Consider the following 115,343-nt stretch of genomic DNA (forward strand, 5'->3'; position numbering starts at 1 on the left):
TGAAATTATATCAACGATTTTTCAAATATATCTATCGTAACTCAAAATATATCAACGATTTTTCGAATATATCTATCACAAGTCAAAATATATCAACGATTTTAACCAAAATATCAATTTACCGACAAAAATTAACAATATCATCAACCTATCTAAAAAGAGGAAGCAACACCAAAATGTATTTTCAGGCCGTTTCCTCAAACTTTTAGACATCTTTCCTATAAACAATCTCCCCATCAATTACAGTCATTTCTGCTTGTAATTCTTTTATTTCTTCTGCTTCTATTTCAAAAATATTGCGGGCTAATATCGTAAAGTCCGCTTCATATCCTTTTGTAATTTGTCCTCTCTTCGCTTCTTTTCCAATTGCATAGGCACTTCCTGTCGTAAATAAAGAGACAGCCTCATATACCGTTAATCTTTCCTCTGGCATATAGCATAAACCGTCAATAAAACTTCTACGTGTAACAGCGCTATATATGCCTAAAAACGGATTCACTTGTTCAATTGGTGCGTCAGACCCACCGTTGCAGTGTAATCCTGCTTCCAGTAACGTCTTCCAAGCGTATGCATAACGAAGACGATGCTCGCCTAGTTTTTCAATGACCGATGGGAAGTCCGATGACACAAAGACGGGCTGAATATCGATAATAGCCGTCAAGTGTTGCATTCTCTCAATCAACTCTTCACGAGCTAACTGACAATGAATAATGCGGTCGCGTAATCCTTCTACTGGTGGATATAATTCAAGTGCATCAATGACATATTCAAGCGATAAATCACCGATTGTATGAATCGCAACTGGCATATGGAAATCACGTGCTTTTTTCACTAACTCCGCAAGCTCTTCACGTGAGAAGATTGCAACTCCATTTGTTTCCTGCGCATCTTCATACGGTTCACTTAATAAAGCTGTTCTTCCGCCAAAAGAGCCATCAGAAAAAATTTTCATCGCACCAAATTCAATATAATGCTCATTTTCATATTCTTTTCGCTCATGTGCCACTTCATGGTGAACGAGCAAGTGCGCTTTAAATGGCATTTCTTTTATAACATGAGAAAACGCATTATGCGTTTTTCTAAAACCACCGTAATAATTTAAATCTTCCGTATGCCCACCAACGAGTCCATATTGCCAACAGTCTTTTATCGCTGTTTGCAGAGCTCTTTGTAAGTAGGCTTCATCAATTTCAGGCTGAACATGTTTTATTAGTTCTTGTCCTTGTTCATATAAAAGCCCTGTTACATTATTCAATGCGTCCCGGCCGACTTTTCCTCCTTTCGGGTCTTGCGTCGTTTCTGTTATGTTCGCTTCTTGCAATATGTATGAATTCACCCATGTAACGTGGCGACAAACCCGCTTTAATAAAATTGGATGTTCTGTAGAAATTTCATCTAAATCACGTACATGAACTTGTTTTGTATCTGTAAAGTTATTTTCATTCCAGCCTTCTCCAATAATCCAAGAGCCCTTTGGAGCTTCTTCCACTCGCTCCCGCACAAGAGTCAGCACTTCGCTATAAGATGTACAGTTTGATAAATCTAAACGAAGTAATCTCTCTCCATGACCAATAAGATGCATATGACTATCAACGAGACCTGGAATCATCGTTTTCCCTTTTAAGTCGCACAACTTCACGTCTGAATATTTGCTTTCTAGTTCTTCCTTACTCCCGGCATCAACGATCATACCCTTTTCAACATAAATAGCTTCTACTTTTTCATTCTCTTCTCGCATCGTGTAAATGGTGCCGCCATACCAAATCTCTCCCATATACTCATCCCCTTTTCCTTAAGTCTACGAAATTAATCCGTATAAAAAAAGCACCATTCCGATTAAAAATGGTGCTTTTCCAAAAATTAATTTTGTTCAGTAGGATTCGTTGTAATTTGCCATTCAATGCTAAATTTATCTTTTAGTTGTCCGTATGCTGGGCTCCAGAACGTTTCTTGAAGTGGCATAATAACTTCTCCACCCTCTTGTAACTTTTCGAATACTTCTTTCGCTTTTTCTCCATTACTAATTTGAATTGCAATTGTTACTTGAGATCCGATTGCATGCCCTTGACCTGGGAATGTATCAGAAATCATAAGGTCCGTATTACCAACTTTTAAAGTAGCATGTAAAACGCGCTCTTTTGCTTCAGCTGGAATCGGGTATTCTGGATTTTCAGGCATGTCACCAAAAGTTTGCATGACTTCTACTTTTGCGTCTAACGCCTCTTTATAAAACTGTACAGCCTCTTGCCCACTACCATCTAAAACTAAGTACGGATTAATACCTAAAATCATACGGACACCTCTTTTTTTAGTTTATAAAATCGAACTTATGTTCGTTTTTATATTATCATTGTTTGGCATTTCATTCAACTATTTCCTTCACTGTTTTCAAAATTATTTTGACGGAATCTCCATCTCTTGTTTTCTAAGTTCAATACGGCGAATTTTTCCAGAAATCGTTTTTGGTAGTTCATCTACAAATTCAATTTTGCGAGGGTATTTATATGGTGCAGTGAGTTCTTTGACGTGTTGTTGGAGTACTGGAATTAATGTTTCTTCGTTCTTGTCTATATTCTCTCTTAATACGATAAATGCCTTCACGACACTTCCGCGAATTTCATCAGGGCTTGCGACAACCGCACACTCTCTTACGTAAGGATGTTTTACGAGCGCATCTTCTACTTCAAACGGCCCAATTGTATAACCAGAGCTAATAATAATATCATCACCGCGCCCTTCAAACCAGAAATAGCCTTCTTCATCTTTCTTCGCTTTATCACCGGTAATATAATAATCACCGCGGAATTGCATCGCTGTGCGCTCATCGTCTTTATAATATTGTTTAAAGAGGGCTGGTGTTTCAATGTGAACTGCGATATCACCAACTTCTCCTACCTTTACCGGAATACCTTCCTCATCTACAATATCAACGTGGTTGCCTGGCGTTGGTTTTCCCATTGATCCTGGTCTAATATCCATTCCTTTCATTACACCAACAAGTAATGTGTTTTCCGTTTGCCCATAGCCGTCTCTTACTGTAATATTAAAGTGCTTTTGGAACGTTTCAATGACTTCTCTATTTAACGGCTCACCTGCGGATACAGCGCTATGTAACGCTTCTAAATTGTACTGGCTTAAGTCTTCTACCTTTGCCATTAATCTATACTCAGTTGGCGTACAACAAAGCACATTCACCTTATTATCACCTAATAAGTTTAAATACGTTTTTGGCTCAAACTTACCGTGGTATACAAATCCTGTTGCACCTGAACCGAGAGTTGCTACAAACGGGCTCCAAATCCACTTTTGCCAACCTGGACTAGCCGTCGCCCATACAACATCATTCTCTTCAATCCCGAGCCAATTTGGAGCGCTCGTACGTAAATGAGCGTATGCCCATGCATGCGTATGAACAACACCTTTTGGATTTCCTGTCGTCCCTGACGTGTAAGATAAAAAGACCATATCTTCTTTATCTGTCTTCGCCATTTCTAACAGGTCACTTTCTGTTTCTAACGCTGTTTTTAAATTAATCCATCCATCTACTGACTGCTCGCTCAGAACGAATTTTTGAAGAGATTCCATCGCTTCTATATCATCAAACTGCCCAATGTACGGCTCATAACTTACGATTGCTTTTACTTCCCCGTGCCCAATGCGATATTCGATATCCTTCTTGCGTAACATTTCCGAACTCGGAATTACGACAAATCCTGCTTTAATCGCAGCGATATACGTCATGTACGCTTCAATTAAACGTGGCATCATAATGAGGAGCTTGTCCCCTTTTTGCAAACCACTCTTTATAAAAGCGTTTCCAATTTTATTCGCGCCTTTCATTAACTCAGCGTATGTAACTTCTCGTCTATACCCTTTATCATCTTGCCAAATTAAAGCAAGCTTCTCTTTATCACTTGTATATTTCTCTATTTCAGAAACTAAATTATAAGACGCTGGCGCCAACAATTCTTCTCTCTTCATACAATATCCTCCTCCATTTCTATGCCTCCCTTATATAATAAAGAATTTTCAGTCAATTTTGAACCCTCTTCTTTTGACAAATTTTTTATATCTATGTCGAAATGAATGTATAACTGTGCAAACAACAAAAAGAAAGAGCGGGAGAACCCGCTCTTTCTAAGCCATCATATATGGGATTATTTTTGGAAACCGCCTAATTGTTGCTCAGCTAGTGAAACTAGACGTTTAGTGATTTCACCACCAACAGAACCGTTAGCGCGAGCTGTTGCATCTGCTCCAAGTTGAACACCAAACTCTTGAGCGATTTCGTATTTCATTTGGTCTAATGCTGATTCAGCACCAGGAACCGCTAATTTATTTGTGCTACGTGACATGTTATATCACCTCCTTGTGAGTATAGAGTGTGATAAATAACATGACTTCATACACGTTTTATATTTGGTAATTTATGGTTTTAGAAAAGTTCTTCGAATTTTTCTTCTTCCGCCACTACTTCTACCGTTTGTAATACCATTGTTTCTTTGTTCGCTACAGCTTCATCGATTAATGGTGTGAAATCGTATTTCGCTTCAAAACGATTCGCTTTTTCACGCTTCGGCTTCGTCGCTGGGCTTGCTGGTGTGAATACTGTACAGCAATCTTCGTACGGACGAATTGAAATATCATATGTGCCGATTTCTTCAGCAATTTTAATAATTTCTAATTTATCCATCGTAATAAGTGGACGAATAACCGGATAGTTTGTTACTTCGTTAATTGTATGCATACTATCTAACGTTTGGCTTGCTACTTGTCCAAGACTTTCACCAGTCGTGATTGCAAGTGCATTACGTTCCTCTGCAATACGCTCTGTAATACGCATCATCATACGGCGCATAACTGTCATTGAATAGCTAGATGGAATTTCTTTATTAATCGTTTTTTGCACTTCTGTAAATGGAACAAGGTGAAGCGTTACACGTTTACAGTACTTCGTTAACTCTTGTGCTAAATCGATTACTTTTTGTTTTGCACGCTCGCTTGTGAAAGGTGGGCTATGGAAATGAACTGCTTCCACAGACACGCCGCGTTTCATCGTTAAGTACGTTGCTACTGGGCTATCGATACCACCAGAAAGAAGTACCATTACTTTTCCGCCAACGCCAACTGGTAAACCGCCAGCTCCCATATGCTCACCACACATAATATAGCTGTAACCACTGCGAATTTCTATACGTACATTCACATCTGGATTATGAACATCTACTGTGATATCCTCTGTATTTTCTAAAATGTGTCCACCGATTTCTGGAAGTAACTCCATCGTCTTCATTGGGAAGCGCTTATCAGAACGGTGCACTGTAATTTTAAATGTTTTCACATCATCTTTTACTTGTAAGAAAGCTGCTAATGCACCCTTTTTAATATCTTCTAATTCTGATGGTACTTTCATCGCTAAGTTAAACTTATGAATACCGAATACATCTTTCAATCTTTCAGAAATTGCTTCATGGTCTTCGCCATTTAATTGAATGTACATACGGTCATGCGTTGCATCGATTTTAATATTTGGGAACTTTTTCAGTTTGAACTTTACGTTATCTTTCAATGTGCTTACAAATTTAGAGCGGTTTTTACCTTTAGTCGTCATCTCTCCATAACGAACTAAAATATATTCATATGTCATCATATTCCTTTACCTCATCACTTCATATAATTTTGGCATCGTCTCTTTCACAATACCTTCAAATTGTTTTACTTCTTCCATCGTGTTTTCTGGTGCCAAACTAATACGAATAGCACTTGCAGCAGCGGCATGGGGTACTCCCATTGACACTAACACTCTGCTCACTTCATTTGCTTTTGAAGAACAAGCAGACTTCGTCGATACATATACACCGTGCTCTTCTAAAGCATGAACGACCACTTCTGGTTTTAAACCAACAAATGACACATTTAAAATGTGCGGTGCTGCATATGCAAGCGACGTATTGATTGTTACATCTTCCATCTCTTTCAAAAAACGGACAAGCTCTGTTTGTAAATTGTGCAAATGAGCTATCTTTTCTTTCACTTGTTCCATTGTCATGCGAAGTGCTTTCACCATCGCTACAATGCCAGGTAAGTTTTCTGTACCAGAGCGATACTTAAGCTCTTGTTGACCACCTGATAAAATTGGATCTAACCTTACGCCATCACGTACATAAAGAAGACCCGTTCCTTTTACACTGTGGAATTTATGTCCAGATATTGAGCAAAGATCAATATGAGAAGCATATAAATCAAGCGGTACTTTTCCTATCCCTTGTACATGGTCCACATGGAATCTTATTTTCGGATAGTTCGATAATAACGTTCCAATTTCAGCAACAGGCTGAATTGCTCCAGTCTCGTTGTTCACGTGAATAATTGAAACAAGAATCGTATCTTCACGAAGTGCTCGTTTTACATCCTCTACCGATACAACACCATGCTCATTAACCGGTAAATATGTTACATCAAAACCGAGATCTTCTAATTGTTTATATGCTTCAAACACAGACGCGTGTTCAATATTTGTTGTAATGATATGTTTACCGCGCGAACGATTCCTCATCGCTATTCCTTTAATCGCAAGGTTATTCCCTTCCGTTCCACCTGATGTGAAAATAACCTCAGAAGGTTTAACATGAAGAAGCTGCGCTGCAATCGTTCTTGATTGTGTTAATAGACGCTCTGCCTCTCCCCCAAGCGAATGAATAGAAGAAGGGTTTCCAAAATATTTCCCAGCAACCGTTACGTACGATTGAAGGGCCTCTGGATATGGCTTCGTCGTCGCACTATTATCAAAATAGATCATCGTTCTTCCCCTTTCAGCGCTATCACATCATATAATCATATCACAAATACGTGTAATTACGCTAAGACTACTCAAAGGTTCCATTTTATCCCGATTGTGAAGGCCGATAATTCATCAGGATGCCCTACTGACTACAGTTTCACTATATTTTAAAACGAATAACCTTACTGTATTCCGCTATTCATTATAGCAACATCGTCCCCAAAATTACACAAAAAAACAAACCCTTATGAAAGGGTTTGTTCATTGTCTACATATTCAGCTATTTTTTGAACAACGCCAGGTTCAAGTTGCTCTAGTACAGAAGCCGCTTGTTCTAAAGCTGCATCGTATTGATATTCACGGAATAATTTCTCCGCATAATTTAAGCTCTCTGCAAGGTTCTCATCATGACTGCGGTAACGATTACCGTATTGAATTAATTTTTCAACTAAATACGCTTGTCCAATTAACTCTTCTGTCATTTCAGCTACACCATTAACAGTTGTGTACGCTTCTTCTAAACTGCTATTTACAGCGTTCATATTTAACGGTTTCACTTCTAACTGTTCATATACAGCTTGCATTGCCATTTGTCCTCTTTGTAAATCTTCCATAATGCTTTCTGGAAGACCTGGCAAATTCGACTTTTGCATAAAACGTTTCGTTTCAAAAATGATATTTCGCATTTCTTGTAACTTCTCACGCGCTTCAAATTCCTCTTTACGCATCGTTTGCAGCATTTCTTTATACTCTGCATGAAGTACTTTTAACGTTTCACATTGCTCATAAACCTCTTCTAGTTCCTCACGAATAATAGAGAAGGCAATATCTTGTTCCGCAACGCGTAATTGCAGCATTTCAAAACGTTTCATTAAAATGTGCATTTGCTTTTCAATTACTTTTTGAGACTCAATGTCCTTATCTTGTAACTGATAACTTTGTTTCACAAGTTGTGTTTCCGCTTTTGTTTCAATCGTTTCAATGCGAATTTCTTCTAAGTCTTCATAAACAGAAAGTGTTTTTTGCTCCACATAATGTCTCGCATGTACTTCTTGTTCCAATTGATCATAGAAGCCATCTAAACGCGTTTTTAAGTTTTCTACTTTTTCAGCTGCTTCCGTTATATGAAGCTCCTGTATATCCATTAAACATGTGTGTAGTTGTGTCGTCATATCACGAACTTCTTTAGGGACTTCCAAATACTCTAATACATAACCTTGTCTTACCATATCATTATGTCCGTGTAATAAATCTTCCAGCTGAACTGGTAACGTCGCTTGACACTCTACCAATAAATCTGGAATTTGGTGAATAATGATTTCTAAGTTTGCCAAACCTTCTTCCAAACTAATAACAATTTCTCTCGCTTTTAAGTAGTCGCCATTATCTGTTGCCTCTTCAAAGCTTTTAAACTTATTAGATTCAGCGTCTAGCATCTCTTCGATTTTCTGCTCTGCTGCTCCATACATATGCCTATGAGCAAGAACACTCTTCTTCATACTACGATATGTATCACGTAACCCTTCAATTTCCGAGCTATTTTTTTCATGGCTTTCTAACAATTGCTGTAATTCATTTAAAATGTCTGTAATACGATTATCAGCGTCATCTAAACCACTTATGGATTCATTCATCGCATGCTTTGCTTTTCGGAAGGAGAATTGCGAGGCGAATTTTCGCGCTTGCGCTAAATCTTTGTCTGCTTTCGGAAGGGTTGTTGATACAATCTCATCCCATTCTTCACGCCATTTACCAAACAGTTCTTCTGTTTGACCTGTCATATTTAAGTCTTTCACCCGTTTTAGTTCATCTGCCACAGGCTTATCTTTTATCTCTTGTTTCCACTGCTCCAGTGCTTCAATATCTTTATATGAACGATTTCTTATCACAAGCTCTATCATGAGCAGCACTAGAATAGAGCTTACTACAATGATAACGATCGTCAGGATAGAATCCATGCAAAAAAGCCTCCTAGTTATATCTCTTTTTTTGTCCGTTCCGTTTATGAAATGGAAGGCATTATGTATAAAAAGGGAATTCCCCTATATTTAACAACTAACAATGTACTAATCATACCATGTAATGGCTTGTTTTTGACCTAGTTTTTTTTAAAATTTCATGTTTCTTTCAATGCAATTGTAATCTTTCTCAATCTTCTGTTTGGATTATCTCCCATCATCAAATGATTGTAATAACAGGTTCTCTTTCATATGAGATACGAAATAAATTTTGCGCACAAGTGGTGGTTCAATAGAAATTGCATGTACATTCCCTTGCTTTACCGCTTGCTCTACTACCATTTCTGGAAGTAACGTAATACCAAGTCCAGCTCCGACCATTGCAAGCATCGGTTCTGCATAAGAAGTTTCAAATGCAATGATTGGTTTCGCACCTATCCCCTGAAACATATTCGTAATCATTTTCCTTACATCACAGATTTCTGGGTATACGATTAACTTTTCATTTTGCAAATCTTCCATTCGGATCACTGTTTTCTCTTTATAAAGATGATCATTTGAAACGACACAAACAATTTTTTCTTCTCGCATTTCTTTTATACACGTAGCGCCTTCTACTATTGAATCGACGAACATCGCTTCAATCTTCCGTTCTTTAAAGAGTCCCATTAGTACTTTCGTATGCTCAATTTTCCATTCTACTTCGAATCCTTCACCTAATACATCTTTACATTTTGATATGTAATGAGCTGCTAAACTTGGCAATATGCCTATAGAAATTTTCCGCTTCTCCTGAAAAGTCTTCATTTCAGCTTTCACTTCATATATGTGTTCCAAAATCGGTAACATCCTTGTTATAAATAACTCTCCAGCTTCTGTTAATTCCACTCCTTGCGCGGAACGCTTGAGTAAAGTAACCTCTAAATCCGCTTCTAACCTTTGAATTTGCTTACTAAGCGCCGGTTGAGAAATATGTAAAAGCTTACTCGCCTTTGATAAACTGCGCGTATTCTTCACTTCAATAAACGATCGTACTGCCTCCAAATCCATCGTACACACCTCTAACAAAAAGTTATAACTGTCATAAAAAATCGATATTTCCTTCTATAAACAATTACTCTTTATACTTATTTCATCAACTTACTATAACGAAATGAAAAGGGGAAAGATACTCTTGGACAAAAAACAAATGCTACTCGGATCCCTCCTATGCTTACTTGCCGTAACGGCTTGGGGATTTATGTTTCCTGTCATGGCAAATGCTCTGCAGTTTATCGATCCGTTCTTCTTCACAACTATCCGATACGGATCAGCAGCTATTATTTTTCTTATTTTGCTATTCATTACTGAAGGAAAAACTTCACTCCACTTAGAAAAAAGAACACTTTCGTTATTCTTTTACGGAACAGTCGGTTTCGCTGGATATGGTTTTCTCATTTTTTACGGCCAACAACTTGCCGGGCCTTCTGGGGCCATCCATGCTGCGATGATTCAATCTCTTATGCCGCTCATCGCTTTATTATTGCAGTGGATAACAAAAAACAAACGCCCACAAAACTACACATTCCTTTGTATGTTCGTTGCATTGCTCGGTGTTATGCTTGTCATTTCAAAAGGAAATATTCACTTATTATTTGGAGCTGCCAGTCACCTCTCAACAAATATACTTATGCTATGCGGCGTTACTTGCTGGGTCATTTATACGAACGGTGGTGCTCGTTTTCAATCTTGGTCACCACTCAGGTATACGACGTTAACTTGTTTATTCGGCTCAGTTTCACTCATCGTTATCGTCACTTTCTTCACTTACACAAACATCGTTCCTATGCCGTCACTTCGTACCATTATGAGCGTTCGTTTTGAACTCTTGTATATGTCGATTGTTGCAGGTGTTATCGCTGTATTTTGCTGGAACACAGGAAATCGCTATATTTCATCTATTAACGGCATATTATTTATGAATTTAGTTCCTGTACTTGCACTTATCGGTTCCATCTTTCGAGGTTATACAGTCGACAAAATTGAAATTGCCGGAGCCTCACTAACAATTATCGCGCTCTTATGCAACAATGTATGGCAAAGGAAAGAAAGCACAAAAATCCCCACCTCATTTCGTTAGGTGGGGATTTTTCACATATGAACAGCTCTTGGCAATTCATAGTACATATTCGTTATACATAATGTTTGCTCCATCCATTGCTCAATTTCTTTCGTGTACATTTCTATGAAAAATGTCTCAGACGGAAAAGAATGCAGCACTTCTGATATATATTGCGGATATAAAAACGGCATATTCATCATGCCTTTTAATTGCGTCATAAACATTGTAAAAGATACCTTTTTAAATTCCTGCTTTATTTGTCCCTGTCTAATCATTTGCTCTATATAATATCTTTCTTTAGAAAAGTAAATGGTCATCACTTCGCGAATTAATGTCGTATCAAGTGAAAGCTCTCGGTAGAAGAAACGTGTCAGCTCCCTATTTTCAAATTGATATCGTAAAATTCCGCGCACCATTTGTACCATCACATCTTTAGCCGACAAATATTCCCTCTGTTCGAACGACATTTCAATCACATGAATATATCCTTCTAAAAAGTCAGTAATAAGCTGTTCTAATAAACCTTGCTTTCCAGCAAAATAATATGAAATATTCGCTACATTCACATCCGCTCGCTTTGCAATTTCTCGCACCGACGTTCCATCATAACCTTTCGTGTTAAACAACGATATTGCCGCATCAATTACTTTTTGTTTCGTCTGTTTCATGCGCTCACTTCCTCTCACTGAACAGCTATAGTTTAAATTTCTTGACTTTTAAGACAAATTCCTTTAATTTTCTATCGACAAAGTCATGTGAAATACATCGTATTTTGCTAATATTTTACACATCTCGATAAAAAGGGAGTTGTTTCCATGTTTACAAAAGAAAGTTATGCAGGTTCTCGTGAAGAACAATACGAGACAGTAATTAAACAACTGGATGCATTATTAACTGGCGAACCGAACGTAGTCGCAAACTTATCAAATGCGTCCGCATTATTAAATCAATTTTTAGATCGTGTGAATTGGGTTGGCTTTTATGTAACAGAAGGAAATCAGCTTGTTCTTGGACCTTTCCAAGGAATGCCTGCTTGCGTGCGCATTCCATTTGGACGAGGCGTTTGCGGCGTTGCAGCTGAAACAAAAACAACGCAGCTTGTAGCAGACGTTCACCAATTCCCAGGACATATCGCTTGCGACAGTGCTTCGAATTCAGAAATCGTTGTACCGATCGTGAAAGAAGGAACTGTCGTTGGAGTACTTGATATTGATAGCCCTGAAAAAAATCGTTTTGATGAAGTAGATCAGCGCTATTTAGAAAAGTTTGTGGAAACACTCCTAAAACATATTTAAAAAAGAAAAGAGCGAGTTATCGATTGCGTACATCACGTACGAAACCGATAGCTCACTCTTTTTTATTGATTACTAACAGTAGATATTTTCTTTAGTGCCTGTTCTAAATCAAAAACGATATCCTCCCATGATTCTAAACCGACAGATAAACGTATTAAATTATCGTAAATACCCATTTCTTGTCTTAGCTCAGCTGGAATCGCAGCGTGCGTCATCGTTGCCGGATGCTGAATTAACGTTTCTGTATCCCCTAAACTTACGGCAATTGTAATAAAGTGAAGGTCATTGATAAACGCTTGCGTCTCTTCTTTTCCGCCTTTTACTGAAAAAGAAATCACACCGCCGCCCCGTTTCATTTGGCGAGATGCTAACTCCCCTTCTGGATACCAAACACCTTCTACCGCATCATGATTTTTGAGGAACGATACAATTTTTTCTGCATTATCACAATGGCGGTCCATTCTTACCGCTAACGTCTTTAATCCGCGTAACAATAACCATGCATCAAACGGCGCCATAATACCGCCGATATCTTTTCGCATCGGGCGAATTTGTTCTGCTAACGCTTTCGTTTTACAAATCGTTACACCTGCCACAACATCACCGTGACCACCGATATATTTTGTCGCACTATGAACAACCGCGTCACAGCCCAGCTCAAGTGGTCTTTGTAAATAAGGTGAACAAAACGTATTATCAACAATAACAAGTAAGCCATTTCGCTTCGCAACCCGAATCACTTGTTTTAAATCAATTAATTTCATTGTCGGATTAATCGGTGTTTCAACGAAAATAAGCTTTGTATTTGGGCGGATTTTATTTTCAATATCATCCTCTGTCTCCATATCACAAAACGAATGCGTAATCATAAATTTTTCTTCTAACACTTCTAAAAAACCGTACGTGCATCCGTATAATCCATTTGAACAAATAATATGATCTCCAGCCTTTAGAAAACCAATTAAAGTTGCTGAAATAGCTGCCATACCGGATCCGAAAGCAAGTGCTTCTTCTCCTCCTTCTAACACCGCCATACGTTCTTCAAATAATTTTACAGTTGGATTTCCAAGTCTTGAGTAAATATAAGACGGATCTACTCCCGCAAAACTCGCCTCTCCTTGCTGCGCAGTCTCAAATGTAAATGTAGACGTTTGAAATAACGGTGGTGTTAAACTTCCTTTATGTTCCTCAGATGTATACCCGTGATGAATTAACACTGTCTCCATATGTTTCTTTTTCATAAAAACATCCCCTTTATGTTTTTATTGCCGCATATTCACCAGTAAAAATTGATGAACGTTTTTACTACATTTTATGTAAGCGTTTTATTTGTGTTTCTATCTCTTCTTTTATATTGTTTTAAATTCCTTCTTATATTAATTTCCAAAATTTATATGCATAAAACAAAAACGTACTCGCTTGACGAAACTCTGGGTAAAAGATATAATAGCGTTTGTGTAAAATAAAAAGGCAGCCTTGTAATGTGAGTTTATCGTTTGTATTTTGTTCCTCTACGGAGGTGTATCTCGTAACTCCCTGCTGCTGGAGCGAAGGTACATGAAAACAAAATGCCCGTAAATATCGATTACGTCTGTTTTTATTTTACGTAAATAAAAACATTTTTAAAGGAGGAGTCAACTATGGCTCGTTATACAGGTCCAGCTTGGAAACTGTCTCGTCGTCTTGGAATCTCTCTAAGCGGCACAGGAAAAGAATTAGAAAAACGCCCTTACGCACCAGGTCCTCACGGTCCTAACCAACGTAAGAAACTTTCAGAATACGGTTTACAATTACAAGAGAAACAAAAACTTCGTCACATGTACGGCATGACTGAGCGTCAATTCCGTCGCACATTTGACCAAGCAGGTAAAATGCCTGGTAAGCACGGCGAAAACTTCATGATCCTTCTTGAAGCTCGTCTTGACAACCTAGTTTACCGTATGGGCTTAGCTCGCACTCGTCGTGCAGCTCGCCAATTAGTAAACCACGGCCACATCACAGTTGATGGATCTCGCGTAGATATCCCATCTTACCGTGTAAAACCTGGTCAAACAATCAGCGTTCGCGAAAAATCTAACAGCCTTGTTGTTGTTAAAGAAGCGATCGAAGTTAACAACTTCGTACCAGAATACTTAACTTTCGATGCTGATAAATTAGAAGCTACTTACACTCGTCACGCTGAGCGTTCTGAGTTAGCAGCTGAAATCAACGAAGCATTAATCGTAGAGTTCTACTCTCGTTAATCTCGGTACTCTGAAAAGAGTCGTATTAAAAGCCTTAGAAACCTTGTTTATCAAGGGGCCTGGGCTTTTTTTATTGAATATAGCCGATTATATGTATAGAAACAGACCCATTTAACAAAATAAAAAAGAACTGCAAGTCTATAGTTAATAAAGCTTAACCCTCTCCCTAGAATTTCATCCATTTTTTATCCACATTAATAAAAACCTCCCCCTTCTTCTAACACTTAAAAATACTATATTCTCCCCCATAACTCATTTTTCTTTGCTATACTCTCCTTTCGTTAACATGATTTTTACAACGTATTTATTTGTATATAATCTATACCTTCCCTTTTTCTATTTACATTCAACCTTAAAAACCTCCTCATAACCAGAAGCAACTGAATAAGTAAAAAACTTAATAAACAAGTACCTCTTTGGTCATGGAATTATTAGAATTTTCCATTTACAGACACTCCCTAAAATTGGTATTATTTTCTTGTAAGGAGAGGGAAAGTTCATGTCTTTAAATATGTATCTCGGTGAAGTACAAGCTCAAACAGAAAGTATGAACGCTTTCTGTAACGCTACTATTCAAGGAATGGAACAAATCATTCATTCGATTGACGCTTTTGCGCTTTACATGATATAAGAACACGTTTATTAGATGGCAGCTTAAAATTAAATAGCCCGAAATAATTTATGAATAGATTAAATATTAAAGGAGAAGGAAAATGAAAATTTGGGAATTGAAGAGTTCATCCGATAACTATGAGTCTTTCCAACTATTAAATTATAAAAATGATAAAAAATATTTTGAAGGAAAATTTAACTCCACTACAATTTTACTAGATTCATGGGGAGAAATATTTATTGAATGTCTAGAAGAAGGAAATCATAGTGATTTTCCTCATTTTTGGGGAGAAACTGGTGCACCAATGGTTAGCGCACAAGCAAAAAAATTATTAGAACCTTTAATAGGTGCTAATGTTGAGTTTCTTCCACTTATTCATAATACAACAGACGAAGTATACTATGTAGTTCATGTTTTAAATGTATTAGATGCGATTGATAGTGATAAAGCAATTTTCAAAAAACTAATTACAGGTTTAATAATAGGATGTGAAAAATTTGCATTTACTCCTAATGTTATTCAAAATGAAATGATTTTTAAAGTATATGTAAATAAAAGAATTCATCCTACTGCTGTTTTCGTATCAGATGAATTGAGAAATACAATTTTAGAAAGTGATTTAAAAGGTTTTGAATTTGTAGAAGCATGGGATTCAGAAGTAACCTTGTAAAAGAAACTCCTAAAATTGAGGAATAATAAAAAGGGAAAATGTTTAGTGTAAGAGCTAATGTCCCTTCTTTTTTCAGCTGGAAAATTTACTGATACAATAAATACTAACAAAAAAGCTTACTGATTATATGCCTCAGTAAGTTTTTTATTGAATATGGATAAGTTTGCTTTGAGGCATGTTAATCCCTTTTTAATACCTAAAGGTTAATAAAAAAGCCCACTCCACATAAAATGGTGAAGTGACCCCTAAAAGTTAGACACGGTTATTTCATTAGGCAGCTTGGTAAAAATGAGTCCGGTATTGCACCGGACTCATTTTTAAGTTTGAAGCTGAATTGAAGACTAGCTTAGAAAGTACTGGCAAGTTTGAAACAGTAGTTAAGCAATTAACACTGGAAACGCCTAGCGGAATAAAAACTAGAGTTGATTTAGTCGCACTCGGTAAAGAAAACAGTAAAATTAATCTATACGAAGCAAAAGCTTCTTTAAGCGCACCTTTAACAAAAAATCAGAAGTTGGCTTTTCCTGAAATTGAAGAGTTTGGAGCTATCGTAAAAGGTAAAGGAAAACCACCGTTTGATGGTGGTACGGAAATACCGCCTACTAAAGTAGAAGTCATACGTAAACAATAAAAAGGAGGCTACCATATGTCTTTAAAAGAATTAGAACAAATAGACTTATTAGCTATCGAAAAAGAAACAGGATATGTCCATCTTATTATTGCTGACGAAGAGGATTGGTCAGACGAAGAAGAACACGTCTCGTTATTGATAGAAAAGATTTATGCTTACTTGGGATTTATTGAAAGTGGGACGATTTATGAAATATATCCTGATGCTAAGGGACGACAATTTGTTATTAGTATACACGGAAAATATCGTTGCACTGAGTATGGTGAAGAGTTTTTTGAAAAAACTGAGGAAATAGTTATGAAAGCTGGATATGGTTTCCAATATATACATAACCCCCACAAAGAAGGGGAAATGTAGCAGAATAAAAGAAACAAGAAGAACGCCTTGTAGTGAGGGTAAACGTTCTTCTTTTTTTATCGGTCTATGTAATTAGACATCAAAAATGTAATATTTACATTGCTTGCACATAAGTTGTAATTGCTGAACTTACATTAGGAGTTTTAATCACTTACGCTTCGAAGCTGAATAAAAAGAGATAATGAGTATTTGATAAAAGGTGAGATACCAAAAGACTATTTCAAAATCCATGAATAAGAAGGCGCAAATATGAAATTATACTTTAAAGATACTGAAATAGGTGAAAACAGAGACGTTTTTGTAGAAACACCCTGGATGTATGGAACAATACATTTAAATGATAATAGTAAACCATTTCAGGAATATTTTCGTAAAATGGTAGATGAAGACAGTACTTTTGACTTTGAAAGTACTGATCCTGAATTTCTAGACGATGAAAATTGGTCCGTTTTCGATGAGAACGAAGGGAAATATTTAGAAATCGACATTCCAGCAATCCACATTAATCCCCCCCTCCTTCTAACACTTAAAAACACTACATTCTATCCCATAACTCATTTTTCTTTGCTGTACTCTCCTTTTGTTAACATTATTTTTACAACGTATTTATCTATATCTTCCCTTTTTCTATTTTCATTCAACCTTAAAAACCTCTTCATCACCAGAGCATCTGAATGAGATTAACAAACTTAATGAACAAGTACCTCTTTAATCGTGAAATTATTAGAATATTTATTTTAAAACAACTTCCTTAAATTGGTATTATTTTCTTGTAAGAGGAGGGAAAGTTCATGTCTTTAAATATGTATCTCGGTGAAGTACAAGCTCAAACAGAAAGTATGAACTCTTTCTGTACCGCTACTATTCAAGGTATGGAACAAATCATTCATTCGATTGACGCTTTTGCATTGGATACTGTTCTACAAGGACAAACATATAGCAGTGCAAAAGCATATTTCTTACAAACCTTTCGTCCGTTAGCACAAGGAATCATTTACTTATGCGAAGAATTAATCCGTCAAAATGATGCTTTTCCAAGAGACTTTCAATCACAGGTAGCTTCTACAGATGTTATCGAACAGGAGATATTAGAACAAATTCGAGAAATCGATCGAATGATAGCAAGTACGGAAACAATCAATCAAGCTATGCCAAGCTCGGCCATGGATGCTATAGTAAATCTATTTGCTGAAATGAGGCGTAAACTTCAAGAAAAGCTAGAGCACCTATATGAATTTAATCAAACATCTAGTGATAACTATAATACAGCGATTCAATTAGCTGCTAGTATTGCGACAGGTTTAGCTGAAGTACAAAGCGGAAAAAGTTTTAGTCCCGCCAGTGGTACATTTAGTACGCAAGGGTTGAATATGGAATGGATAGCCTCTATTCAAAAAATTGCAGAGGAAAGAGTTCAAGAAGCCGAAATAAAAAAAGAAATTGAAGAAAAAATGGCTTTGCAGGAACAAGAAGCTAATAGACCGTGGTACCAAAAAACAGCTATTGGCGCTTGGGAATTCTTCCAAGGAATTTGTAATTCAGCTGCTGAAAACTTTACAGGCGTAGAATTACCAATGGGCAATGAATTAGAAAACAAAACAACCTTTCAAGCCGGAAATCTTGTGGGGAATTTTGTATCAGGGGTAGGATCTATTTTTGAAATTTTGGGCGGTATAGCTATTGTAACAGGATCAAATGTTGGAACCGTATTGTTAGAAGGAGTAACTTTCGGGGCAGCATCACCAATTGTTATCCCAGCTGATTTAGCTCTTACAACCGCTGGAGCAGGTGTTGCTACACATGGTACATTTGTATGGTATAATACGATTCAAAATAGTATTGATACTCTTCAAAAATTCCAATCTTCTAGTAGAATTACAGCTGATTTTGAAAAAGAAATTAGCAAGTTACCTAAGGAAGAACGTATTCCAAAAGTAAATAAGAAAGCGGAAGAAATCGCAAAAAACAATGGATGGGAAAGAAATAAATCATTAGAAAAAAAGAATAAAGGACGAACTATTTATACTGACCCTAAAACTAAAAAACATTACTCAGTAGATACTCAACATGGAAGATTTGAAGAACTCAATAAAAGAGGTAAACATTTAGGTGAAATTGATTTTGATTTGAAAGGAACTAAAGGACCAGATAAGTCAGGAGGGCATGACATAAATGTTAAATAAAAAAATTGAAGAAGTAAAAAGAAAATACTACGTAAAAAAAAATATAGAAGAATATTTACAAAAGTCTTCTATCAAACTAACTCTCCCTAAACAAATAATTGATTTTTGTAATAAAAATAATATTAAAATTAAAGGAGATAGCGACATAGTATTTCCTTCAAATGATTGGTATATTACTTTACCAAGTTATGTAAAAGGCGAGTTTGAAGTTGAATATACTACATATCTTATCATTTCTAAACTAGCTAATGTATATTCTATCCTTAATTCCTTTGAAATTGTAAATAAAGATGTCAATGGCATGATGCCTACTTTAACTGGAGATTCAGAGCAAGAATATACTAGATTACAATCTCAATTAATATCAGTTATTGAAACAACTCTAAAAGCAAGCGGATATGAAAGAATTGGTTACACAGAGAGTAGCCGAAAAATAGAAGGAATAAAATTTGCAGACGATGTCGCACTATTTGGTCCCGATGTAACTGTTGATGACATTCTATTTAGGGATGTACTCGATGTAACACCTGATTGATATTTAAACTAACGTTTACGTTAGCTTTTCCTTTGTTTCAAATCAAATATCATAGAAAAGGCATATTTGCTTTTACTGGTGAAAATATCATAACTAAGATACTTCAAAATGAACTGTATCAAGCGAATTATACATTTGCAAAGACTTCAATTTTACGTACGAAAAAAGAACAAATTCAGGAAAAATTTTGAGACGTATTTGAAAGAAATGAAAGGTAAATATGCTATTGAGATTAGGTTTAGGGAGGAATAATTGATGGCATATGATTTAGAACTTGAAATAAAAGAGGTACTTGAGAAAATTGATTTTGTAGAAAGATATAAATCCTTATCAGAAAAATTTCCCGATAGAACAAATACATTTGAAAACTATGAAAACGAAAAAGTAATTGCAGTATTTGAGTCTCTTGGCTATAAAGCTCGTTTTATGAAAAAAGAAAACTTTTTTATTGTTGGAGAGGTCAAGAATAAAAACATCTATACTTTTAGATTTAATATTAGTTTAAAACATGGCCTTGTTGAGTTTATTTGGTCTGCACGACATAATGGTGCAATAAGAGCTGGAGATCCATGGGCTATGTTTGTAGCAATATTATCAAATGATACAGAAAAAATACTTCGTCCATGCTTCCACAGTTACGATGAACTCAAAGAAATCATGAAAATTTCCTTTGAAATGTACGAAGATTTCAAGCGAGAATTAATTCCTATTTATTCATGATTTTATATTTAAGAAAGGTAATTTTGTCTTAAATGTAAAAAGAGCAAATCCGACTTATAAGAGTCGGATTTCTTCATTTATCTAAAACTTTATACTGTTTTATTCAATCTAATGTTAGTATTTTTCCAATGTTGACACAACATTAGAGTTATCATTTCAAGGATAATAAGATTATAAGAGAGCATTCAGGCGGTCATACTTATCCAGATGATCCATCCCAAAATAGAGGATCACATTTCAATGATGTACATGGGAATCATTATGACTATTAAAATTGAGGTGGTAAAATGAAGTGTTGGAATGAAGTAGAAAAAGATGCATTCTCATACTACGAATGGTTTAGTAAAGATGAAGCAATTAAAAGAGTCGGTAATTTACCAAATTTAAGTTTATTCAGCGTTAATGGCTCCATGTTATTTAGCCCAGATGAGAAAAAGAAATTCAAAGAAGTATGTGGAACTAAAATCAAGCAAGTATTTATGAAACATGATTTAACTAATGTCTACAAATTCTACTTGCTTGCAGCTATTGAAATCAAAGACAAAAACTCTAAAATTGAAAAATATCGAAAGGTATGGAAAGCTCTTCGAACCAAATGGAAACTTGAGGGATTTAATAAGGGTCCAGAAGTTGAAATGGAAGTTGGAGGAACAACTTTCTACTCAAGTATTGCAGAGTTTTGTCTCGAGAAACTTCCAGCTGCCATTGAAATAATTTCTAGTAATCCTAAAAGATTTACAATCATTGCAAGTAAAAATAGTGATATAATTATGGAAGAAAATGTTAGAAAAATCTTCAGAAAAGCATTTAATGAATATAACAAATGGAAAGATGAAATAGATTATTTTAACCTTTCCATTCATCTCTGCCCAAAAGATGATATAGTTTTTAGATGGGGAGATTCATTAGAGGAAGCGGAAATAGCTGCTATATTTAAAGGAGATATACTTACACTTTTAAATAGCTAACTGCAAAACCTTTCTAAAAATAACTACATTTCAATTAACAATTATAATATTTTCATAGAATTAAACTAAGAAAAATCCGACTCACAAAAGCCGGATTTCTTCATGTATCTAACATGTATACTGTTTTATTTGATCTAATATTAAAAATTAGGGAGGAGTAATTATTGGCGTATTCATTACAACCTGAAATACAAGCCTGCCTTACAAAAATTGATTTTATTAAGAGATATAAAGCATTATCAGAAAAATTTTCTGATAGAGAAAATACATTTAAAAACTATGAAAATGAAAAAGCTATTGAAGTATTCGAGTCTCTTGGCTATAAAGCTCGTTACAATAAAAAAGAAGACTTTTTTATTGTAGGAGAAGTAAAAAACAAAGATGTCTACACCTTTAGATTCAACATCAGCTTAAAATATGGTGTTGCTGAATTGATTTGGGAGGCATGTCATAACGGTGAAGTTAGAGCTGGAGACCCATGGGACATATTTATACGATTGTTATCAAATGACACGGAAAAAGTACCCGTGCTATATTTCCACAGTTACGAAGAACTCAAAGAAATCATGAAAATTGCCTTTGAAATGTACGAAGATTTCAAGCGAGAATTAATTCCTATTTATTCATAATGTAAAAAGCTACCGAAGACAACTAAAACAGTTACTCCGAGTAGCTTTTATTTATATATATTAAAGTTATTTATTTTCCTCTCTCTGAACATATACATAAGCATCTTTCTGCTCTTTATGTACATCCACCTTCGAATTCTCTGCAAGCTGACCCGCATTTAGCAAAGAAAAAATAATGAGCGCTTCTAGTGACATTTTGTTTTACCACTCCTTTCTAGTTGTTATACATTTATCATACCGCTTACATGTGATTTCCGTATGAACTCGAAAAGGAGATTACAACAAAAGGGTTACAGGAATACGAATGCACGCTATAATAACCGTAAAATAGGAGGTCGATTCATTTTGACAATAAACCAAATGGTTCAATTGGGTAGTGCATGTATGCTGTTTATTACTTCCGCACTTATTAATTGGTATCAGGGGAGTAATTTGATAGATTATCCTGATGAATGGAAATATAGCGCTAAGTTTACAAATTACTTTAAAGGCACCGTTTCAAATTACGAAGATATTTATCAAATCGACTTCTTTATATATGCAGCAAAATTTTATCCAACAGCATTTGTTCTTATGCTCATTAGCTTACTTTATATGCTCATATTAATTCTTCATATTTTATTTACAAGAAAAGATCAGGCAATCTAAATTCATACATAAAAACCCCGAATCATAGACTTTTCAGCCTACAATTCGGGGTACTATTTGTTTTATATTCGTTTCTGATTAGTAACGAATTAAGAAATATTTCTTCTTACCGCGGCGAATGATTGTGAATTTACCTTCGATGCGGTCGTTTTCTGTTACAACGTAGTCTAATGCTTGTGTACGCTCACCGTTTACGTAGATTGCGCCGTTCGTTACATCTTCACGTGCTTGACGTTTTGATGGAGAGATTTTGCTTTCTACAAGTAAGTCGATTAATACTGTATCTTCTGCAGTACGTTCTACAGATGGTACGTCTTTGAATCCTTGTTCGATTTCGCTTGCAGTCAGTTCTGCTACAGAACCGCTGAATAATGCAGCTGAAATTTTAATCGCTTGCTCTAATGCTTCTTCGCCATGAACAAGTTTTGTCATTTCAGAACCTAATGCTTTTTGTGCTGCACGTTTTTCTGGTGCTTCAGCTACTTGCTTTTCAAGCTCAAGAATTTCTTCATGAGATAAGAATGTGAAGTATTTTAAGTATTTAACAACATCGCGGTCATCTGTGTTGATCCAGAATTGGTAGAACTCGTAAGGAGTTGTTTTTTCTGGGTCTAACCAAATTGCGCCGCCTTCTGTTTTACCAAACTTCGTACCGTCAGATTTTGTAACTAGTGGAATTGTTAAACCGAATGCTTTCGCATCTTCTTCTGATTTACGGATTAATTCAAGACCAGCTGTAATGTTACCCCATTGGTCACTACCACCGATTTGCAGGCGGCAATTATGGTGTTGGTATAAGTTTAAGAAGTCGTATGATTGTAAAATCATGTAACTGAACTCAGTGAATGAAATACCAGTCTCTAAACGAGACGCTACTGTATCTTTTGCTAACATATAGTTTAAACCGAAGTTTTTACCGATATCGCGTAAGAATGAAATTACATCTAAGTTACCAAGCCAGTCATAGTTATTAGCCATTGTTGCTGGGTTGTCCACGTTTTCGAACTCTAAGAAGTTTGAAAGTTGGTTTTTAATGCTTTCTGTGTAGTAAGCAACTGTATCTTTCGTATTTAATGTACGCTCTGCTTTTTTACCACTTGGGTCACCGATCATACCAGTACCTCCGCCAACTAGTGCGATTGGTTGATGACCAGCTAATTGGAAACGACGTAACATTAATACTGGTAACATATGACCAATGTGTAAGCTATCCGCTGTCGGGTCGAAACCACAGTATAATTTAACGCTTTCTTTTTCTAATAATTGCTCAAGCCCCTCAGCATCTGTTTGCTGATTAATTAGACCGCGAAATTCAAGATCTTGTAAAATACCCATATCCTACATACTCTCCTTTAAGTTCATTACTGGCGTGAAGGTTGAAAACATAAAAAAATCGCCCCTTTAAATAAGGGACGATTTTGATTATCGCGTTACCACCCTAGTTGCAGGCAAAAAAAGCCTACCACCTTATTTACATAACGGCTTAGCACCGTCTTTTCCCTTTTGAATACAATTCAATCGAAAAAAGATGCTCTAGGGGCGTAATTCGCGATCATCTATGTGCTGATTTTCACCGGCCATCAGCTCTCTAAAACAGGGAAATGATCACTACTTCTCCCTTTCCACGCTCAATTATTCATATACTTTTCTTTATACCATCATTTATATAGACGTGTCAAATAGAGGTCGAATTTCTATCCTTTACAATGTCACAAAGAGTATCGTAATAAGAGACAGAATTGGAACCCCAACTAATAACGATACATGAAACACAACCGATAAATCATTCCCAATGGTCGCCTCCACAGGATCTTTTGCCGGAGAACCAAGAAATCCGATTAATCGATCGAAGCGACTTACCGTTTTTGGAAAGTCTGGTATTTCTACATGGTCACTATCTAAATGCTGTTTTAACTTATATTCACTCTTAAAGGGATTTTCGCTCAATTTCATCCACCTCCAGCAATTGTTTCAATTTCTTTATCCCGTTATGAAGTCTCGATTTCACTGTTCCAATTGGAATGTTTAATATCTCTGCAATTTCTTTTTGCTGCATGTCATGATAATAAGAAAGGATTAGGACCGCTCTTTGCTCTTCTGGAACTTTCAAAATTGCTTCTCTTACTGTGAGCCGATCTTCGTGAGAAAATTCTTTTTCCTGAATCGGCACTAAAAATGGCAAAAGTGTACGCCACTTTTTTCTCCTATTTAATTTATTAATCATAAGACGATAACCGATTTGAAATAAATACGTTTTTATTTTTCCTTTTTCAAGTTCATACATATGTTTCTTACGCTCTAGCGTCAAAAACGTATCTTGCACAAGATCGATACTTAATTGCTCATCTCGGTTAAATCGATACAAAAATGTGTATAGCGCTGGTTTGATTAAAACGTATAGTTTTTCCCCAGCCTGCTTATCTCCACTTTGATACGCAAGCATGAGCTCCTCCTCAATCCCAATCTGCGCCATGATTTTTGATCTCCTTTATTCCTTTTAACGTTAATGAAATACGGGAAATTAAATAGCAACTTGCGACAATAATCCATACTTGCGATTGATTCGTAAAAAATTGAACATACGGGTTTTGAATTGTCTGTCCGGTTGAAACTAAAATATTTAATGCTTGCACACAAATACATGCATACACTGCAAGACAAGCCGAAATCGTATCAAATACATTCCAGCGAAAATACACTTTTGTTTTTGTAAAATCAATTTTATATCCATTTTTCCGTACTATATGTTTTCTATCAAATGGAATGATGATTGAAAACATAACAATCATCATGACCCCAGCTGTAATCATTGAAACTTTAAATCCGATTGGCATCGGTAATAACAAACCACAAGAAAATACGACTATAATTCCAATTACAGCAAAACCAAGAAGTAATTTATTAGACATAAAAAAGCCTCCCTCATCTATTCTTTCACAAATGCATACAGACGAGGAAGGCACTTCGTTCAAATATTATTTTATTTTTTTAATAATCTTTGCAGGATTCCCGCCAACTACTACGTTATCTGGCACATCTTTCGTTACAACAGCGCCAGATGCGATCACCGCATTGTCTCCAATTGTGACACCAGGATTAATAATCGCTCTTCCGCCAATCCATACGTTATCGCCAATTGTAACTGGTTTTCCGTATTCTGATCCGCTTATGCGCTCTACTGGATCAAGCGGGTGTGTCGCTGTATAAATGTGAACACCTGGAGCTAACATACAGTTCACTCCGATTGTCACCGGGCATACATCTAAAATTGTACAATCAAAGTTCGCGTAAAAATTTTCGCCAACGTGAATGTTATAGCCGTAATCACATCTAAAAGAAGATTCAAGATGAATGTTATCCCCAGTCGTTCCGAATAATTCTTTTACGATTTCGCTACGCTCTTTTAATTGTACTTCTGGCGTATCATTTAATTTTCTCGTTAATATACGAGCTTGCTCCCTCTCTTGTACTAAAACTGGATCAGCCGGTATGTACATTTCTCCTAGTATCATCTTTTTCTTTTCTGTTTTCATCATACTATCCCCTTTCAACTTATATATATAAGTTGATGATATCATAAAAAAGAAAGGTCTGAACGTTGTTTCGTTCAGACCTTTCTCTCTTAATCTTCCATCGTTGATAAGTCACCTGTTGGTAAGTTTAACTCCCACGCTTTTAATACGCGGCGCATAATTTTACCACTTCTCGTTTTCGGTAATTTATCTCTAAATTCAATTTGTCTTGGCGCTGCATGAGCTGCTAGGCCTTTCTTTACAAATTGACGAATTTCTTCTTTTAATTCATCAGATGGTTCGTATCCTGCTCGAAGCGCGATAAATGCTTTAATGATTTCTCCGCGCACTGGATCAGGAATACCAATTACACCAGCCTCTGCAACAGCAGCATGCTCGATTAATTTGCTTTCTACTTCAAACGGACCAACGCGCTCACCTGACGTCATAATAACATCGTCAATACGTCCTTGGAACCAGAAGTATCCATCCTCGTCCATATAGGCAGAGTCACCTGATACGTACCAATCTCCCGGCATAAAGTAAGACTCATATTTTTGCTTGTTATTCCAAATCCCGCGCATCATAGCTGGCCAACCTTTACCAATTGCTAAGTTGCCCATTGTGTATGGAGGCACTTCATTTCCTTCATTATCAACAATCGCTGCTTTCACACCTGGAATTGGTTTACCCATTGAACCTGGACGGATTTCCATACAAGGATAGTTACAAATAACTTGTCCACCTGTTTCTGTCATCCACCACGTATCATGAATACGAAGTCCAAATGCATTCATACCCCAGCGAATTACTTCTGGATTTAACGGTTCACCAACGCTTAATACGTGACGAACTTGTGATAAATCATATTTTTTAATTGCGTCTTGTCCAGCTCCCATTAACATACGGAATGCTGTTGGCGCGCTGTACCAAACTGTTACACCGTAATCTTGCAGTGCTTCATACCACGCTTCTGGACTAAAGCGGCCACCTAAAACAACATTTGATGCCCCAACTAACCACGGTGCGAAAATACCGTAAGCCGTTCCAGTTACCCAGCCTGGGTCAGCTGTACACCAATATACATCGTCTTCTTTTAAATCTAATACCCATTTCGCCGTTTGATAGTGCTGCACCATTGCGTTCTGCGCATGAAGAACACCTTTTGGTTTACCAGTAGAACCAGATGTGTAATGTAGAATTAAACCGTCTTCACGGCCTAGCCATTCGATATGTAATTCTTTTGAAGCTTGTTCAAATAAAGGATTGAACGCTACCGTTTTACCGCCTTCTTCTACATTATCTCCAACAAGGAAGACTGTTTTTAAAGCAGGTAAATCATTTAATGGTACGCGCTCTAACAATTCAGGAGTTGTAATTAACACTTTTGCTTCGCTATCTTCTAAACGATCGCGAACTGCGCCTTCCATAAATGCTTCAAATAGCGGACCAACGATTGCTCCTAATTTCACTGCACCAAGAAGGGCAAAATATAATTCTGGAGAACGCGGCATAAAAATAAAAACGCGATCGCCTTTTTCTACATCGCCATAATTTTTCAGGACGTTTCCTGCTTTATTAGAAAAATCCTTCATTTCCTTAAATGTATATTTCTCTTTTCGCGATCCATCTTGATAATAAAGGGCTACTTTATTTTTACGATCGGATTTCGCATGCTTATCAATTGCCTCATACGCCATATTTACTCGGCCTGTTTCATTCCAAGTAAAGTTTTTATTAACCTCTTCCCAGTTAAAATTCGCGTATGCCTCATCATAATTCGGCAAATTATTTTCTCCTTTAATGACAGGAAGCGTTTCTACTTTCATACTTTACATCCCCCTCCTATGTATTCTATTATCTATTATAATGATATTATTTAAAATTTTCAGTATATTTGTTGATTTTTAGACAAATTTTTAATGACAAAATTCGATTCACATCGCATATATTATAAAGTACGATATTAATAGATTCACAAACCCTCAAGGTGGTGAGCAATACATTGATCCATAAAAAAATATACAATGCCAGAAACTTAAAAACAGCGAAAGGCACTTTAATTATTGAAGGTCCTGTCTCTACACATAACTTAGAAATGTATGAATTTCATCCAGACTTAATTGCGTTTCGTCCTGCCGAGCAGCAATATAAAGCAATTGTCGAAATTTCTAAATTACCAGAAGCTCGTCTCATTATTGCTAGACATGACCGAACGATCGTTGGATATGTTACATACTTGTATCCTGATCCACTCGAACGATGGTCAGAAGGAAAGATTGAAAACTTAATTGAACTCGGGGCAATTGAAGTTGTCCCCACCTTCCGCGGTTGCTCTGTCGGAAAGAACTTATTAGAAGTTTCAATGATGGACGATCATATGGAAGATTACATTATATTGACGACTGAATATTATTGGCACTGGGATTTAAAACAAACAGGCTTAAATGTTTGGGAATATCGAAAAGTAATGGAAAAGATGATGAATGCTGGTGGCTTACAATGGATGGCTACAGATGACCCTGAAATTTGCTCGCATCCCGCTAACTGTTTAATGGTCCGCATCGGTAAACGCGTTGATACGGAGTCTATTCAAGCATTTGATCGTCTACGTTTTCACAATCGTTTTATGTACTAAATAAAGGGGGCAACTGGAATGATTGTAGAAGAAATTATGAATCAAGATGTGGTGACACTACACCCAAACGATACAATCGAAACAGCAATCCGAACGATACGCACGAAAGGCATTCGGCACATTCCAATTGTCGATCAAAATAATCATGTGGTAGGCATTATTTCTGATCGGGATGTAAGAGATGCAAGTCCATCAATTCTTGATGAACAAGTTCCACTCGCTATGCTGAAACAACCGCTCGACCTTATTATGAAACAACCTGTTATGACTTGCCATCCTCTTGATTTCGTTGAGGAAATTGCTACCTTATTTTTTGAAAATAAAATAGGGTGCCTTCCTGTGACAAAGGCTGGAAAGTTAGTTGGCATCATTTCTGAATCCACTGTACTGCACACGTTAGTGAAATTAACAGGAGCACATCAACCAAGTTCACAAATTGAAATTCAAGTAAAAAATGAACCTGGTATTCTTGGAAAAGTCGTTGCTATTTTTAGTGATTTGCAAATAAATATCGTGAGCGTTCTCGTCTACCCAGCAAAAGATGAGAATGATAAAGTACTCGTTTTCCGCATTCAAACGATGAATCCGCTAAAAGTGATTGATGCACTTGAAGCAGAGGGCTACCGCGTATTATGGCCGAACATTATGGGGATGCAAGCATGAGTAGCGCGTTTATTTATTCGGATGATTTTCGGGGCTATTCGTTTAGCCCTGATCATCCTTTTAACCAACTTCGCGTCACACTTACGTATGACTTATTACAAAAGGGTGGTTTCATCTCTCCTTCCCAAATCATCTCACCAAGGATGGCTACTGATGAAGAGATCGCCTACGTTCATACAGAGGAGTACATAAATGCGGTAAAACGTGCTGGAGAAGGTAAGTTAGAAAAATCAATTGCGATGACATATGGACTCGGTACAGAAGATACACCGATGTTTCCAAATATGCACGAGGCAAGTGCATTACTTGTTGGCGGAACATTAACAGCTGTCGATGCTGTTCTTTCTGGGAAAGTAAAACACGCGCTTAATTTAGGCGGCGGCTTACATCACGGCTTCCGCGGCAAGGCATCTGGATTTTGCATTTATAACGATAGTTCCATCGCAATGAAATATATTCAGAAGAAATACGGTTTACGCGTCCTATATATTGATACAGATGCTCATCATGGTGATGGTGTACAATGGTCTTTTTACGACGACCCTAACATATGCACCATTTCATTACATGAAACTGGGCGTTATTTATTCCCTGGAACTGGCGCTGTAAATGAACGTGGACAAGGTAATGGCTATAGTTATTCTTTTAACGTTCCACTTGATGCATTTACAGAAGACGAATCGTTCTTAGATTCCTATCGAACTGTCGTAAAAGAAGTTGCCGCATACTTTAAACCGGATATTATTTTAACGCAAAATGGCGCTGACGCACATTATTACGATCCACTTACACACCTTTGCGCAACGATAAATATTTACCGTGAAATACCGAAGCTCGCTCGCGAAATCGCTAACGAATATTGCGAAGGTCGCTGGATCGCTGTCGGCGGCGGTGGCTATGACCACTGGCGCGTCGTCCCAAGAGCTTGGGCACTCATTTGGCTCGAAATGAACAACATCCAAAACATCTCAGGTTATCTCCCTCCAGAATGGATTGACGCTTGGAAAGGACAAGCTGAAACAGAACTTCCCCTCACATGGGAAGATCCAGACAACATGTATAAACCGATCCCCCGTAAACCAGAAATTGAAGAAAAAAACGCATTAACTGTAGCGAAATCCCTTGAAATTATTCGGAATAATATGACAAAATCTTTGTACTAAACGAAAAGGAGGCTCGTTTTTTTAATGGCCTCCTTTTATTTATTGACGACTTTTGTCGGTAAGTCGATATATTTTTAGATTCGCTGATATATTCTAATAATCGCCGATATATTTTATTTAAGAATTAGCCGGTCCAATTTTTATAAGAAAAGGTAGTGATATTATGTGGACACAACAAATAATCAACACGAAACGTGGCACATTTGAACTTTTTACAAAAGGAAATGGCGAACCGCTTTGCATTACACATCACTATTCACAATTTAATGAAACTGGTGATTACTTTGCAGATGTTTTTACTTCTACGCATCGTGTATTCCTCATTAATTTAAGAGATGCTGGTAACTCAGCAAAAGCCAATTCAGAAAAAGAATTAAGTATGATTGAAACAGTTCACGACTTAGAAGCAATACGAGAAGCTTTACAACTCCCAACATGGCATTTCGCCGGTCATTCAACAGGTGGTATGCTTGGACTTTTATATGCAATTACATATCCAAATTCCTTACAATCATTAGTCGTGGCCGGAGCTGCAGCAAGTAATTATACCGAAACACCATTTTGCATTTATCACCCAGCACATCCTCAGTTTCATTATATGCAACAGCTCGTCGAAAACTTAAAAAGCCCTCACCTTACAAGTGAAGAACGGAAAGAACTATCTACTAAGAGGACAAAATTATCATTGTATAAACCTGAAAACTACAACTCTTATTTTTGTAAACCAATCAAAAAAACAATGTCTGCTAGCCGGATGAACGCTTTCTCTCACGAATATCCTTCATTTGATTTAAGAAAGTACTTACCTTCTATCAACATAAAAACGCTAATTATTTGCGGAAGACACGATGTACAGTGCCCGATCCAATATTCTATCGAGATGCATGAGGGTATACGTAATTCTATCTTTGTGACATTTGAGGAGAGTAACCATTATCCTTTTTTAGAAGAATCTGCTCAGTTTACTTCTACTACTCAAACATTTTATAAATCGTTACACTAGTACCGCTATTATTAAGGAAAGCTCACAGTCTCTATAAGACTATGAGCTTTTTTAAAAGAAATATTTCACACTAGAAACAACAAGAAGAACAAAAAAATCATTAAACCTACATCAAGTAATACTGCCTTTTGATCTCCTTCTTTTAAACTTATCATAAAACTAGAAATTATTTTAATTCCAAAAAAGAACATCATAAATAACCCACCGAAATGATCATTCGTAGAATCTTCATCATAAAACATTTGTATTGCACCAATAATTAATAAAATAAGTACGATATTCGTTCCAATCTTTAAAGCCTTGTTATGTAGCACGCCCTCTCATGCTCTCCTATGTTTTATCTCTCTTTATATTTTAACATAAATTACCTATTATTCCCTTTTCGTTCAAATAACATAAAAAACCTGCCCATTACTCGGCAGGTACATTACACGTTAAAGCGATAACCAGCTCCCCATACTGTTTCAATATATTGCGGGTGGGCGGGATCTCTTTCAATTTTTTCACGTAGCTTTCTAATGTGAACAACGACAGTGGCTAAATCGCCAGCTGAGTCTAGTCCCCAAATACGTTCAAATAACTGTTCTTTATTTAATACTTGGTTTGGATGCGTTACAAAGAATGTTAATAAATCAAATTCCTTCGTTGTAAACGCGATTTCTTCATTGTTTATAAAAACTTTTCTCGCTCGCTGGTCAATAGAAATTCCGTGAATGTATAGCGTATCGCGTTGCTTACTCACATTTCCTGATAATCTTTCATAACGAGAAATATGAGCTTTTACCCTTGCGACTAATTCACTCGGGCTAAACGGTTTCGTTATATAATCATCTGCTCCTAAACCGAGTCCGCGAATTTTATCTATATCTTCCTTCTTTGCTGAAACAAGTAAAATCGGAATATCTTTTATAGCTCGAATTTGCTTACAAATTTCAAATCCATTCATTTTTGGAAGCATAATATCTAAAATAATTAAATCGTAGTCTTCCTGAAGAGCCATTTGTAGACCTATTTCTCCTGAATGCTCTACATCGACTTGAAAATCACTAATTTCTAAATAATCTCGCTGTAATTCTGCAATACTTATTTCATCTTCTACTAGTAAAATTCTCTTCATTCTACTCACCACATTCCTGTACTTTTTTCAATGAGAAGAAAATACTTGTACTTTCCCCAAGCTTACTTTCCGCCCAAATTTCTCCGCCATGTTCTTCAACAATTTGCTTCGCTATCGCTAAGCCAAGTCCACTTCCACCTGTGCTAGAATTTCGCGATTGCTCTGCACGATAAAACCGCTCAAATATATACGGCAGCGTATCAGCTTCTATACCTGATCCATTGTCCACCACTTTTACAATGACTGTATTGTTATCACTTAATACTGTTACAGTAATTTTCTTCGCTTCTTTATCCATGTATTTCACACTATTATGAATTAAATTTGATATCACTCTATTTATCTTTTCGCAATCGGCCGTTACATATAGTGGTGATGAATGTAATTGTAAATAAACTTCTATACCTTCCTCACTTAAATCCATCTGCATCTCTTCTAATAATTCTTGCATAAACATGTTTAATTCTATCGTTTCAAACTGAAAAGGAACTCGATTCAAATCAAGCTTCGAAAACAAAAAGAGCTCATCAATGAGTGTATCCATATGCTTCGCCTTCGTATGAATGGTCGTTAAATACTTATCCATTTTTTTTGGCGTATTTGCGACCCCGTCTTTTATGCCTTCTACATATCCGATAATAGATGTAATCGGTGTTTTTAAATCATGAGATATGTTTGAAATGAGCTCTTTTCGATTTTCTTCATACTGCGTTTGTACTTCAATCGACTCTTTTAATCTCTTCCTCATTTCCTCAAATCCTTGATTTAATTGCCCAATCTCATCATGGGATGTAACTGGAATTTGAAAATCTAAATCCCCTTCTTTAATTCTCCCAGTCGCATCTTTCAGTACAAAAATTGGTTTTATCACACTTCTTGAGACGAAATAACTTAATAGCCCTATGAGTAAAATGGCTAACAGTAAAAGCGCTCCGAACAAAATCGGAAATAACTTTTGTGTAAGATCGACAAATGAACTTTGCCTTTTTAGTACAAATATACTCCCTTCTTCATCCCCAGGAAAATAAAAATCAAATTTTACATACCGATAAAATGTATCGCCTAGTTCCGTTGTACCACGACTATTAATATTTGCTGATTCAAATTTCGGAAGGGCTTCTTTTAAAGATACACTTTCAAATATTTTTGTAGCATAAGAAATGGTTTCTCCCTTTCTTACAACTATTTTCACACCTTCTTTTTCAAGTGTTGAAACGAACGATTCATCTAATAGTTGAGATTGATTTTTCTTTGCCGCTAATTTCAATTCAATATACGTATTCTCTTCTTCTGGCGTAAGCGGCTTTTGAATATAGGAACTTTTATAGAAATTTTTCACTGATTCCAAGTCTCCTGTTATGGAAAAAACAATTAAAAATCCCGCGACTAATATGAGCGTAATGGAAACGAGAATAACAGCAATATAAGAGAATAAAAATCTTGTTTTAATAGACATATGTTACATCCTCACTTTACCAAACCTTATTACTCATAAGCATAAAAATATATGTTCAAATACTCAAGCGATTTTATAGTAATTTTAGCGTCAGTTTATAAAAATTTAATGTTCTTATTTTACAGTTGAAATGAGGAGGTTGAAATTCCATGTTCAAAAAAACATTAAGCATGATCTGTTGCGTAATTTTTTTGCAAGGTTGCTCGCAAGAACAAGGAGTTAAAAAGGAGATGACAAACATGGAGACAGCGCTACTAGCAGCTACTGAAAAACAAAAAAGGAATACCGTTATATCGTTACTCAAAAAAGGGGCTGACATAAATATAACAGACAATAAAGGACGTACCCCTCTTATGATTGCTACATACAAAAATGATGTGAAAACCGCAAAAGCGCTTATTGAAGCAGGTGCTAACGTAAATATCCAAGATGATATGAAAAACAATCCCTTTCTATACGCCGGTGCAGAAGGTTACTTCGATATTTTAAAACTAACAATTGATGCCGGTGCAGATCCATCGCTTACAAATCGTTACGGCGGAACAGCTCTTATCCCCGCCTCAGAACATGGCTATATTGATGTTATTAAAGAACTCCTTACGCGAACAACTATTGATGTTAACCATGTAAATAATCTCGGGTGGACCGCTTTAATGGAAGCCATCGTATTAAGTAACGGAAACGAAACACAGCAACAAGTCATTCAGCTTCTTATTGAACACGGTGCAGATGTAAATATTCCAGACAACGATGGTGTTACCCCGTTAGAGCACGCTCGCGCTCATAACTTTGAAGAGATAGAGAAGATTTTGTTAGAAGGACGTAAGTAAAAAGCTAATTTTTGCCTTCCTCCCCCGCCCTATGCTACATTTAACCCGTTACATTAATATTAATAGGGTGGGAATACAAATGAATAAGCCTAACATTGGGATGATTGGACTTGGAAGTATTGCACAAAAAGCCTATCTTCCAACACTTACAAAAGAAACAGATTGGAATTTTGTAGGAGCGTTTACACCTAACGCAGAGAAAAGGAAACAAGTTTGCCAGCAATACCGTATTCAAGACTTCCATTCTATTGAAACGTTAGCCTCGGAATGTGATGCAATCTTCGTTCATAGTTCAACTGCATCGCATTATGAAATCGTTTCTGAACTTCTGCAAAAAGGAATCGATGTTTATGTTGATAAGCCGCTAGCAGCTACAGTGGAACAAGCTGAGCAACTAGTCGAGTTGAGCGAAAAGCATAACCGAAAGTTAATGGTCGGATTTAATCGCCGATTCGTTCCTATGTATGTTGCTGCAAAAGAGCAAGCTCATAATATTTCATGGGTTCGAATTGAAAAGCATCGCACAAATAAAGTCGGGCCATATACATATGACTTTACTATGTTAGATGATTACTTACATATTGTAGATACTGCTCGCTGGTTAGCTAATGATGACCTTAACGTCGTTCATAATATGATGCAAATCAATGAAAAGAATGAACTTCTTTACGGACATCATACATATACAACTCCAAGTGGACTGTTACTTTCTACCGCGATGCATCGCCACGCCGGTACAAATTTAGAACAAATTGAACTTGTAACGACAGGTAAAATCATTCGCGTAAAAAATATGAACACATTTGAAGTTGAGCAGGAAAATGCAGTTTCTCAGATTGGTTCACCATCATGGGATACAACGTTAAAACAACGTGGTTTTGAAGATGCTGTTCATCATTTTATCGAATGTGTACACGGCGATACAAAGCCTGTTGTAGATGGATTAGAAGGATTAAAAACGCAGCAACTGTTGCAATCTCTACTGAACGATCTAAACAAAAATTAAAACGGATACATTTTTCAGAATTTACTTTCATTCCCATTTTCCCTTTATTTCTATCGCAAATTTCTATAGAATATGTTGATAGGAATTATAAATTTCATAATGAATCGTGGAAAGGATGGGATTAACACATGTGGAACGAGTTTAAAAAATTCGCATTCAAAGGGAATGTAATCGATTTGGCTGTCGGGGTTGTAATCGGGGCTGCATTCGGTAAAATCGTTAGTTCTTTAGTAAAAGATATTATCACACCATTACTTGGTATGGTATTAGGTGGCGTTAACTTTACAGATTTAAAAATTACATTTGGTAAATCATCCATTATGTATGGTAACTTTATCCAAACTATTTTTGATTTCTTAATTATTGCAGCTGCTATCTTTATGTTCGTTAAAGTGTTCAACAAACTAACATCTAAAAGAGAAGAAGAAAAAGTGGAAGAAATTCCAGAACCAACAAAAGAAGAAGTTCTTCTTGGCGAAATTCGCGACTTATTAAAACAACAAAATTCTTCTAAAGATAGAGCATAATTGAACGGATAAAAAGGCATGTCCCGAGGGGCATGCCTTTTCTATATGCTATAACGTTTCCGAATTCATATGAATAAATAAAATAATACCTGCAACCATAAGTACCATAATACTACCTGCAAATAGTGTAATACCCATGAACATTAAACTTGTGCTCATGTCCACTGATACACTTTCAATAAAAATAGAAATTACATACGTGATAAGGGCAATTCCTGCAAGAATACTTCCTGGAACAAATCGCTTTAAGCCATTTTGTTTTAACGTCATATATGCAAAAATAGCAGTCATACAAAGCGTAATTATCCAAAGAACGATCATCTCTTCTCCCCCCTCACAAGCCTTTTCTTTCTATTATACATGACATTGCCCTATAATAGTTAAATTTGCACTTATGTGACATATAACAAGGAATAACCCCAACTGTAGCGAAGTCACCAATAGGCCATATACTCGGGGGGATTTCAATTGAAAGATGATATTGTAGGATACTTTAAACAGGTAGAGCGATTCGATTATATTACAATCGACTTAGACAAAGATGAAACTATTATTGCTGGCAATGTAAAACAATATGATCCTTCTCGGTTAGAACAGTTAATACAAAGCTTTAAGCGCACTGCACAAACATGCCTTGAACATAATTTACGAAGTCCTGAAGAACTTTTTGCATTTTGGAAAGGAAATCGACCGCCAAAAAAAATGGATTTTATTCATATAAATTGATATAATTACCATATATAAATATTCTTTACAAGGGAGTGTTCATAATGATTTGGATTTCACTAATCGTATTAGCCTATTTCATCATTCTCGTCCCAATACAGTATAACTATATTAAGATATTAAAGACAAAACAGAAAAAAATGAATGTGTCACAAAACGAACTATATGACAACATGTCTTATAAAGAATCCCAAATACACTATCATTATCAAAGTAACGTATTTACAATACCTGCTTCGCTTGTCGCAAGTATTATTTATAAGGTGAAACATGCAGCATAATATGTACGCTGTAAAATTATTGTCTGAATCTGTTCATTCTGGTGAGCCTGATCCTACGAAAATTGATGAGCATTATGAAGAGAATCACGATACACTTTTTGAAGAAAGTATTATTCTTGTTAAAGCAAACAGTTTAGAAGAAGCTCATGAACTAGGTGAAAAAATCGCTATGCAATCTGAAGATACATACAATAACATGTATGATGAGCAAGTGACATGGACATTTCGAAAAGTGTTACATGTGTTTGAATTAGACGATACACCATTTGAAACTGGAAAAGAATTGTACGCAAGATTTTTACACGTTAAAAAAAATGAAACGGTAAATACCGTAGTAAAAACATACTATCCTGAATACGAATAAAAGCTCACAGCAATTGCTGTGAGCTTTTTTATACTTACTTCGTTGAATCTCTAAATTGGATGCGGTGAGGTAAGATAACAGTGTGATCTTCCACTTTTTCTTTGTTCATATACTTTGTTAATAGACGCATTGCTACTGCACCGATATCATACATTGGTTGTACAACTGTTGAAAGTTGCGGACGAACCATTAATGCAAGGCGTGTATTATCGAAACCAAGTACTTCTACATCAGTTGGTACGTTTAATCCAGCGTCTTGTGCTGCATGGATTACACCTAGTGCCATTTCGTCAGAAGATACGAAGATTGCTGTTGGCTTTTCATCACTGCTCCAAAGCTTTTCGAATGCTTCGATACCTGAATCATATGTGTAATCTCCATCGATGATAAGATTTTCATCATATGAAATACCTGCTTCTTCTAAAGCTTTTTTATAACCGTGTAACTTCTTCGCGCTTCCCGCTTTATTAATGAAAGGACCAGAGACGAAACCGATACGCGTATGTCCTTGCTCAATAAAGTGCTTCATTGCATCGTAAGCTGCTTGTGTATAATCAATATTTACTGATGGCGTTTCATTTTGCTCATCAAATGACGCTGCTAATACGATTGGTACTGGAGACTTTTTGAATTCTTCAATGTGAATGTCTGTAATATCTTCACCCATGAAAACAATTCCGTCCACTTGTTTTCCAAGCATCGTATTTAATAAATGGAACTCTTTCTCTTTGTTTTGGTCAGAGTTACTTAAAATGATGTTATATTTGTACATTGTTGCGATATCTTCAATTCCACGAGCAAGTTCTGCATAAAACGTATTTGAGATATCAGGAATAATAACACCTACTGTAGTTGTCTTCTTACTTGCTAGTCCACGTGCTACCGCATTTGGGCGGTATCCTAAACGATCGATTGCTTCTAATACTTTCTTTCTTGTTGTAGGCTTTACATTTGGGTTACCGTTCACAACGCGTGATACGGTAGCCATTGAAACGTTCGCTTCGCGCGCTACATCATATATTGTTACGTTCATCTCATCGCACACTCCTTCTATTTTTGTTATCTATTTTTATGTATCGGTTACTTGAATGAAAAAAAGACATCAACTCTATTTGCAGATGCCACCAATCGTCCCGAGTTCTTCCTTTTACTAATGATACGATAAAAACGCAGGCTCATACAATATTTTCCCGCAAAAGTTTCGAAAAAATTCGCTTCTTTTCTCGTATTTTCGTATTTTTTATGAAAAAAAGGGCATTTTTTGTAAAAAAATAGATATTCCATGAGTGGAAACTGTATATTAAGCCGTACGTTAGTAAATGAAATTTATATCAGCGATTTTGTAAATATATCGACTTACCAACAAAAATCGACAATGAAAGTCGCTATACAATAAGAGGCAGCAGTTCCAAATACTTTTAATTCGTTCATCAATTCATTGAACTGCGGAATATTCATTCGTTGTGCCTGGATCTGGGCTGACAATAGAAGGTCACATCGTCCTGTAGAATACGTTATATCGACAACAACAGGTAAATGTATTTCTTTCTTTAAAATCGGCACAGCGGAAACATGAAGCGTATTACGCATCGATCTTTCATTACTTCAGAAACTAATTGTAAATCACTACCTATTTATTGGTAGTTTATATATATTAGCATTTAAATCTCGATTCCTCTAATTTCAAAAATTTCCTAAATCCATTTACCAAATCTTTTTTCGTAGTGGGAACTTCTTGAGGCATATAATTAACAAAACTCACCATATCTTCTGGATAGTGATGATTTCCATAAAACTTTGCAATTTCATTTAATAACTCATTTTCTTCTGTACATCTTTCTTTTATCTCAGATAAACAAACAAATCTTAGTTTTCTCTTCTCCTCTACTAACACTGTGCTTTCTTCATCTAATTGAGGAAAATAATTAGTTTTTATTTCTAACATCACCTTACCTAAATTTTCATTAGCGACTCCCCATGACAGTTCACTAACAAACTCACTTTCATCACCAATTCCCATCAATTCTACTGCATAATCAGAAATAACGTCTTTACTAAAATAATTCCCTTGGACGCCTACAAAAATAGTTTTCCAATCATACTTAATATGTTTATTTTTTAAGTCTTTTAAGTTCATATGACTTCCCCCTTACTTTTTGGAATTTGATTTGGTTCACCCGCCATAACACCATTTTCAATAAAAAAAAGACAGTTTAAACACTGTCTTTTTTTATAAGAAGGAAACAAACGGTTTTTCGCTGTTTTTCTCTTTTATAATAATTGCCTCGATTTTACTCTCGGACTTTATCTGCAATTGTACTTTCGCATCTTTAGGTAATTTTTCTAACATACTTTGAGCAGCCATTTGAGTAAGAGCCATTAATTCTGTTTTACCGTTATATTTAATAACGATATTCATATTTAATGTATCCATCTGGTTTTTCTTGTAAGAAACTTTAGCATTGACTGGGATAAAATCTGCCGGAGAAAAATCTTTTATTGCCTTAGCAAATTCAGTTATTTTTGTATTATCTTCTCCATGCGCTTGTTTAAATTCATCAGAAGGATATGAATACGCTTGTTCATCGATCGTACTCCAATTTCCAAGGTTCATATCATTCTTTTGAACGGTAGCACTAGCAATATACGTACCATTTTTTAAAGAACTTGTACTTTCTTGCTTAAAGATAGCAAACGTAATTGGAGACTTATTATACTTGTCATTTTTATTAATCGCTTCAATAAGTTGCTTGGCAACTTCAGTACCTTTAGACATTGCTTCTTCATTCGATACACTTGAAGACATTGCTAACCCAATCACTACACCAGATAAACTTAGTTCGTTTGAATTCTGTTTTCCGAAATAGTCTTGTTCTATAATATTCGTCAAAACGGGTGCTTCTACTTTTGCGACTAGTTCATCAACTAACTTCTCCGGAATATACTGATTTAATTGTAGTACATGATTTTCTGTATCAAATTGCTCTTTTGCAATATTCATTAAACCATTTTCATACTCTGCTAAATCTAATTTAGAATTTGTTTTTATATTAGCTGTATTTATAACCTTTTGTTCCTTTAAAGGAATTACAGTTCTATAATAATCTTTAGAAACAGCCGTTCTCGGGATCATACTTTTTTCTTTCGTATCCTTCTGTATAACTTCATCCTTCTTACTAATCGTATTATTACTACAAGCTCCTAGTAATAAACTTACAACCGCGAAGGATAATGCCATTTTCTTCATTACTTAAAACCTACTTTCAACAATCTAGTTATTTAATTTGAACTATTAATAGTGTACCATTAAATATATTTCAACAAAAACAAAAAAAGAAGCAAGCACCTTTCGCTTGCTTCTTTTTACTTAATATTCTCTTCTAAAGCGTCTTTTTTAATGTTCCAATGAGACGTATTCCATACTACCATCCCATCTTTTATGTATAACACTTGCGGAGATTCATGTTTAATGCTGTACTGTTCTGCAATAAGATTCGAAACATCTCGCGCATCTTGTACGTATAAGTAATACGCTGGTACTGCTCTTTCTTCATTACAATACGCTTGAAATTCTGTATATGCACCGTGACTGATCGGGCATGTCGTACTATGTTTAAAAAGAACATACGGCTCGTTTTTTTCTACTAATACTTCAAGCTCTTCAATTGCTTCAATTTTTGTCATATTCATCACGATTCACCTCTCATACGAAGTCTAGAGCGCTTTTCTTTCTTTTCAGCTTTTTTCTCAAGTCTTTCTAATTTACGCTCTTCTTTTTCAACCTTTTTCTCTTGTCTTGTCGCACGATAATGATTGTATACTTCAATTGCTGCGCTACTCCACTGTACAACTTGCGCTACTTTATCTGCATTATTTTCAATTTCATCTGTAACAGAATCTGATACATTACGAAGTTTCGTATTTAAAGAATGGATTGTCGTTCCAATTCCATCTACACCCGATACTACTTTATTTAATGATTGTGACTTCTGTTGAATGTCATCAGCTAACGCATTTGTTTTATGTAATAATTGCTCCGTCTCTACGCTAATCCCTTGCATTTGCTTTTCTAAACCTTCTAACGTGCTTGCAACGTTTTCTAACGTCTTCTGAACCGATAACAACGTTCTGCATACATACACTACTAATACAGCGAAAGCAACCGCGATAATAGCCGCACTTACATATAAAAGAACTTGCATTTCATCACTTCCTTTATCTTTTTCATACTTTACCCTATTATACAATCATTTTCCGTTTCGTTCTAATCCCTATCTTTTCATTAGAATTTTCATACTTATTCGTTAACTTTAACATAAATGATTCAACAAATTCCACTAAGTAGGTTACAATAGGAGAGGATACATAATTAGTAGGGAGGCTTTACATATGAAAGATCCACGCATTGAAAAGTTAGCATACAATTTAATTAACTACTCTATCCGCTTACAAAAAGGCGAAAAAGTATTAATTGAAAACTTTGGCTTACAAAAAGAACTTGTAACTGCACTTGTAAAAGAAGCATATGCAGCTGGTGGTTTCCCATTCGTTTCTTTAAAAGATCATCAAGTAGATCGCTCTTTATTAATGGGTGCTACTGAAGAACATTTTGAACAAATCGCTGCATATGAAGCAAGCGTAATGAAAGATATGGACGCTTATATCGGTCTTCGCTCTGGCGATAACATTAACGAACAAGCTGATGTACCAAGTGAAAGAATGCAAATTCACGGCCAAACAGTTGGTAAGAAAGTTCATAGAGACATCCGCGTTCCGAAAACACGCTGGGTTGTTCTTCGCTACCCAAATGCTTCTATGGCGCAGCTTGCTAAAATGAGCACAGAAGCTTTCGAAGACTTCTACTTCGAAGTTTGTAACTTAGACTACGGTAAAATGGATAAGGCAATGGATAGCCTTGTTACATTAATGAATAAAACAGACAAAGTTCGTTTAACTGGTCCTGGAACTGACTTAACATTCTCTATTAAAGACATTCCAGCTATTAAATGCTCTGGTCATTTAAATATTCCAGACGGTGAAGTATATTCTGCACCAGTTCGCGATTCTGTTAACGGTACAGTTTCTTACAACACACCATCTCCTTACAACGGTTATACATTTGAAAATGTACAACTTAAATTTGAGAACGGTCAAATCGTTGAAGCAACTGCAAACGATACAGAGCGCATTAACAAAATCTTCGATACAGACGAAGGTGCACGCTTCGTTGGTGAGTTCGCAATTGGCGTAAACCCATACATCTTACATCCAATGGGAGACATCCTATTCGATGAAAAAATCGATGGCAGCTTCCACTTCACTCCTGGACAAGCTTACGACGATGCATGGAACGGCAACAACTCGAACATTCACTGGGATTTAGTATGCATCCAGCGCCCTGAATACGGCGGCGGCGAAATTTACTTCGACGACGTACTAATCCGTAAAGACGGACGCTTCGTTGTATCTGAACTAGAAGCTTTAAACCCAGAGAACTTAAAATAATAATAAAAACGCTCGGAATGTTCTCCGAGCGTTTTTATTATTATTTTAATAAATCTTTCGCCACATCCTCTGGCACTTTAAAACTCATTTTCTTATTTTTCATTTCAACTTCGACATAAGGGACATCTTTATATACTGTCATAGTACCAATTTCATGTAACTCTTTTTTATCATTACTCGACTCCGATAATTTTTTTGTATCCCCTTGGTACATTTTAAATGTTTTCCCTTGCGGAGTATCTAAAGGAGCCGACTGCATTTCCCACTTATCCATTTTCATAACTTCAAACAGCTTTTCAATTTCTTTCTTATCGGTAATTACTTTTTTATCACTTGAATCTGTAAGTGATTCAATTTCAACTTTTTGTGCCTTTTCTAAGTTCAGATCTGCCTTTTCCTTCTTCGTACTACATCCTATTAAAAGAACGGATGCGGTTAGCAGAAGTAAAAATAACATAAGGACTTTTTTCATTTCTAATCCCCCTAACTACATAGAGCTACTTTTTTCGTTTTTTGTTTGCTGAAAATGAAAATAATATAACAGCGCCACTGCGATAGTACCTATTAATATTGGTTCATATAAGGGAAGATCCCATTTCATATATACTCTAGTGCAACCAACAAGCACAAACAAAATTTCTAAACAGAATAAAGGTTTTACATATTTCATTTCTTACCTACCATTTCTATTTTCACATTTGGGTTCTCTTTCTTGATAAGCGCCAAAAATTCATTCATATGTTGCGGCATCGCAACCATATGTACTTTGTATGCATTCGTCGTAATTTCAAGATATTTCCCAACTTGACGAATGATTCTTATCTCTTTCAATACGATATCGTCATTTAAAATGCCGTACTTTAATACACCATTTTCTACTTTATGCTTTTTAATAAATACTTCCCAAACAAGTGGCACATTTACAAGGAAGCATAAACCCATTCCAATTAACGCTGACATCCACTGCTCTTTATTTGAGATAACCATGACAAGTGGGTACACAAACATAAAAACTAACGTGAGACAAACGAAAATTACTACTGACTTACTTCTTTGAATCGGAAAGTCCATACCTACACCCCCTAACCTAAATTATACCACTTTTTCCATTTTGGTTATAAAAAAAGGCCATTTCTGAATGACCTTTTCAAACAATGTACCTATAGAATTTCTTATCTACCTGTAACACTGGAAAACTTTTTGGCAACTCGTCTATACTCACACTTTGGAAATTATTCTTTTCATAAAAGCGATGCGCTGCTAAAAACTTCACTGTCGTTCCTAAGTAAATATCTTTCAGCTTTTTATTCTCAGCCCACGAAATTGCTGTTTGGAGCAACTTATGTGACGCGCCCCACCCTTTTCCACGAAATTCTTTTTTTACGAACATTTTTCTTAGCGCTACTTGCTGATTCTCAATATCTAATAAAGCTGCTGTTCCAACTACTTTATCATCATAAATTGCTACCCAAAAGTTTCCATAATCCCTTTGATAGAAGGTTTCTATTTCAAGTAAGTCTGGCTGCTCTTCTTTCGTAATGGGAACATTGTACTCTTTTTGCTGAATATGAACGATAAGATCTACTACTTCATCTTGAAACGTACTTTCATACGGAATAATGCGTATCTTCTCGTTCATCGGATCTCCTTCCACTCTGAAGCTAGTAAACTATATACAGCGATATCATGAAAATGATCATATAACCATTCTTCATCTCTTAAAATACCATCTAACTTAAAACCTAAACGCTCTGGAATAGCTCGGCTTTTCACATTATCAACACCGCACCGAATTTCCACTTTATTTAATTTTAAATCTTCAAATGCATAGTGAAGTACAGCTTTCACGCTACGCGTCATAATACCTTTCCCGCCAGCATCTTCTGCCAGGTAATATCCGAGACTGGCCGCTTTCTTCCCCCAACTTACCGGATGAATGCCTACCATCCCAACGAGCTTTCCTTTATAACGTATGCCACTTTCAAAACCGTCTCCCTCTGCAAACTTCTTTAACCACATCGGACAAATCTCATCATACGCACCAGCTGATTTCATCCCATCTACCCAAGGAAGCCATCTTCGTAAATGATTACGGTTTTGGTCTATTAATTGATATAGTTCCTCTTTATGATGCTTCTCTAATAACTGTAATTCGATTTCATCGTCTACTCGAAGTGTGAACATGTTTTTTAGCTCCCTTTCAGTTTTCTTATTATTCTAACACTTATAGATGTAAATTGTTAAATATTCACACTTTCTTTCGATTTTATTTGTATAAAACCTGAAGAATACACTACTCCCGTAACAACTAATATCATTCCTAGAAATTGTGCCGGTGTTATATTTACTCCTTCAATAAAAGAAATAATCATTGTAACAACAGGTACTAAATTAAAAAATAAAGATGTTCTGGCTGCTCCAAGTTGAGCGATTCCATTATTCCACCATAAGTAACCGAGTACGCTCATTCCAATTGCCATAAAAAGAATCGCTCCCCAAGCTAACAAAGGAATTTCCAAAACTGGTACTATATTTTTTTGAGTGGAAGATATGATAATAAAGGCAATGGCACCAATAGTCATTGTGTATGACGTCGTTTGTATTGGGCTACTAGTTTTAATAAACTTTCTGCCTAGTACACCGTATAACGCCCAGCAAATATTCCCTAATAAAATATAAAAATCTCCTTTTGAAAATGATAAGGTTTGCAGTATCGTAAACGAACCTTGGGTCAGTACAAAAACAACACCAAGTAATGCAAGTAACATCCCAATACCTTGGCGTTTTATAATTTTTTCTCGTAAAATAAAACTTGCTAACAGCGTCGTAACGAGCGGATTCGTCGCCATAATCAGTGCACCATTCATAGCTTCTGTATGTTTCATACCTAAAAAGAAAAAGAAGTTAAAACCGAATACACCAACAATACCTAACAAAAAGTAATAAGCCTTATTCTCCCTCCATACCTCTACCTCAAAATCTTTTCGTATTTTTAACAAACATAACATCACAAATGCAGCAATTCCAAAGCGCCATGCTGCTATATGAATTGCTTCGAAATACTGCACAGCATATTTCGAAGCATTAAATGTCCCACCAGTGAAAATCGCAAATCCAAGTAGCTGAGCGTATACTTTATTTTTCATTGTCAGCCTCCGAATTTTCCCCTTCTAGAAAACCGTAATAAATTTCTAGCTTCTCCTCCGTTAGCTGAACAACTTTTTGCAATTGTTCCTGCTGTTCTTTTAATCGCTCCAAGTGAGTTGTTAAAATTGATATTCTCTTTTTTACTTTCGCTGGTACTTCCTCTTTTCTCTGCCTAATTTCCTCTATAATACATCCATCACTTGCAAACTCAGCCATCTCTTCTAATGACATTCCAGTTTGTTTTAAAGAATATAAAAATTTTAATAGGCGTACATCACCTTCTGTATATTGGCGAATCCCGCTATTTCGCGTTGGTGGTGGTAATAATCCTAATTTCTCATAGTAACGCAAAGTATGAATGCCCATCCCAGTTAACTCTGCTACTTCACCAATTTTATACATGTTCTCTCCCCCTTGTTTTTACATTTTCATCTTACAACCTAGAGTTAGCTCTAGGTCAATACACAAATAAAAAATAACTATATATGATTGATATCTAGATATCAATCATATATAGTTAAAGTATGGAAAAAAATGATAATTTTATAATTCAATTACGTAAAGGTGTTTTTGATCTCGCTATTTTGTCTTTAATAAGTAAACAACCTATGTACGGATACGAAATTACAAGTGCCTTACAAGATATCCCTGTGTTTCATATCCCGAACGGTTCGATTTACCCTATATTAAATCGAATCACGAAAAACAATTGGGCTGTTTCCTATTGGGAAGAGTCCGGTGATGGGCCAAAAAGAAAATACTATCGAATTACAGACGAAGGGAGAGAAATTTTAAATAGTCGCTTACATGATTATGATGCAGTGTATCAAGCTCTAATGTTACTAGCTAAAGGAGAGGATAAAAAATGAACAAGGAACAATTCTTTTCAAATGAACTCATTGCTTCTTTCTTACACGATCTTCATAAAGGGTTAACGAACTTACCTACATCAGCAAGAGAACAACATGTGCTAGAAATCAAATCCGATTTATACGAAAATGCATTAAGTAAAGAAAGTGAAGGGATACCATTAGAAATCATCCCTTCACAAGTGATTGAAGAATTTCTTCCTCCAAAAGAATTAGCACAGGAAATTACAGTAGAATATACAGACGTTATTCAAAATACACAGCAATCTACAAATACATTTATTAAATACTTTACAGGGCTATCTGTTGCTCCACTCGTTGCTTTATCAGTACCTATCGCACTTGGCTTTATAAATATTTCAGCTAATTTACCATTTTTATTAGCCTTTATCGTAAGCAATATTTGGTTCATCTGTAGAGAAAACCATTGGAATACAAAGCAATTAAAATTTTTAAAAACAATGATTTTCTTTAGTACTAGCGTTTTAATTGCACTTCCATTTGCATTCTTCGCGATTCGAATTATGATAACAAAACAATTCGATATGTTTTCATTCTATTATTTAATCGGATATGTACTTTTTAGTTCACTATATATCTTTTTATTAAAACAACTATACAAAAAGAATAAACAATATCAACAGATTAACGCTTTTTAAAATATATCGAACACAACAAAAAAAGACGCACAGCCACAGCTATGCGTCTTTTCTATTACTTCTCTGCAACTTGAACTTCTTTTACGTAAGCTGCTTCGAATTTTTGTATGTCTCCTGCGCCCATGAAAATTAGAACGCCGTTTTTATGTTTCTTTAATACATCCGTTGTTGTATCTGTAATTAGTTCTGCACCGTCAATACGCTTTTGCAGATCTTCGATTGTTAATTCACCTTTGTTTTCGCGCGCTGATCCGAAAATATCACATAAGTATACTTGGTCAGCTTTGCTTAAGCTTTCAGCAAACTCATCTAAGAACTTTTCTGTACGTGAGAATGTATGCGGCTGGAATACAGCGACAACTTCACGCTCTGGATGTTTTTGACGAGCTGCTTCAATCGTTGCATTAATTTCTGTCGGATGGTGTGCGTAGTCATCGATAATAACTTGCTCTCCCATTGGCTTTTCATTAAAGCGACGTTTTACGCCTTCAAAAGTTGTTAACTGATGCTTAACTGCTTCTACATCAACGTTTTCATAATGGCAAAGCGCGATTACTGCTAATGCATTTAATACGCTATGGTTGCCGTATCCTGTAATTTTGAACGTGTCATAGTACGTATTACGAACGAATACATCGAAAATAGTACCATCTGTTCTCTTTTGAATGTTACGTGCTTGGAAATCATTATCTTCTCCAAATCCATAGAAAATAACAGGTACTTTCGCTTGAATTTTTTGAAGTTCTTCATCATCTCCACATGCAATAATACCTTTTTTCACTTGCAATGCCATCTCTTGGAATGCATTGAATACATCATTGATATCTGAGAAATAATCTGGATGATCAAAATCAATGTTTGTCATAATTGCATAGTCTGGATTGTAAGACAAGAAATGACGACGATACTCACAAGCTTCAAATACAAAATACTTACTATTTTCTACCCCATGCCCTGTTCCATCTCCAATGAGGTAAGATGTAGGGTATGCACCTTGCATTACATGGGCTAACAAACCAGTTGTTGATGTTTTTCCATGCGCACCAGTTACAGCAACACTTGTGTATTGGTTCATAAGATCACCTAAGAAGTGATGGTAACGATGTACTGGGATGTTTAATTCTTTTGCTGCTACGATTTCTTCATGCGTATCAGGAAATGCATTTCCTGCAATAATCACTTGTCCTTCTTTTACATTATTTTTATCAAAAGGAAGGATCGAGATATTACGCTTTTCCAACGCTGTTTGTGTAAAGAAACGCTTTTCATAATCAGACCCTTGAACAGTATGCTTCATGTCATGAAGAATTTGAGCTAATGAACTCATTCCTGTTCCTTTAATTCCTACAAAATGGTAAACTGTCATCTTAAAGAACCTCCAACATTTCGAACTAATACAACGGCCTATCTATAAGACAGTATATGAATCTTTTCTTATTTTGGTAATCATCATACATTTTTGATGTAGTGAAGTTATTCTTTCCCTTCACTTATCAGGATAAACTCGTACGTACTTCTTTTTTATGTCCATAACAAATCCATTATAGCAAAAAAGAAGCCGCTATACTATGATAACAGAAAAACTGATAGGGTCAATCACCTATCAGTTTTTCTCTCTTTTACATATCTTCTCTTTTTTCTAATTGAACACTCTCTAAACGTGGGTTTGGACGATATTTACGACCAGCTTTCGCTTCTGGTTTTCCATTTAATTCTACGTTATCACCAGTAAAGCCAATATTCATTTTTAATAAGCTACTTCCTACTCCGTATATATCAACAGGTACGTTTTGAGCTTCAAATTCACGAATACGCTTCTCATCAAATCCACCAGTTACAACGATGTCTACATGCTGGAATCCTTCTTCATCAAGTGCTTTACGAAGTGCGAATACAAGCGATGGGTTTACACCACGTGGATCGAATGTTCCAAGTACTTCTGGGTGGCGAATGAAGTATTGATCAATCATCGTGCGCGACGTATCTACACGTACACCTTTTAATGTTGATCCAAATTCACGCGCTACGCGAAGTGCATCTGTAATGACATCATTGTTGTAATCAATTAATACAACTAATTCATCTTCTGGGAATTTCTTATGATATGCTTTTGCCGCTTCCACAACATCACCATTAAACATTTGAATTAATGCGTGAGGCATTGTCCCCATACCACTTCTGCCCCACCATTCATTCATCGCATGCGTCGCTTGTGCGCTCATACCTCCGATGTATGCTGCATAACCGTCACCAGCTTGTTGCGTATAATGATCGTCACGATCTCCCATGAAAATAACTGGTTTTTCTTTATCTACGCTACGCGCAGCTTGGACAACGTTATATACGTTTGTCGCAACTGATGTACGACGGGCTAAAATCCCATCAATGACACCTTCTAAAAATCCGAAATTTTCATAAGGACCATGAATTGTTAACACTGTTTCAAACGGACTAATATTATCGCCATCTTTTAAAGAGTTAATCTCAAGTTCCTCAGGATTTTTGGCGAATGTTTGTAGCAACGCAATCACTTCATCTGTTCCGCAAAGAACTGCATTTTCCTTTTGGAAAAATTGCATCGTCACAACACTTTTCGGGCGAAATTCTTCAATGATTTCTCTAGTCTTTAAAAAGTAAACGGCAGAGAACCAACCTTCTCCAACACGTTCGTCAAATTTAAATGTTCTATTTGTTAGTCTATTTATTTCACCTTTTAATTTTAATTCAATTTCTTTCATGTCGCTTTACTCCCTACTTTACTATCCAACATTTTCTATTAGTATACAGCAAAACCGTTTACTATACATTTGTTTCCTGCATAGCAGCGAATTCATCCTCAGAAATAAGGACATCTCTCGGTTTCGTTCCTCTTCCTTCAGAAATAATCCCTTGCGATTCCATCTCTTCAATGAGACGTGCCGCGCGATTATAACCGATGCGGAATTTTCGCTGTACAGAAGATGTGGACGCTCCCCCTTGTTCTACAACAAATTGACATGCATCAAAGAACAATTCGTCTTCCGACTCAGCTTGTTCTGTTTTCGCTAATAAATCCTCTTGCTTAAATAAGTAATTCGGCTTCATTTGCTTTCTCACATGATCAACTGTTTTCTCAATCTCATCATCCGATACATATACACCTTGTACACGAACTGGTTTAGACGTACCGTTTCCTAAAAATAGCATATCACCACGGCCAAGTAATTTCTCCGCGCCCCCAATATCAATAATCGTACGCGAATCAACTTGAGATGATACAGTAAACGCAATACGCGTTGGAATGTTTGACTTAATTAAACCTGTAATAACATCTACAGACGGACGCTGCGTTGCTACTAATAAATGAATACCACAAGCACGTGCTTTTTGCGCAATACGACAAATCGCTTCCTCAACATCACCAGGTGCTACCATCATTAAATCGGCTAACTCGTCAATGACAATAACGATATAAGGTAATGTCTCTCCTGGAATTTCTCGCCCACTTACAATCGTATTATAACGAGTTAAATCACGAGCACCAGCGTGCGCAAACAATTCATAACGACGCTCCATTTCTTCAACCGCCCACTTTAATGCAGCTGTCGCTGCTTTTACATCCGTAATAACAGGTGCTACGAGATGTGGAACAGAATTGTATGGTGCAAGCTCAACCATCTTCGGATCGATTAACATTAACTTCACTTCATGCGGTTTCGCTTTATATAAAATGCTCGTTAAAATTGCGTTAATGCACACACTTTTACCAGAACCCGTTGCACCCGCAATAAGTCCATGTGGCATTTTTCGAATATCCGTTACAATTGGATCGCCTGAAATATCAAGTCCTAGCGCAACTGTAAGCGGTGATTCGCTCTTTGTAAACACAGGACTTCTTAAAATTTCACGAAGAAATACTGGCTTACTTTCTTTATTTGGAACTTCGATTCCAATCGCACTCTTCCCTGGAATCGGTGCTTCAATACGAATATCTTTCGCTGCTAAACTCAGTTTAATATCATCACTTAAGTTTGTAATTTTATTTACTTTCACACCTGGGTCTGGCTGTACTTCAAAACGAGTTACCGCTGGACCTTGTGATACGTTAATAACATGTGCACCAACGTGGAAATTATTAAATGTTGTATCTAATAATTCTTTCTGTTCATCCAACCATTCCGTATTATCTAACGCTGCCTGCTGCGGAATTGACAACAATGTTAATGGCGGAATTGCATATGTCGGTGGTGTTTGCAATACATTTCGCATATCGTTCTCTCTTTGATTTACAACATATGCTTTCTCTTGTACTTCCGTACTTGAATTTGGCTTTTGTACTTGCTCTACCACTACTTGCTGCATTGGTTTCTCTTCCACTTGTGGTTCTACTACCACTTGTTGCATTGGCTTTTCTTCCACTTGTGGTTCTACTACCACTTGTTGCATTGGCTTTTCTTCCACTTGTGGCAATGGTCTTTCTTCTACTTGTTGGACAGGCTTATTCTCTACTCGTTCACTCATAGAAGATTGCATTGCATTTACTCTAGCCGCATGTCTTTCCATTAATCGCGTTCTGTCTTGTTTCAACATAACAACATTAAATGGGACATGGCGCTTTTTCTCACGTTTTGGTTCTTCTTTTTGTACAATTGGTTGTTCTTCCGCAATCGGTGCTTCTTCTACAATTGACTGCTCTTCCGCAATCGGTGCTTCTTCTACAACTGGCTGCTCTTCCGCAATCGGTGCTTCTTCTACAACTGGCTGCTCTTCCGCAATCGGTGCTTCTTCTACAACTCGTTGTTCTTCTGCAATTAAAACATCCGCAAAGCTTTGAACATCTTTCTTCGCTTGTTCTTCAGCCTCTGCAACATGTATGAATTCATTCGTTTGTTCAATTGCTTCATTTAAAACCATTTCTTGCTGTGTTTCCTCAAGTGCTACAGGTTCTGCTTCTTCTGGCGCTTCCGTTTCCGTAATTACTTCCACTTTTTCTAACTCTTCTGCTTCCGCAATTACTTCCACTTCTTCTGACTCTTCTGTTTCCGCAATTACTTCCACTTCTTCTGACTCTTCTGTTTCCGCAATTACTTCCACTTCTTCTGCTTCCGCAATTACTTCCACTTCTTCTGGCGCTTCTGTTTCCGCAATTACTTCCACTTCTTCTTGTATTTCCACGACGATTGTTTCTTCAAGTTTTTCTTCTGCTTTGACAATCACTGATTCTTCTGGAGCTTGCTTTTCTACTTCAATAGTAGGTTGTTCTATTTCTGTATTGCGTTTAGTTTCTTCTGATAATATTGTATCCTCGTGCTCTACTTTAGAATCTACTAATTCTGTTTGTAGAATGTTTTTGGCCACTACATCACTTTCTTGCTTAGCATCTTCCATACGCTCAGCAATTGTTTGATGAGGTACTTCACCCGCTGGAACTGCCTGCTGTGCACTAATTTCTTGAACCACTTCTTTTTCTACTATAGGCTCTTGGCGTTCAATTTCATAACCGTTTTTCTCTAGCCATTGATCGACCACTGACTTTTCTTCCTCTTTACTTTGTTGATCTCGCTGATCAACGCCTTCATGACTGGAAGAAGTCGTTGCTTGTCCTTCTGAGAAATCAGATAATGTATATCCTTTTTTCTCTAGCCATGCATCAACGACTGATTTGCCCTCTACAGATATTTCAAGGTCTTCTCTTTCCTTTTCTTCCTCCTGCTTTTCTACCTTTTTCTCTACAGAAGGACGATTATATCCGTAAATTGGCGAAATCATTTCTGTTGGACGAAATGGTCTACGGTTACTTTCTTGCGAAGGTGCAGATGCCTTTTTTACGACAGGCTCTCGCTCCGGTTCATATTGTACTTCCGGCTCTTCATATGTAGAAACTACCTGTTCCACATACTGTCGTCTACTTCTTTCCACTTTGATTCCTCTTTGAGTAGGCTGATTTTCATATGTTACAACTTGAACAGGTTGTTCTTCAAAATGCCCTGTTGCTATAACATCCTCTTCATCGAACCCATTATCCGGTACTAATGGAAAACGGCATTTACCTGCATTCCTACTTGCCATTTGTGCTTCTCTTGCTTCAGTATAGTGGTTTACACGAGGAATTTTCGACTGACTTTCGATTTGCTTTGGTACTTCTTTATTTATCGCTGTTTGTTCTTCCTCTTTGTTAAACAGCTTTTTCATCCAATCTAACATGCTTACCACTCTTTCTACTAAATAGTAACATCCTTTATTGTATCAGCATTCCGCAAAAAGTGCAGGTAAAATTAAGCATGTCATATTTATCCATAATATTCTAATTTACGAGTGTTTTCATATGGAAAAACGCAGCCTTACATGTAAGACTGCGTTTAAGCTTTGCTCTTCCGATATTCCTCTACACTATCCGTTACACTTTGCAATAAAGAATTTACATACTGTGGGTCAGATAATTTTTTATCTTCTTCAGGATTTGACATAAATCCAAGTTCTAATAGTACGCCAGGAACCTTTGCCCAATTAAATCCAGAAAGGTCATCCCTGAATTTAATTCCATTTACTTTCACTTGATGATTCTCTCTCATTTTATTTACAATCGTTTGAGAGATTTGAAGACTTTCAGCATAAATCTCTTTCGTGTACGGACTTCCTTCTGCCGGCGTTAATACAGCAAATCCACTTTGATTCGGATTTTCAGAACCATCTGCATGAAGACGTAAAAACAAATCCGCCTTATGATCATTCGCAAATGTCGCGCGTTCTTTATTACTTATATCCACATCTTGTGACGTTCTCGTCATTAATACTTGTATTCCCTTTGCTTCTAACTTTTCTTTTAATACGGAAGCCATTTCTAATACAAGAACAGCCTCTCTTTTTTTCGTCACAACACCAGTTGTACCATCTGTCACTTTATATTTTTGCGTCGTTGCTCCTGGCCCAAACGGCTCTAAATTTAAATTTGCTTTTTGTTGATGCCCCGGATCAATAACAACAAGAAACTTTCCTTGTTTTTCATTACTCTCTACTTTTTGTTCATTATTTTGCAGCGGTTGCTCAGCTGGCTGCACTGGCGTAGCTTCCTCTTTCTTTTCTTCAGCCAGCACTTCCTCCTGCTTCTGCTCCACTTGCTCATTCGTTTGAACTGCTTGCGGTTCTTCTTTCTTTTCTTGTTCTTCTTGCTGCTTTTCTACCGGTGCGTCTTCCTTGTTATCTTTGTTTGTTTCCTGCATAGAAGATGTTACTTCTTTTTTCGGCTCTTCTTGCGAACAACCTCCCATATATATTCCAATGAATGCAATCATACTCATTATCTTTATATACTTCATACTTTTCTCCCATCACTTTGCACCGGTCTCAAAGTTTTTCTTATAATTGTTTTATAATCTCATCCATATTTCCAATATGAACGGGTTGCCACTTTTCTGTACCACGCTCTGCGGTATAGACTAGATAAGCATCATCAACTACATTTACGAAAACAGGATCCCCCATATCTGTTTCATATCCGATAACAATCCATTCCTCTTTCCATTTTCCACTTTCTTCACTTAATAATGAATTTTTATGTTTATCATATCGATAACCGATTTGTCCTTTTTCTAATTCATTTTCGCTAAACAAATATATTTCATAGGAACCTAGTTCGATATCTTGCTGTTTTGAAGTTTCAATTCGTTTCAGAAGTTCTGCGATTTTTAGTTGTTTTTTCATACGTCTATCCCCTTCTATTTTTCTAAATTTTAACTAGTTTGTTTATAAAATACAATATAGTTTTTGAGAAAAAAGGTGACATCCTTATATTATCAACGATTTTTCAAATATATCTATCACAACTCGCGATATATCAACGATTTTTCAAATATATCTATCACAACTCGCAATATATCAACGATTTGACACAGAATATCGACTTACCAGCAAAAAATGATAAAACAAAAAGAGAGGCTGTCCAAAAGGACAACCTCTCTTTTCTTACATCAATTAAAATTTGAACTCTTGTCCAACTTCAAAGCTATCTTCTAATACAAGAATACCTTTTTCTTGTGGAGCATCTGGAAGCTCTAATTCACGTGCCGAGCAAATCATTCCAGAAGAAGGAACACCGCGAAGTTCAGCTGGTTTAATTAGCATACCGCTTGGCATTACAGCGCCAATTTTTGCAACGACAACTTTTTGTCCTGCATCAACGTTCGGTGCGCCACATACGATTTGTAATGTTTCTGTACCGATTTCTACTTTACAAATGTTTAACTTATCAGCATTTGGATGCTTCTCTTTTTCAGCTACATAGCCTACAACAAATTTTGGAGAAAGATCTGCTTCTACTGTTTCTTCAAAGCCGTTCTTCGCTAAAATTCCGTTGATTTTTTCTACAAATTCTTTCGTTAATGTTAAGTTACCTGTTTCTTTTACTTCTAAGTAAGAAGACGCATTAAAGATGTTGAACCCTGCTGTTACATTGCTTTCACGATCGTATACGCGTGCAACATCTCCTTTGCGATCAAAAGTACGGTTCTCTAAAGTAATATCTTGTAAGGCAACAATTAGAGTGTCACCAATTCCTTCAAGGTTGTAAAAAACGTTCACTTCGTTCATCCTTTCTCTTTTCCATCTGTCTTCTTCCGATTCTTCGCTAAAATAAAGATTGGCTCAAAGTCTCCATCTTCATATACGAATGAAAGTGATGTAATCGGAACATGCCCTTCGGCAAAAAATTTCATTGTCATTTGTGCAATAATATCATAACCGATTTCGTTGACGATATCAGCAATAATTAATACATCTTGGTGAGGAACAGCAACAACCATGTCACCAGAAATCTTTTCACGCATCGATTGTAGTAACGATTCGTTTAAAATACGCGTCGCATCATACCCATCATTTGTGTTTAAAAAGTAGAATGTATTCCCTGCTACTATTTCTTGTTTAAATTCATAACCTAATGAGCGAGCGTTGAATAATGCCATTTCACGCACTTGTTGCTCTGTAAGTTCTAATTTTTGTAATAGACGCTCATCAATGAGTCGATACGTTTTATTTGAATCTAACGCGTAGTAAATACGTGTTTCCGCCGTATGATCCGTCATAATAAACGGATTTCCTTCTTCTGCTTGTTTCGGGAAAGAAGTAGAGCGAATAACAGGTAAAATTTTCGCTGCGCTATTTTCTTCTTTATGCATCGCAATTAACGCTTCTTGTACGTAATAAGCAACCTCTTCAATTGCTTTTTCTTTGTTCACTTCCCATTTTGCCACAACTCCTGGAAGCGATACGTTAATACCTTTTTTCGAGTCTTTTTGTTCTATACGTAGAACTTCTTTCTCGCTATCATACTGAAAGTCCCATTCTGGGCGAGATAATTTCTTCATTAACTCGTCTTTCATCTTTTTACTTGTCATCTTCATCTCTTTTTCCTCCCTTCCAAAAAAATAACCTCCCCCGCGAAGGTAGAGGTTGTTTTACAATTCAATTGGCAAATTGCCTTATTTTAAACCTTCAATGAACTCTTCGATTTGTTCTTGTGTTTTACGATCTTTGTTTACATAGCGACCTGTTTCTTCACCCTTATTGTACGCTACAAAGCTCGGAATGCCAAATACGTCTAATTTTACGCATAGATCAATAAACTCATCACGATCTACATAGTAAAATGAGAAATCACTATATTTCTCTTCTACTTCTGGCATAAACGGGTCTACAAAACGGCAGTCTGGGCACCATTCTGCTGAGAACATAAAGACTATATTCTCTTCATTTTTCAATTGTTGGAATTGCTCCATGCTTTCTAATGATTTCATCTATATTTCCTCCTCTAACGAGTGCATTTTTTCATGTTATAATCTTTCTTTTATACTACCATACATCGCGCATGGTGCAAGGTTTATGCTTGCTTTTCGTCATACTTATATTGCCCAACAAGTAACTTAACAACGTGTACAAATAATTCCGTGCGGTCGACATAATCATCTGTAAAAATACCGATAGCACCTTCGTGACTACGAATATCTTTTCTCTGTACAAATTCTTCCATCACTTCACTTAACTCCTTGCCATCTTCAAGAGGTGCTAAAAAATCATCTGGTAACTTAATACGTGCACCGCCTGCAACGAATGTTTTACCGGTACTTGTTGCTAGCGCGCCCCAGTTACACATAAATAAACCGTGCTCCGTTTTCATTACGCCACCTTCTAATCCAATACCAATTTGAGCTTCTCCTTCTTGTAGCGCTCGCTTCGCTCTATTAACCGCTCCTTGCATCGTCTCTTCATCTGTAAACGGCTGGTTTGCTACCCCCGAAGGAACAGAAAGAGATGTAATTATAACATCTTTCCAAACCTTCTCCACAGCACCAACTTTCGTTTTATTCTTCGATCCAACTACTACTTTCATTTCGTTCACCTCTATAAAAATTTATCATTTTGTTCCATCCAATATCCGCTTCGGCACAAATTAAGTACCAACCACTATCACACACCACAGTGGAATCCCTTCTACCTAAAAAAGAAGGTCGCTTCCCACAACATTACCGGCCTCGAACTCAAAAACAGCCTTCCTCTCTCTTCCTATCCGCGGTCTTAATACATCATTCGAGCACCAAATAAGCACTGACCGCCACCACACATCGATGGGCCATCTCTTCAATCCAAAAAAAGAAAGGCTCTTCAGCCCTTCTTCCTTACGCGTTATTCTTAATTGTCTCTAGCGTCGTTTTATCCGTTGCTCTTACAAGCTTCGTAATTAGTTCTTTCGCTGCCGCATAATCATCAACATGTAAAATAGAAGCATGTGTATGAATGTAGCGTGCGCAAACACCAATTACTGCTGATGGGATACCTGAGTTACTTGTATGTACACGGCCCGCATCTGTACCACCTTGTGAAATAAAGTATTGGTACGGAATGTTATGTGTTTCAGCTGTATCTAAAATGAATTCGCGCATTCCTCTATGTGTTACCATCGTACGGTCGTAAATACGAAGAAGAGCACCTTTTCCTAATTGACCGAACTGCGTTTTATCACCAGATGCATCGTTTGCTGGACTTGCATCAAGCGCATAGAAAATGTCTGGTTGAATCATATTCGCAGCAGTTTGTGCACCGCGAAGACCAACTTCTTCTTGTACAGTCGCACCAGAGTATAATGTGTTTGGTAATGTTTCGTCTTTTAATTCTTTTAATAATTCGATTGCAAGGCCACATCCGTAACGGTTATCCCAAGCTTTCGCCATAATTTTCTTTTCATTTGCCATCGGCGTAAACGGACAGATTGGCACGATTTGTTGTCCTGGTTTTACACCAATCTCAATCGCATCTTCGTAGCTATCTGCACCTATATCAATTAACATATTTTTTATATCCATCGGTTTTGCACGTTGCGCGTCACTTAATAAATGAGGAGGAATAGAACCAACAACCCCAATAACAGGACCATTCTTCGTCATAACTTGTACACGTTGCGCTAATAACACTTGACTCCACCAGCCGCCTAACGTTTGAAAACGAAGCATCCCGTTTTTCGTAATTTGCGTAACCATGAAACCTACTTCATCCATATGACCTGCTACAAGAACACGTGGGCCAGTTTCGTCCCCTTTTTTCAGACCAAATACGCTACCTAAACCGTCTTGCACAATTTCATCCGCATATTTGCTTAATTCTTGCTTCATAAAACGGCGTACATCATGTTCGAAACCTGATGCACCTTGTAATTCTGTTAACGTACGAAATAATTGTAATGTCTCTTTATTCACGAAGTCCCCTTCTTTCAAACCTTAGTAGAATACCTCTTTTATTGTAACGAAATTTTCGAAATGTTTCTAGTTTCTTCTTTTTTAGCTGTATTTGCTTTATAATTATTATTGGTACACTATTTTTATTTTATAGAATTGAGGTGAATATATGAGCTGGAAAGGTTTAGTAGCAGGTCTTGGCGTTGGGTTCGCAGCTGGTTATCTTGTTGCAAACAAAGTACAAGAACAATCCCATATTTCTTCAGAAAAAGCATTGAAAATGGTGAAACAAGCATTAAGTCATAAAGGTGAAATTACTGGCTCTTGGGTACATATGGTTCCAGAGACATTTGAAAAATATGATGTCGCATACGAAGTTTATCGTGGCGGTCTTACAACGATGTTAGATGATATACAAGAACGATTTGAATTTTTAGTTGATGCTAAAACAGGTACTGTTTTAGAGGTGATAGCAGCATAAAAAGGAGGGTTCCCATTAGGTGAACCTCTTATTTTTTAATTGTGGATAGTAATTGAAATTATATGGGCGATTTTTTAAATATATCGACTTACCGACAAAAAACGAAAAGGAGACTGCCCCAACAGACTGCTGGAACAACCTTCCCTTTTTTATGCTTCTACACTCGTTTTCCGCTCTATTTTTTCTACAATATGCCCTTCCTCATTCCACTTTACTGCACGGTAATACGCGTCATGATAAAACGTAAACCAAGCATCGTTTTCAGCGCCGTACTTCATCCACTTTTGCTTATTTTCAATTGATGTCATTGGATAATCATCGTATGCCATTACCCATAGTACATTTTGATGTGCGTGCGTCGGCAATAGGTCTGCTAAATGAAGCATCGTTTCACCTTTGCTTTCTAAAGCAATAACTGCATGTCCATCACTATGACCACCTGTATGCGCCATTTTTATTTCATCCGTAATTTCTATTTCTTGCTGGAATATAACAACTTGATCTACAATCGGCTCCCAATTTTCCTTCCAATATGTATTACGCGACCTGATATTTGGGTTCCTCATTTCATTCCATTCCGTTTCGCTTACGTAAACTTTCGCATTCGGAAACGATGGTACAAGGTGATCACCTTCCCATTTCGTTAAACCAGATGCATGATCAAAATGCAGGTGTGTCATTAAGACGTACTGAATATCTTCAGGTTTTAAATCTAATTTTTCTAATGATTTATAAACCGATGACTCTTCTGTTACACCTTGATTTCGCTTCATCTTCTCATTCAATTTACCGTTTCCTATTCCGGAATCAATGAGCATATTACCGTCTTTCGTTTGCAAAAGTAACGGATCTGTTCGTAAATAAATATGATTTGTATCATTATGTTTATATTTACGTGACCAAAGTACTTTCGGTACAACACCAAACATTGCTCCTCCATCTAAATGTGTGTTCCCGCCTTTTAGCCACGTCACTTTTATATCTCCAATTTGTAACTGTTCCATTTTTCATCCCCCTTTCCTTTTAATATTAACATAAAATTCCGATTATTTTAGTTACAAAAAACCTATGCATTACTGCATAGGCTCTGTGCGATATTTCGCTTCAACTCGGTAAATACGATGACCTTTACTTGAGAATTTCTCTTCGTATTCTGTCATAATGTTTCCTTCATAATCACTATTATGAAGATCTAGGCTCAGGTAAGTTAATAACATACCATACTCAGCCATACTCATTAGAGAGTATTCAAATAAACCTTGGTTATCTGTTTTGAAATGAATTTCTCCGCCTTCTACTAACACTTCTTCATAATTGCGCAAAAATGTTTTATACGTTAAACGACGTTTCGTATGACGATTCTTCGGCCATGGATCTGAGAAGTTTAAATAAACGCGGTCAATCTCACCTTTTGCAAAGAAAACTGTTAAATCTTCAGCATCTTTATTAATTAACTTTAAGTTCGGCACTTCTTCTTCAATTAATTTATCAAGTGCATCTACAACAACACTTGTGAATTTTTCAATTCCAATATAATTAATATGTGGATTTGCTTTTGCCATATCATACATAAAGCGACCACGACCTGTACCTACTTCAATATGAATTGGTTGTTCATTTCCAAATACTTCTTTCCAGTTACCAGCGCGCTCCTCTGGGTTTCCGATTACGATATGTGAATACTCATTAATTCGATCCATTGCATATGGTTTATGTCTTAAACGCATAGATGTCTCCCTCTCTTTACATAGCTATTTTAAAGGAATAATTCCTTCTCTCTGTTTTAATCAATCTCCCAAACAAAAAACCAAGTACGTACGAGCACTCGGTCCGTTTCTTTCAAGTATAAGATGTACCATTTTGATAAAAACTACATACAGCATTAAACATTCCATGACGAAACAGCTTTTTCTCGTACATTTGAAGAGAAAAACAATCGAAAGGATGATCCGTTCATGCCAATTAATCAACAACATCAATTAGAAGTGCTGAAAGATATTTTAGTCAATCACCAAAGTGATTGTTGCGGGACAGTTTCTGAATGCGAGCAATTAGAGCGTCTCATTCAATCGTTACTCGCAAACGATAGTATAAGTAGTGACGCTAAAGCAATGCTAAACGATGTATATTCTTATAGTCAATCGGGTAAATCTTCCTCTAATTTGGACAACCACATTTCCAATAATCAAGAACAACTTACTCAGTGGATTGCTGGAATGGACAATTTTTCTTAAGTATTACTCTGAAGCAAGTAGTTGCTGTAAATATTGATGCCAATATTCAGCTTCTGCTTGCTGTTTTTTTGTTGTGTGCCATTGCATAGACAAAATCGTTTGTGCTATTACATACCATCTCATACGCCTAAGCAACGATTCATCCATTTCAATATCATAATATTCGAGCCACTCGCTCCATTCGTGGCGTGGAATGTACCAATATAATAACATACCAAGGTCTAGAGCTGGGTCAGCAATTACAGCTCCATCCCAATCAATTAAAAACAACTCATCTTCATCCGACAATAGCCAGTTGTTATGGTTCACATCACAATGGCATACAACGAATTCATTGTATTCAATATCTTTTAATGAATCCATTAAATATTGAAGGCCTTGCTGAATTGTTTCATCATCCCTTATATCTCCTCTTAAAACAAGTTGCAGTTGTTGTAATAACTCTTGTGCGTGAAGCGGTTGCTTCCCAAGTCTTTGAATCATCTGTACAAGCGCTTTAGAGGAGTGTATTTTCTTCAAAAGTTTCGCAACACGTTCTAGTTTCATATCCTCTGGCTCTAGCTTCTGTCCCGGAAGCCATTTTTGAGCAGAAATTACATCACCGTTCGTTACCCTTCTTGTCCAAAGTAATTTTGGAACAATTCCTTCTGCTGACAATACCGCTAAAAAGGGCGATGTATTCCGCTTTAAAAATAACTTCTGTTGTCCGTTTTGCGCAATATACGCATCGCCCGTTACTCCACCAGCCGGTACAAGACTCCACTCTTTTCCTAATAATTGTTCCAACCATTCCATATTCATTACCCGTTAACAAATCCTTATCTTTTATAGTTATGAAAAGAAAAACCGCAACATTTCTACACATGTTGTGGATTCATATATTTTACTGTAAATGAAAAGAAAACTTGGCATAAGCCAAAAACTCTCTATTTTATTTTACAAAACCAGTCATAGAATGACAACTTATCAAAATCGTCACCTTTGTCAATTCTACATTTATTACATTCTCATCGTCAAGTAGCGATTTGTCACATTATCGTCAATATATACGTGCTAATTGGAGCCAGCTGAAGTTCCTTTCCTCTAAATGAAGAAATTGGCTCTATTTTCGCTTGCTTTTCGTTTACTAACACATGCCACGTTTCTTCTTTCGGAAGTTGCACCGTTTTAGCTTCTAAACCGCTATTAAATAAAACTACAATCTCTTTCCACGGTCCAAACGATTCTGCATGCCCTAGGTGATATGCAAGTACTTCTGGAGAGGTTTGCAAAAAAGTCATGTGCTTTTTTATAAGGTCTGCGTTTTGCAATCGGAATGCTCCGTGCTCTTTACGAATCGCAATTAAACCTTTTATATAGTTAACGGTCTCTATCTCGTTCTCTTTTTGATCCCAATCTAATTGATTAATTTCATCATTTGCATTATAACTATTTTCATTTCCTTGCTTCGTACGATAAAACTCTTGCCCAGCATGTAAGAAAGGAATACCTTGCGAAAGAATCACCATTGCGCTCGCTAGAAGGTGACGTTTTTTCAAAATCTCTTCTGGCTCTTCATTACTGCGCATTAGTTTATCCCACATCGTCATATTGTCATGACATTCTACATAGTTAATGCTTTGCACAGGCTCTAGAAACAGACCTGTTTCTTTCATACTCAAAAGACTTCCCGATGCTATATACTGCAAATGATTACAGTCTACATGCCCACCAAATGCAAAACCACGTTTATTTATATGAAAGGTACTCCCTTTTATCCCATCACGAAATTGATCATTAAATTGCGCGATATGCGGCATTTTCTTTGCATTATTTAACGTTGCTTTTTCCTCTAGAGGAAGTGGGGTTTGTAGATCCCATCCTTCTCCTAATAACAATGCATCTCGCTTTATGTTTCGCACTTCTTTTTCTATTATATTCAATGTATCAACATCTAAAATTCCCATTAAATCGAATCGGAATCCATCAACATTGTATTCAGTAAGCCAATATAAAATAGACTCTACAATGAATTTCCTCATCATTTTCCGTTCAGATGCTATATCATTCCCGACTCCCGTCCCATTAGAAGGCATGCCATCTTCACCATGACGAAAATAATATCCTGGGACAAGCTTTTCAAATGATGATAGCTCTCTTTCATACACATGATTATATACAACATCTACAATCACTCTAATGCCGTGCTCATGAAATGTTTCAATTAGTTGCTTACACTCTACTATCCTGTTATACGGATCAGAGAGGTCTGTAGCATAATATCCCGTTGGCGCATTGTAATATAATGGATTGTAACCCCAATTATATGCAGAGGAAGGATTCGCCTCATCTACACCACCGAAACAATATAAAGGTAATAGTTCAACATGTGTAACACCCAAATCTTTTATATGAGACAAGCCTGTTAACGTCCCATTTCGCCCTATTGTCCCTTCTTCCATTAGCCCTTTATATGTTCCTTTTTTACTCACTCCACTGCCCTGATGAATAGTAGCATCACGAATATGCAGTTCATACAATATGGCATCTGTCATTGCCTGTAATGGTGGTAATTGCTCTCGTTTTGTTACATTTGTCTTTTCCAAATCGATAACAACGCCGTACGTCCCATTTACAGTCACTGACTTTGCGTAAGGATCCACCGCTTCATTCCATATTAAATTAATACAAACAAGAAATGTATACTTTGCTCCGGCTAAATCGCCTTGTAATGTATGAGTCCAAACCCCATTTTCTCCTCTATGCATTTCATGATCGGTATATTCTTTATCACTTTTATAAATCCTTACTTTCGCAAGCCTCGCAGTTGGAGCCCATACTTTAAATGTCGTTGCTTCTTTTTGATACACGGCTCCTAAATCTGTACCTTCGTAGTAATACTTTTCATCGAAAATCGCTGTTCTTATGACAGCACCTATTTGTAAATCTGTTTCTTCATTCCGTTCATCTCGTACTGTATAATACTTCCCCACATCTAGCGGCTCTTCTATAAAGCACTCATACTTCGTTGCATCCGGAAGCGCAATTGTATGAGAAATCGGTAAATCTTTCACGTTACTTCCTTCTTGCAAACGAAATGTCCGGCTTGTTCCATACGCGTGTGGGAGCAAAATTGTAATTTTATTCATTTCATCTAAATAGGCATCAAATGGACGTTTTACTTTCAACATAAAAAAATCACCATCATTCTTAAAATTAAATGAAACGAGCTGCAAATGATAAGGCTTTTCTTATCAGCAAGGCTCTATACAGTAACACATTATTCTCTATAGTATATTCACCTGTATAAAAAACGTTTTCATACATTCTATTTTTGTAATTTTATTTCAGCAATCGCTTTATACTTCGGTGTCTCCTTCACATGAGATTCGTATAAAGTAATCGTATCCGCTTGAAATGATATTTCAGGCACTTCCTTTATATGTTCTAAATCAAACTTCTCTTCTCCTACCCATTTACGAGCAACAGTAATATGCGGATGATACGGGCGCGTTTCTAAAGACAATCCATTCCCTTCACAAATAACGTGTACTTGCTTTTGTAATTGAAGCAAATCGTAATTCTCGCTTACCTTCGACCAAAAAATACGCGGCCTATCTTCCATACCGAACGTAGAAAATCCTTGTAATGTGAACGATAGTTCTTTCATTTCTGTAATTGTTTGTAATCCATTCTTTATTCCTTCTAATTGTTCCTCTGTTGCACTACCTAAAAATGAAAGGGTAATATGGTAGTCTTCTTTATGTACCCATGAACGAAATGGTAATTCCTCCTGCATTTCTTCTTTATAGTTAGACAGCACTTCTTTTATATGATTCGGTAACGTAATCGCGACAAAATAATGCGGCTCCATGTACATCTTCTCCTTCTTTCTATTGTTGCTTTTCTTTCTTATCTCATTCAATTAAATAGAATCAAACTTCCCTACAAGTCTAACCAAGTTAGGGTTGCGTTAATAAAGTGAAACTTTAATCAGTGGGGTTTTGTCCATCCCCTACTGATTATCAGCCCTCACCAATCGGGCTTTTACGGGCAGTTGATCCCCACCTAACTTCTTCGCTTTCGCTAAATTTTAAAGTGGGGGTCTTACTGCCCGTTAATGCGGGATAAATGAAATTATATCGAAATCTCGACAAGGGATATCGACTTAACAACTAAATACGATAAGAAAAGCAACCTATACTTAACAGAAAACCGTCCCAAAATATGTATTGGGACGGCCTCTTCTTATTTATATATCCATTACTTCGCTAATTCATGAATTGCTTGCGCGTAAATTGCTGTTGCTTTTAATAAGTCTTCAATTTCAATGTACTCGTCTTTTTGATGCGCAAGTTCTTCTTTTCCAGGGAACAACGGACCAAACGCAACGCCAGCTTTCAATGAACGAGCGTAAGTACCGCCGCCGATTGCTAATAGTTCCGCTTTCTCGCCTGTTTGTTCTTCGTATACACGTTGCAGCGTACGAATTAACACGTGATCTTTATCGACGTGATGCGGGCGAGAGTTTGAATAATCCGCCACTTTAAATCCATGATTACCAACGTATTCTTTTAACTTTGCAATCATTTCGTCAAAGTTAGTCGTAACCGGGTAACGTACATTTAATCCTAAATTACCACCATTCTCTTTCGTATAAGAAAGGCGACCAACATTCACAGTTAACGGTCCGCTAATATCGTCTTTATAAGAAATACCAGCTTTCTCTCCTAAAATATCTCCTGTAAATGTTTCTGTTACAAACGATGCAAACGAAGCCCCTTTTCCATCAAGAGCAACTGTAGTTAAGAAGTTTGCCAGTAATAAACCTGCATTCTCACCCTTCTCTGGAGTAGATCCGTGAGCTGAAATCCCTTTAATTTGCAACGTCACCGTATTACCTTCTATAATTGCTTCACCTATTTTTTTAGCAGTTTGTAAATACTCTTCATATGCTAGTGTAAGTGCATTTACATCTTCTCCTGTAATAATCGCTTCTGCAAAATCAGGAACCATATTTAAACGGCGACCTGATTCAAATGAAACAAGTTCATATGTACCTTTCTTCTCTTCACTACCACTTTGCACAACTTGTATATCAGCAATTCCTTTTTCTGCATTAATAATTGGAAAATCTGCGTCTGGCGCAAAACCAATTGTTGGCATTTCTTCGTTTTTAAAGTAGTGATCTACACATTTCCAATTGCTTTCCTCATCTGTTCCTAAAATCATGCGAACGCGTTTTGAAAGAGGCAAACCTAATTCTTTAACAATTTTCATCGCATAATAAGCTGCCATCGTTGGGCCTTTATCGTCAATTGCACCACGTGCAAAAATCTTTCCATCGCGAATATCTGCACTATATGCCGGAGTCGTCCAGCCATCTCCTTCTGGCACAACATCAACGTGACAAAGAATACCTACTAACTCTTCTCCTTGTCCCATTTCAAGATGACCTGCATACCCTTCTAAATTTTTAGAAGCAAAACCTTCAGTTTCTCCTTTATGTAACATGAAAGATAAAGCTTTTTCTACACCTTCACCGAATGGTGCGCCCTCTTTCGCTGATTCTTCTTCCCATACACTTTTAATTTGTAAAAATTGTTGTGTATCACGAATTAAATCATCTTTTCGTTTTGCAACTTCTTCTGTCCAATTAATCGCTGACATCACGCATCCATCCTTCACTATATTGTTTCTTTCATCATAACAAACCGAAATCTCTTATGCCATATACGAAACTAAAATACCTAACAATTGTAACGTTTCAGATATTTCTTATTAGTTTTTCTTTTATTTTTCTAAAAAAATTTGCAGGAATTTGGCGTTTTACGTAGAATTTTATGTGTTAGTTGACTGACCATATATAAAATGTCAACTACCAATATTTTTCTATATGAATATTTGTTAAATTTCTGTAAAATTTAAGTAGATTAAAGCATGAATTTTATCATGTAGAGTACAATGGTAGTAACGACCTTCTTTCCTGAATGGGGTCAAAAAAACTAGTAGAGGAGTGGTTTTCTCTTGAAACCTACAACTACTCGTATGCTAACACGCATTAAATCAATTTATATGTACATCAATGAAAACGGAACGGTAACGACGAAAGACCTTGTAGATGAGTTCGGGATCACACCGCGAACGATACAACGTGATCTAAATGTGTTGCAGTTTAATGAACTCGTGTATAGCCCTTGCCGCGGTAAGTGGACAACAACAGGAAAGAAAGTGAGAATGACCTCATAATGAAAAAATAATTGTATGTAAATAAATACATACCCCTTTCTAACTCATTAGAAAGGGGTCTTTTCTGCGCCAAAAACAGCACTATTTCTCAGTATCTACTTGATATGTTTTTAACATTTCTACTTCTTCATCTGATAGCTCTCGGTATTCTCCAAGTTCTAGCTCTTCATCTAATACTAATGGTCCCATCTCTGTTCTCTTTAGGTAGACTACTTTTTTCCCTACCGCTTCAAACATACGCTTCACTTGATGGAACTTTCCTTCTGTAATTACAAGCTCGATTTCAGAAATCTCATCGCTTTTTAATATTGTAAGTGCACCTGGCTTTGTTTCATAGCCATCATCTAAAATAACACCTTTAGCAAACTCTTTTACATCCTCTTCTGTTACTACTCCTGCAACGTGTGCATAATATTTTTTCGGCACATGCTTTTTCGGAGATAACAATTGATGTGATAACTTCCCGTCATTTGTTATCAATAAGAAACCTTCCGTATCAATATCAAGTCGTCCAACTGGGAACGGATCAAAGATTGCATCTTCTAACTCTAATAAATCTATTACCGTTTCATGATTATCATCTTCTGTCGCTGAAATAACACCTTGTGGTTTATGCAACATTAAATAAACAAACTCTTTATATTCCACAACTTCTCCGTGAATCATAACTTCTTGCTCTTCTACATTTACATGAACCTTCGCATCTTTCACTGGCGTTCCATCAATTTTTACAACGCCGTCTTTCAATAATTTCTTTACTTCTTTTCTACTTCCATATCCCATATTTGCTAATAATTTATCTAATCTCACGTTTTTCACCTTCTTTGTTTATCATAGAAAAGGGGACGTAATTACGCCCCTTTTGATTTCAACTTTATTTTGAATCTATTGCCAAGTTTACGTTGGATTTTCTCTAACGCTTCTCCGCCAAATACTCGTTCAAGTACTCCTGTACGAATTGCTAACAATCCATACACAAGACCACCAATACCTGCACAAACCACAACTGTAATAAGAGCACCCATTCGGCCATCAGGTGAGATCATGAAGGACAGAGTCCATTGTGATAACTTTACAGCAATGACCATTACAAGTGTTAATACTGCAATTTGGAAAGTTCTCTTATATACAACACCAAATGAATAGTGTACATGTTTTTTGATTTGTCGATTCGTATACCATACGGAAACTAAGAATCCGACTGCAGTTGCTAAAATCGCTCCAACTGTACCGAAATAACGAATAAAGATTACGTTACATACGAATTTCAAAATAACACCCATAATAAGCGCGACAATCGCATGTTTTTGTTGATTGATTCCTTGCAGAATTGCTGCTGTTACTGTAAATAAAGCGAATAACAACGCAACCGGTGCATACCACATTAATACTTGTCCACCTAGTGGATCTGAGTCATAGAACGCAGTATAGATTGGATATGCAAGTGTTGAAATACCGACAACTGCTGGCAATGTTAAGAACATATTTGCCTGGAATGTTTGTGTAATTTGTAACTTTAAATAACGGTATTGTTTTTCAGTAAATGATTTTGTAATCGCTGGTACAAGCGTTAAACTAAACGCTGTCGCAAGCGATACAGGAATCATAATTAATTTATGCGTCCACATTGTGAAAATACCGAGAGCTCGCTCTGCAATATCCCCTTGACCAATCGCTTGCATAATTGAGTTAAATGTCAATGTATCAATTTGTTGATATAAAGGAATTGTTAACCCAATTACAACGTAAGGAATCGCATATGCAAATAATTCTTTAAATAATTGAACCGTACTCACTGTCGATTCTGGTACAGTTTGTTCAATTAAATATTGATCCAAATGTTTTTTACGTTTTAACCAGTACCAAATGAGTACACCGAGCGCTCCAACTGCTGAAACGAACGCAGCAAATGTCGCTACCCCAACTGCTGTTGCAACTGTACCGCCAAGTACTTTAATAACGATAAAACTACCCGCTAATAAAAAGACGATACGAATAATTTGTTCAATAATTTGGGAAACAGTAGTCGGTCCCATCGATTGGTGACCTTGGAAATAACCACGAATTAAACTCGCTGCTGGTACAACAATAAGTGCAAAACTTACAAGACGAATAATCGTCGTAACTTCTTCTACATTACTGTGTATACTTCGTTTACCAAGCATTGCTTCTGCAAACAGTGGTGCTGTCATGTATAGAACTAGGAACGAAAGAACTCCTGTTACTATCATCATAACCATTCCAGAGCGGAACATTCTCCGGCTCGTTTTATAATCGCCAAGCGCATTATATTTGGAAACAAATTTGGAAACAGCAAGCGGCACCCCTGCCGTTGCAATACTTAAAAAGATCGTATATGGAATGTATCCATATGTATAGAGCGTTCCGCCTTCTGTACCTACTAATGCATGAAACGGAAAGACGTAAATCATGCCTAAGAACTTTACTAAAAATGTCCCTAACGTAACAATAAGCGTTCCGCGCAGAAATTTCGAATCGGACATACAAAAATCCTCCTACATCTACATAAAGTGAAACTTTAATCAGTGTGGGTGTTCTTCCCTACTGATTATTAGTTGAACTATTCGAGCATTTACGGGCTACCAAATTCCCTTTTTATTTCTCTTACATCTTAAGGTTTTAGTCTTCTTGCCCACAAATAGCAGGATAGTGCTGAACTCTAACTTTTGTATTGTACCACAATTCTATCCTTAAGCAGTACTTCACTCTATTTTTCTTTTAAGGGAAAACATGCTATTCTTTTAGGCAGGAAATGTAGAAAATGAGGTCGATATATTATGCATTATGATGTTATTGTCATCGGCGGCGGGCCTTCTGGGCTAATGGCTGCAATCGGTGCTGCAGAAGAAGGCGCAAGTGTCTTACTTCTTGATAAAGGAAATAAACTAGGGCGTAAACTTGCGATTTCTGGTGGTGGTCGTTGTAACGTAACGAACCGTCTACCACTTGATGAGATCGTTAAACATATACCAGGAAATGGCCGCTTCTTATACAGCGCTTTTTCTATTTTCAATAATGAAGATATTATTACATTCTTCGAAAAGCTTGGCGTACAACTAAAAGAAGAAGATCATGGTCGCATGTTCCCTGTATCAAATAAAGCACAATCAGTAGTAGACGCACTTTTAACACGATTAAAAGACTTAGGTGTAAAAATCCGTACAAATACACCTGTTGAAACAATTGAATATGAGAACGGTCAAACGAAAGCAGTCGTACTGCAAACTGGTGAAGTGTTAGAAACAAATCACGTCGTTATCGCTGTTGGCGGAAAATCCGTTCCTCAAACTGGCTCTACTGGAGACGGATACGCTTGGGCTGAAAAAGCTGGGCATACAATTACAGAGCTATTCCCAACAGAAGTACCAATCCTTTCAAACGAACCATTTATTCGTGATCGCTCCTTACAAGGTCTCGCTTTACGCGATGTAAACTTAAGCGTATTAAACCCGAAAGGAAAAGCTATCATTTCTCACAAAATGGACATGCTCTTCACTCATTTCGGCCTATCTGGTCCTGCCGCTCTTCGTTGTAGCCAATTCGTCGTGAAAGCACTGAAAAAGTTTAAAACGAATACGATTCAAATGAGCATCGATGCATTGCCAGAAGAAAATAGTGAACAACTATTCCAGCGCATGTTGAAACAAATGAAAGAAGATCCGAAAAAAGGAATTAAAAACGTTTTAAAAGGTTATGTACCTGAACGTTACTTCCTATTCTTATTAGAAAAAAATGAAATTGATGGCAGCGAACAAGCTGGACAAGTTTCTCACGAGAAGATTCGTGCACTTGTGAAAGACTTTAAAGAATTTACTGTGAATGTAAATGGTACGCAGTCAATTGAAAAAGCATTCGTTACCGGCGGTGGTGTATCCGTTAAAGAAATTAACCCGAAAGAAATGTCTTCTAAATTCACGAACGGCGTATATTTCTGCGGAGAAGTTCTTGATATTCACGGTTATACTGGCGGCTATAACATTACATCTGCTCTTGTTACTGGTAGAATTGCCGGAACAACAGCTGGAGAAAATGCAAAAATGCAATATTAAAAAAAGAAACAGGGCTTTCTGTTTCTTTTTTTATAGGTATATGAAATTATATCGGCGTTTCTACAACATATATCGGCGATTTCTTAAATATATCGACTTACCGACAAGGAACGACAAATATACGCTCCTCCTGACTTCCCATTGCTTTTTTGTTGCTTTATATACCTTATTACCTTTATATTTTATATTGTTGAATAATTGAAAAAGGGTAAGGGGAAAACAAATGAGAAAAAAAGTCATGATGTCTTTAATGCTAATGACGTTTCTTTCTGCGGTAGAAGGAACGATTGTTAGTACAGCGATCCCTCGTATAACGAGTGATTTGTCAGGCGTCGAACTTGTTAGTTGGGTATATGCAATTTATATGCTTGCAACAGCTGTTTCGACTCCAATATACGGAAAATTGGCTGATTTATTTGGCCGTAAAAAAGTTTTGCTCATTGGAGCAGCAATCTTCTTAATCGGTTCTGCACTTTGCGGAGTCGTTACATCAATGGAACAATTAATCTTCTTCCGTGCTCTTCAAGGTATAGGCGCTGGTGCTGTTATGCCGATCACAATGACGATTATTGGAGACCTATATAGCGAAGCGAAAGACCGCGCGAAAGCACAAGGTTGGATGAGTGCCGTTTGGGGTGTATCGGGTGTTATCGGACCATTAGTAGGTGGATTTTTAGTCGATTCCCTATCTTGGCGTTATATTTTCTTCTTAAACGTTCCATTCGGAATTATCGCTTGCTTAATGATTGCAATTTACTACAAGGAATCTATTAAGCCAGCTAAACACCATATTGATTATCTTGGCGCAACAGTCTTCTCATTAAGTACGATCGCTCTACTATATGCATTATTAACAGGTAGCAGTAAGCAAAACTGGGGAGACATAACAATTATCGGCCTATTAATCTTCGCCGTCGTTTCATTCATTATTTTCTTATTTATCGAGAAAAAATCTCCGGAGCCATTAATTCCGCTAGCACTTTTCTCTAACCGTACATTATCTACGATAAACATATTAACGCTTATTGCTGGCGCGATGATCATTAGTATTACAATGTACCTTCCAATTTGGAGCCAAGGTGTTTTAGGAAAAAATGCGACAGAAGCCGGACTTATTTTAATGCCAATCCCTGTTATGTGGACATTTGGCGCTATTTTCTCTGGTAACTTAGTAGGAAAATTAAAAACGAAACAAATCATTTTACTTGGAGCTAGCATTTTATCAGTGGCTACGTTCTTATTATTTACATTATCAACAAATTCACCATCGTTCCTTATTTATGTAGCAGTCGGATTATTCGGATTAGGAATGGGGCTTGTGACACCAATTTACATGGTAACAATTCAAGCATCCGTACCAGCTCATACACGAGGAACAGCCGTTGGTTTAAACACATTTATTAATACATTTAGCCAAACGTTAGGCGCTGCAATCTTTGGCACAATCTTTAATACGATGATTCATGCACGTGGTATTCAAAACCTTGATCTTGTATCTGGTGGCGGACATGGAGGAACTACAACAAACGTAGTAACCGAATCGCAAGAGGCATTAGCATCAAGTGTACACGTCATTTATATGAGTACTTTCGTATTAGCAGTATTTACACTAATTATCGCTTGGATTTTATTGAAACCAGCTACACAAACAAGTGAGCAATAATAAAGAGGATGACCATCTCGGTCATCCTCTTTTTACTCTTCATTCTCCACAATATGTTTCAGCATGGACAATTTATTATCCCAAAAACGTTCATAATACGAGAGCCACTGTTGTAATTCCTCTAATGGTTCTGGATGCAAACGATATATCTTCTCTCTTCCGCTTTTTCTTCCGCTTACTAAATTCGCTTCTGAAAGAATATGAAGGTGCTTTACAACCGCAGTACGACTCATCGGGAAATGATCCGTTATTTTGGAAATCGGTAACTCTTTATCACTTAATAACCGTATTACTTCTCGGCGGGTTGGATCAGCAATTGCTTGAAATACATCATATTTCGCTGCCGATGAGGACACTTAGCCTTCAACAACCTTTTTCAGTTTTTCATTTACAATCGCTACCCATCCACCACTCATTCTATCGCGAATAATAGAGCTCTTCGCATTCGCTTTCGGAAGAATTTCATCAGGATGTTTCCAGCCGCCGTGAATTAACGTAAATTCTGTTTTATTATCTCCTAGGTCTTTCAGATTAAATGAAACGACCCAGCCATCTGTATCCCATGAGAAAGATAGATGGTTTGGTTCATCAATTTCTAACACTTTACATGGTGATGGTCCAAATGGTGATTGCACATGAAATTCATGTCCTACCTCTAATACAAAATCATTTGGCATAAACCATGACGCAATCCCTTCTGCAGTTGATACTACATTCCATACTTTTTGAATAGACGCGTTAAAAACGATCGTTTGTTTAATATCAGTTAATGTATTTTGTTGTTCCATTTTCATTCTGCTACTAAAAATATAGACAAATGAATATTCTTAGAGTATTCCTGCTTCTACGTGCCCTGCCTCGCTAATCACTTGCTACTACAGTTTGCTGTGACACTCCACAGGCGTAAATTCCGATGTAGCCCACCGTACATATATACAATCTATTTACGTTAGTATTGTATATTTTTTTGCTTGTAAAAGGTTGATTGACGCATTTAAATCTCTATCTATTACATTGCCACATTCACATGTATATACTCGGTCAGACAGCTTTAAATCCGACTTTTTTTGACCGCAACATGAACATATTTTAGAAGATGGATAGAATCTGTCCGCTTGCCGTAGTTCAATTCCATATTCCCTACATTTCGTTGATAACAATGTTTTAAAAGCATAAAAACATTGTTGTGCTACAGCTTTAGATAGATGTTTGTTCTTCATCATACCTTTCACATTCAAATCTTCTACTGTAATAAACGTTGGCTTGGTTTTCACCACATCATTTACAATAGACTTTACATACTCTATTCGAATATTCGCTAATCGAGCATGCAACTTTTGCACTCTAAGAACATTTTTATCTATATTCACTCTTTTATTAGTAACAGATTTTTCACCTCTCTTTTTTAGATTTTCAAATTTACGTGCTAAAGAGCGTTGTTCACGTTTTAACCGTTTTTCTATCTTTTTTACTTTTATTGTTTTGTTGATGTTTTCATGAACGATACCATCGCTACGTGTAGCAAAATCCTTCACTCCTAAATCAATCCCTAGACCTATTTTATTGAGTGCTAACTTTGTTGCCATTTCTTCCAATTCACAAAGTACAGATACAAAATATCTTCCTGCTCTTTGATATACTGTGCCACTTTTTACAGTTGCATTTTTAGGGATATATCCATACTCTTTTAACCTTACCCAACCAATTGTAGGGACTTTTACTCTATGTCTTTCTACTGTCCAATCTGTTTTGTTGTTTTTCGGAAAGTAGCACTTCACATCTTGCTTCCTCTTTTTTTTATATCGTGGAAACTGAGATAAACCTTTAAAAAATCGCTTAAAAGCTTTATCTCCATTCATAATCGCTTGTTTTACCGCTTTGCTCGACACTTCTTTAATCCACTGATCACACTCTTTTGTATGAATGTTGTTTAGCCATTTGGAAAAGTCATAGCCACTAAGAAATTTCCCCTCCGACTCATATGCCTCTTTATTTTTAGAGATATACAGGTTATATACATATCGACACACCCCAATAGTTTGACGGATTTTACTAACTTGTTCAGTTGTCGGTTTGATTTCTATTAAATATGCTCTTTTCATAGGTCTTCATCTTCTGAGATTTTCTTTTTGTATTTTCTCAGCCCATATATTCTACAGCTAAATACATGAATGATAGATATTAAATCCTGAACAAGTTCTTCTTGAGGAGATAATTTTTCATTGTTAACAATCATAATTTCCACTCCCATTTTACGAAGAAACTCTTCAAACCAATCATATCCAAAACGTACAAATCTATCTTTGTGTGCAATGATGATCGTCGAAATATTTCTTTCCATACAACTGTCAATCAGCTTATTCCACTGTTTTCTTTTGTAGTTTAATCCGCTACCAATATCTTTGATAACTTCATCTACAATCATTCCTCGTGCATTTGCAAATGTTTTTAAAAACTCAACCTGATTTTCTAAATCATCTTTCTGACCTGAATTTGATACTCTTGTGTAAATAACTACTTTGCCTACTTTTGTCTATGTTTTTGTTTACTGTTTCTTTCTCCTTTATTCGGCGCTCAAATATAACACCTTTTGGTTACATTCAGATGATATAACACCTTTTAGTTTCATGTCAACGCTAATTCTTTTTTAATGTTGAGAAATTCTCAACATTTTTTCAACAGGACAAACACCCTCTCAGCATTCCTTCATAATATACTCACAAAGGCAACAAAAAATAAAAACTTCTCTTAACATGAAACTCCATCATTCATCTTGAAAGAAGAGCCTTGCTTATATCATGCGTATTTCGTCTCTCCTCCTTCCCTCAGGGACACTACGCGAGATATGAAAAATCAGAAGGAATATGCCCACCATTTGAGTAGGTAGTTATTTCTCTTCTCCTCAACATTTCCTTAGGAGCGAAATGACTACCGACTCACTTTTTTCAAACAAAAATAAAAAGGGGATGACAACTATGTTCTATTGCATTAACTGCTCTGATATTCATCATGAAAAACATCCGAATGATAAAGTATTCAAAAATGGTTTTTATATTGATCCATTTTTAGGTGATCGTTATCACCTTGGTATGTGTACTGATGCCCAAAACCATGAAACAGGGGAGCCTCTTTTAACGACAAAGAAATTAGGTACACCCCAATCTATTATGAATGTATTACCGACACATGTTGTCCCAACATAAAGCATAAAAAAGAGCTGGGGAGCCAGCTCTTTTTTATGCTTTATAAACGATCATTGCTGAAAAACAATAAATTTGGTTCTCATCATCGTTAATGGAAACACCAACTTGGTACTTAATATCTACAAAGTTACTATCATCAATCTTTTTCAAAAACACATTTACAGCGTCTTCTAAGTCTTTTTCGTGACTTTCATCAAACACTTTCACACGAATCATGTTAACACCATCCTAGATCGCAGCCCTCCGCCGCTTGATTATTGCCACGGTGCGTATCTATGATGCGATAAAATTTTCCGTCTTCATATATATATCCGTCTTCTAACACATATTGTTTACCTTCAGTATAGACATAAAACTTACCTATCATAAATTTACTCGTATATAATTCCAAATAATCTGATCTAAATTTAGCTACAACTTTATTTGTAATATCAATTTTTATTGTGCGCCCCACCTTCTCTCCCTCCCTTGCAAAGAACGGATTTAGGTATATTGTATTAGCGCTTTTACATTTTATGCTTAAAAATAAGTGGATATGCCTTCTTTCTTCGCCTGTACTATTTTTCTAAAAAAATCATTAATACGTGAGAACGAAAAAATATAAAAAAAAAGAGTTTTTACTTATTGACTATAATATTAACATTATGGTATTATATAAAATTTGACATTTTTATAAACTTATGCTATCATTAAAGGTGGTTACCACATATGGAGGTGGATGATTTGTTTCAAATTGGCGATAAAATCGTTTATCCAATGAACGGCGCAGGAGTCATCGAAGCCATTGAAGAGAAAGAAATATTAGGAACAATACGTCAATATTGTGTGATACGTATCATCAGTAAAGATATGCAAGTAATGCTTCCAATGGATCAATTACAAAAATCAGGTATTCGTTATATCGTAGATAAAGGTACGTTAGATGATATACTTCTTGACTTTCAAAACGGGGAATCAGACCCCTCACTTTCCTGGAAACAAAGATATACAATGAATATGGAAAAAATGAAAAACGGCAATCTGCAAGATAGTGCAGAAGTTGTTCGCGATTTACTTCGCCGTAATAAAGAAAGAGCATTAAATGCGAGCGAAAAACAAATGCTAGATAATGCACGAAAAATGATGATTAGCGAAGTTGCACTCGTACAAAATGTTTCTGAACATCAAGCAACAGCATTTCTTCAAGATACAATTAATCACTAAATTTAAAATAGCCGACCGCTATTTTTTTTTGCAGAAAAAAGGACAAAGAGATAAAACTCTTTGTCCTTTTATATTATCCTCGCCCTGCTTGAAACGATGGATATAACGTCATTCCACCATCTGCAAATAAAGTAATTCCTGTTACATAACTCGCCTCTGAGGAAGCGAGCCACGTTGCGACTGCTGCAATTTCTTCCGGTTTTCCGATGTAGCCCATCGGTATCATACTTTCTACGTCAGCACGTTTTTTAGGATCCTCAAACTTCTCTGCATTAATTGGCGTATTTATTGCACCTGGACCAATATTATTTACGCGAATGCCTTTTGGTGCGTATTCTAGCGCTAACGTTTCTGTCATCAGTTTAATGCCGCCCTTACTAGCTGCATAGTGCACAAATAGCGGCCACGGGATTTTCTCGTGAACACTCGACATATTAATGACAGAACCTTTAATATCATGTTCTACAAAATATTTAATCGCTTCTCGGCTTCCTAAAAAAGCACCTGTTAAATTTGTATTGATTACTTTATTCCAATCTTCTAGCGGCATTTCATGAGATGGTACCGCGTTTTCTATTCCCGCATTATTAATCATAACGTCGAGCGTACCAAACTCTTTCACAGCAGATTGAATGAGGTTCACAACGTCAGCTTCAACCGTCACATCACCTTTTACAGCAATCGCTTCTCCGCCTACTTTTTTAATTTCTTCTAATACATCATGCGCTTCTGACTCTCGTGAGCGATAGTTAATCACTACTTTTGCTTTTTCCTTAGCAAACCGTACTCCCATCGCTCTTCCAAGACCAGTTGCTGATCCTGTAATAACAACAACTTTTCCTGCTAAATCACTATACATTTCAATACCCCCTTTAACTTTTTGCAACACCTAACATAATTCCCGCCGCGATAATAAAAACGATACCGACGACAATACCCGTTAATTGACGTTTCGTTTTCTTTTCACCTAATATAAGAATCCCGCCAAGCGTTGAAATAATAATTCCCATTTGCGATAGCGAGAAACTTGTTGCCACTCCAACACGCGGCTGCGAAATGAATAAAAACATATTACCAGCTGCCCAAATTAATCCTGGAATAATATTTCGTATTGCATATTTATTAAATGGATGATGTTTAAACGTAAGCAAAATGCCCCCTAACACCATACCAACTGCTTGTGGCAATAAAGCTGACCAACCATCTACGTTAAATAGTCTAATCACTACTACGTAAACTAAATAACCGACTGTTGAAATCAATAAAATAATAATGCCCCTTTTAAAATTCCCCGCTTGCTCTGCACTCTTTTCTTCTTCACTTTGAAGTGATGTTAAAATAACACCGATAATAATACAAACGAGAGCCAAAACGCCAAGGACGACTGATATTGTCGTGGACCACTCATGAAATACGATGACTCCAAATAAAGTCGTCGCAACTAATTGCAGTCCTGTTGAAATGGGCATTGTTCTCGAAACACCCATTAAATCAATACTTTTTAATTGATTCGCCTGACCAAGTGCCCAAAATAAACCTGACACAATTCCAACTCCGATAATAGTAGGAGTCAATACGGGCTTCATAAAAATATAAACAACAATTGAGAAAATAAGTGCACCAAACGTTGTACCGAGCGTTTGACTATACGGTCCTCCGCCCAGTTTCACGTTAAATAGCACAATACTTCCCCAAAATATAGCCGGTAAAATCGCTAAAAGTATGTCCATCGCTCATTACCTTTCTTTACTAAATGTCATAAATTATCACTCTGAATCATTAGAGTGAGCTTTTATCTTTTCTTTTTCCCGTTCACAAACTTTTTCTGCAATAGCACCAGAAACATTCTTTTCTCGCTCCACCTTCTTTATTTTTACGTGATCTAAATGATCTTCCAAAATAAGTGTAACTTTATCATTCGGCGGATTATGTGCACCTTGGAACGTAAGAAATTGTAGCGTAATTTCAAATCTAGGAACGAACTCACCGTTCTTGCCGAGACGCTTTATATTTATAACGGAAGCACATTCATATTGATCTTCTGTCACTTGTCTAATAACTGAATAGTACCTATTTGATAATGCACTCTCTAACAGCTGCTCCCTCGATTCTTTCGCGAAAGAATCACTTGGGGAATAGAAGAAGGCCGAACATATCATTGTAATAACTACACATATTTTTTTCATAATACCCTCCTTGTTCTATAAATTAGTGTTCGCAAAACTGCCATAAAAAAACGACTTCCCCTATGTAGGAAAGTCATTTTAATGAATCCAATATTAACCACCGCTCACTGGTGGGATTAGTGCAACAACATCACCATCTCGGATCGTGTCATCTTCATTTGCGTATTCTTCATTAATCGCAACCATAGTTGATGCTGTCATTGGTACATTATATTCTTTAGCAACAACATCTTTTAACTCTGCAACCGTAATATTTTCTTTCTCTATTTGTAACTCACTTGTTCCTGCTTCCTCTTGCAAGTACGCAAATAACAATACTCGAATCATACTTATAACTCCTTCCCAGGCTCTCCCGCCGGATATGGTGTTTTTTCTAATTGATCACCAATCCATGAGTCTCCATCTTCCCAAAACTCCTTTTTCCAAATCGGAACAATTTGTTTTATGCGTTCCATAATGTATTCATTCGCCTCATAGGCCGCTTTACGATGCGGTGTTGAAACAGCAACAACAACCGCGATATCAGAAATTTGCAGTGTACCGATGCGATGTGTAATCGCAACGTGTGTACCTGGCCACTTCTCTTTCACTTCTGAGCCAATTTTCTCTAGCATCTTTTCTGCCATCGTTTTATAAGCGACATATTCTAAGTATAATGTACGACGCCCTTTCGTAAACTCCCTAACCGTTCCAATAAATGTTGTAACAGCACCACATTCGCGGCGAATAACCTTCTTCGCTACCTCTTCAATCGAGATTTCTGTATCAATCACTTCATAATACGTATTTGTCATTTCGTACTCCTTACCGTTTGTATAAACCAGTCTATATACAACTCTTCTTCAGTTATATGAAATACTTTATATTCGTCTCGTAAGTTTGCGGGAGCATCATGCCACGTAATAACCGCTACTATATTTTCTACTTTATGTAAAAGTTCAATGTCTTTCGCAGAACGAAGTAACACTACTTTCGGATAGCTCTCTTTTTTATAGCCCTCTATTAAAATTGTATCCACTTCAAAAAACTCATATAAGCGAATAATTTCTTGCAAGGACCATTCCTCTCTTAATGACGACAGTGAAAGTAATCCAGCGCCTTCTACACTACTGACAACAGCACCAGCCTTTCGGTGCCTTTCACTATCTTTTTGCGCTACTTCTGGAAAACCTCCGTGCCCGTGATGCTTAATTGTAGCAACTTTCATTTTTCGTTCAGCTAATGTATACACAATTTTCTCAACGAGCGTTGTTTTTCCGCTATTTTGATACCCTACTATTTGTAAGATTGAAGGGGCTTTGCCCATGGCCAATCACATCCCTCGGCGTGCTCTAACAACAATACAGATACTTTCATCCCTGCTTCAAATCCTCTCGTTCCTCCAGGCAACACAATAAAAGCATTCGCATCGGCAAGTGAAGAGACCGCACTCGATTTATCTAAACCGACCGGCATCGCTTGTAATACCCCTTCCGCGATTGTTACCTTTGCTCTTACAAAACGAGTGAACGGATTTGGTTTCGGAGAATCTTTTTGTAAAATAGCATCTGCTCTATATATGTGAGGTTCTTTCGCATACAAATATGTCTTTATAACCGGATGCACAAATAACTCAAAGCCTACGTAGCAAGCTGATGGATTCCCTGATAAGCCGAAAAGTAACTTTCCATCAACTTCAGCTACTGTCGTTACACTTCCTGGTCTCATCGCTATTTTATTAAAGAGTACATTCGCCTGTAGTCTTTCATAAATAGCTGGCAAGTAGTCATAATCTCCTACCGACACACCACCTGTCGTAATTAAAATATCAACCTCATCCATCGCCGATTGAACAGCTGCAAAACATGCATCTAACTCGTCGGCAAGTTGGCCATAATAACGAACTTTCCCTCCGGCTTTCATAATTTGAGCTGCAATCATATACGAGTTACTATTTCTAATTTTCCCCGGCTGTAACGACTCATGTACTTCTAACAATTCACTTCCTGTCGTCACAATACCAACAACAGGCTGTTTTACAACTTTCACAGTACTATATCCAAACGTCGCTAATAAGGCGGCAACACCTGGATTGATTGCAACGCCTTTCTTAACGAGAACTTGATTTCGTTTTATATCTTCGCCTTTAAATGACACATTGTCACCACTATTAAAAGGACGCTTTACCTTCATATATGTTTTTCCATTCTTCTCAAAACCCTCCGTCAGCTCTAGCATTACGACTGCATTACAACCCTCTGGAATAGCTGCTCCCGTCATAATACGAACTGCTTTAAAAGGGCCTACTTCATCTAAAAAAACAGATCCCGCCCCGATTTCTCCTATCACTTCAAATTCAACTAAATTCTCTTGATTCGCTTCTTTCGTATCTTCTGCTCGAATTGCGAAACCATCGTAAGGAGAACGATCAAAATGAGGAACGTCATGATCAGAGACAACATCCTCCCCAAGAATTCTCCTGTAACTTTCCGTAATAGAAACCTCTTCTACTTCACCATTCTTCGCATATTCCATTACTCTCTCTACTGCCTCAGCAACTTGAATTGGAATTCGTTTTTCTACCATCGTTTCTCACCTCATATTTGCAATTTTTTTTATCTCGATTAAACTTTATATATTAAATAGAAATTACTTCAAGGAGGAATTCCATGTCTTCATTCACACACTTTAATGACCAAGGACGCGCGAAGATGGTTGATATAAGCGACAAAAAAGCAACCGTTCGAACAGCAATTGCGTGCTCTAGCATTGTCGTTACAAAAGAAATTTACGATAAAATCTCTCACAATAAAATTGGGAAAGGTGACGTACTAGCAGTTGCACAAATCGCAGGTATTATGGCTGCGAAACGCACTTCTGATATTATCCCAATGTGCCATCCTTTATTATTAAAAGGTGTTGACGTTTCTTTCGATTGGAAACAATCCGAAGAACAATATCGATTACTTATTGAAGTAAAAGTTAAAACAGAAGGTAGCACCGGTGTTGAAATGGAAGCTTTAACAGCTGCTTCCGCTACAGCTCTTACTGTGTACGATATGTGCAAAGCTGTTGATAAAGGTATGATTATTGGCGAAACGTATTTATTTGAAAAAACAGGTGGAAAAAGTGGAGATTATACGAGAAAGTCTTAATCTTCTCTCCGTTGAACCTAAAGGGCTTCCTTTAGGTTCAACCTATATATCTTGCATATAAACGTTTTGCTACATTTATATCATTCGTCCCATGAATAAAGGCCCTGCCATCTGTAAATAAAACAAAACGAAATTCCTCTACCGGAAATGATAATAAATACGGAGTAGCTTTTACATCCACACTTCTTTGTAAGCGCTTTTTAATTTCTTCTAAATTAAATTCATTCCGCACACCTGGACGGATTTGTACTGTATTTCGGCCACATAACACTTCTGTTTTCGTTTGTGCTTCAAATGTTAAACTCGGATATGTACGTAATCTTCCACAAGATAAACATGTGTCTTTTTTCTGCCTATTCACTTTAAATGCCATCTGTTGATTATTCCAAAGATCAAACGATAACATCGTTTCGCGAAGCGCCCCATAGTCTTCTACTAATATTTTCAGCGCTTCCGTTATTTGATGTGCAACTACTAATTGCACGGCCGGCTGTATAATACCCGCCGTATCACATGTTGCCCCGCTCGCTGGATGTTCCATTAAACAGCGGAAACACGGTGTTTTTCCTGGTAAAATTGTATACGTTACTCCGTAGCTTCCGACACAACCACCATATATCCACGGAATATTATACTTTTGTGAAATATCATTAATAAGAAGACGTGTTTCAAAATTATCTGTCGCATCTAATATTAAATCTACATCATTCACTAACGCCTCCATTTCTTGCACTGTTACATCAGTCACAACCGGATTTATTTTCACCTCAGAATTAATCGCTTGTAAATGCTCTGCTGCTGCTACCGCCTTTGGTTTATACTGCTTTGCATCTTCTTCTGTATATAATTGTTGTCTTTGTAAATTACTCCATTCTACATAATCACGATCCGCAATTGTTATTTTGCCAACACCTGCTCTAACAATTGCTTCTGCATTCGCTGCACCGAGAGCACCCGCGCCGATAATAAGCACATGCTTCTCTCTAATTTTTCTCTGTCCTTCTTCTCCAACACCAGAAAATAATATTTGTCTTGAATATCGCTCCTGCATACGATAGCCCCCTTTCTTATCCTCCTATATAAGACATTTCAATTTTCGGACGATTCTTTGCACTTTCTTCTGTCCGTTCATCCGAATACCTGTCTTTTCTATTCATCCATACATTTTGTATAACGCTTACTAACTCATCATCTGAAAGATTTCCTCTAAGAAGTTCCCTTACATCCAATCCTTCTGTCGCAAATAAGCAAGTATAAAACTTTCCATCTGCCGAAATTCTTGCTCTCGTACAAGAGGAACAAAATGACTCTGAAACGGAAGTAATAAAACCGACTTCGACATTTGTTCCAACGTAACGATATCGCTTCGCAACTTCACCGAAATAATGCGCTTCAGCTGGCTCAAGTGGATACACACTATGAATCATTTCAATTAATTCTTGCTTTGTAACGACTTGGTCAAAGTTCCATCCATTTGTACTACCAACATCCATAAACTCAATAAACCTAAGTGTGATTCCTTGCTCTTTAAAATAAGTAGCCATAGGAAGTACTTGATGGTCATTCATCCCTTTTTTCACAACCATATTTACCTTTACATCAAGCCCGGCCTCTTTTGCAGCCATAATTCCCTTTATAACAGGTTTCGTATTGATATTCCGGCCATTAATGTCCTTAAATACATCGTCATCTATTGCATCTAAACTAACATTTACTCTATGTAATCCAGCTTCTTTTAATGCTTTTGCTTGTTTCGTTAAATGAATTGCATTTGTCGTTAACCCTATATCTACTAACCCTTCAATTTTCACGAGACGTGCAATAAGTTTTGTTAAATCTTTACGCAGCAGTGGCTCGCCACCAGTAAGTCTAATTTTTCGTACACCGATGCTAACAAATAGTTTTGCCAAACGTTCAATTTCATCAAACGTCAGTAAAAACTCATCTTTCAAAAAAGCATAATCTGGCCCAAAAACTTCCGCTGGCATACAATATGTACATCTAAAATTGCAACGATCAATGACAGATATGCGCAAATCTTGAAGTGGGCGTCCAAAAAAATCTGTAACCATCTCCTGCATCGCCACCCTCCCTTTCTGCCAAATTTCTCTCTTTTCATTCTATTATAATATATTTTCGAACTGCGATGTTTTTGCTCAAGTGAATAAAGTGAAACTTTCCTAACCAATTAGACTACCTACAAATAACGAGATAAAAAACCTTGAAGCATAAAAGCCCCAAGGTTTTCTTCTTATTAACTTAATCTAATAATAGTTAGAGTAGCTCCTGGTGTTGTCGTAGATAATGTAGCTATTGCAAGTAAACCAAATAACTGCAGACTAATAGCAGCTCCAGCAGGCAAATTAGCAATGATTGTCGCATTAAACGAACCTGTAGCTACTGCTGGTGAATTAACGGTTCCTGCAAGTTGAACCCCATTTACAGTTATACGTGAACTTACGAGTAAAGCTGCCGTTATATTAATTGTATAAGCTATATAATAATTCCCTGCATTCGCAACTGTGAATACAGTATTCGTACCGTTAACAGTGATCCCTGGTCCAATATTTTGATTGTTCGGTAACGGTACATTCGTACCACCTAACAGAACAGAAATAGCACTTCCTGATGTATTATTTGCAAATGAGTACGTTGCAGTTGTACTAACTCCGGTCACACCCGTTGCTCCAGTGGATCCGGTTGCTCCCGCTCCAGTTGGGCCTGTTGGACCTTGAATTCCTTGCGAACCGGTTGGACCAGTGGACCCTGTTGGGCCTTGGGAGCCTGTTACTCCCGTTGGACCTTGGATTCCTTGTGGGCCTTGAATCCCTTGAGGACCTGTCGCTCCGGTTTCTCCAGTGGATCCCGTTGGGCCTTGTGGACCTTGAATTCCTTGAGGACCTTGTGCTCCGGTTGCCCCAGTATCCCCTGTTGGGCCTTGTGGACCTTGCAATCCTTGCACGCCTTGCGGACCGGTTGGACCTATTTCTCCTTGAACACCTTGAATTCCGGTTGGGCCTTGTGGACCAGTCGGACCTTGCACCCCTTGTATCCCCTGAATTCCCTGCGGACCTTGTGCTCCGGTTGCCCCTGTCACACCTTGGATTCCTTGGGGGCCTTGATCTCCTTGTATTCCTTGTGGACCGGTTGGACCTATTTCTCCTTGCAATCCTTGAATTCCTTGGGGGCCTTGATCTCCTGTTGCTCCCGTTACTCCTTGTATCCCTTGGGGACCTTGAACACCTTGCGGACCGGTTGGACCTATTTCTCCTTGAACACCTTGAATTCCTTGGGGGCCCTGTAAGCCCGTCACACCAGTTGCTCCTGTTTCTCCTGTCGCTCCTGTCACTCCAGTTGAGCCTATCGCCCCGGTATCTCCAGTTGCTCCTGTCACGCCGGTTGCTCCTGTCGGTCCAGGTGGTCCACCGGATGGGCCTGTCAATCCAGTCGGACCTGATGGCCCCGTTGGACCACTCGGTCCTGCGGGTCCTCCAGAAGGACCCGTTACACCGGTTGGACCGGTTACTCCTGTTGGACCTGTAGTTCCTTCCCCTGTCGCTCCTGTTGTACCCGTATCTCCTGTTACACCTTGGATTCCTTGAATTCCTTGTAGCCCTTGCACTCCTTGAGCCCCTGTCGGACCTTGGATTCCTTGAACACCTTGCACTCCCTGTGCTCCCATTGGACCTGTTGGACCTATTTCCCCTTGAGTACCTTGAACACCTTGCGGGCCCTCTGGACCGGTTGCTCCTATGTCTCCCTGTATTCCTTGGACACCTTGCAGACCTTGTGCCCCTGTTGCCCCCGTTACTCCTTGTATTCCTTGTAATCCCTGTATTCCTTGTGGGCCTTCTGGTCCTGTCGCTCCTACTGTCCCTTGTATTCCCTGTATTCCTTGCGCCCCCTCTGGGCCTGTTGCACCAGCTGGTCCTTGTATTCCTTGTATTCCTTGCGGACCCTGAAGTCCTTCTGGGCCTTCTGGTCCTGTTGGGCCTATTTCACCCATCGGGCCTTGAATCCCTTGAACTCCTTGTGATCCCGTTTCTCCTGTTGGACCTGGTACTCCTTGTATACCTTGTGGACCTTGATCTCCAGTTGCTCCTGTCACACCTTGTGGTCCAATAGCCCCCTGTATACCTTGCGGACCTTGATCTCCAGTTGCTCCTGTTATCCCTTGAATTCCCTGAACTCCTTGTATTCCTTGTTCACCAGTTACGCCCGTCGGACCCGGAATACCTTGAATACCTTGCGGACCTTCTGGACCTGTTGGTCCAATTGGCCCTTGAACCCCTTGTATTCCTTGCAATCCCTGTGCTCCTGTTTCTCCTGTACTTCCAGTCGGTCCTGTATTTCCCGTTACTCCAGTTACACCTGTACTTCCTGTTACCCCTGTATTTCCCGTTGCTCCCGTCGCACCTGTACTTCCACTCGGTCCACCTCCTGGACCTGTCGCGCCAGTTGCCCCCGTCGGACCTGGTGGTCCTCCAGATGGACCCGTTACCCCTGTTGGACCTGTTATTCCAGTTGGGCCTGTAACCCCTTGACCAGTTGCTCCTGTTGTCCCCGCACTTCCACTCGGTCCTTGTGGGCCTTGTATTCCTTGTGCTCCTTGTATTCCTTGTGGACCTGTTGCTCCCGGTAACCCTTGCACACCTTGAATTCCTTGAGGTCCCTCTGGCCCGGTAGCTCCAATCGGCCCCTGTAATCCCTGTATCCCCTGTATACCTTGTGCCCCAGTCGCTCCGGTCGGACCAATCGGACCTTGTAACCCTTGCACTCCTTCTGGTCCTGTCGCTCCCATTTCTCCTTGTGGTCCCCTCAATCCTTGCTGTCCTTGTTGTCCTTCTGGTCCTGTTGCCCCCATTTGTCCAGCTGGTCCTTGTATCCCTTGGACTCCTTGAGGTCCTGTCGGGCCCATCTCTCCCATTGGACCTTGTAATCCTCTTGGTCCCTGTGGACCTGTTGGACCTTGTGGACCGGTTGGACCAGTAATCCCAATGCCAGTAAATCCCGTTGGAACGGGAGGAAAGGTAGGCCCAATAAGATTTGGTGAAATTCTGAAATTAGAGTTTAATGAATTTTGTTTATCGCGCTCTCTCACACTTTCACCACCTACACACTATCTTTTTTACATTAAACAAACCTCTTCTTAATGTGTATTTACAAAAACAATCTCCAAAACTATTTTTATTTTAAATAATAAAAACTCCCTTAATTCCTTAAGGGAGTCCAGCAGTTGAATCCAAATTATCTATATTTGGGACAGCTTGTGCTATACCCGATACATTTGTACCTTGCCCAGTACTTGCTCCTGTCACAGTACCAGCAGGAGTTCCTCGTGTATATGTTGTCGTCACAGAATCACCTGGCTGTAAGCAAAGCTTCGTCTCCGTCCCTATTACTGTAACAACATCAATCCAAGTACATCCCATTGAGCCACTATACGATTTCGTAGCAGTAAAGGACGTATCACTCAAATTATCACCAGTAAATATATTCCCAGTGTTATTCACAATAACAAATTCTTTTATATGAGCAGGCATAATTACACTCTACCTTTCCTCTATGAACCTAATGTACGTGTACTCGTTGCTAATGGCGGGAGAAATACTGATGTTCGAATCACCGCTTCTGGCTGCCTTTTCCCATTTAAAAAAATAGCCGCACTCGATCCTCCAGCACCTGCATATATTTTTGCTACAGCTAAAGGTGAGATATCATAACAGTCACCAACATTAACAGCCCCTGTATTATTAATGATTTTTACTTTCCGCAAGTTAATCCCCATTTACCTATCCCCCTTTTGTACACTGTATGCAAAAGAAAAAAACTTGAAACAAACACGTTTCAAGTTTTTTTAAACTACTTATTTAGTTTCACCTTCATATTGAAGCATACCGCCAACCATGTTCACTGTTTTAAATCCTTGCTCATTTAAATAATGACATACATTTTCACTGCGCATTCCCGAACGACAAATAAAGATATATTCATTCTCTTTATCAAAGAAATCTACTTTATTTGGGATATCGCCCATTTTAATATGTACAGCTTCTGGAATTTTCCCTGCTGCTACTTCTTCATCTTCCCTTACATCTACTAAAAATAACGTTTCTCCATTTTCTAAAAGCTCTTGCACTTCTTCTGTAGTAATTGTTTTAACTTCTGTCATATGTCGTTCCTCCTTATATACAATAAAACCTTTAGTCTCTTCCTTAAACAACCATGTCTAATCAATTTTAGCATGCGAAAGAAAGAACGCAAAGAATGGAAAATTTATTTCTCAATTTCCCCGCAAAACTTATTCTTTACAAACATAACTCGTGCATTGTATCCTCAATATACTTGTTTTATGAAAGGAGCCAATGAAAATGACACTTTTTCTTTTCATTACGGGCATCATTTTCTTAATCGCCGCAATTATTGCACTTAGTATGAAGAATAATAAAAAGATAAAATCACCACAAGAAATGTCATTCTTATTTCTATTACTTAGTATCGCGTTCTTCGGTATAGCAATTGCCACATATATTTTCCGTCTACAAATCATGTAAAAAAAGGTGCCTACTACATACATTGCACCTTTTTCACATCATTTATTTTCTACACAAAGCTAGATACTTTCCGGTTTAAAAATTCATAAACTTTCTTTTCAAATAAATGAATATCAAATGCTCCCGCCATATGCCCATTTATACTTTCTATCTCATACACTTCCGCATACTTCCCTTGTTTTTGCAAAATGTCTACCATTTTATAATTATAACGTGACGGCTGAAGCAAATCTTGTTTGCACGGAATCATAAGTACATTTGCTTCTATGTTAGACAGTGCCTCTTCTAAAGACGAAAATCCATGCGCAATATCATGTAATAAAACTGCTTTCGCCGTGTACATCCACGAATTTGCATCTACTAACTCTATACTTCTATATGTCACCTTATTTATTTCTTTCTCAAATGATGTTAATGCAAAAATTTTTTCATAAGGTTCTATCTCTATACTATTACGAGGAAATGTCGTTTCATAAAAGTGCTCGTCAAATGCGTTCATAAACATCATTCTATTTGCTAAATGAAGCCCCTTCGTTGGCTGCTCTTCTCCATATTTTCCGCCCTTCCAACTTGGATCCAATTGAATAGCCTCAATCGCATTTTGCGCTACATTTACCGACGTAATAATTGGATTTTGCGGGTTCGTAATAACACCAATCATCCGCTCTACCATATGAGGATAATGAACAGCCCATTGCTGCGCAATCATCCCGCCAGCCGACGGTCCCATTACAGCATGTAACCTTGCGATTCCCATATCTTTTATTAACTCATATTGCATACGAGCCACATCAAGAAATGTAAAAACCGGAAAGTCCATCGCATATTCATCTCCAGTTTTCGGATCAATTGATTTCGGTCCCGTTGTAATCACATAAGGGTTCTTCACCTGCACATTACAAAGATTATCAGTGCATATAACAAAGTATTTATTTGTATCAACTGCTTTTCCCGGCCCAATTAAACCATCCCACCAGCCAGACTCCTCATCATGCGCTGTATATTTTCCTGCCGCGTGACTAGTTGCACTAAAATAATGGCATACCAAAATCGCATTTGACCTTTCTCTATTTAAAGTACCATACGTCTCATACCCCATTTGAACAGGAATTCCCCTACCATTTTCAAACGTAAATTCTTTTAAAATAAACTTCTCTTTTTTTACAATTTGCACAGACTCTCCCTCTCCCCGTTATAGTATGAACTGCTTACTACATGTTTTTTTCTACGCAAACCAAACTCCTTCTTCTTTTCATAAATAAATGAATAATATACAAAATTAGCCACAAAATAGCACTATATTACAAAATTAAAGAGGGCATACATATGATTTGGAATTGGCTACGTAAGAAAAAAAAATCAAATGCAACAGAGAAAAGCGAAACAGATAACTCAGAGCAACAACCTAGTAATCAAGAGGGTGATAAAAAAGAACAGACTAGAAGTATGAAACATAATAAAGATAGCAATGAGGAGCAAAAAAAAGAAAAAAACAAGGATTCGGCTCAAGATAAACAGCAATACTCTAAGAAAAACGACTCAGATGAGAATCAACAACAACATTCTAAACAAGACAACTCGGATCAGAATCAACAACAAAACTCTAAACAAAACGACTCGGATCAGAATCAACAACAAAACTCTAAACAAAACGACTCGAATCAGAATCAACAACAACATTCTAAGCAAAACGACTCGGATCAGGATAAACAACAAAATTCTAAACAAAACGACTCGGATCAGGATAACCAGCAACACTCTAAGCAAAACGACTCGGATCAGAATCAACAACAACATTCTAAACAAGATGACTCGGATCAGAATCATCATCAAAATTCTAAACAAAATGAATCGAATCAGAATCAACAACAAAACTCTAAGCAAAACGACTCGGATCAGGATAAACAACAAAATTCTAAACAAAACGACTCGGCTCAGGATAAACAGCAACACTCTAAGCAAAACGACTCGGATCAGAATAAACAACAACATTCTAAACAAGGTAACTCGGATCAAGATAAGCAGCAAAGCTCTGGAAATAATAGTATTTATGATTTTACGAAACCAGAAAAAGACCGTATTCATTCTCTACAAGATTTAATAGGGAAGCTCAAAAAGTCTAGTGATTTTGTTAATTATCACACATCTGATGATGAAACGATGCCTTATTGGATTTCTTACTATCGTCCTTCACTTGATGGAGAGAAATTACAGAAATATTTAATGCCTATTCTGTTAGAACGACCTTGTACTTCATTAGAAGAGCTAAAAGAACATATTCCGATGAGTGGTATTACAATTACGAACGACTTACAAAAAATTGAGGACATGGTTTTAAAGGGACATGCGATTATTCAATTGAATCAGCAAGATCGAAAGTGTATGCTTGCAAACATTGCAATTGATACTTACCGGGCACCAAGCCCTCCATTAAATGAATCAACAGTTATCGGTCCACAAGAAGGCTTTGTAGAAGCTATTGATACGAATATTAATTTAGTACGAAAACGCCTTCCTGTTTTAGATTTACAAACAAAAGAAATGATTGTCGGCGAATTTTCCAAAACGAAAGTTGTCATGATGTATTTAGACAACCTCGCTGAAAAAGATAATGTAGATTTTCTCGAGGAGTCATTACGTGCTCTTGAATATGATCAAATTAATGATAGTGCTTATATACAAGAACTAATGGGTGAAAAGTCGATTTTCCCTCTCTATATCAATACAGAACGTACTGATAGAGTTACAAAAGCACTCATTGATGGGAAAATCGCTATTTTCGTGGATGGTTCTCCAAGTGTTCTACTAACACCTGTATCCTATTTCGATTTTTTCATTTCACCAGAAGACTATAACGTCTCTTGGCTATACGCTACATTTTCGCGTATTTTACGCCTTATCGCTGTTCTATTTTCAATCTGTGCTACACCTTTATATGTTGCAGTTTTAAATTATCATTATGAACTCATTCCGAGTGATTTACTTGAAACTTTGATTTTATCAAGGGCACAAGTACCGTTCCCACCTTTAATTGAAGCACTATTTTTAGAACTTGCAATCGACTTATTAAGAGAAGCTGGCGCGAGGTTACCGATGAAAGTTGGTCAAACGCTCGGTATTGTAGGCGGTATCGTAATCGGGCAAGCATCTGTACAAGCTGGTTTAACGAGTAATATTTTATTAATTATCGTTGCATTATCAGCACTCGCTTCCTTTATTACACCTATTTATAAAATGGGTAATGCCGTTCGATTACTACGTTTCCCATTCCTAGCATTCGCAGAAATAGGAGGACTCTTCGGCATCTCTCTTGGATTTATCTTTTTATTTACCCATCTATTTAGACTTACTTCTTTACGTAAGCCGTACGCTTTGTTTTATCCGACAAGGCAACAATCTGTTAAAGATTCTTGGATTCGTTTTCCCTTAACAATGATTGATACAAGAGATGTACAAGCACGTCCACAGCATGTTAAGAAGTCAGCAAAAGGGATTTCAACAAAACATCGATCGGATTTTGATGAATAAGGAATGAGGTGCATTGATGAGTAAAGTTCAAGAGAAATATCAAATATCTCCTATCTTTGTTTTCTTCTTAATTCACAGTGCACAGTTTGGTGCCGGGGTTCTCGGTTTCGCTCGGATTATTGCAAAATCTGCTGGATACGACGGCTGGATAGGAGTTCTCCTCACAGGAATCATCATTCATATTCTCATCTGGATGATGTATTATTCATTAAAAAATGTAGAGGGAAACTTAATTGATTTACACAAACAACTTTTTGGAAAATGGATCGGAAATGGTATTAATATCATTTTTATGGCTTATTTTTTTATTGTAAGTATTTCTGTTGTTAGAACATATGTCGAAATTATTCAAGTATGGATGTTTCCTAGTGCATCCACCTGGATGCTCACATTCTTTATTTGTTTAATAAGTTATTACATTATTTCATCAGGATTCCGCGTCATTGCAGGAATTTGTGTTATTTCCGTTGGTGGAACACTAGGTTATCTTTTTCTAAGTCTTTTCATTTTGAAATTCTCACATTGGGATAACTTACTTCCAATATTTTCACATTCTTTTACAGATATTTTGAAAGCAGCTCAACTATCTATTTATAGCATGACAGGATTTGAAATTTTCCTTATGATTTATCCATTTGTTAAAGAACCAGAGAAATCCCATAAATTTGCGCAATATGGGGCATTATTTTCCAATATTCTATATTTGTTTAGTACCATTCTCGCTTTTACATTCTTTAGCGAAAAACAATTACTCAAAACTATTTGGTCTCAGCTGTCCATGACACAAGTTATTAAGCTTCCTTTTATCGAGCGACTTGAGTATATTGCTATTTCCGGTTATGCTCTCGTTATTATTACAAGCTTTATTCTACCTTTATGGGCCGCTACTCGAGGAACCCATGAAATCTTTCGTGTGAAACAACGAGGTATTTTGATCGCACTTATGCTTATCACTTTAGTTGTTTCACAACTTTTAACGAACAGGCATGATATTAATGATTTTATTAGCAATATATCTAAAGTTAGTTTTTGGCTTATATATGTATACATCCCAATTCTATTTATTATTGTGTGGGTGAAAAGAAAATGGAAAAAACCAAAAGAAAATTAATACTTCTTGTTTGCATCAGTATCTTCAGTCTAACTGGTTGCTTACAAAAAAATATTATTGATGATGTTCAACTCATTCAAGGAACTGTCTTCGATACAGCAAAAGATAATAAAGTAAAAGTTACATTCGTTTGCCCCATACAAAAAAAGGGAAATAAAGTTCAAGTTTATGAAGGCATAGGAAACGCAGTAAAACAAGTAAAGGCAGATACATCTTTAGAATCTTCGCAACCGTTCGCAAGCGGTCAAATGCGTGTTGCCTTATTCACAACAAAAATTGCTAAAAAAGGATTATCCAACTCCTTTGACACATTAATTCGTGATGTGAATATTGGTAACTCACTGTATGTTGGACTATTAGAAGGCAATGGTACTGAACTATTTAAAGGAAAATATAGTACATCTTACAATGTTGCGATTTATATAAAAAAAATGTTAGAACATAATATGGACACTGGCCCTTTGCCAACTGACAATTTGTATTTAGGCGCCTTCAGGTACTACCGTGAAGGACAAGATTCCTATATGCCTATCCTAAAAAAACATGGAGATAAAATAAAGATTACTGGTATCGGTCTCTTGAAAAAGGATAAGTTAGTCGGAACAATTAAGTACCACGATATGTTTGTCTTCAAAGGACTTCTAGAAAAGCACCGCTTGGACTCACATGAATTTAAAACTAATCCTGGCTATGCAATGATTAATAACATTCGTTCCGTTCCTACCTACGAGGTAAACATAAAAAATGGGAAACCTTCTTTCTATATTCATGTAAAGATGGAAGCTCGTATTCAGGAGCTCTCTAGAAAATTTAATTTAGAAAACCAAAAAAATACAACAAAAATAGCTAAGTCGGTCGAAAAACAATTAGATGCAAAAGCTACAAAACTAATTAAACAGTTTAAATCTCTAAATGTTGATCCCCTTGGACTTGGAGCAAAATATAGGCAACATTATCGCCCATTTAAATTAGAAGAGTGGCGAAAAATGTACAAAGATGTGCCAATTAAAGTAAAGTACACCGTTGACATTACAAATTCTGGTGTAATTGAATGAGAAATGATTGAACTCCTCTCTCCAGCATGATACAACGGAAAGAGGAGTTTTTATTTTAGATAGAGAGAGAAGATATTTATGGGGGAGCTTATGTCTAAAAAATTAGTAAAGCCTATTTTAAATGGTATTTTATTTCTCGGCGTCTTTTTATTTGCTCATACATACTTAAAAAATGTTTCCTTCACACGTTATTTACTTGTCGTTATACCAATGTTGCTCGTTGGTATGTTTGGCATCGACCTTATTTTATCCATTTTTATAAAAGAAGAAAAATAACGAGCAGGGCCGTCCCAAAAGTATTCCGGGATGGCTTTCTTTTATTAACAGGTTATGTCGTTAAGTCGATATAAGCTTTCACTATCACTAGCTTAACTAAAAGATGAAACTTTTAGACAGTCCCTTTTCATTTCATAATCACCCTATGTTACAATGAGATTCGGACAAAGCGAGAAAGGATGAAACAACATGACAAACGAAAAAGGTTTAGATAAAGGATATGAACTTGTTGCAAAAATGCATGAAGAGTTCGGACATCCTGTGACAAATACTCCAACAAAATTAACAGAAGAACGTGCAAAAATCCGTGCAAGTTTTATGCAAGAAGAGCTAGAAGAATTTCTAGAGGCAACGACTGTTGAAGATCAATACGATGCACTAATTGACCTTATTTACTTTGCATTCGGCACGTTTGCCGAAATGGGAGTACGTCCTGATAAAGGATTCGAAATTGTAAATACCGCAAACATGGCAAAGCTATTCCCTGATGGAAAACCTCGCTTCCGCGAAGGCGACGGCAAAATTCTAAAACCAGAAGGCTGGCAAGCACCAGAACCACAACTTCGTGCTGAAATCGAACGTCAGCGCAAAGAAGCTGAAAAAAACTGCTAGGATTTCCTAGCAGTTTTTTATTATGTCTTTTTTTCTGCAATTCATTAATGACCCACGTGTCCAGCGTGCCCTGCTGCTCCACCAATGCTAGCCGCTCCCGCCGCTGCTCCTGCTCCTCCTGCTCCAATTCCACCTGTCCAAGGAGAAGATTGTTGTTGTTGATATTGCTGATATTGTTGGTGCTGTTGACCTTGATGGCCTTGATGATGGTGTTGGCCTTGATGACCGTGTTGACCTTGATGACCATGCTGGCCTTGATGACCGTGTTGGCCTTGATGACCGTGTTGACCTTGATGACCGTGTTGGCCTTGATGACCGTGTTGGCCTTGGTGATGATGATGACCGTGCTGACCATGTTGACCTTGATGATGGTGATGCCCTTGATGCGTTTGATAAAGAACAGCCTGTGGATGTATATGATGGTGTCCGTGGTGATGTACTTGTTGTTGATGGCCGTGTTGGCCTTGATGATGATGACCGTGCTGACCATGTTGGCCTTGATGATGATGGTGTCCATGATGACCATGTTGGCCTTGATGATGATGGTGTCCATGATGACCATGTTGGCCTTGATGGTGGTGATGTCCATGATGGCCGTGTTGGCCTTGATGGTGGTGATGTCCATGATGACCGTGTTGGCCTTGATGGTGGTGATGTCCATGATGACCGTGAACAACTTGCGGATACCCACCTATTCCTCCAGCTACAACACCTACTCCCGGTACCGGAAATCCTGTCTGCACTCCTCCAACGAAAGAAGGAAATGTAGTTGGTACTCCTACTGGAATTCCTGTCTGTACACCAGCTACTGATGTCGGAAATCCTCCTGTTACTGTAGGCATTCCAGCCCCTGATGTCGAAAACCCTCCCATTAATGTAGGCATTCCAGTTTGCATGCCAGCTACCGATGTTGGAAATCCTCCTGCTGCTCCACCCATCCAGCTCGGAATTCCACCGTACCCTTGTTGGTCAGCTCCTCCCATTAACATCATTTGTTCATAACTACCCGATCCACCTCCGAAGAAGCCATGTGGTGCATTATTGTCCATCCCTTTCATTCCTTTCACCTCTTCTACTCAATTTAGCCTACCTTTTTTATCATATTTTCTATAGAAAAATAGGTGTTTGTCTGTATCGGAATTCCGCTCTTTTATTTGTACGTAGTGGAATAATTGAAACTTAGACTAAGGAGATCCTGAAATTATTTTCTACACAAAAAAGCTCAGAGCATAAATGCTCTGAGCTTTTTATTTAAAATGAATTAGTTTGCAACAACGTTAACAAGTTTTCCAGGAACAACAATTACTTTACGAACTGTTTTCCCTTCAATTTGGTCTTGAATGGCTTCAAGCGCAAGTTGTTCCATTTCTTCTTTTGATGCGTCTTTACTCATTGTTAGTTTCGCGCGAACTTTGCCCATAATTTGAACAACGATTTCAACTTCATCTTCTACGAGTTTAGACTCATCAAATGTTGGCCAGCTTGCATATGTGATTGTTTCATTGTATCCAAGTTTGCTCCATAGTTCTTCCCCGATGTGAGGTGCAACTGGTGCAATCATTTTTACGAAACCTTCTACATATTCTTTTGGAAGTGTTTCAGCTTTATATGCATCGTTGATGAATACCATCATTTGAGAAATCGCTGTGTTGAAGCGAAGCTCTGCATAGTCTTCTGTTACTTTCTTCACTGTTTGGTGGTAAGCTTTTTCAAGATTTTTGTTTGGTGCATCAGTAATTTTCTCACTTAATTCACCATTATCTTGAATGAATAGACGCCATACGCGGTCTAGGAAACGACGAGCTCCGTCAAGACCATTTTCAGACCAAGCAATAGAAGCATCTAATGGTCCCATGAACATTTCGTATAGACGAAGTGTATCTGCACCATGGCTTGCTACGATATCATCAGGGTTTACAACGTTACCTTTTGATTTACTCATTTTCTCGTTGTTTTCACCTAGAATCATACCTTGGTTGAATAATTGTTGGAACGGCTCTTTCGTTGGAACTACACCGATATCGTATAATACTTTATGCCAGAAACGAGCATATAGTAAGTGAAGTACAGCGTGCTCTGCTCCGCCGATATAAATATCAACTGGAAGCCATTGTTTTACTTTTTCAGGATCTACAAGTGCTTCGCTATTGTTTGGATCGATGTAACGTAGGTAATACCAGCAGCTACCAGCCCATTGTGGCATTGTATTCGTTTCACGACGACCTTTTTTACCAGTTTCAGGATCAACAACGTTTACCCACTCGTCAATGTTAGCAAGTGGTGATTCACCTGTACCCGAAGGACGGATGTTTTCTGTTTTAGGAAGAACTAATGGTAATTCTTCTTCTTTCACAGCTGTCATTGTGCCATCTTCCCAGTGAATTACTGGAATTGGCTCACCCCAGTAACGCTGACGGCTGAATAACCAGTCACGTAGACGGTACGTTACTTTTTGATTTCCTGCGCTCGTTACTTCAAGCCATTCAATCATTTTTACGATTGCTTCTTCTTTATTTAAACCATCAAGGAATGCTGAGTTTACGTGCGCACCATCACCTGTGTATGCTTCTTTCGTAATGTCTCCGCCTTTTACAACTTCCTTCATTGGAAGATTGAACGTTGATGCGAATTCATAGTCACGCTCATCATGAGCTGGAACTGCCATTACAGCACCTGTTCCGTAAGTTGCAAGAACATAGTCAGCGATCCAGATTGGTAATTTCTCACCATTTACTGGGTTAACTGCGTAAGCACCAGTGAATACACCAGTTTTCTCTTTCGCAAGTTCTGTACGCTCTAGGTCACTCTTCATTTTAACAGAGTTAATGTAAGCTTCTACAGCTTCTTTTTGCTCTGCTGTTGTAATGTCAGTAACAAGCGCATGCTCTGGAGCAAGTACACAGTAGCTCGCACCAAATAGTGTATCAGGACGCGTTGTGAAAACTGTGAATTTCTCGTCTGTACCATCGATGTTGAAGTGTACTTCTGCGCCTTCAGAACGACCAATCCAGTTACGTTGCATATCTTTTAAGCTTTCTGGCCAATCAAGCTCATCTAGATCTTCTAATAGACGATCTCCGTAAGCTGTAATTTTTAACATCCACTGTCTCATCGGACGACGCTCAACTGGATGTCCACCGCGCTCACTCTTACCGTCAATAATTTCTTCATTTGCAAGTACTGTACCAAGTGCTGGGCACCAGTTTACAGGTACTTCATCAACGTAAGCTAAGCCTTTTTCAAATAGTTTTAGGAAGATCCATTGTGTCCACTTATAGTAGTTTGGATCTGTTGTATTTACTTCACGATCCCAATCGTAAGAGAAGCCTAATGCTTTAATTTGATTACGGAACGTATTAATATTAAGCTCTGTAAATTCTGCCGGGCTGTTTCCAGTATCAAGTGCATATTGCTCTGCTGGAAGACCGAACGCATCCCATCCCATTGGATGAAGAACGTTATATCCTTGCATACGCTTCATACGAGATAAAATATCTGTCGCTGTATAACCTTCTGGATGTCCTACGTGTAGACCTGCACCTGATGGATATGGGAACATATCTAGTGCATAAAATTTTGGTTTTTCTGTCTCATCTGGCGTACGGAATGTTTTATTCTCTTCCCAGTACCCTTGCCACTTCTTCTCAATATTTTGATGATTAAAGCTCATGAGATACCCTCCTTGAAATTCTATTTATTTTCACCGCCCAAAATACAAAAAACCTCTCATCCCTAGAAAGGGACGAGAGGTTATAGATTCCCGCGGTACCACCCTAAATTAATGTACAAATATACATTCGCTTAGATCCGTAACGTGGATTAACGGCAATTGCTACTACTAGTTTCACAACTGCAACTCAAAGGCGAGTTCATAACGAAACGTGGATTGACTTGCACCGACCGTCAACTCTCTAAACCAGCTTCTATTACTACTACTCCTTCTCACTGTTATTACAAATATAAGTTAATGTGAACTACCCACCACTTCGTATCTCTAAAGAGCTTACTTGAAGCTAAGGCTTCTCGGTTAATCGTTACTCTTCATAACTAACGAATTCGTCTTAGGACAGCCGAGCTATCTCCCTTGTTCCAAAGGTTGTTTTATTTAAATATATTCTAAAACATGTTACATGTTCCGTCAAACTAAACTGCAATTTTTTCTTCAACTGTTTCTTCTACTTTTACTCGTTTATCATACATGCTCGTTGCAATAATCGCTACTACAAGCATTACCATGATTGCTATAAACAATACTTCTATATTGTATAAATCAACAATTGCTCCGCCAACGACCGGTCCGAACATTTTCCCTACAGTCGCTGCGCTATTTACAACCCCTTGATAAAACCCTAACTTATCTTTTGGCGCAAGTATATTTGCAATGGTCGGAACTGCTGGCCATACGAATAACTCACCAATTGTTAATGTTACCATCGCAACGAGAAACATCGTAAATTGCTGCGCTTGACTTAACACGATGAATGACGCCGCAAAAATGACGATCCCAATCATAATTTGTTGTTTTAAAGAACGCTTCATCCAGCGAATTAACATACTAACAAGTGGCTGCGCACAAACAATCATCGCTCCGTTTATCGTCCATAATAAACTATAATGGCGGAGGCTAATATCTAATTCCCGCATATGAGTCGCAATCGCCCCTTGCCACTGTACATATGTAACCCAGCATAAAGCATATGCTACACATACGATAAGAAGTGCTTTGAATCCAGGTGTAAGTGTCCAGCCTTTTTTCGTTTCGACTTCTTTTTGCACTCCTGGCTCTTTCTTGTCTTCCATACCACGGAATCCAATAAAAGCAATTAAGAAGAAAACAAAGTACAAAACAAAATTGGCTAAGAAAATATAATCAAAACGGTAAGATGCAACTAAACCACCGCACGCTGTTCCGATCGCAATACCAACGTTTTGCCCAACATACATCGCATTAAATGCCCGTCTTCCGCCCTCTGGCCAAACCGTACCGACCATCGCATACATCGATGGAAAGACCATTCCAGAACCAAAGCCGATTAATGCTAGCCACACAACATATAACGGCCAACCATGGAAGAACACAAGACCTAAAATCGATACGAGTGTAATAACAATCCCTACTAAAGTTGATTTATAACCGCCCCATTTATCAAATAAAACACCGCCGAGCAAGTTTCCGATTACACCAGTAAGCGAGTTAATCATTAATACCATTCCGGCCACAGATAAAGATTTTCCTAGGTGATCATGCAAATAAATTGTATTAAAAGGCCATAAAAAAGAAGCACCCGTGACATTAATAATCATCCCAGCTACTAATAGCCATACTTTCCTTGGCATAGTCTCCCCTCCTATTCTATTTTTTTCGTTCATCTATAACAGTAAAATTGTAGTCGTTTTTAAATAGGAAGGCAACTGATTAATAGTTGATGAAATTCAGATAATGATTTTTCGGTAAATGAAATTATATGAATCGTCACTTAAAAATATATCAGTGATTTTGGGAATCTATCGACTTACCGAAAAAAAAACGACATCAACAACAATATATAAAAAAAGGGAGACTGCATGAAGTTCATGCAGTCTCCCTTTTTTTTATACTATCCAACTTCTTTTTCTCGCTTCGCACGTTCTTTCGCACTCCATTTAAATATTTTATCTAGTAGAGAGTATATTCTCCCAGACTCCTTCGTTAATAACGGTCCTAACGATGCCAATATTAAAACGTACAGTGCAGAGAACGGTTTAATCGTTGCCATTAAACCACCCGCAATGCCGACATTGGCTACAATAATGGAGAACTCTCCGCGTGATACGAGGGTTAAACCGATATTCGTAGAAGCCTTATGCGATAACCCGGCTTTACGTCCCGCCATCATTCCAGCTGTAAAATTACCGATGAGCGTAATGAAAACTGCTCCTAATGCCAACCACACTGCTCCTCCAAGTGAAAACGGATCTATACTTAAACCGAAACTGAAAAAGAATATGGCTCCAAAGAAGTCACGAAACGGAACGACGAGATGCTCAATCCGATCACTATGCTCTGTTTCAGAAAAGACGAGTCCTAACAATAATGCTCCAATTGCCTCAGCAACATGAATCGTCTCTGAAAATCCTGCTACAAAGAATAAAATGGCGAATATTACGATAATAAAAATTTCGTTTGACGAAATATCTAATACTTTATTTAGAAACGGCGTAGCTTTTCTAGCGATTACAAAGAATAGTAGCATATACCCTACCGCGATTAACACCGATGTAAGAGCACCTACAAATGATGTTGCACCACCGAGTACTAACCCTGAAACGACTGATAAATATACAGCTAAAAAAATATCATCAAACATAATGATTCCTAATATTAATTCAGTCTCTTTATTACCAGATCTTCTTAAATCAACAATTACTTTTGCAACAATTGCACTTGATGAAATTGTAATGATTCCAGCGATAATTAACGTTTCTAATAAAGGGAAGCCCATCACATATCCATAAAGTAAACCTAATATGAAATTAAGCGATATGTGGACAGTCCCCCCAACAGCAATCGACTTTCCTGATTTAATTAATTTTTTTATTGAGAATTCTAAGCCTAAGTAGAATAGGAGGAATATGACGCCAACACGGCCGAGGAAGGAAATAACTTCTCCGCTTTCAATAAACCTTAAATCGATAAGTCCTAAATCTGGGGCATGAGGCCCCACTAACATACCGAGTATAATGAGAAACGGAATAATCGAGAACTTTAACTTCGCAGCGAGGATAGCTGCACAAGCTACTAATACTAACGCAGTTCCAACTTCAAAGATTAAAGTATCCATCGATTATGAATCACCTCCTGCTGAAAGCAATTCATTAATAATTCTTTTCACTTCATGTCTTTCACCCGATAATACGAGCATATCGCCAGCTTCAATAATAGAGTCTGGACCTGGATTAAAGAATTTCTTCATATTCTTTTTTAAAATAGCAATAATCGTTACGTTATACGTTTTTCTGACATGTAAGCTACCAATTGTTTTTTGTACGACTGGTGCGTTATTTTCCACCTTAAACCATTCAATTGATAATCCTTCAAAAGCCATCTCAATTGTGTCTAACGCTTGTGGTCTGTATACCATTCCGCCTAATATAGCTGCAATTTGTCTCGCCTCAGAATCACGAAGAGAAATGCTTGAAATACTTTCATCATGATCCGCATCAAAATGATACATTTCTCTTCGTCCATCATCATGAATAACGATAACCATTTTTTCATTACCTTTTGTTATCACTTCAAATTTACATCCAATGCCCGGTAATTCACTCTCTCTAATATTCATATTCCCGCCTCCTAAAGTTTTTAGTTACGGCTTTTACAAATCGACATCAATCTCTGTTTTAAATTCTTCATCTTTTGAGATTCCCAAATACTTTAATGTCTCTGAAGGTGTCGCGTGATGAAAATGTTTTTGCAATAGCGCAATCGCTATCCCTCTTTTGTATGCATGAAATCCAAATGTTTTTCTCATTGAGTTCGTTCCGATTTTATCAACAATCCCAACTGCTTCAGCAGCATTATGAATTACACGATACGCTTGTTGACGCGTAATTGAATTTGTCGTTTTATTAGATTGAAATACGTAGTTTTCTCTTTGAGCATTAATAGATTGTACGTACTCTAAAAGTGCTTCTTTTACTTTTGTATTTAAATAAATATCTTGTTTAAACTTTTCATCTTTCACAGGAAGAGAATAAAACTCTTTAACAGTTCCATCTTCATTTAATACCTCTTCAAATTTCATACTAAGTAGCTCAGTAATTTTTAATCCTGTGTTAATTCCAATAACAAATAAAAGATAATCTCGCTGCGAGTGCTCTTTTAAATACTTTTTCATAGCCTCAATTTGGCTTATATCTTTTAATGCCTCTACAACTTCCATACATGTATTCTCCTCATCTTATGAACGGTAATTTTCTCATCATGTTGTCCATTTTACCTTATCATGCTATGAGATTTCCATGTATTATCCATTATTTTCACAATATACTTTTAGGGCCGAAAATTTTTCATTTGGAAATTTATAATTGTGCAAATACATTAGGGGTAGGAATAATAGGGGGATACAAGTTCAGCCTCTTTCTACAGATCAGATTCCTCCTTTCCTTATCCAGCTGCTTCTACTTTATATTATGTTACTTATTTGTATTATATTATATATTTCAGTAACATTAAAGTGTTTTTCTGAAAATAATAAAAACCGAGCAGTTTCGCTCGGTTTTTATTAATCTTCTTTCGGAAGAACAATTCCTTTATACAATTGAACGGTAATGAAGTAATAAATTGCATAAATCATTACGAAGATAACAATCGGTACCCAAATACGGAAGTACGGATCAAGTAAAATAAATCCGAAAATATTCATACCAACTAATACGTGAGCAATACCTACAATTGCCGGGAATAGGAATACTAAGAATAACTCTTTATAAATCGATTTTGTTAATAATTCACGGCGCACCCCGATTTTACGAAGCATTTGATAACGCGTAATATCTTTTGATGCCCCAGAAAGGATTTTGAACATTAAACAACTTGCCATCATTGCTAAGAAAGCAATTCCAAGGAAGAATCCCATAAACACTGTTCCACTCGCAACGCCGTAGAACATGTCGTAAGATTGATATTTACTGTTCATTCTTTCAGCTGTTACATTTTTATATTTATCTAGCTGCAACTCGTCAAGTTTTTTCCATTCTTTTGTATATGTTAAGAAATCATCTGTTTTTCCGATAAATGCTATACCTTCTTTACCATTTATCCCATCGTACATTTTTTGATCTACAATTTTAATTGCATGATCTTCGTATACATAATACGGATGAATTGTGCCAAAAGCATCTACCCATTCTTCTGGTAGTTCTTTTGCGTTCGCATCTTTTTCATTCATGTCTCTAGAAACTGCGCCTACTGGTAGTTCCTGTGAAGCCTTCTTCGTATTCACTAAATCCTTCATCGACTTCATATTTGTCATATCTTTTACTAAAGGACGATTTTTCTCTAAATCCTCTTTTACATAATAAACGTATTTATCATCAACTTTGTAACGATATTCGCTTTTCTCTTTAAATGTAATACCGTCTAAAATTTTCTTTTCTTCAGCTGTTGGATTATGAACTACTGAATCATAGATGATTAAACCATCAATCATTTTTATAACGTTATTTTTAAACGCCATACCACCTGAAATTGCACCAGCTCCAAGAGCAACTAACATCGCTACTGTCGCAAGCACCTTTGTTAAGCTATTAATACGGAAGTTTAATTGTGCAAATGTAAAAGCGTTAAGTCCTTTTTCACTACGCTTTTTATTACTTTTTAGCTTTTTAATAATAACCGGAAGAAGTGATCCAAATAGCATGTAAGTACCAGCTGTTGTTGTAATTAATGCAATAAGGATTCCCATTTCTCTTAGTTTTTCCATGTAAATCATTGATGCATAGCCCATTCCTAATAAAATTACCGCAAGGAATGCGACTAAACCTGTCATTTTTCCTTTTACCGCAACACGTTCTGTTTGTGCATCTGCATGTACAAGTTGCAGTACAGAAATACGTGATAACTTAATACTATTCATAATTGCTGACAATACAAATAGTGCAAAGAAGAAGATACAAGTAACAGTCATAGATGGCAGATAAAATGCTTTATAACCTTCACCTGCAAATTCTAATTGTTTCATTAATAACTGACCGATACCTTCTGCAAGTCCTACACCAACTGTAATACCAATCGCAAGAGATGCAGCACCTAATACAATTGTTTCGATAAACATAAGTAATGTAACTTTATGCTTTTTTGCTCCTAACATCATATACATACCAAACTCTTTTTGACGAAGAGATAATAAGAAAGAGTTCGCATATAAAATATAGAAGAACGTTATAATGGCTAGTAAAAATGAACCTGCTTGGAATACGAATCCAATTGATTTAATCACTGAATTAGATTCAAGAAATGATTCATTTAGTGCTAACGTTTGAAACATATAAAAAATTGAAATCGACATGACAAGACCAACAAGTAAGACGATGTAATCTTTTAGCTTACTCTTTAGCCCTGACATGGAAAGTTTGAATAACATGCTCTATACCTCCTTTCTTACGCTTTTTGTGTACCTAAATCTGCAAGCACATCTAAAATTTCTTTATAAAACTCTTCACGCGTACCACCGCGGTGAATTTCTTTATATAGCTCACCATCTTGAATGAATAAAATACGCTGACAGTAACTCGCACTGTAAGGATCATGTGTAACCATCATAATAGATACGCCTTGCTCTTTATTTAAATTTGTCATCGCATCAAGTAAACTTGCCGCATTTTTAGAATCAAGCGCTCCTGTTGGCTCGTCCCCTAAAATAATTGCAGGTTCATGCACTAATGCACGCGCTGCTGCTGAACGTTGCTTTTGTCCACCGGATACTTCAGATGGGTACTTTTGAAGAATAGCTGAAATGCCTAACATATCTGCTACCTTTTCTACTTTCGGTCCAATATTTCGTGACGAGACACCTTGAAGAGAAAGTGGAAGTGCAATGTTTTCGTAAATAGATAAGTTCTCTAATAAGTTAAAGTCTTGGAAGATGAATCCTAATTTTTGCGAACGGAAATCAGAAAGCTCACCTTGCTTCATTTTCGTAATATCCGTACCCGCAATTTCAACAACGCCGCCTGTTGCTTTATCAAGCGTTGAAATTACATTTAATAATGTCGTTTTACCAGAACCAGATGGCCCCATAATCCCAACAAACTCACCCTCTTGAATTGAGAATGATACACCTTTTAACGCATGTGATTGGTTCTCACCTTTTTTACCGTACACTTTTTGAACGTTTTTCACGTCTACAACTGGTTTCGTCATATATATCCTCCTACGCTTGTTTTTCCATTCCCTATTTTGCGCTTTTTAGAGCTGAACTGCTATTTGTTAACATTACATTTACCTTACACTTTTGTAATATAAAAAAGATGCGTGTGTAAGGTTCGTTGGTAAATGAAATTGTATTAGCGATTCGACAAGTAATATCGACTTACCGAAAAAGATGACAATAAAAAATAGGCTGTTCCACAAAAGAAACAGCCCACTTCTCTCTTTATTTCTTTAAAGGTGTTACCGTCCAATACGTAATAACACGCCAAATCCATTCTAGTGGACCCATTTTAAAGATTTTCATCCAAATCACACTAAACACAATTTGAATTGCGTAAATTGCGATACATACATATAACGTCTGCATGTACGTTAAGTTTTCTGGAAAGTTAAAGACACTTCCTGCGATTAAAATCATTGCAGTTTGTCCGATATAATTTGTTAAAGCCATACGACCGTAATATTTCAGTGGCGCTAATACTGTTTGAACTGGTTTTAATTGAAGTAATAAAATTAATGCTCCCACGTAGAAAGCTGAAATAATCGGTCCCACTGTAACACCAATTTTTAAAAATTGGCCTGCAGCATCCATTGTTCCGTCTTCATTCATTAGTATCATATTTACAAATGGATCAGCAGGCACGTGTCCGTATTGATACCATACAGCTACGACACTTAAAACAAACATAATACCTGTAAAAATAGCGACTTTCTTTATATTTTGCGCAAGATTTTCAAATACACGATATTGTCCTGCAGCCAGCCCTAATAAAATTAAGCCGAGTGGTAATAGTTCTTTAACACCCATTATGCTAAAGGCAATTGTTAAAATAAGGCCTATAACTAGGTTCACTTCTTTTTTCGCTTTATAAAACGGTAAAACAAGTAACCCGCAAATTGCGTATAACGCTAGTGCTTCTCCAGGCTGAAACATTTGATGAATCAAACCGAAAATAAATAGTGCAACTAAGCGGCGGAAAAATAAAACATACCCATTTTTCCCTTTCGCAATTGCTCTAGAGATAAAGATATAGAATCCCACTCCAAATAAGAATGAGAAGATTGAGAAGAAACGACCTTCTACAAATAAGTATAAAAATCTTTGATAGCTAGCATCCACTGTATTAGGATCTGGAATTTTAATGTTAAGTAGTGCGAGAATATTTACTAAAATAATCCCCAGTAGTGCAAAGCCACGAATGTAATCTAACTCATCAATTCGTTTGTTTGTAATATTGTTCCCCATAAAGCAACTCCTTGTATAAAATTTAATCCTTCCTTACTCTACTGGAGAAAACGGCTCGCAACTATCGACAAACCTTACAGAAATCTTACATTATTGTAATATAATAAAATAAAACCAGGTCATATTGCGACCTGGTCTACTCTGATTGCTTCGATCTTTGAGGTTGTCCCTTTTTACTGTTACGCTGTTTCACTTGAACCACTGGATCAAGCTCATTCGAAAACTCAGCGTTATGTCCATTTTGCGTTTTTTGCTCTGGGTTATTTTGATCTGAACGTTTCGCCATTACATTCACTCCTTATTAGTGCGGTGTAATAATCATTTGATGTTGCAGTTGGCGAATTGCCATGCGTGCTCTATTTAATTGCTCACGTTGCTCATCATTCGCATGTTGCTGCATCGTTTGTAAATCGTTATATGCTTGTTCTAATTGTAATTGCGCATCTGAATACTCCATCGTATTGTAATGCTCTTGTCTCATACCTTGGTCTAATTGTTCTTTCGCATATTCCACCGCTTGTTCCGCTTGTGTAATATACGATTCAAGTGATTGACGCTCTGCCATAATTGTCCCTCCTTGCTTCAATTCCCCTTTAGTGTGTCCCTTCCATATGAACCTTATGAGTATGTTATAATGGATTTTGTTTCATTTTGACTCGGCTTAGGAGGGAAAGTAATGAAGGTTCAAAACCCTTTTCCATATACAAACGACAATAAACGTTATCACACATGGAATTACCATTTACGAAATGAATTTGGTGAAAAAATCTTTAAAGTTTCATTAGACGCTGGCTTCGATTGTCCGAACCGTGACGGTACAGTTGCTTATGGCGGGTGTACATTTTGCAGTGCTGCTGGATCTGGTGACTTCGCTGGCGATCGCCGCGATGATGTTATAACGCAATATCATGAAATGAAAGAAAAAATGCGCTCAAAGTGGAAAGATGGAAAATGTATCGCTTATTTTCAGGCTTATACAAATACACATGCACCACTTGAAGTGTTAAAAGAAAAATTCGAACCGCTTCTAGCAGAAAAAGACGTTGTCGGTCTTTCTATTGCGACTCGTCCAGATTGTTTACCAGACGATGTCGTTGAATATTTAGCGGACTTAAATAAACGCACGTACCTTTGGGTTGAGCTCGGACTACAAACTGTTCATGAACGAACTGCAAATCTTATTAATCGTGCTCACGATTATCCTTCTTACGTTGAAGGCGTAAATAAATTACGTAAACATGGCATTCGAGTTTGCTCTCATATTATTAACGGTCTTCCTCTTGAAGATTACGACATGATGATGGAAACAGCTCGTGAAGTAGCGAAACTTGACGTACAAGGAATTAAAATCCACTTACTTCACTTATTAAAAGGAACGCCAATGGTGAAGCAATATGAAAAAGGACAATTAGAATTCCTTTCTCTTGAAGATTACGTAAGTCTCGTTGTTGACCAACTTGAAATTATTCCAGAAGACGTAATTGTGCACCGTATTACAGGTGACGGTCCACCTGATTTAATGATTGGTCCAATGTGGAGCTTAAATAAATGGGAAGTATTAAATTCCATCGATGCAGAATTTGTACGCCGCGGAAGCTGGCAAGGAAAATATGCAAATGAGGAGAAACAAAAATGAAATTAGAACGTGTATTACCGTTTGCTCGCACACTGCTGCAAACGGCTGTTAAAGAAGACGATTACGCTGTAGATGCAACACTTGGAAATGGACATGACACTTGCTTCCTAGCTGAAATCGTTGGAGATAACGGAAAAGTATTTGGATTTGATATTCAAAAAGAAGCAATTGAAAGTTCTACGATCCGCCTAAAAGAAAAAGACCTTTTCGAACGTACTGTTTTAGTTCATGATAGTCACGATACACTTCTATCCGTATTACCAGAGAATGCAAAAGGAAAAGTAACAGGCGCAATCTTCAACTTAGGTTACCTTCCAGGCGGAGACAAGCATATCGTTACAAAACCGAACTCAACAATCTCAGCGATTGAGCAATTATTAGAAGTAATGGCGCCTGAAGGTATCATCGTCCTTGTCATTTACCACGGACATCCAGAAGGACAAGTAGAACGCGACGCTGTACTTACATTTGCAGAAGAACTAGACCAAAAACAAGCACACGTACTGCGATACGGCTTCATTAACCAACAAAATAACCCGCCATTTATTGTGGCGATTGAGAAACGATAAAGTGAAACTTTAATCAGCGGGTTTTCCTGCCTGGTAAATAGCGGGATAATTATATCAACGATTTTTCAATTATATCTATCGTAATGCCGGATATATCAACGATTTTTTCAATATATCTATCATAACTTACAATATATCAACGATTTTTCAGATATATCGATAATTCGACAAAACATACCAAAAAAAGACGTGCACTCATTGCACGTCTTTTTGTTATTCTCCTATATAATGGATATATACAATATTTGAAGAAAGAAGGATAGAACTTTGCTAGTAGAACTAAGGGGAATTCAAAAGAAGTATGGCAAATCACTTATACTAGACAACATTGATTTATCCATTCCAGAAGGAGAAGCGCTCGCTATTATTGGCGGGAACGGGACTGGAAAAAGTACGCTACTCAAAATAATTGCAGGATTTATTTCACCTACGGCAGGGACACTTCAAAGAAAAGAACATATACAAATCGGCTATGTACCTGAACATTTTCCTGAAGGGATTCGTTTTACATTAGAAGATTATTTATATCATCTCGGCCACATCCACGGTTTATCAACAAAATATTTAAAAGATAAAATTCCGATGCTTCTTGAATCTTTTCATTTACATCATGCAAGACATTCTGTTGTACGAAACTTTTCAAAAGGTATGAAACAAAAAACAGGCATCTTACAAGCATTACTTACAGATGTCCATTTATTAATTTTAGACGAACCGCTTTCTGGGCTCGATCCTAACTCCCAACAAGAATTAGAACATATTTTACTCTCATTAAAACAACAAGGTATATCTGTACTCTTCACATGTCACGAAAAACAACTACTAGAAAACTTTGCCGATAGAATTGTGACGTTAGCAAATCATACAATCACAACAGATACCTTTGTACAAAAAGGGGCAGAACAATTCTATATTGAAGCAATCGTTTACGACACATTTTCAGTGATAGAACTACGGAAACAATTAGGTTTTATACACGTTGTACACAATTCAAATCAAAACCTTATTCAATTACAAATCGAAAAAGAATATACAAACGAAATACTTCAGTTTTTATTACATAAAAAAGCATCTATCACACTGCTACAACCTAATTTTTAAATCGAAAGAAGGTTTATTATGTTCGCACTTATTCGTTACCATTTTCTCGATTATACAAAATCGTATAAGTATGTCCCTCCTATTGCGATGTACTGCATGAGCTTACTTTTTGTATATACATATAAACCAACTCCTATTGTACCGACATATTTAGAAACAGCACTCGCGCTATATTTATTATCTGCCTGGATTACGGTCACAATTTTTCATACAGAAGACCCTGTACAAGAGCAAATCACTATTTCACACACAAATAACATTTCAGCATTATACGTTGGTAAATATATTACAGCTCTTCTCATTTGTACTGTGTTATCTTTTATATCCGTAATCTATCCCATTATTTTGCAAATGTTTAATGAAAAAATGACAGTTTCTTTATTTCTAGTCGGATTTCTCGCTCACATGTCTTTCTCTATATTAGGAATTTCAATCGCAACTTTATTTACTAGAAATATGATTCAAAAAGCAAGCACTGCTTGGCTTAGCCTTATATTTATATTACTTATAACGATCGCCTCCATTCAGTTTAAAAAAGAGTTGCTATGGTTTTTACCACCTGTCGAAAGCTTTCTAATGCTTGGACAATACAAATATCATATACTGACTCACACTTTATGGCTCACAGCTTGGGCTATCGTATATTCATTTTTATTACTTACTTTATTTCTTTTTCTCGTTCGCAAAAAACGTTTTTAATTACCTATTAAAGGAGACGAAGCAATGATCGGAATACTAGCAGGAATGGGGCCAAAATCAACTGGACCATTCGTCGATACAGTTGTAGCAAGATGCCAAACAATATACGGAGCAAAGCATGATATGGACTTTCCTCATATGATGATTTATTCGTGCCCAACACCGTTTTACATGGATTGCCCTATTGATCACGAGGCGATGAAAAAAGCGATTATTGAAGGGGCACAAAAACTCGAAAGTACTGGCGTAGACTTTATCGCTATGCCTTGTAATACGGCGCATCTTTATTTTGAAGAATTACAGCGTTCTCTTTCTATTCCGATTTTAAATATAGTCGATGAAACGTTACAAGCAATTCCTGAAAATGCAAAAAGGGTCGCTCTTCTCGCAACAGAAGCAACTGTTCAAGCTGGGATTTACCAAGATGGGATTGTAAAACGTAATATAGAGTACATTCATCATGAAAAATGGCAAGAAATGATTAATCAAATTATTACTTGGATTAAAAATGGAGAAGTTGAAGCAGCTCGCCAATTATGGAGTGCTCTCGTTGTACAGTTGAAAGATGAAGTAGATACCGCAATTATTGCATGTACCGATTTGAATGTGGTGGCGAGTGAGGATTTTGTTGATTCCTCTCAATGTCTTGCGAAAGCGGTTGTTAGAATGTATGTAGATAATATAAGGGGGTCCCAATGAATATATCTTGCTGGCTATTGTTTTCAGAAAGATTATGTTGCTGCAGTAAGTTCATTAATTTACCTTTAGTTGCAAATCTCTCTTTATAACGTCCTTTGTATATACCGTTTTCAAAAGTAAATTGCGCTTCCAATTCAAAGAAAGGCGTTGGTTTAAAGTTTTTAATTTCCTGCTGTCGCTTGTTTATCAAACATAACGCAGGTGTTTATACTCGTATAAACACCTTGAATGCCTTTCATACGTCAGTGTATATAACTTACTAGCATTCATTCCAATAATCCAATCGCTAATTTGATGTACTTGCACTTCAGCGAACATGCGCTCATAATCTGAACCAGGCTTTAAATTCTGAAAACCTTTTTTAATATCCTCTACTTCTAAACTATTGATCCACAAGCGGTTCTGTTTTTATTTGTACATCCTGCTTGTTGAATGAGTAACCTCGCAATTGCTTCACCCTCTCAAATTTAGTAAACTCCAACATAGCACCATGTTGGAGTTTTACTGCTACCTATTCATAGAACGCAACTTCCTAAGAACAACATACTATAGCATCATCAAATGCATCTTCTGGAACATACACCTTATTGCCCTCTACTTTATATGGAATATTGTTTCTTTCAAATCTTTCTGTGTCAACAGTTTCTACAGTGTCGCCCCATTTCACATATTTTCCTTTGTATTCTTTTTGACAAGCAGACAATATGAATAAAATAGCTAGACAAAAAATCAGTATTAAATTCTTTTTCAAAATCTTTGTCTCCTTTTTTATGCAAATATGTATTTTCAAGGTGTTAATTTAAAGAATATCACTAAGTAAAATATAAAGACAATACTATAGGATACTTACTTCTTCTCACATTCATTCTGTGCATTACTTACCAGTAACACCATTTGTCGCCACTAATTGATTATTAACTATTCGTGCTAAAGAACCTTTACTCACTCTTTCTCTCATGTAACTGCTATATTTTGACGTAGTCCAATAATAATTATTCATTGCTACAGATCTTCCACACCGCTCTTACTTATTTTCAAAAAGCGCTTCAAATCAGGCTACAAAAAGGAGATGAAGAGCTAATTCATTCAACTAAGCTTTGCATTACTTATTGTATGTCTCGCCGATAAAAATCCTTAAAAACTTTTAATTTTCTTCACAATTCTTTCAAAGTATCCACACTTAATCTCGCTATATTAAATAAGTAGTTATTCATATAGGGAAGGTTAGGGGAACTGAAAGTATGAAAGTAAATCGTTCGCTTCATTATATTTTTTGGCGTTGGCATTTTTATGCTGGGCTTTTTATTACGCCGCTTCTTATTACGTTGTCACTGAGCGGAATTGGGTATTTATTTCGGGAAGAGGTTGAAGATTTCATCTATAAAGATTTATATTTTGGGAAGAGCGCCCAAACAGAGTCTATTTCGATGGCTGATTCGCTTTTCT

General features: G+C 37.1%; 127 protein-coding genes, 6 pseudogenes and 2 other annotated features (1 of these 135 only partly in view). Of the genes and pseudogenes, 48 read left to right on the plus strand and 85 right to left on the minus strand.

Annotation, left to right across the window (positions count from 1 at the left end):
• Positions 1-205: 205 nt before the first annotated feature.
• The 8 genes from JDS82_RS08160 to JDS82_RS08195 all read right to left on the minus strand — a co-directional run bounded on the left by JDS82_RS08160 (position 206) and on the right by JDS82_RS08195 (position 9,789).
• A complete protein-coding gene (locus JDS82_RS08160; RefSeq protein WP_064470105.1) occupies positions 206-1,774 on the minus strand; it encodes an amidohydrolase in 1,569 nt (522 codons plus the stop codon).
• An 86-nt stretch (positions 1,775-1,860) separates the two neighbouring features.
• A complete protein-coding gene (locus tag JDS82_RS08165) occupies positions 1,861-2,292 on the minus strand; it encodes a VOC family protein (RefSeq protein WP_000600355.1) in 432 nt (143 codons plus the stop codon).
• Positions 2,293-2,394: 102 nt separating this feature from the next.
• Positions 2,395-3,981, minus strand: coding sequence for an acyl-CoA synthetase MbcS (mbcS, locus tag JDS82_RS08170; protein WP_199713054.1), 1,587 nt, complete (start codon positions 3,979-3,981; stop codon positions 2,395-2,397).
• A 176-nt stretch (positions 3,982-4,157) separates the two neighbouring features.
• Complete coding sequence (locus JDS82_RS08175) at positions 4,158-4,355, minus strand: alpha/beta-type small acid-soluble spore protein (protein ID WP_000091639.1); 198 nt, start codon at positions 4,353-4,355, stop codon at positions 4,158-4,160.
• 80 nt (positions 4,356-4,435) lie between these two features.
• Positions 4,436-5,650, minus strand: a complete 1,215-nt coding sequence (gene thiI, locus JDS82_RS08180) for a tRNA uracil 4-sulfurtransferase ThiI (protein WP_000989273.1) — start codon at positions 5,648-5,650, stop codon at positions 4,436-4,438.
• Between the two features lie 6 nt (positions 5,651-5,656).
• Complete coding sequence (locus tag JDS82_RS08185) at positions 5,657-6,799, minus strand: cysteine desulfurase family protein (protein ID WP_048562112.1); 1,143 nt, start codon at positions 6,797-6,799, stop codon at positions 5,657-5,659.
• Between the two features lie 227 nt (positions 6,800-7,026).
• Entirely contained in the window at positions 7,027-8,739 is a 1,713-nt protein-coding gene (gene ezrA, locus JDS82_RS08190) for a septation ring formation regulator EzrA (RefSeq protein WP_064472603.1), read from the minus strand.
• A gap of 207 nt (positions 8,740-8,946) precedes the next feature.
• Positions 8,947-9,789, minus strand: a complete 843-nt coding sequence (locus JDS82_RS08195; RefSeq protein ID WP_000362567.1) for a LysR family transcriptional regulator — start codon at positions 9,787-9,789, stop codon at positions 8,947-8,949.
• A gap of 124 nt (positions 9,790-9,913) precedes the next feature.
• On the opposite strand from JDS82_RS08195, the gene JDS82_RS08200 reads away from it, so the two are divergent.
• Positions 9,914-10,858 (plus strand): DMT family transporter, encoded by a 945-nt coding sequence (locus JDS82_RS08200; RefSeq protein ID WP_061673029.1) that lies wholly within the window; start codon positions 9,914-9,916, stop codon positions 10,856-10,858.
• A gap of 11 nt (positions 10,859-10,869) precedes the next feature.
• On the opposite strand, the gene refZ is transcribed toward JDS82_RS08200, so the two are convergent.
• Positions 10,870-11,508: a forespore capture DNA-binding protein RefZ gene (gene refZ / locus JDS82_RS08205; RefSeq protein WP_000814937.1), complete on the minus strand. Its 639-nt coding sequence runs from the start codon at positions 11,506-11,508 to the stop codon at positions 10,870-10,872.
• 147 nt (positions 11,509-11,655) lie between these two features.
• Between refZ and JDS82_RS08210 the strand changes: the two genes are divergently transcribed.
• Positions 11,656-12,135 (plus strand): GAF domain-containing protein, encoded by a 480-nt coding sequence (locus tag JDS82_RS08210; protein ID WP_061673030.1) that lies wholly within the window; start codon positions 11,656-11,658, stop codon positions 12,133-12,135.
• 62 nt (positions 12,136-12,197) lie between these two features.
• Here the strand turns inward: JDS82_RS08210 and megL are convergent, their stop codons facing one another.
• Positions 12,198-13,376: a methionine gamma-lyase gene (gene megL, locus JDS82_RS08215; protein WP_199713055.1), complete on the minus strand. Its 1,179-nt coding sequence runs from the start codon at positions 13,374-13,376 to the stop codon at positions 12,198-12,200.
• A gap of 399 nt (positions 13,377-13,775) precedes the next feature.
• On the opposite strand from megL, the gene rpsD reads away from it, so the two are divergent.
• The 12 genes and pseudogenes from rpsD to JDS82_RS08270 all read left to right on the plus strand — a co-directional run bounded on the left by rpsD (position 13,776) and on the right by JDS82_RS08270 (position 21,684).
• Positions 13,776-14,378 (plus strand): 30S ribosomal protein S4, encoded by a 603-nt coding sequence (gene rpsD, locus JDS82_RS08220; RefSeq protein WP_000135322.1) that lies wholly within the window; start codon positions 13,776-13,778, stop codon positions 14,376-14,378.
• 499 nt (positions 14,379-14,877) lie between these two features.
• Positions 14,878-14,997, plus strand: a pseudogene (locus tag JDS82_RS30045) (T7SS effector LXG polymorphic toxin); the annotation flags it as partial.
• Positions 14,998-15,091: 94 nt separating this feature from the next.
• Positions 15,092-15,661, plus strand: a complete 570-nt coding sequence (locus tag JDS82_RS08225) for an imm11 family protein (RefSeq protein WP_048562106.1) — start codon at positions 15,092-15,094, stop codon at positions 15,659-15,661.
• A 334-nt stretch (positions 15,662-15,995) separates the two neighbouring features.
• Entirely contained in the window at positions 15,996-16,292 is a 297-nt protein-coding gene (locus tag JDS82_RS08230; protein ID WP_199713056.1) for a hypothetical protein, read from the plus strand.
• Positions 16,293-16,307: 15 nt separating this feature from the next.
• Entirely contained in the window at positions 16,308-16,649 is a 342-nt protein-coding gene (locus tag JDS82_RS08235) for a DUF6572 domain-containing protein (RefSeq protein ID WP_098705125.1), read from the plus strand.
• Between the two features lie 249 nt (positions 16,650-16,898).
• A pseudogene (locus tag JDS82_RS08240) lies at positions 16,899-17,153 on the plus strand (hypothetical protein); the annotation flags it as partial.
• Between the two features lie 287 nt (positions 17,154-17,440).
• On the plus strand, positions 17,441-18,832 hold the full coding sequence (locus JDS82_RS08245; protein WP_199713057.1) for a T7SS effector LXG polymorphic toxin: 1,392 nt from the start codon (positions 17,441-17,443) through the stop codon (positions 18,830-18,832).
• Positions 18,822-19,367 carry a hypothetical protein gene (locus JDS82_RS08250; RefSeq protein ID WP_000932710.1) on the plus strand — a complete coding sequence of 182 codons (546 nt, stop codon included), beginning with the start codon at positions 18,822-18,824 and terminating at the stop codon, positions 19,365-19,367. Before JDS82_RS08245 ends, JDS82_RS08250 begins: the two co-directional genes overlap by 11 nt.
• Before the next feature lie 255 nt (positions 19,368-19,622).
• On the plus strand, positions 19,623-20,087 hold the full coding sequence (locus JDS82_RS08255) for a hypothetical protein (protein ID WP_046956199.1): 465 nt from the start codon (positions 19,623-19,625) through the stop codon (positions 20,085-20,087).
• A gap of 161 nt (positions 20,088-20,248) precedes the next feature.
• Positions 20,249-20,359 (plus strand): annotated as a pseudogene (locus tag JDS82_RS30050) (HNH/endonuclease VII fold putative polymorphic toxin); the annotation flags it as partial.
• A 15-nt stretch (positions 20,360-20,374) separates the two neighbouring features.
• A complete protein-coding gene (locus tag JDS82_RS08265; protein WP_064056622.1) occupies positions 20,375-21,055 on the plus strand; it encodes a hypothetical protein in 681 nt (226 codons plus the stop codon).
• Between the two features lie 164 nt (positions 21,056-21,219).
• Positions 21,220-21,684 (plus strand): hypothetical protein, encoded by a 465-nt coding sequence (locus tag JDS82_RS08270; RefSeq protein WP_098190986.1) that lies wholly within the window; start codon positions 21,220-21,222, stop codon positions 21,682-21,684.
• A gap of 66 nt (positions 21,685-21,750) precedes the next feature.
• On the opposite strand, the gene JDS82_RS08275 is transcribed toward JDS82_RS08270, so the two are convergent.
• Positions 21,751-21,879, minus strand: coding sequence for a hypothetical protein (locus JDS82_RS08275; RefSeq protein ID WP_064056626.1), 129 nt, complete (start codon positions 21,877-21,879; stop codon positions 21,751-21,753).
• A gap of 150 nt (positions 21,880-22,029) precedes the next feature.
• Between JDS82_RS08275 and JDS82_RS08280 the strand changes: the two genes are divergently transcribed.
• Positions 22,030-22,332, plus strand: coding sequence for a YjdJ family protein (locus tag JDS82_RS08280; RefSeq protein WP_048562103.1), 303 nt, complete (start codon positions 22,030-22,032; stop codon positions 22,330-22,332).
• A 78-nt stretch (positions 22,333-22,410) separates the two neighbouring features.
• Here JDS82_RS08280 and tyrS read toward each other — a convergent pair whose 3' ends face one another.
• The 6 genes from tyrS to acsA all read right to left on the minus strand — a co-directional run bounded on the left by tyrS (position 22,411) and on the right by acsA (position 27,673).
• Positions 22,411-23,667, minus strand: a complete 1,257-nt coding sequence (gene tyrS / locus JDS82_RS08285; protein WP_000512081.1) for a tyrosine--tRNA ligase — start codon at positions 23,665-23,667, stop codon at positions 22,411-22,413.
• A gap of 70 nt (positions 23,668-23,737) precedes the next feature.
• Positions 23,738-23,966, minus strand: a binding site (T-box leader).
• A 67-nt stretch (positions 23,967-24,033) separates the two neighbouring features.
• Positions 24,034-24,279, minus strand: coding sequence for a hypothetical protein (locus JDS82_RS08290; RefSeq protein ID WP_001293784.1), 246 nt, complete (start codon positions 24,277-24,279; stop codon positions 24,034-24,036).
• A complete protein-coding gene (locus JDS82_RS08295; protein ID WP_000057187.1) occupies positions 24,260-24,805 on the minus strand; it encodes an RNA polymerase sigma factor in 546 nt (181 codons plus the stop codon). The genes JDS82_RS08290 and JDS82_RS08295 overlap by 20 nt, the downstream gene beginning before the upstream one ends.
• The gene (locus JDS82_RS08300; protein WP_000066436.1) at positions 24,786-25,241 is read right to left on the minus strand and encodes a hypothetical protein; all 456 of its coding nucleotides are present in this window, start codon (positions 25,239-25,241) and stop codon (positions 24,786-24,788) included. The genes JDS82_RS08295 and JDS82_RS08300 overlap by 20 nt, the downstream gene beginning before the upstream one ends.
• 66 nt (positions 25,242-25,307) lie before the next feature.
• The gene (locus JDS82_RS08305) at positions 25,308-25,868 is read right to left on the minus strand and encodes a maltose acetyltransferase domain-containing protein (RefSeq protein ID WP_002107575.1); all 561 of its coding nucleotides are present in this window, start codon (positions 25,866-25,868) and stop codon (positions 25,308-25,310) included.
• An 86-nt stretch (positions 25,869-25,954) separates the two neighbouring features.
• Positions 25,955-27,673 carry an acetate--CoA ligase gene (acsA, locus tag JDS82_RS08310; RefSeq protein ID WP_064056628.1) on the minus strand — a complete coding sequence of 573 codons (1,719 nt, stop codon included), beginning with the start codon at positions 27,671-27,673 and terminating at the stop codon, positions 25,955-25,957.
• Between the two features lie 176 nt (positions 27,674-27,849).
• Here acsA and acuA point away from each other — a divergent pair, with 176 nt between their 5' ends.
• From acuA to JDS82_RS08330, 4 genes are all read left to right on the plus strand, one after another.
• Positions 27,850-28,482: an acetoin utilization protein acetyltransferase AcuA gene (gene acuA / locus JDS82_RS08315; protein WP_000581390.1), complete on the plus strand. Its 633-nt coding sequence runs from the start codon at positions 27,850-27,852 to the stop codon at positions 28,480-28,482.
• 18 nt (positions 28,483-28,500) lie between these two features.
• Positions 28,501-29,145 carry an acetoin utilization AcuB family protein gene (locus JDS82_RS08320; RefSeq protein WP_000634565.1) on the plus strand — a complete coding sequence of 215 codons (645 nt, stop codon included), beginning with the start codon at positions 28,501-28,503 and terminating at the stop codon, positions 29,143-29,145.
• On the plus strand, positions 29,142-30,308 hold the full coding sequence (acuC, locus tag JDS82_RS08325) for an acetoin utilization protein AcuC (RefSeq protein WP_199713058.1): 1,167 nt from the start codon (positions 29,142-29,144) through the stop codon (positions 30,306-30,308). Before JDS82_RS08320 ends, acuC begins: the two co-directional genes overlap by 4 nt.
• Positions 30,309-30,450: 142 nt before the next feature.
• On the plus strand, positions 30,451-31,311 hold the full coding sequence (locus JDS82_RS08330) for an alpha/beta fold hydrolase (RefSeq protein WP_074651628.1): 861 nt from the start codon (positions 30,451-30,453) through the stop codon (positions 31,309-31,311).
• A gap of 65 nt (positions 31,312-31,376) precedes the next feature.
• Here the strand turns inward: JDS82_RS08330 and JDS82_RS08335 are convergent, their stop codons facing one another.
• From JDS82_RS08335 to JDS82_RS08345, 3 genes are all read right to left on the minus strand, one after another.
• Positions 31,377-31,625 (minus strand): hypothetical protein, encoded by a 249-nt coding sequence (locus JDS82_RS08335; protein ID WP_002096278.1) that lies wholly within the window; start codon positions 31,623-31,625, stop codon positions 31,377-31,379.
• Between the two features lie 113 nt (positions 31,626-31,738).
• A complete protein-coding gene (locus JDS82_RS08340) occupies positions 31,739-32,428 on the minus strand; it encodes a response regulator transcription factor (protein WP_000821764.1) in 690 nt (229 codons plus the stop codon).
• A gap of 1 nt (position 32,429) precedes the next feature.
• Positions 32,430-33,884 (minus strand): sensor histidine kinase, encoded by a 1,455-nt coding sequence (locus tag JDS82_RS08345; RefSeq protein ID WP_199713059.1) that lies wholly within the window; start codon positions 33,882-33,884, stop codon positions 32,430-32,432.
• Between the two features lie 149 nt (positions 33,885-34,033).
• On the opposite strand from JDS82_RS08345, the gene JDS82_RS08350 reads away from it, so the two are divergent.
• From JDS82_RS08350 to mscL, 3 genes are all read left to right on the plus strand, one after another.
• A complete protein-coding gene (locus JDS82_RS08350) occupies positions 34,034-34,714 on the plus strand; it encodes an ankyrin repeat domain-containing protein (protein ID WP_199713060.1) in 681 nt (226 codons plus the stop codon).
• Positions 34,715-34,793: 79 nt separating this feature from the next.
• Complete coding sequence (locus JDS82_RS08355) at positions 34,794-35,720, plus strand: Gfo/Idh/MocA family protein (protein WP_064056630.1); 927 nt, start codon at positions 34,794-34,796, stop codon at positions 35,718-35,720.
• Positions 35,721-35,848: 128 nt separating this feature from the next.
• Positions 35,849-36,247 (plus strand): large-conductance mechanosensitive channel protein MscL, encoded by a 399-nt coding sequence (mscL, locus tag JDS82_RS08360; protein WP_088091814.1) that lies wholly within the window; start codon positions 35,849-35,851, stop codon positions 36,245-36,247.
• A 48-nt stretch (positions 36,248-36,295) separates the two neighbouring features.
• On the opposite strand, the gene JDS82_RS08365 is transcribed toward mscL, so the two are convergent.
• Entirely contained in the window at positions 36,296-36,568 is a 273-nt protein-coding gene (locus JDS82_RS08365; RefSeq protein WP_000636592.1) for a DUF3917 domain-containing protein, read from the minus strand.
• 147 nt (positions 36,569-36,715) lie between these two features.
• On the opposite strand from JDS82_RS08365, the gene JDS82_RS08370 reads away from it, so the two are divergent.
• The 3 genes from JDS82_RS08370 to JDS82_RS08380 are packed head-to-tail and all read left to right on the plus strand — an operon-like array spanning position 36,716 to position 37,618.
• Entirely contained in the window at positions 36,716-36,973 is a 258-nt protein-coding gene (locus tag JDS82_RS08370) for a hypothetical protein (protein ID WP_064469423.1), read from the plus strand.
• Positions 36,974-37,017: 44 nt separating this feature from the next.
• Positions 37,018-37,254 carry a DUF3949 domain-containing protein gene (locus JDS82_RS08375; RefSeq protein ID WP_199713061.1) on the plus strand — a complete coding sequence of 79 codons (237 nt, stop codon included), beginning with the start codon at positions 37,018-37,020 and terminating at the stop codon, positions 37,252-37,254.
• A gap of 1 nt (position 37,255) precedes the next feature.
• Positions 37,256-37,618, plus strand: a complete 363-nt coding sequence (locus JDS82_RS08380) for a DUF4288 domain-containing protein (RefSeq protein WP_142950402.1) — start codon at positions 37,256-37,258, stop codon at positions 37,616-37,618.
• Between the two features lie 34 nt (positions 37,619-37,652).
• Here the strand turns inward: JDS82_RS08380 and ccpA are convergent, their stop codons facing one another.
• The 6 genes and pseudogenes from ccpA to JDS82_RS08410 all read right to left on the minus strand — a co-directional run bounded on the left by ccpA (position 37,653) and on the right by JDS82_RS08410 (position 41,820).
• On the minus strand, positions 37,653-38,651 hold the full coding sequence (gene ccpA, locus JDS82_RS08385; protein ID WP_088113784.1) for a catabolite control protein A: 999 nt from the start codon (positions 38,649-38,651) through the stop codon (positions 37,653-37,655).
• Positions 38,652-38,974: 323 nt separating this feature from the next.
• Positions 38,975-39,217 (minus strand): annotated as a pseudogene (locus JDS82_RS08390) (hypothetical protein); the annotation flags it as partial.
• Between the two features lie 55 nt (positions 39,218-39,272).
• Complete coding sequence (locus JDS82_RS08395; RefSeq protein ID WP_088321491.1) at positions 39,273-39,755, minus strand: DUF2247 family protein; 483 nt, start codon at positions 39,753-39,755, stop codon at positions 39,273-39,275.
• Between the two features lie 93 nt (positions 39,756-39,848).
• Positions 39,849-40,865, minus strand: coding sequence for a CamS family sex pheromone protein (locus JDS82_RS08400; RefSeq protein ID WP_000738034.1), 1,017 nt, complete (start codon positions 40,863-40,865; stop codon positions 39,849-39,851).
• Positions 40,866-40,981: 116 nt separating this feature from the next.
• Positions 40,982-41,308, minus strand: a complete 327-nt coding sequence (gene ytxJ, locus JDS82_RS08405) for a bacillithiol system redox-active protein YtxJ (protein WP_064472976.1) — start codon at positions 41,306-41,308, stop codon at positions 40,982-40,984.
• Positions 41,308-41,820 carry a DUF948 domain-containing protein gene (locus tag JDS82_RS08410; protein ID WP_001197725.1) on the minus strand — a complete coding sequence of 171 codons (513 nt, stop codon included), beginning with the start codon at positions 41,818-41,820 and terminating at the stop codon, positions 41,308-41,310. Before JDS82_RS08410 ends, ytxJ begins: the two co-directional genes overlap by 1 nt.
• A 187-nt stretch (positions 41,821-42,007) precedes the next feature.
• Between JDS82_RS08410 and JDS82_RS08415 the strand changes: the two genes are divergently transcribed.
• Positions 42,008-43,123, plus strand: coding sequence for an aminopeptidase (locus tag JDS82_RS08415; protein ID WP_000654737.1), 1,116 nt, complete (start codon positions 42,008-42,010; stop codon positions 43,121-43,123).
• 40 nt (positions 43,124-43,163) lie between these two features.
• Here the strand turns inward: JDS82_RS08415 and JDS82_RS08420 are convergent, their stop codons facing one another.
• The 7 genes from JDS82_RS08420 to JDS82_RS08450 all read right to left on the minus strand — a co-directional run bounded on the left by JDS82_RS08420 (position 43,164) and on the right by JDS82_RS08450 (position 46,672).
• A complete protein-coding gene (locus JDS82_RS08420; RefSeq protein ID WP_199713063.1) occupies positions 43,164-43,595 on the minus strand; it encodes a hypothetical protein in 432 nt (143 codons plus the stop codon).
• Positions 43,596-43,610: 15 nt separating this feature from the next.
• Positions 43,611-43,793, minus strand: a complete 183-nt coding sequence (locus tag JDS82_RS08425) for a hypothetical protein (protein ID WP_000878349.1) — start codon at positions 43,791-43,793, stop codon at positions 43,611-43,613.
• Entirely contained in the window at positions 43,790-44,194 is a 405-nt protein-coding gene (locus JDS82_RS08430) for a PH domain-containing protein (RefSeq protein ID WP_199713064.1), read from the minus strand. The genes JDS82_RS08425 and JDS82_RS08430 overlap by 4 nt, the downstream gene beginning before the upstream one ends.
• A 76-nt stretch (positions 44,195-44,270) precedes the next feature.
• Positions 44,271-44,762 carry a GNAT family N-acetyltransferase gene (locus JDS82_RS08435; protein ID WP_199713065.1) on the minus strand — a complete coding sequence of 164 codons (492 nt, stop codon included), beginning with the start codon at positions 44,760-44,762 and terminating at the stop codon, positions 44,271-44,273.
• The gene (locus JDS82_RS08440; protein WP_000494655.1) at positions 44,759-45,307 is read right to left on the minus strand and encodes a GNAT family N-acetyltransferase; all 549 of its coding nucleotides are present in this window, start codon (positions 45,305-45,307) and stop codon (positions 44,759-44,761) included. Before JDS82_RS08440 ends, JDS82_RS08435 begins: the two co-directional genes overlap by 4 nt.
• Before the next feature lie 56 nt (positions 45,308-45,363).
• Positions 45,364-46,269, minus strand: a complete 906-nt coding sequence (locus JDS82_RS08445; RefSeq protein WP_116363358.1) for a DMT family transporter — start codon at positions 46,267-46,269, stop codon at positions 45,364-45,366.
• A complete protein-coding gene (locus JDS82_RS08450) occupies positions 46,259-46,672 on the minus strand; it encodes a MerR family transcriptional regulator (RefSeq protein WP_097845553.1) in 414 nt (137 codons plus the stop codon). The genes JDS82_RS08445 and JDS82_RS08450 overlap by 11 nt, the downstream gene beginning before the upstream one ends.
• Before the next feature lie 122 nt (positions 46,673-46,794).
• On the opposite strand from JDS82_RS08450, the gene JDS82_RS08455 reads away from it, so the two are divergent.
• Positions 46,795-47,139: a PadR family transcriptional regulator gene (locus JDS82_RS08455; protein ID WP_012261844.1), complete on the plus strand. Its 345-nt coding sequence runs from the start codon at positions 46,795-46,797 to the stop codon at positions 47,137-47,139.
• Positions 47,136-47,798 (plus strand): HAAS signaling domain-containing protein, encoded by a 663-nt coding sequence (locus JDS82_RS08460; RefSeq protein ID WP_199713066.1) that lies wholly within the window; start codon positions 47,136-47,138, stop codon positions 47,796-47,798. Before JDS82_RS08455 ends, JDS82_RS08460 begins: the two co-directional genes overlap by 4 nt.
• 55 nt (positions 47,799-47,853) lie before the next feature.
• Here JDS82_RS08460 and murC read toward each other — a convergent pair whose 3' ends face one another.
• From murC to JDS82_RS08510, 10 genes are all read right to left on the minus strand, one after another.
• The gene (gene murC / locus JDS82_RS08465) at positions 47,854-49,164 is read right to left on the minus strand and encodes a UDP-N-acetylmuramate--L-alanine ligase (protein WP_000219463.1); all 1,311 of its coding nucleotides are present in this window, start codon (positions 49,162-49,164) and stop codon (positions 47,854-47,856) included.
• Between the two features lie 253 nt (positions 49,165-49,417).
• Entirely contained in the window at positions 49,418-50,536 is a 1,119-nt protein-coding gene (locus JDS82_RS08470; RefSeq protein ID WP_000658382.1) for a nicotinate phosphoribosyltransferase, read from the minus strand.
• Positions 50,537-50,597: 61 nt separating this feature from the next.
• Positions 50,598-53,981: a DNA translocase FtsK gene (locus JDS82_RS08475; protein WP_199713067.1), complete on the minus strand. Its 3,384-nt coding sequence runs from the start codon at positions 53,979-53,981 to the stop codon at positions 50,598-50,600.
• A 155-nt stretch (positions 53,982-54,136) separates the two neighbouring features.
• Positions 54,137-55,093: an N-acetylmuramoyl-L-alanine amidase gene (locus JDS82_RS08480; RefSeq protein WP_061673044.1), complete on the minus strand. Its 957-nt coding sequence runs from the start codon at positions 55,091-55,093 to the stop codon at positions 54,137-54,139.
• 40 nt (positions 55,094-55,133) lie between these two features.
• Positions 55,134-55,478 carry a thiamine transporter gene (locus tag JDS82_RS08485; protein WP_199713068.1) on the minus strand — a complete coding sequence of 115 codons (345 nt, stop codon included), beginning with the start codon at positions 55,476-55,478 and terminating at the stop codon, positions 55,134-55,136.
• A 270-nt stretch (positions 55,479-55,748) separates the two neighbouring features.
• Positions 55,749-56,363 (minus strand): YtpR family tRNA-binding protein, encoded by a 615-nt coding sequence (gene ytpR, locus JDS82_RS08490; protein ID WP_001006767.1) that lies wholly within the window; start codon positions 56,361-56,363, stop codon positions 55,749-55,751.
• Positions 56,360-57,172 (minus strand): DUF1444 domain-containing protein, encoded by an 813-nt coding sequence (locus JDS82_RS08495; protein ID WP_000784601.1) that lies wholly within the window; start codon positions 57,170-57,172, stop codon positions 56,360-56,362. Before JDS82_RS08495 ends, ytpR begins: the two co-directional genes overlap by 4 nt.
• Before the next feature lie 78 nt (positions 57,173-57,250).
• Positions 57,251-57,565, minus strand: a complete 315-nt coding sequence (locus tag JDS82_RS08500; RefSeq protein WP_098057834.1) for a thioredoxin family protein — start codon at positions 57,563-57,565, stop codon at positions 57,251-57,253.
• Between the two features lie 83 nt (positions 57,566-57,648).
• Complete coding sequence (locus JDS82_RS08505; RefSeq protein ID WP_199713069.1) at positions 57,649-58,158, minus strand: DUF84 family protein; 510 nt, start codon at positions 58,156-58,158, stop codon at positions 57,649-57,651.
• A gap of 286 nt (positions 58,159-58,444) precedes the next feature.
• Positions 58,445-59,518 carry a M42 family metallopeptidase gene (locus JDS82_RS08510; protein WP_001031515.1) on the minus strand — a complete coding sequence of 358 codons (1,074 nt, stop codon included), beginning with the start codon at positions 59,516-59,518 and terminating at the stop codon, positions 58,445-58,447.
• A gap of 148 nt (positions 59,519-59,666) precedes the next feature.
• Between JDS82_RS08510 and JDS82_RS08515 the strand changes: the two genes are divergently transcribed.
• Positions 59,667-59,978, plus strand: a complete 312-nt coding sequence (locus JDS82_RS08515) for a PepSY domain-containing protein (RefSeq protein ID WP_000118541.1) — start codon at positions 59,667-59,669, stop codon at positions 59,976-59,978.
• Positions 59,979-60,127: 149 nt separating this feature from the next.
• On the opposite strand, the gene JDS82_RS08520 is transcribed toward JDS82_RS08515, so the two are convergent.
• Positions 60,128-60,982 (minus strand): YtnP family quorum-quenching lactonase, encoded by an 855-nt coding sequence (locus tag JDS82_RS08520; protein WP_199713070.1) that lies wholly within the window; start codon positions 60,980-60,982, stop codon positions 60,128-60,130.
• Positions 60,983-61,051: 69 nt separating this feature from the next.
• Positions 61,052-61,705: a tRNA (guanosine(46)-N7)-methyltransferase TrmB gene (gene trmB / locus JDS82_RS08525; RefSeq protein ID WP_001239384.1), complete on the minus strand. Its 654-nt coding sequence runs from the start codon at positions 61,703-61,705 to the stop codon at positions 61,052-61,054.
• Between the two features lie 228 nt (positions 61,706-61,933).
• Here trmB and JDS82_RS08530 point away from each other — a divergent pair, with 228 nt between their 5' ends.
• Entirely contained in the window at positions 61,934-62,212 is a 279-nt protein-coding gene (locus JDS82_RS08530; RefSeq protein ID WP_001122236.1) for a YtzH-like family protein, read from the plus strand.
• Between the two features lie 3 nt (positions 62,213-62,215).
• Here JDS82_RS08530 and JDS82_RS08535 read toward each other — a convergent pair whose 3' ends face one another.
• The 4 genes from JDS82_RS08535 to pepV all read right to left on the minus strand — a co-directional run bounded on the left by JDS82_RS08535 (position 62,216) and on the right by pepV (position 67,861).
• Positions 62,216-63,013: a phosphotransferase family protein gene (locus tag JDS82_RS08535; RefSeq protein ID WP_002096266.1), complete on the minus strand. Its 798-nt coding sequence runs from the start codon at positions 63,011-63,013 to the stop codon at positions 62,216-62,218.
• 227 nt (positions 63,014-63,240) lie between these two features.
• Complete coding sequence (gene pulA, locus JDS82_RS08540) at positions 63,241-65,382, minus strand: type I pullulanase (protein ID WP_199713071.1); 2,142 nt, start codon at positions 65,380-65,382, stop codon at positions 63,241-63,243.
• A gap of 137 nt (positions 65,383-65,519) precedes the next feature.
• On the minus strand, positions 65,520-66,065 hold the full coding sequence (gene thpR / locus JDS82_RS08545; protein ID WP_000433229.1) for an RNA 2',3'-cyclic phosphodiesterase: 546 nt from the start codon (positions 66,063-66,065) through the stop codon (positions 65,520-65,522).
• Positions 66,066-66,454: 389 nt separating this feature from the next.
• Entirely contained in the window at positions 66,455-67,861 is a 1,407-nt protein-coding gene (pepV, locus tag JDS82_RS08550; protein WP_199713072.1) for a dipeptidase PepV, read from the minus strand.
• A gap of 357 nt (positions 67,862-68,218) precedes the next feature.
• Here pepV and JDS82_RS08555 point away from each other — a divergent pair, with 357 nt between their 5' ends.
• Positions 68,219-68,440: a DeoR family transcriptional regulator gene (locus JDS82_RS08555; protein WP_000805512.1), complete on the plus strand. Its 222-nt coding sequence runs from the start codon at positions 68,219-68,221 to the stop codon at positions 68,438-68,440.
• 81 nt (positions 68,441-68,521) lie between these two features.
• On the opposite strand, the gene JDS82_RS08560 is transcribed toward JDS82_RS08555, so the two are convergent.
• Both JDS82_RS08560 and JDS82_RS08565 read right to left on the minus strand, forming a co-directional pair.
• Entirely contained in the window at positions 68,522-69,250 is a 729-nt protein-coding gene (locus JDS82_RS08560; RefSeq protein ID WP_048562074.1) for a pseudouridine synthase, read from the minus strand.
• A gap of 41 nt (positions 69,251-69,291) precedes the next feature.
• Positions 69,292-70,944, minus strand: coding sequence for a putative polysaccharide biosynthesis protein (locus JDS82_RS08565; protein WP_199713073.1), 1,653 nt, complete (start codon positions 70,942-70,944; stop codon positions 69,292-69,294).
• A 294-nt stretch (positions 70,945-71,238) separates the two neighbouring features.
• Here JDS82_RS08565 and JDS82_RS08570 point away from each other — a divergent pair, with 294 nt between their 5' ends.
• Together JDS82_RS08570 and JDS82_RS08575 are read left to right on the plus strand one after the other, a co-directional pair.
• Entirely contained in the window at positions 71,239-72,510 is a 1,272-nt protein-coding gene (locus tag JDS82_RS08570) for a BaiN/RdsA family NAD(P)/FAD-dependent oxidoreductase (RefSeq protein WP_000558876.1), read from the plus strand.
• Between the two features lie 223 nt (positions 72,511-72,733).
• The gene (locus tag JDS82_RS08575; protein WP_199713074.1) at positions 72,734-74,173 is read left to right on the plus strand and encodes an MDR family MFS transporter; all 1,440 of its coding nucleotides are present in this window, start codon (positions 72,734-72,736) and stop codon (positions 74,171-74,173) included.
• 32 nt (positions 74,174-74,205) lie between these two features.
• On the opposite strand, the gene JDS82_RS08580 is transcribed toward JDS82_RS08575, so the two are convergent.
• The 4 genes and pseudogenes from JDS82_RS08580 to JDS82_RS08595 form a co-directional block, all read right to left on the minus strand.
• Positions 74,206-74,529 (minus strand): ArsR/SmtB family transcription factor, encoded by a 324-nt coding sequence (locus tag JDS82_RS08580; protein WP_000098837.1) that lies wholly within the window; start codon positions 74,527-74,529, stop codon positions 74,206-74,208.
• Complete coding sequence (locus tag JDS82_RS08585) at positions 74,530-74,961, minus strand: SRPBCC family protein (RefSeq protein WP_000437776.1); 432 nt, start codon at positions 74,959-74,961, stop codon at positions 74,530-74,532.
• Positions 74,962-75,117: 156 nt separating this feature from the next.
• A complete protein-coding gene (locus tag JDS82_RS08590; protein WP_199713075.1) occupies positions 75,118-76,275 on the minus strand; it encodes an RNA-guided endonuclease InsQ/TnpB family protein in 1,158 nt (385 codons plus the stop codon).
• A pseudogene (locus tag JDS82_RS08595) lies at positions 76,272-76,694 on the minus strand (IS607 family transposase); the annotation flags it as partial. The pseudogene JDS82_RS08595 and the gene JDS82_RS08590, both read right to left, overlap by 4 nt.
• Before the next feature lie 454 nt (positions 76,695-77,148).
• Between JDS82_RS08595 and JDS82_RS08600 the strand changes: the two are divergent.
• Complete coding sequence (locus tag JDS82_RS08600) at positions 77,149-77,376, plus strand: DUF3973 domain-containing protein (RefSeq protein WP_033659785.1); 228 nt, start codon at positions 77,149-77,151, stop codon at positions 77,374-77,376.
• A gap of 33 nt (positions 77,377-77,409) precedes the next feature.
• Here the strand turns inward: JDS82_RS08600 and JDS82_RS08605 are convergent, their stop codons facing one another.
• Both JDS82_RS08605 and JDS82_RS08610 read right to left on the minus strand, forming a co-directional pair.
• Positions 77,410-77,592 carry a sporulation protein Cse60 gene (locus JDS82_RS08605; RefSeq protein ID WP_000621751.1) on the minus strand — a complete coding sequence of 61 codons (183 nt, stop codon included), beginning with the start codon at positions 77,590-77,592 and terminating at the stop codon, positions 77,410-77,412.
• A 1-nt stretch (position 77,593) separates the two neighbouring features.
• The gene (locus JDS82_RS08610) at positions 77,594-77,830 is read right to left on the minus strand and encodes a DUF2553 family protein (protein WP_048562068.1); all 237 of its coding nucleotides are present in this window, start codon (positions 77,828-77,830) and stop codon (positions 77,594-77,596) included.
• 254 nt (positions 77,831-78,084) lie between these two features.
• Between JDS82_RS08610 and JDS82_RS08615 the strand changes: the two genes are divergently transcribed.
• The gene (locus tag JDS82_RS08615) at positions 78,085-78,579 is read left to right on the plus strand and encodes a CarD family transcriptional regulator (RefSeq protein ID WP_048562067.1); all 495 of its coding nucleotides are present in this window, start codon (positions 78,085-78,087) and stop codon (positions 78,577-78,579) included.
• Positions 78,580-78,652: 73 nt separating this feature from the next.
• Here JDS82_RS08615 and JDS82_RS08620 read toward each other — a convergent pair whose 3' ends face one another.
• The 7 genes from JDS82_RS08620 to JDS82_RS08650 form a co-directional block, all read right to left on the minus strand.
• Positions 78,653-79,438 carry a glucose 1-dehydrogenase gene (locus JDS82_RS08620; protein ID WP_048562066.1) on the minus strand — a complete coding sequence of 262 codons (786 nt, stop codon included), beginning with the start codon at positions 79,436-79,438 and terminating at the stop codon, positions 78,653-78,655.
• Positions 79,439-79,451: 13 nt separating this feature from the next.
• Positions 79,452-80,309, minus strand: coding sequence for a glucose uptake protein GlcU (gene glcU, locus JDS82_RS08625; RefSeq protein ID WP_048562065.1), 858 nt, complete (start codon positions 80,307-80,309; stop codon positions 79,452-79,454).
• 36 nt (positions 80,310-80,345) lie between these two features.
• Complete coding sequence (locus tag JDS82_RS08630; protein WP_088059908.1) at positions 80,346-80,765, minus strand: DUF3888 domain-containing protein; 420 nt, start codon at positions 80,763-80,765, stop codon at positions 80,346-80,348.
• 93 nt (positions 80,766-80,858) lie between these two features.
• On the minus strand, positions 80,859-81,092 hold the full coding sequence (gene moaD, locus JDS82_RS08635) for a molybdopterin converting factor subunit 1 (protein WP_048562063.1): 234 nt from the start codon (positions 81,090-81,092) through the stop codon (positions 80,859-80,861).
• A gap of 2 nt (positions 81,093-81,094) precedes the next feature.
• Positions 81,095-81,559, minus strand: a complete 465-nt coding sequence (moaE, locus tag JDS82_RS08640) for a molybdopterin synthase catalytic subunit MoaE (RefSeq protein ID WP_000185929.1) — start codon at positions 81,557-81,559, stop codon at positions 81,095-81,097.
• On the minus strand, positions 81,556-82,071 hold the full coding sequence (gene mobB, locus JDS82_RS08645) for a molybdopterin-guanine dinucleotide biosynthesis protein B (RefSeq protein WP_048562062.1): 516 nt from the start codon (positions 82,069-82,071) through the stop codon (positions 81,556-81,558). The genes moaE and mobB overlap by 4 nt, the downstream gene beginning before the upstream one ends.
• Complete coding sequence (locus JDS82_RS08650; protein WP_199713076.1) at positions 82,041-83,330, minus strand: molybdopterin molybdotransferase MoeA; 1,290 nt, start codon at positions 83,328-83,330, stop codon at positions 82,041-82,043. The genes mobB and JDS82_RS08650 overlap by 31 nt, the downstream gene beginning before the upstream one ends.
• Positions 83,331-83,413: 83 nt before the next feature.
• Here JDS82_RS08650 and moaC point away from each other — a divergent pair, with 83 nt between their 5' ends.
• Positions 83,414-83,899: a cyclic pyranopterin monophosphate synthase MoaC gene (moaC, locus tag JDS82_RS08655; protein ID WP_048562060.1), complete on the plus strand. Its 486-nt coding sequence runs from the start codon at positions 83,414-83,416 to the stop codon at positions 83,897-83,899.
• 37 nt (positions 83,900-83,936) lie between these two features.
• On the opposite strand, the gene JDS82_RS08660 is transcribed toward moaC, so the two are convergent.
• The 6 genes from JDS82_RS08660 to JDS82_RS08685 form a co-directional block, all read right to left on the minus strand.
• Positions 83,937-84,950, minus strand: coding sequence for a molybdopterin-synthase adenylyltransferase MoeB (locus tag JDS82_RS08660; protein WP_048562059.1), 1,014 nt, complete (start codon positions 84,948-84,950; stop codon positions 83,937-83,939).
• A gap of 16 nt (positions 84,951-84,966) precedes the next feature.
• Positions 84,967-85,980: a GTP 3',8-cyclase MoaA gene (gene moaA, locus JDS82_RS08665; protein WP_048562058.1), complete on the minus strand. Its 1,014-nt coding sequence runs from the start codon at positions 85,978-85,980 to the stop codon at positions 84,967-84,969.
• Between the two features lie 173 nt (positions 85,981-86,153).
• On the minus strand, positions 86,154-89,000 hold the full coding sequence (locus tag JDS82_RS08670) for a BclA-related collagen-like exosporium protein (protein WP_199713077.1): 2,847 nt from the start codon (positions 88,998-89,000) through the stop codon (positions 86,154-86,156).
• 118 nt (positions 89,001-89,118) lie between these two features.
• The gene (locus JDS82_RS08675; protein ID WP_048562056.1) at positions 89,119-89,442 is read right to left on the minus strand and encodes a hypothetical protein; all 324 of its coding nucleotides are present in this window, start codon (positions 89,440-89,442) and stop codon (positions 89,119-89,121) included.
• A 20-nt stretch (positions 89,443-89,462) separates the two neighbouring features.
• Positions 89,463-89,687 (minus strand): spore germination protein, encoded by a 225-nt coding sequence (locus tag JDS82_RS08680; protein ID WP_000512461.1) that lies wholly within the window; start codon positions 89,685-89,687, stop codon positions 89,463-89,465.
• A gap of 78 nt (positions 89,688-89,765) precedes the next feature.
• Positions 89,766-90,071, minus strand: a complete 306-nt coding sequence (locus JDS82_RS08685) for a rhodanese-like domain-containing protein (protein ID WP_199713078.1) — start codon at positions 90,069-90,071, stop codon at positions 89,766-89,768.
• A gap of 199 nt (positions 90,072-90,270) precedes the next feature.
• Between JDS82_RS08685 and JDS82_RS08690 the strand changes: the two genes are divergently transcribed.
• A complete protein-coding gene (locus JDS82_RS08690; protein WP_000171896.1) occupies positions 90,271-90,453 on the plus strand; it encodes a hypothetical protein in 183 nt (60 codons plus the stop codon).
• A gap of 49 nt (positions 90,454-90,502) precedes the next feature.
• Here the strand turns inward: JDS82_RS08690 and JDS82_RS08695 are convergent, their stop codons facing one another.
• On the minus strand, positions 90,503-91,627 hold the full coding sequence (locus JDS82_RS08695) for an alpha/beta fold hydrolase (RefSeq protein WP_199713079.1): 1,125 nt from the start codon (positions 91,625-91,627) through the stop codon (positions 90,503-90,505).
• 152 nt (positions 91,628-91,779) lie between these two features.
• On the opposite strand from JDS82_RS08695, the gene JDS82_RS08700 reads away from it, so the two are divergent.
• The 5 genes from JDS82_RS08700 (at position 91,780) to JDS82_RS08720 (ending at position 97,035) form a co-directional block, all read left to right on the plus strand.
• Positions 91,780-93,981, plus strand: coding sequence for a spore germination protein (locus JDS82_RS08700; protein WP_199713080.1), 2,202 nt, complete (start codon positions 91,780-91,782; stop codon positions 93,979-93,981).
• Between the two features lie 16 nt (positions 93,982-93,997).
• Complete coding sequence (locus JDS82_RS08705) at positions 93,998-95,092, plus strand: spore germination protein (RefSeq protein WP_199713081.1); 1,095 nt, start codon at positions 93,998-94,000, stop codon at positions 95,090-95,092.
• On the plus strand, positions 95,068-96,147 hold the full coding sequence (locus JDS82_RS08710) for a Ger(x)C family spore germination protein (protein WP_199713082.1): 1,080 nt from the start codon (positions 95,068-95,070) through the stop codon (positions 96,145-96,147). The genes JDS82_RS08705 and JDS82_RS08710 overlap by 25 nt, the downstream gene beginning before the upstream one ends.
• A 90-nt stretch (positions 96,148-96,237) precedes the next feature.
• The gene (locus JDS82_RS08715) at positions 96,238-96,423 is read left to right on the plus strand and encodes a hypothetical protein (protein ID WP_048562050.1); all 186 of its coding nucleotides are present in this window, start codon (positions 96,238-96,240) and stop codon (positions 96,421-96,423) included.
• Between the two features lie 189 nt (positions 96,424-96,612).
• Positions 96,613-97,035 carry a pyrophosphohydrolase domain-containing protein gene (locus JDS82_RS08720; protein ID WP_199713083.1) on the plus strand — a complete coding sequence of 141 codons (423 nt, stop codon included), beginning with the start codon at positions 96,613-96,615 and terminating at the stop codon, positions 97,033-97,035.
• A gap of 44 nt (positions 97,036-97,079) precedes the next feature.
• Here the strand turns inward: JDS82_RS08720 and JDS82_RS08725 are convergent, their stop codons facing one another.
• From JDS82_RS08725 to JDS82_RS08775, 11 genes are all read right to left on the minus strand, one after another.
• A complete protein-coding gene (locus JDS82_RS08725; protein ID WP_199713084.1) occupies positions 97,080-98,093 on the minus strand; it encodes a hypothetical protein in 1,014 nt (337 codons plus the stop codon).
• A 203-nt stretch (positions 98,094-98,296) separates the two neighbouring features.
• The gene (leuS, locus tag JDS82_RS08730) at positions 98,297-100,705 is read right to left on the minus strand and encodes a leucine--tRNA ligase (protein WP_199713085.1); all 2,409 of its coding nucleotides are present in this window, start codon (positions 100,703-100,705) and stop codon (positions 98,297-98,299) included.
• 65 nt (positions 100,706-100,770) lie between these two features.
• Positions 100,771-100,990 (minus strand) — a binding site (T-box leader).
• Positions 100,991-101,178: 188 nt separating this feature from the next.
• A complete protein-coding gene (locus JDS82_RS08735; protein WP_001137570.1) occupies positions 101,179-102,372 on the minus strand; it encodes an MDR family MFS transporter in 1,194 nt (397 codons plus the stop codon).
• A gap of 260 nt (positions 102,373-102,632) precedes the next feature.
• A complete protein-coding gene (locus tag JDS82_RS08740; protein WP_199713086.1) occupies positions 102,633-103,856 on the minus strand; it encodes a cation:proton antiporter in 1,224 nt (407 codons plus the stop codon).
• A 3-nt stretch (positions 103,857-103,859) separates the two neighbouring features.
• Positions 103,860-104,357, minus strand: coding sequence for a cation:proton antiporter regulatory subunit (locus JDS82_RS08745; protein WP_001026047.1), 498 nt, complete (start codon positions 104,355-104,357; stop codon positions 103,860-103,862).
• 33 nt (positions 104,358-104,390) lie between these two features.
• Positions 104,391-104,957: a tyrosine-type recombinase/integrase gene (locus JDS82_RS08750; RefSeq protein WP_199713087.1), complete on the minus strand. Its 567-nt coding sequence runs from the start codon at positions 104,955-104,957 to the stop codon at positions 104,391-104,393.
• A gap of 342 nt (positions 104,958-105,299) precedes the next feature.
• Positions 105,300-107,159 carry an FtsX-like permease family protein gene (locus tag JDS82_RS08755; protein WP_199713088.1) on the minus strand — a complete coding sequence of 620 codons (1,860 nt, stop codon included), beginning with the start codon at positions 107,157-107,159 and terminating at the stop codon, positions 105,300-105,302.
• A 17-nt stretch (positions 107,160-107,176) separates the two neighbouring features.
• Positions 107,177-107,938 (minus strand): ABC transporter ATP-binding protein, encoded by a 762-nt coding sequence (locus JDS82_RS08760; protein WP_075311174.1) that lies wholly within the window; start codon positions 107,936-107,938, stop codon positions 107,177-107,179.
• Between the two features lie 232 nt (positions 107,939-108,170).
• Positions 108,171-109,193 carry a DUF418 domain-containing protein gene (locus JDS82_RS08765; protein WP_199713089.1) on the minus strand — a complete coding sequence of 341 codons (1,023 nt, stop codon included), beginning with the start codon at positions 109,191-109,193 and terminating at the stop codon, positions 108,171-108,173.
• 136 nt (positions 109,194-109,329) lie between these two features.
• Positions 109,330-109,479, minus strand: a complete 150-nt coding sequence (locus JDS82_RS08770; protein ID WP_001129345.1) for a hypothetical protein — start codon at positions 109,477-109,479, stop codon at positions 109,330-109,332.
• Positions 109,480-109,494: 15 nt separating this feature from the next.
• On the minus strand, positions 109,495-109,758 hold the full coding sequence (locus JDS82_RS08775) for a YtzC family protein (RefSeq protein ID WP_000840869.1): 264 nt from the start codon (positions 109,756-109,758) through the stop codon (positions 109,495-109,497).
• 111 nt (positions 109,759-109,869) lie between these two features.
• On the opposite strand from JDS82_RS08775, the gene mnmL reads away from it, so the two are divergent.
• The 5 genes from mnmL to JDS82_RS08800 all read left to right on the plus strand — a co-directional run bounded on the left by mnmL (position 109,870) and on the right by JDS82_RS08800 (position 113,897).
• Positions 109,870-110,829: a tRNA modification radical SAM protein MnmL/YtqA gene (gene mnmL, locus JDS82_RS08780; RefSeq protein WP_000868033.1), complete on the plus strand. Its 960-nt coding sequence runs from the start codon at positions 109,870-109,872 to the stop codon at positions 110,827-110,829.
• Complete coding sequence (gene mnmM / locus JDS82_RS08785; RefSeq protein WP_064449037.1) at positions 110,826-111,398, plus strand: tRNA 5-(aminomethyl)-2-thiouridylate-methyltransferase MnmM; 573 nt, start codon at positions 110,826-110,828, stop codon at positions 111,396-111,398. The genes mnmL and mnmM overlap by 4 nt, the downstream gene beginning before the upstream one ends.
• Positions 111,399-111,665: 267 nt before the next feature.
• A complete protein-coding gene (locus JDS82_RS08790) occupies positions 111,666-112,499 on the plus strand; it encodes an ABC transporter ATP-binding protein (protein ID WP_199713090.1) in 834 nt (277 codons plus the stop codon).
• An 18-nt stretch (positions 112,500-112,517) separates the two neighbouring features.
• Complete coding sequence (locus JDS82_RS08795) at positions 112,518-113,198, plus strand: ABC transporter permease (RefSeq protein WP_199713091.1); 681 nt, start codon at positions 112,518-112,520, stop codon at positions 113,196-113,198.
• Between the two features lie 24 nt (positions 113,199-113,222).
• The gene (locus JDS82_RS08800) at positions 113,223-113,897 is read left to right on the plus strand and encodes an aspartate/glutamate racemase family protein (protein ID WP_199713092.1); all 675 of its coding nucleotides are present in this window, start codon (positions 113,223-113,225) and stop codon (positions 113,895-113,897) included.
• A gap of 7 nt (positions 113,898-113,904) precedes the next feature.
• Here JDS82_RS08800 and JDS82_RS29695 read toward each other — a convergent pair.
• Both JDS82_RS29695 and JDS82_RS08805 read right to left on the minus strand, forming a co-directional pair.
• A pseudogene (locus JDS82_RS29695) lies at positions 113,905-114,346 on the minus strand (DNA topoisomerase); the annotation flags it as partial.
• An 83-nt stretch (positions 114,347-114,429) separates the two neighbouring features.
• Complete coding sequence (locus tag JDS82_RS08805) at positions 114,430-114,648, minus strand: hypothetical protein (protein WP_000739867.1); 219 nt, start codon at positions 114,646-114,648, stop codon at positions 114,430-114,432.
• 490 nt (positions 114,649-115,138) lie between these two features.
• Between JDS82_RS08805 and JDS82_RS08810 the strand changes: the two genes are divergently transcribed.
• Positions 115,139-115,343, plus strand: the 5' end (the start) of a protein-coding gene (locus tag JDS82_RS08810; RefSeq protein WP_199713093.1) for a PepSY-associated TM helix domain-containing protein. It continues 1,097 nt past the right edge of the window; 205 of the gene's 1,302 nt are visible here — the first part of the coding sequence; it begins with the start codon at positions 115,139-115,141; its stop codon lies beyond the right edge, outside the window.

Source organism: Bacillus cereus group sp. N14, assembly GCF_016483555.1.
Lineage (GTDB): Bacteria > Bacillota > Bacilli > Bacillales > Bacillaceae_G > Bacillus_A > Bacillus_A wiedmannii.

Excerpts from the sequence above, each read along its gene's own strand:
- JDS82_RS08410 (WP_001197725.1), bottom strand. The coding sequence starts at position 41,820 with ATGCAAGTTCTTTTATATGTAAGTGCGGCTATTATCGCGGTTGCTTTC.
- JDS82_RS08250 (WP_000932710.1), top strand. The coding sequence starts at position 18,822 with ATGTTAAATAAAAAAATTGAAGAAGTAAAAAGAAAATACTACGTAAAA.
- mbcS (WP_199713054.1), bottom strand. The coding sequence starts at position 3,981 with ATGAAGAGAGAAGAATTGTTGGCGCCAGCGTCTTATAATTTAGTTTCT.
- JDS82_RS08535 (WP_002096266.1), bottom strand. The coding sequence starts at position 63,013 with ATGAATATGGAATGGTTGGAACAATTATTAGGAAAAGAGTGGAGTCTT.
- JDS82_RS08440 (WP_000494655.1), bottom strand. The coding sequence starts at position 45,307 with ATGTTCACACTTCGAGTAGACGATGAAATCGAATTACAGTTATTAGAG.
- JDS82_RS08495 (WP_000784601.1), bottom strand. The coding sequence starts at position 57,172 with ATGAAGATGACAAGTAAAAAGATGAAAGACGAGTTAATGAAGAAATTA.
- ezrA (WP_064472603.1), bottom strand. The coding sequence starts at position 8,739 with ATGGATTCTATCCTGACGATCGTTATCATTGTAGTAAGCTCTATTCTA.
- JDS82_RS08480 (WP_061673044.1), bottom strand. The coding sequence starts at position 55,093 with ATGAAGTATATAAAGATAATGAGTATGATTGCATTCATTGGAATATAT.
- JDS82_RS08615 (WP_048562067.1), top strand. The coding sequence starts at position 78,085 with ATGGAGGTGGATGATTTGTTTCAAATTGGCGATAAAATCGTTTATCCA.
- JDS82_RS08590 (WP_199713075.1), bottom strand. The coding sequence starts at position 76,275 with ATGAAAAGAGCATATTTAATAGAAATCAAACCGACAACTGAACAAGTT.
- trmB (WP_001239384.1), bottom strand. The coding sequence starts at position 61,705 with ATGCGTTTAAGACATAAACCATATGCAATGGATCGAATTAATGAGTAT.
- JDS82_RS08195 (WP_000362567.1), bottom strand. The coding sequence starts at position 9,789 with ATGGATTTGGAGGCAGTACGATCGTTTATTGAAGTGAAGAATACGCGC.
- megL (WP_199713055.1), bottom strand. The coding sequence starts at position 13,376 with ATGAAAAAGAAACATATGGAGACAGTGTTAATTCATCACGGGTATACA.
- ytpR (WP_001006767.1), bottom strand. The coding sequence starts at position 56,363 with ATGAACGAAGTGAACGTTTTTTACAACCTTGAAGGAATTGGTGACACT.
- JDS82_RS08600 (WP_033659785.1), top strand. The coding sequence starts at position 77,149 with ATGTTCTATTGCATTAACTGCTCTGATATTCATCATGAAAAACATCCG.
- JDS82_RS08565 (WP_199713073.1), bottom strand. The coding sequence starts at position 70,944 with ATGTCCGATTCGAAATTTCTGCGCGGAACGCTTATTGTTACGTTAGGG.
- JDS82_RS08165 (WP_000600355.1), bottom strand. The coding sequence starts at position 2,292 with ATGATTTTAGGTATTAATCCGTACTTAGTTTTAGATGGTAGTGGGCAA.
- pulA (WP_199713071.1), bottom strand. The coding sequence starts at position 65,382 with ATGTTGAAAGTAAAACGTCCATTTGATGCCTATTTAGATGAAATGAAT.
- JDS82_RS08160 (WP_064470105.1), bottom strand. The coding sequence starts at position 1,774 with ATGGGAGAGATTTGGTATGGCGGCACCATTTACACGATGCGAGAAGAG.
- JDS82_RS08475 (WP_199713067.1), bottom strand. The coding sequence starts at position 53,981 with ATGTTAGATTGGATGAAAAAGCTGTTTAACAAAGAGGAAGAACAAACA.
- JDS82_RS08720 (WP_199713083.1), top strand. The coding sequence starts at position 96,613 with ATGACAAACGAAAAAGGTTTAGATAAAGGATATGAACTTGTTGCAAAA.
- ytxJ (WP_064472976.1), bottom strand. The coding sequence starts at position 41,308 with ATGAATATGACAAAAATTGAAGCAATTGAAGAGCTTGAAGTATTAGTA.
- moaD (WP_048562063.1), bottom strand. The coding sequence starts at position 81,092 with ATGATTCGAGTATTGTTATTTGCGTACTTGCAAGAGGAAGCAGGAACA.
- refZ (WP_000814937.1), bottom strand. The coding sequence starts at position 11,508 with ATGAAACAGACGAAACAAAAAGTAATTGATGCGGCAATATCGTTGTTT.
- JDS82_RS08800 (WP_199713092.1), top strand. The coding sequence starts at position 113,223 with ATGATCGGAATACTAGCAGGAATGGGGCCAAAATCAACTGGACCATTC.
- JDS82_RS08690 (WP_000171896.1), top strand. The coding sequence starts at position 90,271 with ATGACACTTTTTCTTTTCATTACGGGCATCATTTTCTTAATCGCCGCA.
- JDS82_RS08770 (WP_001129345.1), bottom strand. The coding sequence starts at position 109,479 with ATGGCGAAACGTTCAGATCAAAATAACCCAGAGCAAAAAACGCAAAAT.
- JDS82_RS08305 (WP_002107575.1), bottom strand. The coding sequence starts at position 25,868 with ATGATGAAAACAGAAAAGAAAAAGATGATACTAGGAGAAATGTACATA.
- JDS82_RS08275 (WP_064056626.1), bottom strand. The coding sequence starts at position 21,879 with ATGTCACTAGAAGCGCTCATTATTTTTTCTTTGCTAAATGCGGGTCAG.
- thiI (WP_000989273.1), bottom strand. The coding sequence starts at position 5,650 with ATGATGACATATGAATATATTTTAGTTCGTTATGGAGAGATGACGACT.
- JDS82_RS08765 (WP_199713089.1), bottom strand. The coding sequence starts at position 109,193 with ATGGGGAACAATATTACAAACAAACGAATTGATGAGTTAGATTACATT.
- JDS82_RS08175 (WP_000091639.1), bottom strand. The coding sequence starts at position 4,355 with ATGTCACGTAGCACAAATAAATTAGCGGTTCCTGGTGCTGAATCAGCA.
- JDS82_RS08400 (WP_000738034.1), bottom strand. The coding sequence starts at position 40,865 with ATGAAGAAAATGGCATTATCCTTCGCGGTTGTAAGTTTATTACTAGGA.
- JDS82_RS08430 (WP_199713064.1), bottom strand. The coding sequence starts at position 44,194 with ATGGACTTTCCGATTCAAAGAAGTAAGTCAGTAGTAATTTTCGTTTGT.
- JDS82_RS08755 (WP_199713088.1), bottom strand. The coding sequence starts at position 107,159 with ATGTTATTCAAACTTTCCATGTCAGGGCTAAAGAGTAAGCTAAAAGAT.
- JDS82_RS08520 (WP_199713070.1), bottom strand. The coding sequence starts at position 60,982 with ATGGAACAGTTACAAATTGGAGATATAAAAGTGACGTGGCTAAAAGGC.
- JDS82_RS08365 (WP_000636592.1), bottom strand. The coding sequence starts at position 36,568 with ATGATCGTTCTTTGGATAATTACGCTTTGTATGACTGCTATTTTTGCA.
- JDS82_RS08515 (WP_000118541.1), top strand. The coding sequence starts at position 59,667 with ATGAGCTGGAAAGGTTTAGTAGCAGGTCTTGGCGTTGGGTTCGCAGCT.
- JDS82_RS08235 (WP_098705125.1), top strand. The coding sequence starts at position 16,308 with ATGTCTTTAAAAGAATTAGAACAAATAGACTTATTAGCTATCGAAAAA.
- JDS82_RS08450 (WP_097845553.1), bottom strand. The coding sequence starts at position 46,672 with ATGTATAAAATTGGTGAAGTAGCAGAGTTAACTGGGATGGGCATTCAT.
- moaA (WP_048562058.1), bottom strand. The coding sequence starts at position 85,980 with ATGCAGGAGATGGTTACAGATTTTTTTGGACGCCCACTTCAAGATTTG.
- JDS82_RS08245 (WP_199713057.1), top strand. The coding sequence starts at position 17,441 with ATGTCTTTAAATATGTATCTCGGTGAAGTACAAGCTCAAACAGAAAGT.
- mscL (WP_088091814.1), top strand. The coding sequence starts at position 35,849 with ATGTGGAACGAGTTTAAAAAATTCGCATTCAAAGGGAATGTAATCGAT.
- JDS82_RS08750 (WP_199713087.1), bottom strand. The coding sequence starts at position 104,957 with ATGGAAGTTGTAGAGGCATTAAAAGATATAAGCCAAATTGAGGCTATG.
- mobB (WP_048562062.1), bottom strand. The coding sequence starts at position 82,071 with ATGGGCAAAGCCCCTTCAATCTTACAAATAGTAGGGTATCAAAATAGC.
- JDS82_RS08660 (WP_048562059.1), bottom strand. The coding sequence starts at position 84,950 with ATGCAGGAGCGATATTCAAGACAAATATTATTTTCTGGTGTTGGAGAA.
- JDS82_RS08705 (WP_199713081.1), top strand. The coding sequence starts at position 93,998 with ATGAGTAAAGTTCAAGAGAAATATCAAATATCTCCTATCTTTGTTTTC.
- pepV (WP_199713072.1), bottom strand. The coding sequence starts at position 67,861 with ATGTCAGCGATTAATTGGACAGAAGAAGTTGCAAAACGAAAAGATGAT.
- JDS82_RS08185 (WP_048562112.1), bottom strand. The coding sequence starts at position 6,799 with ATGATCTATTTTGATAATAGTGCGACGACGAAGCCATATCCAGAGGCC.
- JDS82_RS08355 (WP_064056630.1), top strand. The coding sequence starts at position 34,794 with ATGAATAAGCCTAACATTGGGATGATTGGACTTGGAAGTATTGCACAA.
- JDS82_RS08685 (WP_199713078.1), bottom strand. The coding sequence starts at position 90,071 with ATGACAGAAGTTAAAACAATTACTACAGAAGAAGTGCAAGAGCTTTTA.
- JDS82_RS08500 (WP_098057834.1), bottom strand. The coding sequence starts at position 57,565 with ATGAAATCATTAGAAAGCATGGAGCAATTCCAACAATTGAAAAATGAA.
- JDS82_RS08445 (WP_116363358.1), bottom strand. The coding sequence starts at position 46,269 with ATGAAAAATAAAGTATACGCTCAGCTACTTGGATTTGCGATTTTCACT.
- acuC (WP_199713058.1), top strand. The coding sequence starts at position 29,142 with ATGAGTAGCGCGTTTATTTATTCGGATGATTTTCGGGGCTATTCGTTT.
- JDS82_RS08485 (WP_199713068.1), bottom strand. The coding sequence starts at position 55,478 with ATGAAAAAACAACTAAAAATCGCAGAACTTCTGAAACGAATTGAAACT.
- JDS82_RS08395 (WP_088321491.1), bottom strand. The coding sequence starts at position 39,755 with ATGAACTTAAAAGACTTAAAAAATAAACATATTAAGTATGATTGGAAA.
- JDS82_RS08255 (WP_046956199.1), top strand. The coding sequence starts at position 19,623 with ATGGCATATGATTTAGAACTTGAAATAAAAGAGGTACTTGAGAAAATT.
- JDS82_RS08585 (WP_000437776.1), bottom strand. The coding sequence starts at position 74,961 with ATGGAACAACAAAATACATTAACTGATATTAAACAAACGATCGTTTTT.
- JDS82_RS08300 (WP_000066436.1), bottom strand. The coding sequence starts at position 25,241 with ATGTCTAATAAATTACTTCTTGGTTTTGCTGTAATTGGAATTATAGTC.
- JDS82_RS08340 (WP_000821764.1), bottom strand. The coding sequence starts at position 32,428 with ATGAAGAGAATTTTACTAGTAGAAGATGAAATAAGTATTGCAGAATTA.
- JDS82_RS08715 (WP_048562050.1), top strand. The coding sequence starts at position 96,238 with ATGTCTAAAAAATTAGTAAAGCCTATTTTAAATGGTATTTTATTTCTC.
- moaE (WP_000185929.1), bottom strand. The coding sequence starts at position 81,559 with ATGACAAATACGTATTATGAAGTGATTGATACAGAAATCTCGATTGAA.
- tyrS (WP_000512081.1), bottom strand. The coding sequence starts at position 23,667 with ATGGGTATTTTACAAGATCTTGAATTTCGCGGTCTAATTAATCAGCAA.
- thpR (WP_000433229.1), bottom strand. The coding sequence starts at position 66,065 with ATGGAGCCGCATTATTTTGTCGCGATTACGTTACCGAATCATATAAAA.
- JDS82_RS08295 (WP_000057187.1), bottom strand. The coding sequence starts at position 24,805 with ATGGCGCAGATTGGGATTGAGGAGGAGCTCATGCTTGCGTATCAAAGT.
- JDS82_RS08680 (WP_000512461.1), bottom strand. The coding sequence starts at position 89,687 with ATGGGGATTAACTTGCGGAAAGTAAAAATCATTAATAATACAGGGGCT.
- moaC (WP_048562060.1), top strand. The coding sequence starts at position 83,414 with ATGTCTTCATTCACACACTTTAATGACCAAGGACGCGCGAAGATGGTT.
- JDS82_RS08415 (WP_000654737.1), top strand. The coding sequence starts at position 42,008 with ATGAAAGATCCACGCATTGAAAAGTTAGCATACAATTTAATTAACTAC.
- JDS82_RS08605 (WP_000621751.1), bottom strand. The coding sequence starts at position 77,592 with ATGATTCGTGTGAAAGTGTTTGATGAAAGTCACGAAAAAGACTTAGAA.
- JDS82_RS08265 (WP_064056622.1), top strand. The coding sequence starts at position 20,375 with ATGAAGTGTTGGAATGAAGTAGAAAAAGATGCATTCTCATACTACGAA.
- JDS82_RS08505 (WP_199713069.1), bottom strand. The coding sequence starts at position 58,158 with ATGAAAGTAGTAGTTGGATCGAAGAATAAAACGAAAGTTGGTGCTGTG.
- JDS82_RS08460 (WP_199713066.1), top strand. The coding sequence starts at position 47,136 with ATGAACAAGGAACAATTCTTTTCAAATGAACTCATTGCTTCTTTCTTA.
- JDS82_RS08650 (WP_199713076.1), bottom strand. The coding sequence starts at position 83,330 with ATGGTAGAAAAACGAATTCCAATTCAAGTTGCTGAGGCAGTAGAGAGA.
- JDS82_RS08710 (WP_199713082.1), top strand. The coding sequence starts at position 95,068 with ATGGAAAAAACCAAAAGAAAATTAATACTTCTTGTTTGCATCAGTATC.
- JDS82_RS08795 (WP_199713091.1), top strand. The coding sequence starts at position 112,518 with ATGTTCGCACTTATTCGTTACCATTTTCTCGATTATACAAAATCGTAT.
- JDS82_RS08320 (WP_000634565.1), top strand. The coding sequence starts at position 28,501 with ATGATTGTAGAAGAAATTATGAATCAAGATGTGGTGACACTACACCCA.
- JDS82_RS08435 (WP_199713065.1), bottom strand. The coding sequence starts at position 44,762 with ATGAACGAGAAGATACGCATTATTCCGTATGAAAGTACGTTTCAAGAT.
- JDS82_RS08740 (WP_199713086.1), bottom strand. The coding sequence starts at position 103,856 with ATGGATACTTTAATCTTTGAAGTTGGAACTGCGTTAGTATTAGTAGCT.
- JDS82_RS08470 (WP_000658382.1), bottom strand. The coding sequence starts at position 50,536 with ATGAAAGAAATTGAATTAAAATTAAAAGGTGAAATAAATAGACTAACA.
- JDS82_RS08725 (WP_199713084.1), bottom strand. The coding sequence starts at position 98,093 with ATGAAAGGGATGGACAATAATGCACCACATGGCTTCTTCGGAGGTGGA.
- JDS82_RS08775 (WP_000840869.1), bottom strand. The coding sequence starts at position 109,758 with ATGGCAGAGCGTCAATCACTTGAATCGTATATTACACAAGCGGAACAA.
- JDS82_RS08225 (WP_048562106.1), top strand. The coding sequence starts at position 15,092 with ATGAAAATTTGGGAATTGAAGAGTTCATCCGATAACTATGAGTCTTTC.
- JDS82_RS08760 (WP_075311174.1), bottom strand. The coding sequence starts at position 107,938 with ATGACGAAACCAGTTGTAGACGTGAAAAACGTTCAAAAAGTGTACGGT.
- JDS82_RS08375 (WP_199713061.1), top strand. The coding sequence starts at position 37,018 with ATGATTTGGATTTCACTAATCGTATTAGCCTATTTCATCATTCTCGTC.
- JDS82_RS08620 (WP_048562066.1), bottom strand. The coding sequence starts at position 79,438 with ATGTATAGTGATTTAGCAGGAAAAGTTGTTGTTATTACAGGATCAGCA.
- JDS82_RS08570 (WP_000558876.1), top strand. The coding sequence starts at position 71,239 with ATGCATTATGATGTTATTGTCATCGGCGGCGGGCCTTCTGGGCTAATG.
- JDS82_RS08530 (WP_001122236.1), top strand. The coding sequence starts at position 61,934 with ATGCCAATTAATCAACAACATCAATTAGAAGTGCTGAAAGATATTTTA.
- murC (WP_000219463.1), bottom strand. The coding sequence starts at position 49,164 with ATGACAGTTTACCATTTTGTAGGAATTAAAGGAACAGGAATGAGTTCA.
- JDS82_RS08210 (WP_061673030.1), top strand. The coding sequence starts at position 11,656 with ATGTTTACAAAAGAAAGTTATGCAGGTTCTCGTGAAGAACAATACGAG.
- JDS82_RS08630 (WP_088059908.1), bottom strand. The coding sequence starts at position 80,765 with ATGAAAAAAATATGTGTAGTTATTACAATGATATGTTCGGCCTTCTTC.
- ccpA (WP_088113784.1), bottom strand. The coding sequence starts at position 38,651 with ATGAACGTAACAATATATGATGTAGCGCGCGAAGCGAACGTTTCAATG.
- JDS82_RS08380 (WP_142950402.1), top strand. The coding sequence starts at position 37,256 with ATGTACGCTGTAAAATTATTGTCTGAATCTGTTCATTCTGGTGAGCCT.
- acsA (WP_064056628.1), bottom strand. The coding sequence starts at position 27,673 with ATGAAAGTAGAAACGCTTCCTGTCATTAAAGGAGAAAATAATTTGCCG.
- rpsD (WP_000135322.1), top strand. The coding sequence starts at position 13,776 with ATGGCTCGTTATACAGGTCCAGCTTGGAAACTGTCTCGTCGTCTTGGA.
- JDS82_RS08700 (WP_199713080.1), top strand. The coding sequence starts at position 91,780 with ATGATTTGGAATTGGCTACGTAAGAAAAAAAAATCAAATGCAACAGAG.
- JDS82_RS08345 (WP_199713059.1), bottom strand. The coding sequence starts at position 33,884 with ATGTCTATTAAAACAAGATTTTTATTCTCTTATATTGCTGTTATTCTC.
- leuS (WP_199713085.1), bottom strand. The coding sequence starts at position 100,705 with ATGAGCTTTAATCATCAAAATATTGAGAAGAAGTGGCAAGGGTACTGG.
- JDS82_RS08745 (WP_001026047.1), bottom strand. The coding sequence starts at position 104,357 with ATGAATATTAGAGAGAGTGAATTACCGGGCATTGGATGTAAATTTGAA.
- JDS82_RS08455 (WP_012261844.1), top strand. The coding sequence starts at position 46,795 with ATGGAAAAAAATGATAATTTTATAATTCAATTACGTAAAGGTGTTTTT.
- JDS82_RS08735 (WP_001137570.1), bottom strand. The coding sequence starts at position 102,372 with ATGCCAAGGAAAGTATGGCTATTAGTAGCTGGGATGATTATTAATGTC.
- JDS82_RS08575 (WP_199713074.1), top strand. The coding sequence starts at position 72,734 with ATGAGAAAAAAAGTCATGATGTCTTTAATGCTAATGACGTTTCTTTCT.
- JDS82_RS08425 (WP_000878349.1), bottom strand. The coding sequence starts at position 43,793 with ATGAAATATGTAAAACCTTTATTCTGTTTAGAAATTTTGTTTGTGCTT.
- JDS82_RS08675 (WP_048562056.1), bottom strand. The coding sequence starts at position 89,442 with ATGCCTGCTCATATAAAAGAATTTGTTATTGTGAATAACACTGGGAAT.
- mnmM (WP_064449037.1), top strand. The coding sequence starts at position 110,826 with ATGAAATTAGAACGTGTATTACCGTTTGCTCGCACACTGCTGCAAACG.
- JDS82_RS08350 (WP_199713060.1), top strand. The coding sequence starts at position 34,034 with ATGTTCAAAAAAACATTAAGCATGATCTGTTGCGTAATTTTTTTGCAA.
- mnmL (WP_000868033.1), top strand. The coding sequence starts at position 109,870 with ATGAAGGTTCAAAACCCTTTTCCATATACAAACGACAATAAACGTTAT.
- glcU (WP_048562065.1), bottom strand. The coding sequence starts at position 80,309 with ATGGACATACTTTTAGCGATTTTACCGGCTATATTTTGGGGAAGTATT.
- JDS82_RS08420 (WP_199713063.1), bottom strand. The coding sequence starts at position 43,595 with ATGAAAAAAGTCCTTATGTTATTTTTACTTCTGCTAACCGCATCCGTT.